This is a genomic window from Psychroflexus planctonicus, assembly GCF_014640195.1.
GTDB lineage: Bacteria > Bacteroidota > Bacteroidia > Flavobacteriales > Flavobacteriaceae > Psychroflexus > Psychroflexus planctonicus.
Genome location: NZ_BMGM01000012.1, coordinates 1 through 115,343, shown reverse-complemented (window position 1 = coordinate 115,343; position 115,343 = coordinate 1). Strand labels below are relative to the sequence as shown.

General features: G+C 33.7%; 104 protein-coding genes (1 of these 104 running past the window's edge). 46 read left to right on the top strand and 58 right to left on the bottom strand.

Translation table 11 applies throughout. The features are described 5' to 3' along the window. Together IEV72_RS12565 and dapF are read right to left on the bottom strand one after the other, a co-directional pair. Nucleotides 1-242 carry the start of a GNAT family N-acetyltransferase gene (locus IEV72_RS12565; RefSeq protein WP_188459468.1) on the bottom strand. It extends 286 nt beyond the left edge of the window, so only the first 242 of its 528 coding nucleotides appear in the window; it begins with the start codon at nt 240-242; its stop codon lies beyond the left edge, outside the window. Continuing rightward, the gene (gene dapF / locus IEV72_RS12560) at nt 236-1,018 is read right to left on the bottom strand and encodes a diaminopimelate epimerase (protein ID WP_188459467.1); all 783 of its coding nucleotides are present in this window, start codon (nt 1,016-1,018) and stop codon (nt 236-238) included. The genes IEV72_RS12565 and dapF overlap by 7 nt, the downstream gene beginning before the upstream one ends. A 155-nt stretch (nt 1,019-1,173) precedes the next feature. Here dapF and IEV72_RS12555 point away from each other — a divergent pair, with 155 nt between their 5' ends. Next, a complete protein-coding gene (locus IEV72_RS12555) occupies nt 1,174-2,580 on the top strand; it encodes a trypsin-like peptidase domain-containing protein (protein ID WP_188459466.1) in 1,407 nt (468 codons plus the stop codon). A gap of 87 nt (nt 2,581-2,667) precedes the next feature. Here the strand turns inward: IEV72_RS12555 and IEV72_RS12550 are convergent, their stop codons facing one another. The 7 genes from IEV72_RS12550 to IEV72_RS12520 form a co-directional block, all read right to left on the bottom strand. Continuing rightward, entirely contained in the window at nt 2,668-3,543 is an 876-nt protein-coding gene (locus IEV72_RS12550) for a PPK2 family polyphosphate kinase (RefSeq protein WP_373284009.1), read from the bottom strand. Then, nucleotides 3,543-4,160 (bottom strand): trimeric intracellular cation channel family protein, encoded by a 618-nt coding sequence (locus IEV72_RS12545; protein ID WP_188459464.1) that lies wholly within the window; start codon nt 4,158-4,160, stop codon nt 3,543-3,545. Before IEV72_RS12545 ends, IEV72_RS12550 begins: the two co-directional genes overlap by 1 nt. 20 nt (nt 4,161-4,180) lie before the next feature. After that, the gene (locus tag IEV72_RS12540; RefSeq protein ID WP_188459463.1) at nt 4,181-4,822 is read right to left on the bottom strand and encodes a hypothetical protein; all 642 of its coding nucleotides are present in this window, start codon (nt 4,820-4,822) and stop codon (nt 4,181-4,183) included. 108 nt (nt 4,823-4,930) lie between these two features. Next, nucleotides 4,931-5,455, bottom strand: a complete 525-nt coding sequence (locus tag IEV72_RS12535; protein ID WP_188459462.1) for a 4'-phosphopantetheinyl transferase family protein — start codon at nt 5,453-5,455, stop codon at nt 4,931-4,933. Beyond that, the gene (locus tag IEV72_RS12530; RefSeq protein ID WP_188459461.1) at nt 5,455-5,703 is read right to left on the bottom strand and encodes an acyl carrier protein; all 249 of its coding nucleotides are present in this window, start codon (nt 5,701-5,703) and stop codon (nt 5,455-5,457) included. Before IEV72_RS12530 ends, IEV72_RS12535 begins: the two co-directional genes overlap by 1 nt. Beyond that, complete coding sequence (locus IEV72_RS12525) at nt 5,700-5,945, bottom strand: hypothetical protein (protein WP_188459460.1); 246 nt, start codon at nt 5,943-5,945, stop codon at nt 5,700-5,702. The genes IEV72_RS12530 and IEV72_RS12525 overlap by 4 nt, the downstream gene beginning before the upstream one ends. Then, nucleotides 5,932-6,990: a hypothetical protein gene (locus IEV72_RS12520; RefSeq protein WP_188459477.1), complete on the bottom strand. Its 1,059-nt coding sequence runs from the start codon at nt 6,988-6,990 to the stop codon at nt 5,932-5,934. The genes IEV72_RS12525 and IEV72_RS12520 overlap by 14 nt, the downstream gene beginning before the upstream one ends. A gap of 516 nt (nt 6,991-7,506) precedes the next feature. On the opposite strand from IEV72_RS12520, the gene IEV72_RS12515 reads away from it, so the two are divergent. Together IEV72_RS12515 and IEV72_RS12510 are read left to right on the top strand one after the other, a co-directional pair. Next, nucleotides 7,507-8,004 (top strand): hypothetical protein, encoded by a 498-nt coding sequence (locus IEV72_RS12515; protein ID WP_188459459.1) that lies wholly within the window; start codon nt 7,507-7,509, stop codon nt 8,002-8,004. 150 nt (nt 8,005-8,154) lie between these two features. After that, complete coding sequence (locus IEV72_RS12510) at nt 8,155-9,540, top strand: peroxiredoxin family protein (RefSeq protein ID WP_188459458.1); 1,386 nt, start codon at nt 8,155-8,157, stop codon at nt 9,538-9,540. A 252-nt stretch (nt 9,541-9,792) separates the two neighbouring features. Here the strand turns inward: IEV72_RS12510 and IEV72_RS12505 are convergent, their stop codons facing one another. Beyond that, complete coding sequence (locus IEV72_RS12505; RefSeq protein ID WP_229731916.1) at nt 9,793-10,269, bottom strand: YehS family protein; 477 nt, start codon at nt 10,267-10,269, stop codon at nt 9,793-9,795. Between the two features lie 156 nt (nt 10,270-10,425). On the opposite strand from IEV72_RS12505, the gene IEV72_RS12500 reads away from it, so the two are divergent. The 3 genes from IEV72_RS12500 to IEV72_RS12490 all read left to right on the top strand — a co-directional run bounded on the left by IEV72_RS12500 (nt 10,426) and on the right by IEV72_RS12490 (nt 12,998). Next, nucleotides 10,426-11,313 (top strand): phospholipase A, encoded by an 888-nt coding sequence (locus IEV72_RS12500; protein WP_188459456.1) that lies wholly within the window; start codon nt 10,426-10,428, stop codon nt 11,311-11,313. 162 nt (nt 11,314-11,475) lie between these two features. Continuing rightward, nucleotides 11,476-12,762 carry a DEAD/DEAH box helicase gene (locus IEV72_RS12495; RefSeq protein ID WP_188459455.1) on the top strand — a complete coding sequence of 429 codons (1,287 nt, stop codon included), beginning with the start codon at nt 11,476-11,478 and terminating at the stop codon, nt 12,760-12,762. A 2-nt stretch (nt 12,763-12,764) separates the two neighbouring features. Continuing rightward, a complete protein-coding gene (locus IEV72_RS12490; protein ID WP_188459454.1) occupies nt 12,765-12,998 on the top strand; it encodes a VF530 family protein in 234 nt (77 codons plus the stop codon). A gap of 68 nt (nt 12,999-13,066) precedes the next feature. Here IEV72_RS12490 and IEV72_RS12485 read toward each other — a convergent pair whose 3' ends face one another. Further along, nucleotides 13,067-14,572, bottom strand: coding sequence for an NAD(P)H-hydrate dehydratase (locus tag IEV72_RS12485; RefSeq protein ID WP_188459453.1), 1,506 nt, complete (start codon nt 14,570-14,572; stop codon nt 13,067-13,069). Nucleotides 14,573-14,688: 116 nt separating this feature from the next. Here IEV72_RS12485 and IEV72_RS12480 point away from each other — a divergent pair, with 116 nt between their 5' ends. Further along, entirely contained in the window at nt 14,689-15,498 is an 810-nt protein-coding gene (locus IEV72_RS12480) for an MBL fold metallo-hydrolase (RefSeq protein ID WP_188459452.1), read from the top strand. Nucleotides 15,499-15,570: 72 nt separating this feature from the next. Here the strand turns inward: IEV72_RS12480 and acs are convergent, their stop codons facing one another. From acs to IEV72_RS12440, 8 genes are all read right to left on the bottom strand, one after another. Beyond that, nucleotides 15,571-19,422, bottom strand: a complete 3,852-nt coding sequence (gene acs / locus IEV72_RS12475) for an acetate--CoA ligase (RefSeq protein ID WP_188459451.1) — start codon at nt 19,420-19,422, stop codon at nt 15,571-15,573. A gap of 562 nt (nt 19,423-19,984) precedes the next feature. Then, the gene (locus IEV72_RS12470) at nt 19,985-20,353 is read right to left on the bottom strand and encodes a response regulator transcription factor (protein WP_188459450.1); all 369 of its coding nucleotides are present in this window, start codon (nt 20,351-20,353) and stop codon (nt 19,985-19,987) included. Beyond that, nucleotides 20,350-23,055, bottom strand: a complete 2,706-nt coding sequence (locus IEV72_RS12465) for a sensor histidine kinase (protein ID WP_188459449.1) — start codon at nt 23,053-23,055, stop codon at nt 20,350-20,352. The genes IEV72_RS12470 and IEV72_RS12465 overlap by 4 nt, the downstream gene beginning before the upstream one ends. Beyond that, on the bottom strand, nt 23,048-23,242 hold the full coding sequence (locus IEV72_RS12460) for a hypothetical protein (protein WP_188459448.1): 195 nt from the start codon (nt 23,240-23,242) through the stop codon (nt 23,048-23,050). Before IEV72_RS12460 ends, IEV72_RS12465 begins: the two co-directional genes overlap by 8 nt. An 80-nt stretch (nt 23,243-23,322) precedes the next feature. After that, the gene (locus IEV72_RS12455) at nt 23,323-25,122 is read right to left on the bottom strand and encodes a sodium:solute symporter family protein (protein ID WP_188459447.1); all 1,800 of its coding nucleotides are present in this window, start codon (nt 25,120-25,122) and stop codon (nt 23,323-23,325) included. A gap of 26 nt (nt 25,123-25,148) precedes the next feature. Further along, complete coding sequence (locus IEV72_RS12450; protein WP_188459446.1) at nt 25,149-25,409, bottom strand: DUF4212 domain-containing protein; 261 nt, start codon at nt 25,407-25,409, stop codon at nt 25,149-25,151. A 31-nt stretch (nt 25,410-25,440) separates the two neighbouring features. Further along, complete coding sequence (locus IEV72_RS12445) at nt 25,441-26,661, bottom strand: putative porin (protein ID WP_188459445.1); 1,221 nt, start codon at nt 26,659-26,661, stop codon at nt 25,441-25,443. A gap of 112 nt (nt 26,662-26,773) precedes the next feature. After that, nucleotides 26,774-27,187 (bottom strand): IS1/IS1595 family N-terminal zinc-binding domain-containing protein, encoded by a 414-nt coding sequence (locus IEV72_RS12440; protein ID WP_188459444.1) that lies wholly within the window; start codon nt 27,185-27,187, stop codon nt 26,774-26,776. 177 nt (nt 27,188-27,364) lie between these two features. Here IEV72_RS12440 and IEV72_RS12435 point away from each other — a divergent pair, with 177 nt between their 5' ends. The 8 genes from IEV72_RS12435 (at nt 27,365) to IEV72_RS12400 (ending at nt 40,415) form a co-directional block, all read left to right on the top strand. After that, nucleotides 27,365-28,888 (top strand): SulP family inorganic anion transporter, encoded by a 1,524-nt coding sequence (locus IEV72_RS12435; RefSeq protein ID WP_188459443.1) that lies wholly within the window; start codon nt 27,365-27,367, stop codon nt 28,886-28,888. A gap of 1 nt (nt 28,889) precedes the next feature. Further along, nucleotides 28,890-30,110, top strand: coding sequence for an MFS transporter (locus IEV72_RS12430; RefSeq protein WP_188459442.1), 1,221 nt, complete (start codon nt 28,890-28,892; stop codon nt 30,108-30,110). A 311-nt stretch (nt 30,111-30,421) separates the two neighbouring features. Then, on the top strand, nt 30,422-34,861 hold the full coding sequence (gene gltB / locus IEV72_RS12425) for a glutamate synthase large subunit (RefSeq protein WP_188459441.1): 4,440 nt from the start codon (nt 30,422-30,424) through the stop codon (nt 34,859-34,861). Between the two features lie 11 nt (nt 34,862-34,872). Then, a complete protein-coding gene (locus IEV72_RS12420) occupies nt 34,873-36,279 on the top strand; it encodes a glutamate synthase subunit beta (RefSeq protein ID WP_188459440.1) in 1,407 nt (468 codons plus the stop codon). Between the two features lie 96 nt (nt 36,280-36,375). Next, nucleotides 36,376-37,239: a mechanosensitive ion channel family protein gene (locus tag IEV72_RS12415; RefSeq protein WP_188459439.1), complete on the top strand. Its 864-nt coding sequence runs from the start codon at nt 36,376-36,378 to the stop codon at nt 37,237-37,239. A 210-nt stretch (nt 37,240-37,449) separates the two neighbouring features. Then, the gene (locus IEV72_RS12410; protein ID WP_188459438.1) at nt 37,450-38,595 is read left to right on the top strand and encodes an ABC transporter substrate-binding protein; all 1,146 of its coding nucleotides are present in this window, start codon (nt 37,450-37,452) and stop codon (nt 38,593-38,595) included. After that, a complete protein-coding gene (locus tag IEV72_RS12405) occupies nt 38,588-39,616 on the top strand; it encodes an iron chelate uptake ABC transporter family permease subunit (protein WP_188459476.1) in 1,029 nt (342 codons plus the stop codon). The genes IEV72_RS12410 and IEV72_RS12405 overlap by 8 nt, the downstream gene beginning before the upstream one ends. Before the next feature lie 4 nt (nt 39,617-39,620). Continuing rightward, nucleotides 39,621-40,415, top strand: a complete 795-nt coding sequence (locus IEV72_RS12400; RefSeq protein WP_188459437.1) for an ABC transporter ATP-binding protein — start codon at nt 39,621-39,623, stop codon at nt 40,413-40,415. Between the two features lie 31 nt (nt 40,416-40,446). On the opposite strand, the gene IEV72_RS12395 is transcribed toward IEV72_RS12400, so the two are convergent. From IEV72_RS12395 to galE, 3 genes are all read right to left on the bottom strand, one after another. After that, nucleotides 40,447-42,402, bottom strand: coding sequence for an endonuclease (locus tag IEV72_RS12395; RefSeq protein ID WP_188459436.1), 1,956 nt, complete (start codon nt 42,400-42,402; stop codon nt 40,447-40,449). A 94-nt stretch (nt 42,403-42,496) separates the two neighbouring features. Beyond that, nucleotides 42,497-44,188 carry an energy-dependent translational throttle protein EttA gene (ettA, locus tag IEV72_RS12390; RefSeq protein ID WP_188459435.1) on the bottom strand — a complete coding sequence of 564 codons (1,692 nt, stop codon included), beginning with the start codon at nt 44,186-44,188 and terminating at the stop codon, nt 42,497-42,499. 17 nt (nt 44,189-44,205) lie between these two features. Further along, nucleotides 44,206-45,228: a UDP-glucose 4-epimerase GalE gene (gene galE / locus IEV72_RS12385; RefSeq protein ID WP_188459434.1), complete on the bottom strand. Its 1,023-nt coding sequence runs from the start codon at nt 45,226-45,228 to the stop codon at nt 44,206-44,208. A 123-nt stretch (nt 45,229-45,351) separates the two neighbouring features. Between galE and IEV72_RS12380 the strand changes: the two genes are divergently transcribed. Then, nucleotides 45,352-45,645: a DUF3817 domain-containing protein gene (locus tag IEV72_RS12380; RefSeq protein ID WP_188459433.1), complete on the top strand. Its 294-nt coding sequence runs from the start codon at nt 45,352-45,354 to the stop codon at nt 45,643-45,645. A 2-nt stretch (nt 45,646-45,647) separates the two neighbouring features. Here the strand turns inward: IEV72_RS12380 and IEV72_RS12375 are convergent, their stop codons facing one another. The 3 genes from IEV72_RS12375 to IEV72_RS12365 all read right to left on the bottom strand — a co-directional run bounded on the left by IEV72_RS12375 (nt 45,648) and on the right by IEV72_RS12365 (nt 49,185). Continuing rightward, the gene (locus IEV72_RS12375; protein ID WP_188459432.1) at nt 45,648-46,037 is read right to left on the bottom strand and encodes an acyl-CoA thioesterase; all 390 of its coding nucleotides are present in this window, start codon (nt 46,035-46,037) and stop codon (nt 45,648-45,650) included. 171 nt (nt 46,038-46,208) lie between these two features. Continuing rightward, complete coding sequence (locus IEV72_RS12370) at nt 46,209-47,390, bottom strand: hypothetical protein (protein ID WP_188459431.1); 1,182 nt, start codon at nt 47,388-47,390, stop codon at nt 46,209-46,211. A gap of 70 nt (nt 47,391-47,460) precedes the next feature. Beyond that, a complete protein-coding gene (locus IEV72_RS12365; RefSeq protein WP_188459430.1) occupies nt 47,461-49,185 on the bottom strand; it encodes a TonB-dependent receptor in 1,725 nt (574 codons plus the stop codon). A gap of 206 nt (nt 49,186-49,391) precedes the next feature. Between IEV72_RS12365 and IEV72_RS12360 the strand changes: the two genes are divergently transcribed. The 3 genes from IEV72_RS12360 to IEV72_RS12350 are packed head-to-tail and all read left to right on the top strand — an operon-like array spanning nt 49,392 to nt 52,579. Further along, nucleotides 49,392-50,846 (top strand): aldehyde dehydrogenase, encoded by a 1,455-nt coding sequence (locus IEV72_RS12360; RefSeq protein ID WP_188459429.1) that lies wholly within the window; start codon nt 49,392-49,394, stop codon nt 50,844-50,846. Nucleotides 50,847-50,855: 9 nt separating this feature from the next. Further along, nucleotides 50,856-51,938 carry an amidohydrolase family protein gene (locus IEV72_RS12355; RefSeq protein ID WP_188459428.1) on the top strand — a complete coding sequence of 361 codons (1,083 nt, stop codon included), beginning with the start codon at nt 50,856-50,858 and terminating at the stop codon, nt 51,936-51,938. Next, the gene (locus tag IEV72_RS12350) at nt 51,938-52,579 is read left to right on the top strand and encodes an O-methyltransferase (RefSeq protein ID WP_188459427.1); all 642 of its coding nucleotides are present in this window, start codon (nt 51,938-51,940) and stop codon (nt 52,577-52,579) included. The genes IEV72_RS12355 and IEV72_RS12350 overlap by 1 nt, the downstream gene beginning before the upstream one ends. On the opposite strand, the gene IEV72_RS12345 is transcribed toward IEV72_RS12350, so the two are convergent. The 6 genes from IEV72_RS12345 to IEV72_RS12320 all read right to left on the bottom strand — a co-directional run bounded on the left by IEV72_RS12345 (nt 52,580) and on the right by IEV72_RS12320 (nt 57,768). Next, entirely contained in the window at nt 52,580-52,798 is a 219-nt protein-coding gene (locus IEV72_RS12345) for a YgaP family membrane protein (RefSeq protein WP_188459426.1), read from the bottom strand. Next, nucleotides 52,798-53,085 carry a twin-arginine translocase TatA/TatE family subunit gene (gene tatA, locus IEV72_RS12340; protein WP_188459425.1) on the bottom strand — a complete coding sequence of 96 codons (288 nt, stop codon included), beginning with the start codon at nt 53,083-53,085 and terminating at the stop codon, nt 52,798-52,800. Before tatA ends, IEV72_RS12345 begins: the two co-directional genes overlap by 1 nt. Nucleotides 53,086-53,225: 140 nt before the next feature. Continuing rightward, a complete protein-coding gene (locus tag IEV72_RS12335) occupies nt 53,226-55,535 on the bottom strand; it encodes a M1 family metallopeptidase (protein WP_188459424.1) in 2,310 nt (769 codons plus the stop codon). Between the two features lie 52 nt (nt 55,536-55,587). After that, entirely contained in the window at nt 55,588-56,103 is a 516-nt protein-coding gene (locus IEV72_RS12330; protein ID WP_373284008.1) for a DUF6702 family protein, read from the bottom strand. Beyond that, nucleotides 56,060-56,833 carry a BamP family beta-assembly machinery protein gene (locus tag IEV72_RS12325; RefSeq protein ID WP_188459423.1) on the bottom strand — a complete coding sequence of 258 codons (774 nt, stop codon included), beginning with the start codon at nt 56,831-56,833 and terminating at the stop codon, nt 56,060-56,062. Before IEV72_RS12325 ends, IEV72_RS12330 begins: the two co-directional genes overlap by 44 nt. A gap of 158 nt (nt 56,834-56,991) precedes the next feature. Beyond that, nucleotides 56,992-57,768: a BamP family beta-assembly machinery protein gene (locus IEV72_RS12320; RefSeq protein WP_188459422.1), complete on the bottom strand. Its 777-nt coding sequence runs from the start codon at nt 57,766-57,768 to the stop codon at nt 56,992-56,994. Between the two features lie 88 nt (nt 57,769-57,856). On the opposite strand from IEV72_RS12320, the gene pepE reads away from it, so the two are divergent. Continuing rightward, entirely contained in the window at nt 57,857-58,582 is a 726-nt protein-coding gene (gene pepE, locus IEV72_RS12315; protein WP_188459421.1) for a dipeptidase PepE, read from the top strand. Continuing rightward, entirely contained in the window at nt 58,582-59,496 is a 915-nt protein-coding gene (locus IEV72_RS12310) for a glutaminase (RefSeq protein ID WP_188459420.1), read from the top strand. The genes pepE and IEV72_RS12310 overlap by 1 nt, the downstream gene beginning before the upstream one ends. Nucleotides 59,497-59,541: 45 nt before the next feature. On the opposite strand, the gene IEV72_RS12305 is transcribed toward IEV72_RS12310, so the two are convergent. From IEV72_RS12305 to nadC, 6 genes are all read right to left on the bottom strand, one after another. Continuing rightward, nucleotides 59,542-61,083 carry an acyl-CoA carboxylase subunit beta gene (locus IEV72_RS12305; protein WP_188459419.1) on the bottom strand — a complete coding sequence of 514 codons (1,542 nt, stop codon included), beginning with the start codon at nt 61,081-61,083 and terminating at the stop codon, nt 59,542-59,544. 20 nt (nt 61,084-61,103) lie between these two features. Beyond that, nucleotides 61,104-62,546 carry an acetyl-CoA carboxylase biotin carboxylase subunit gene (gene accC, locus IEV72_RS12300; protein ID WP_188459474.1) on the bottom strand — a complete coding sequence of 481 codons (1,443 nt, stop codon included), beginning with the start codon at nt 62,544-62,546 and terminating at the stop codon, nt 61,104-61,106. A gap of 11 nt (nt 62,547-62,557) precedes the next feature. Continuing rightward, nucleotides 62,558-63,043, bottom strand: a complete 486-nt coding sequence (locus IEV72_RS12295; protein ID WP_188459418.1) for a biotin/lipoyl-containing protein — start codon at nt 63,041-63,043, stop codon at nt 62,558-62,560. Nucleotides 63,044-63,106: 63 nt separating this feature from the next. Next, on the bottom strand, nt 63,107-63,697 hold the full coding sequence (locus tag IEV72_RS12290; protein ID WP_188459417.1) for a chalcone isomerase family protein: 591 nt from the start codon (nt 63,695-63,697) through the stop codon (nt 63,107-63,109). Next, nucleotides 63,694-64,620, bottom strand: coding sequence for a YihY/virulence factor BrkB family protein (locus IEV72_RS12285; RefSeq protein ID WP_188459416.1), 927 nt, complete (start codon nt 64,618-64,620; stop codon nt 63,694-63,696). Before IEV72_RS12285 ends, IEV72_RS12290 begins: the two co-directional genes overlap by 4 nt. Continuing rightward, nucleotides 64,621-65,478, bottom strand: coding sequence for a carboxylating nicotinate-nucleotide diphosphorylase (gene nadC / locus IEV72_RS12280; RefSeq protein ID WP_188459473.1), 858 nt, complete (start codon nt 65,476-65,478; stop codon nt 64,621-64,623). It abuts the gene before it with no gap. Between the two features lie 46 nt (nt 65,479-65,524). Between nadC and rlmH the strand changes: the two genes are divergently transcribed. The 8 genes from rlmH to IEV72_RS12240 all read left to right on the top strand — a co-directional run bounded on the left by rlmH (nt 65,525) and on the right by IEV72_RS12240 (nt 71,900). Further along, nucleotides 65,525-65,998: a 23S rRNA (pseudouridine(1915)-N(3))-methyltransferase RlmH gene (rlmH, locus tag IEV72_RS12275; protein WP_188459415.1), complete on the top strand. Its 474-nt coding sequence runs from the start codon at nt 65,525-65,527 to the stop codon at nt 65,996-65,998. Between the two features lie 7 nt (nt 65,999-66,005). Then, on the top strand, nt 66,006-66,479 hold the full coding sequence (locus IEV72_RS12270; RefSeq protein WP_188459414.1) for a methyltransferase family protein: 474 nt from the start codon (nt 66,006-66,008) through the stop codon (nt 66,477-66,479). A gap of 117 nt (nt 66,480-66,596) precedes the next feature. After that, nucleotides 66,597-67,478 (top strand): sterol desaturase family protein, encoded by an 882-nt coding sequence (locus IEV72_RS12265; protein WP_188459413.1) that lies wholly within the window; start codon nt 66,597-66,599, stop codon nt 67,476-67,478. A gap of 45 nt (nt 67,479-67,523) precedes the next feature. Beyond that, entirely contained in the window at nt 67,524-68,030 is a 507-nt protein-coding gene (locus IEV72_RS12260; RefSeq protein WP_188459412.1) for a DUF4890 domain-containing protein, read from the top strand. 88 nt (nt 68,031-68,118) lie between these two features. Further along, the gene (locus IEV72_RS12255; protein ID WP_188459411.1) at nt 68,119-68,679 is read left to right on the top strand and encodes a DUF3575 domain-containing protein; all 561 of its coding nucleotides are present in this window, start codon (nt 68,119-68,121) and stop codon (nt 68,677-68,679) included. Nucleotides 68,680-68,783: 104 nt separating this feature from the next. Next, complete coding sequence (locus IEV72_RS12250) at nt 68,784-70,412, top strand: acyl-CoA carboxylase subunit beta (protein WP_188459410.1); 1,629 nt, start codon at nt 68,784-68,786, stop codon at nt 70,410-70,412. A 153-nt stretch (nt 70,413-70,565) separates the two neighbouring features. After that, a complete protein-coding gene (locus IEV72_RS12245) occupies nt 70,566-71,144 on the top strand; it encodes a hypothetical protein (RefSeq protein WP_188459409.1) in 579 nt (192 codons plus the stop codon). 54 nt (nt 71,145-71,198) lie between these two features. Then, the gene (locus IEV72_RS12240) at nt 71,199-71,900 is read left to right on the top strand and encodes an RluA family pseudouridine synthase (RefSeq protein WP_188459408.1); all 702 of its coding nucleotides are present in this window, start codon (nt 71,199-71,201) and stop codon (nt 71,898-71,900) included. Nucleotides 71,901-71,925: 25 nt separating this feature from the next. On the opposite strand, the gene pgi is transcribed toward IEV72_RS12240, so the two are convergent. The 8 genes from pgi to proC form a co-directional block, all read right to left on the bottom strand. After that, the gene (gene pgi / locus IEV72_RS12235) at nt 71,926-73,572 is read right to left on the bottom strand and encodes a glucose-6-phosphate isomerase (RefSeq protein ID WP_188459407.1); all 1,647 of its coding nucleotides are present in this window, start codon (nt 73,570-73,572) and stop codon (nt 71,926-71,928) included. Nucleotides 73,573-73,582: 10 nt separating this feature from the next. After that, nucleotides 73,583-74,452 (bottom strand): BadF/BadG/BcrA/BcrD ATPase family protein, encoded by an 870-nt coding sequence (locus IEV72_RS12230; protein WP_188459406.1) that lies wholly within the window; start codon nt 74,450-74,452, stop codon nt 73,583-73,585. 73 nt (nt 74,453-74,525) lie between these two features. After that, nucleotides 74,526-75,524, bottom strand: coding sequence for a type I glyceraldehyde-3-phosphate dehydrogenase (gene gap, locus IEV72_RS12225; RefSeq protein WP_188459405.1), 999 nt, complete (start codon nt 75,522-75,524; stop codon nt 74,526-74,528). A gap of 22 nt (nt 75,525-75,546) precedes the next feature. Continuing rightward, nucleotides 75,547-76,530, bottom strand: a complete 984-nt coding sequence (gene pfkA, locus IEV72_RS12220; protein WP_188459404.1) for a 6-phosphofructokinase — start codon at nt 76,528-76,530, stop codon at nt 75,547-75,549. Between the two features lie 233 nt (nt 76,531-76,763). Next, nucleotides 76,764-77,078 (bottom strand): YbaB/EbfC family nucleoid-associated protein, encoded by a 315-nt coding sequence (locus IEV72_RS12215; protein WP_188459403.1) that lies wholly within the window; start codon nt 77,076-77,078, stop codon nt 76,764-76,766. A gap of 59 nt (nt 77,079-77,137) precedes the next feature. Continuing rightward, a complete protein-coding gene (locus IEV72_RS12210) occupies nt 77,138-78,337 on the bottom strand; it encodes a glutamate-5-semialdehyde dehydrogenase (protein ID WP_188459402.1) in 1,200 nt (399 codons plus the stop codon). 14 nt (nt 78,338-78,351) lie between these two features. Then, complete coding sequence (gene proB / locus IEV72_RS12205; RefSeq protein ID WP_188459401.1) at nt 78,352-79,125, bottom strand: glutamate 5-kinase; 774 nt, start codon at nt 79,123-79,125, stop codon at nt 78,352-78,354. Nucleotides 79,126-79,150: 25 nt separating this feature from the next. Further along, nucleotides 79,151-79,954, bottom strand: coding sequence for a pyrroline-5-carboxylate reductase (proC, locus tag IEV72_RS12200; protein ID WP_188459400.1), 804 nt, complete (start codon nt 79,952-79,954; stop codon nt 79,151-79,153). Between the two features lie 264 nt (nt 79,955-80,218). On the opposite strand from proC, the gene IEV72_RS12195 reads away from it, so the two are divergent. Continuing rightward, nucleotides 80,219-81,148, top strand: a complete 930-nt coding sequence (locus IEV72_RS12195) for a glycerophosphodiester phosphodiesterase family protein (RefSeq protein WP_229731912.1) — start codon at nt 80,219-80,221, stop codon at nt 81,146-81,148. Between the two features lie 52 nt (nt 81,149-81,200). Next, nucleotides 81,201-82,658, top strand: coding sequence for a DNA methyltransferase (locus IEV72_RS12190; protein WP_188459399.1), 1,458 nt, complete (start codon nt 81,201-81,203; stop codon nt 82,656-82,658). Here the strand turns inward: IEV72_RS12190 and IEV72_RS12185 are convergent. The 5 genes from IEV72_RS12185 to IEV72_RS12165 all read right to left on the bottom strand — a co-directional run bounded on the left by IEV72_RS12185 (nt 82,655) and on the right by IEV72_RS12165 (nt 89,511). Next, nucleotides 82,655-83,584 carry a hypothetical protein gene (locus IEV72_RS12185; RefSeq protein ID WP_188459398.1) on the bottom strand — a complete coding sequence of 310 codons (930 nt, stop codon included), beginning with the start codon at nt 83,582-83,584 and terminating at the stop codon, nt 82,655-82,657. The two genes, IEV72_RS12190 and IEV72_RS12185, sit on opposite strands and share 4 nt — an antisense overlap. A 143-nt stretch (nt 83,585-83,727) precedes the next feature. Next, nucleotides 83,728-86,364, bottom strand: coding sequence for a DNA gyrase/topoisomerase IV subunit A (locus IEV72_RS12180; protein ID WP_188459397.1), 2,637 nt, complete (start codon nt 86,362-86,364; stop codon nt 83,728-83,730). 6 nt (nt 86,365-86,370) lie between these two features. Then, nucleotides 86,371-86,841, bottom strand: a complete 471-nt coding sequence (locus tag IEV72_RS12175) for a hypothetical protein (RefSeq protein WP_188459396.1) — start codon at nt 86,839-86,841, stop codon at nt 86,371-86,373. Further along, the gene (locus IEV72_RS12170; protein ID WP_188459395.1) at nt 86,822-88,696 is read right to left on the bottom strand and encodes a DNA topoisomerase IV subunit B; all 1,875 of its coding nucleotides are present in this window, start codon (nt 88,694-88,696) and stop codon (nt 86,822-86,824) included. Before IEV72_RS12170 ends, IEV72_RS12175 begins: the two co-directional genes overlap by 20 nt. A gap of 89 nt (nt 88,697-88,785) precedes the next feature. After that, nucleotides 88,786-89,511 (bottom strand): hypothetical protein, encoded by a 726-nt coding sequence (locus IEV72_RS12165; RefSeq protein WP_188459394.1) that lies wholly within the window; start codon nt 89,509-89,511, stop codon nt 88,786-88,788. A gap of 294 nt (nt 89,512-89,805) precedes the next feature. Here IEV72_RS12165 and IEV72_RS12160 point away from each other — a divergent pair, with 294 nt between their 5' ends. Beyond that, on the top strand, nt 89,806-91,695 hold the full coding sequence (locus tag IEV72_RS12160; RefSeq protein ID WP_188459393.1) for a DUF389 domain-containing protein: 1,890 nt from the start codon (nt 89,806-89,808) through the stop codon (nt 91,693-91,695). Between the two features lie 4 nt (nt 91,696-91,699). After that, nucleotides 91,700-92,935 (top strand): Nramp family divalent metal transporter, encoded by a 1,236-nt coding sequence (locus IEV72_RS12155; protein WP_188459392.1) that lies wholly within the window; start codon nt 91,700-91,702, stop codon nt 92,933-92,935. A gap of 55 nt (nt 92,936-92,990) precedes the next feature. Here the strand turns inward: IEV72_RS12155 and IEV72_RS12150 are convergent, their stop codons facing one another. After that, a complete protein-coding gene (locus tag IEV72_RS12150) occupies nt 92,991-93,833 on the bottom strand; it encodes a universal stress protein (protein ID WP_188459391.1) in 843 nt (280 codons plus the stop codon). Between the two features lie 14 nt (nt 93,834-93,847). Then, nucleotides 93,848-95,200 carry an oxygen-independent coproporphyrinogen III oxidase gene (gene hemN, locus IEV72_RS12145; RefSeq protein WP_188459390.1) on the bottom strand — a complete coding sequence of 451 codons (1,353 nt, stop codon included), beginning with the start codon at nt 95,198-95,200 and terminating at the stop codon, nt 93,848-93,850. A 642-nt stretch (nt 95,201-95,842) separates the two neighbouring features. Between hemN and IEV72_RS12140 the strand changes: the two genes are divergently transcribed. The 5 genes from IEV72_RS12140 (at nt 95,843) to menA (ending at nt 101,388) form a co-directional block, all read left to right on the top strand. Beyond that, entirely contained in the window at nt 95,843-97,603 is a 1,761-nt protein-coding gene (locus tag IEV72_RS12140; RefSeq protein ID WP_188459389.1) for a DEAD/DEAH box helicase, read from the top strand. Nucleotides 97,604-97,670: 67 nt separating this feature from the next. Beyond that, complete coding sequence (locus IEV72_RS12135) at nt 97,671-98,438, top strand: carboxypeptidase-like regulatory domain-containing protein (RefSeq protein ID WP_188459388.1); 768 nt, start codon at nt 97,671-97,673, stop codon at nt 98,436-98,438. A gap of 10 nt (nt 98,439-98,448) precedes the next feature. Next, nucleotides 98,449-99,132 (top strand): SIR2 family NAD-dependent protein deacylase, encoded by a 684-nt coding sequence (locus tag IEV72_RS12130; RefSeq protein WP_188459387.1) that lies wholly within the window; start codon nt 98,449-98,451, stop codon nt 99,130-99,132. A gap of 12 nt (nt 99,133-99,144) precedes the next feature. After that, a complete protein-coding gene (gene purB / locus IEV72_RS12125) occupies nt 99,145-100,482 on the top strand; it encodes an adenylosuccinate lyase (protein ID WP_188459386.1) in 1,338 nt (445 codons plus the stop codon). Between the two features lie 3 nt (nt 100,483-100,485). After that, entirely contained in the window at nt 100,486-101,388 is a 903-nt protein-coding gene (gene menA / locus IEV72_RS12120; protein ID WP_188459385.1) for a 1,4-dihydroxy-2-naphthoate octaprenyltransferase, read from the top strand. A 63-nt stretch (nt 101,389-101,451) separates the two neighbouring features. Here menA and IEV72_RS12115 read toward each other — a convergent pair whose 3' ends face one another. Then, on the bottom strand, nt 101,452-102,162 hold the full coding sequence (locus IEV72_RS12115; protein ID WP_188459384.1) for an RDD family protein: 711 nt from the start codon (nt 102,160-102,162) through the stop codon (nt 101,452-101,454). 35 nt (nt 102,163-102,197) lie between these two features. Between IEV72_RS12115 and IEV72_RS12110 the strand changes: the two genes are divergently transcribed. The 7 genes from IEV72_RS12110 to IEV72_RS12080 are packed head-to-tail and all read left to right on the top strand — an operon-like array spanning nt 102,198 to nt 108,978. After that, complete coding sequence (locus IEV72_RS12110; protein WP_188459383.1) at nt 102,198-103,169, top strand: stage II sporulation protein M; 972 nt, start codon at nt 102,198-102,200, stop codon at nt 103,167-103,169. Then, entirely contained in the window at nt 103,150-104,022 is an 873-nt protein-coding gene (locus IEV72_RS12105; RefSeq protein WP_188459382.1) for a hypothetical protein, read from the top strand. The genes IEV72_RS12110 and IEV72_RS12105 overlap by 20 nt, the downstream gene beginning before the upstream one ends. Then, nucleotides 104,022-104,765, top strand: a complete 744-nt coding sequence (locus tag IEV72_RS12100; protein ID WP_188459381.1) for a DUF4129 domain-containing protein — start codon at nt 104,022-104,024, stop codon at nt 104,763-104,765. Before IEV72_RS12105 ends, IEV72_RS12100 begins: the two co-directional genes overlap by 1 nt. Then, the gene (locus IEV72_RS12095; protein ID WP_188459380.1) at nt 104,758-105,975 is read left to right on the top strand and encodes a DUF4350 domain-containing protein; all 1,218 of its coding nucleotides are present in this window, start codon (nt 104,758-104,760) and stop codon (nt 105,973-105,975) included. Before IEV72_RS12100 ends, IEV72_RS12095 begins: the two co-directional genes overlap by 8 nt. Before the next feature lie 2 nt (nt 105,976-105,977). After that, nucleotides 105,978-107,054 carry an AAA family ATPase gene (locus IEV72_RS12090; RefSeq protein WP_188459471.1) on the top strand — a complete coding sequence of 359 codons (1,077 nt, stop codon included), beginning with the start codon at nt 105,978-105,980 and terminating at the stop codon, nt 107,052-107,054. A gap of 2 nt (nt 107,055-107,056) precedes the next feature. Further along, nucleotides 107,057-108,388: a DUF58 domain-containing protein gene (locus IEV72_RS12085; RefSeq protein WP_188459379.1), complete on the top strand. Its 1,332-nt coding sequence runs from the start codon at nt 107,057-107,059 to the stop codon at nt 108,386-108,388. A 5-nt stretch (nt 108,389-108,393) separates the two neighbouring features. Then, a complete protein-coding gene (locus IEV72_RS12080; RefSeq protein WP_188459378.1) occupies nt 108,394-108,978 on the top strand; it encodes a non-canonical purine NTP diphosphatase in 585 nt (194 codons plus the stop codon). 489 nt (nt 108,979-109,467) lie between these two features. On the opposite strand, the gene IEV72_RS12075 is transcribed toward IEV72_RS12080, so the two are convergent. Both IEV72_RS12075 and IEV72_RS12070 read right to left on the bottom strand, forming a co-directional pair. Beyond that, nucleotides 109,468-110,397 (bottom strand): DUF58 domain-containing protein, encoded by a 930-nt coding sequence (locus tag IEV72_RS12075; RefSeq protein WP_188459377.1) that lies wholly within the window; start codon nt 110,395-110,397, stop codon nt 109,468-109,470. A 3-nt stretch (nt 110,398-110,400) separates the two neighbouring features. Next, nucleotides 110,401-110,940: a 3-hydroxyanthranilate 3,4-dioxygenase gene (locus tag IEV72_RS12070; RefSeq protein WP_188459376.1), complete on the bottom strand. Its 540-nt coding sequence runs from the start codon at nt 110,938-110,940 to the stop codon at nt 110,401-110,403. A 203-nt stretch (nt 110,941-111,143) separates the two neighbouring features. Here IEV72_RS12070 and IEV72_RS12065 point away from each other — a divergent pair, with 203 nt between their 5' ends. Further along, on the top strand, nt 111,144-111,572 hold the full coding sequence (locus IEV72_RS12065; protein WP_188459375.1) for an FKBP-type peptidyl-prolyl cis-trans isomerase: 429 nt from the start codon (nt 111,144-111,146) through the stop codon (nt 111,570-111,572). Between the two features lie 76 nt (nt 111,573-111,648). On the opposite strand, the gene IEV72_RS12060 is transcribed toward IEV72_RS12065, so the two are convergent. From IEV72_RS12060 to IEV72_RS12050, 3 genes are all read right to left on the bottom strand, one after another. Next, nucleotides 111,649-112,209, bottom strand: coding sequence for an NUMOD4 domain-containing protein (locus IEV72_RS12060; protein ID WP_188459374.1), 561 nt, complete (start codon nt 112,207-112,209; stop codon nt 111,649-111,651). Between the two features lie 405 nt (nt 112,210-112,614). After that, nucleotides 112,615-113,676, bottom strand: a complete 1,062-nt coding sequence (locus IEV72_RS12055) for a ligand-binding sensor domain-containing protein (protein WP_229731909.1) — start codon at nt 113,674-113,676, stop codon at nt 112,615-112,617. A 141-nt stretch (nt 113,677-113,817) separates the two neighbouring features. Then, complete coding sequence (locus IEV72_RS12050) at nt 113,818-114,933, bottom strand: ligand-binding sensor domain-containing protein (protein ID WP_188459372.1); 1,116 nt, start codon at nt 114,931-114,933, stop codon at nt 113,818-113,820. Nucleotides 114,934-115,343: the final 410 nt, after the last annotated feature.

The following is a 115,343-nucleotide window of genomic DNA, read 5'->3' as shown; positions in this document are numbered from 1 at the left end:
TATAAATCTATAAATCCTGCTGCATTTTCATCTAAATCTGCAATCACTAATCGGAGTTGCTTAGATGTATAAATATCTTCTAAAGCGTGTTCTAAATATTGTTTGAGTACATATTTTGAAAAAGGAGTTTGAGAGTCGCTTAAATGCCAGTAATTTTCATTGTTTTCAACATCATCTAAAAACAACAAATCTTCTGGTTCAAGTGCACGTAAAAGTATTTTATTTCCTTTTAAACTCAACATTTAATTTCTCCTTTAAAAACAAATTCAGCTGGTCCGATTAATTGAATATTTGAATAGTTTCCGTTTTGATGTGAAAAACGAACAGCTAAATTTCCACCTTCCGCTTTAACTGAAACTTCTTCTGTATCAATTTTATTAGCATAATGAGCGGCAATAGCAGCTGCAGTTACACCAGTACCACAAGCCAAAGTTTCGTCTTCCACTCCACGTTCGTAAGTTCTAATTTTAATGTAATGATCTTGGACTTCAACAAAATTGATATTGCTTCCTGCTTTTCCGTACAAGCTCGAATTACGAATTCTTGAACCTTCAGCTTTTACTTGTATTGCAGATGTATTTTGAACAAAATCGATATGATGCGGCGAACCCGTATCTAAAAAGCAACTCTCTGAATTATAAGATTTAATGGTGTCTACATCAGGCATAGACAAACTGACCAAATCATCTTCAAAATGGGCTTGGTGCAAACCATCAATTGCTAAAAAACGGCATTGTTTTTCAATTAAACCTAATTGTTTTGCAAAAGCAACTATACAACGCCCGCCATTTCCACAAAGTGTACTTTCGTTGCCATCGGCATTAAAATAGACCATCTTGAAATCTATTTCTTCATCTGGATGACTTTCTAATAAAATTAAACCGTCTGCTCCTATGCCAAAACGACGGTGGCATAATCTAGCTATCAATTTGGTATTATTTTTGAAAAATAATTCTCGATTATCAATCATGATAAAATCGTTTCCAGCTCCTTGAAATTTATAGAAAGTAAGATTCAAAATATGGTTTTAATTAAAACACAAATATACAATTTGTAGGTTGTTTTTTGCAGGTTAAAATGTAGTTAAAACAATTTTGAACTTACAAGATTGAAAATAATTTAGCGTTAGAAAGTTGTTATTCGAAAATATATTGAACTAAATTATATAGAATTATGAAAAAGTTTATTGGACTATTTTTAGTTAGTTGTTTAGCCGGTAGTATTACTTTAATTGGCTACAAGAGTTTTTTTGAAAAAGAATTAGCTAACACTCCTTTTGAAGAAACTCAATTTGAACAAGCGGTTGTCCCTACTTCTTACCCCGCTTTTACTAATGAAGAAAATTCAGAATTACCCGATTTTTCTATTGCAGCAGAAAATACAGTGCATGCCGTTGTGCACGTAAAAAACCTGAGCACCGCCAGAATGCCAAGAAATATTTTTGAATATCATTTTGGCAATGGTCCAGAACGCAAAGCTGTCCGCGGAATGGGTTCGGGTGTGATTATTAGTCCCGACGGATTAATTGTGACCAATAACCACGTAATTGAAGGCGCTACCGAAGTAGAAATTACATTGAATAATAATGAAGTATATCAAGCTGAAATTATAGGTCAAGTTCCTGAAAACGATTTGGCTGTATTAAAAATTGATGGTGAAGATTTAGAATTTCTAACTTTTGGAGATTCCAATCAATTGAAGCTTGGCGAATGGGTTTTAGCAGTTGGAAATCCTTTTAATTTAACTTCTACGGTTACCGCAGGAATTGTAAGTGCAAAAGCTAGGAATTTAGATCCTAGAAAAGCTGGAATGCAATCTTTTATTCAAACCGATGCGGCAGTAAACCCTGGAAATAGCGGTGGCGCTCTGGTAAACAAACGTGGTGAATTAATTGGGATTAATACGGCTATAACTTCTCAAACGGGTTCATTTGTTGGTTATTCTTTTGCCATTCCGAGCAATAATGCTAGAAAAATTATTGAAGACATTATGGAATTTGGTAATGTACGAAAAGCTGTTTTGGGTGTCCGTGGTGTTGATTTGGATGGAAAAAATGCAAAAGAACTTTCCTTAGATATTACACAAGGTTTTTATATAGGAAGTATAGATGATGATTCTGGAGCTGCAAAATCAGGCTTAAAAGAAGGTGATATCATTCAAAAAATTGATGGTATTAAAATTAGAAAATTCTCAGACTTAACAGGTTACATATCTACCAAAAATCCTGGTGAAGTGGTTCAAGTTCACTATTTAAGAAATGGAAAAACAAAACAAACTGAAGTTGAGCTAAGTATTTTTGAAGTGTATAAAATTGAAGATTTGGGTATTGAAGTCAGCAATGCTTCTACTTCCGAATTAGAAGATTTTAAAGCTGAATATGGAGTGAGAATTAACAGAGTAACTTCACAACGATTGGCTTCAGAAAATCTTACAGGAATTTTAATCACAAAAATTAATGATACGCCTGTTAAAAGTGTAAAAGATGTAGAAAAAGTGGTTTCTGAAAAAGCAATTTCAGATCCGTTAAAAGTCACATTTAAAGCACCGAATGGGGAAGAAATGACCTATATTTTCAGGTAATAAATTGGCTTCAACCCTAAAAGTTGTAAAAAAAACTCCGTATGAATTTGATACCAAAATTCATGCGGAGTTTTTTATAGGTGAACATCACGAATTGATAAGTTGCTTTTTGAAATCTTCAATTTGGTTTTGCAATTCTTCTGGTAAAGTTGGATTTTGTATGTCTGTAAACTCTTGCATGCGTTCTTTTATGGTTCTAGTTACCATTAAACGTGCATGATGTTTGTTGTCTGAAGGTATAATATACCAAGGTGCATTTTTTTTTGAAGTAGCATTAATGGCTTCTTCATAATAAGCTGTATACTCATCCCAAAGTTTTCGGTCTTTTAAATCTTCTGGTGAAAATTTCCAGTTTTTACTGGGTTTGTTAAGTCTTCTAAGGATTCTATTTTTTTGTTCATCCTTCGAAATATGCAAAAAGAATTTGAATATAATACAACCGTTTTGATGAATAGTCTTTTCAAAATTATTGATTTGCTCCAATCTGTTTTTCCAAAAAGTAGGTGTAATATCTTCAACTTTATTGATATGTGGAATCTTTTCGTTTAAAACAATGGATGGTTTAACTCTAGAAATCAATACATTTTCATAATGAGAACGGTTAAAGACGGCATACTTACCCCTTGCTGGTAAAGCTTTGTAATGTCTCCATAAAAAATCGTGTTGCAATTCAATTTCTGTCGGTTTTTTAAAACTATATGAATTTACTCCACGAACATTAAAATCTTTAAACACTTCCCGAATTAAACTATCTTTTCCAGAAGTATCCATACCTTGAATACAAACTAAAACAGAATATTTTCCGTGCGCATAAAGTACATTTTGCATTTCCCCAAGTTCACGTCTTTCTTTCCTAAGTTGCTTTTTTAGGGATTTGTTGCTAAATTGATTTTTTATTTGTGTGGGAAAATCGGTTAACCTGATGTCTTGTATTACTTGTAAGTTTGATAGTTCCATTTTCATTATTTTTCATCATATAATTTGTAAATATTCGGTAGTGATATTTTAAAAATTACTGCAACTAAACGAATACTAATTACAACGGCAAAAGCGCCGATAAAAACTATGCTTTGCGGTGCGTTAAAGTACGCAATAGCAAAGTAGGTAAATCCGCCTAAAATACATGCAGTAGCATATATTTCCTTTCTAAAAATCACAGGAATTTCATTACACAAAATATCACGAATTACACCACCAAAACAAGCGCTCATCGTACCAAAGGCAATGCAAATTAATGGATGCAAATCTGCGTTAATTCCCTTTTCTACACCAACTACGGTGTATAATCCTATTCCAAGTGTATCAAACAAAAATAAAGATTTTCTAAAATAGGTCAAGCGTTTTCTAAACACAACTGCAAAAATTGAAGTTGCTATAATAGTATAAACATAGGTCATGTTAGATAACCAAGCAACAGATTCATTGAGCAGAACATCGCGTAATGTGCCACCACCAACTGAAGTAACAAAGGCAATAATTAAAATTCCAAAAGCGTCCATGTGTTTTCGCATGGAAGTAAGTACGCCAGAAATTGAAAATGCTATTACACCTAAAATGTCTAGTATGAGAATAGCATCCATAAAAAGTTATAAGGGAGTTTTTATTCTTTAATTACCATGGCTTTTGCTTTTACACCAACCAATAAATTCCAAACATTAGAAATCATTAGATTACCATTTTCATCAAACACTTTTAATTCTGCTGTATTGGGTCCAGCCGAGCCTTGATTAAGCGCTACAAATTCAATTTTATTGAAGCCTTCTTTCAACTCTATAGTAAAAGTTTTAAAAGACGATTCTAACAAAACATTATCGGCTAAAACTTTACCATTCAAGAGTACTTGAACACGGTCTCCATCAAACATCATATGGTCACGACAAGCAATGGTTATTTTGCCAGAGGAAGTTTTAAACTCACCAAAATCCATATCGTTTTTATACTCATCTAAAATTTTTGGCTCCCGTTGCGGACCTTTCAAACGCTTATTTATTCTATCTTCGTGTAGGTCACTTGGATCCATAAAACTGGGTTGTTCTGTCATATCAAATCCATCTTTTTCCATGGATAATCCTTTCTTGTTTCGGTTAGGTATTCCCAAATTAGAAGATGGAAAAGATTTTCCAGACAAAGGACGCAAGTCTATTGTTTTATTAGCATTTGAAGAACGATCCAATTGCGCTATACTTGTTTGAAAAGCAAACAAGGCTATAAAAAGAAATAAATTGAATTTTATGTATTTCATAATATAAAAGTACAAAATTAATATGAACTACATTAAATGAAGCACGAATTATGCCATTTTTAAGGAATGCGAACTTAAACAAATAATTCCGTCTTCAAATTTCATTATTCAATACAGATATGCAAAATACTTACCATGATGAGTTAGGGAAATAGGAACACTCTTGTTTTGTTGATTTAAAAATGGAATTCCGTTTTGGTTCTTTGATAATTTTAAATTAATATCTGAACGCTTCAAATCGGGTATAAATAAAGAATTTTTAGCTTCTATTTCAAAATTTTGAAAAGAGTAAACATTTTCACCCTTAGTAAATGAATAAATTAAATTTGAACTGACATAGCTTAACACTTCATACTGAAGACCTTCAACACAAACTCTGCTCCTTTTTTCTGAAATTTCTTCGACTAAAAAATGAAATGGATTAAATTTAGGTAAGTGATTTTTTTCACGTTGATGCGCTTTATACACACTTTCTTTGATGCTCCAAATTTTCCAAAATGCTGTGAAACTCAAAACTTTATTCTTGAACTTTTCGGTTTCAACTGGATGAAGCACTTTTTCTTGAAAAGATGCTGTATTCCAACGGGTTTGATGCTTAGCTAGTGTTAAATCTACTACATCGTTGCCTAGCACTACTCTATTTTCTTTTGAATGATTTCTAATGAAGCTCCAACACTTGTCATTTGTTCCATTTCTTCATTTTCAATGCGGATATCAAACTTATCTTCCACATCTAAAATTACATCTACTAAATGAGCGGAATTGATTTCTAAGTCGGAAATAAAATTGGTTTCAGCAGATAAATTTTCAAAAGCAGATTGGTTTTGTATGTACGGTTTTACAATCTGTTTGAGTTGTTCTATAATGTCTTCTTTTTTCATTTTAAGTTTTTCAGTTGTTGTTTACAGGCAAAAGATTCAAATAAAAAATTTACACCTGTCATTATAATTATTAGTGATACTGTTCCTGCTAAAACCCATTGCCAAGTAGAAGCATCGTCGTGTTTTAAAAATCCGCTTTCAACTAAAGCAGATAATCCAAAACCCAATAAGGCAGTGCCTATACCACCAAACCACCAGTAGCGTTTTTGCAATTGTTTTTTGTTGTAATTAGACTTTTTCATCTTCCAATTCTAGGTAATTTCGTTTCACAAAATCCAAGGCGGTTTTTAAAATATTCCCCATGGTTTTAGCTCGTTTAAATTTAACGTCTTTGGTGAAATCTACTAGTTCTTTACGCAATTGTTTAACATATTCTTCTTTAGATACGGTATCTTTAATCATGCAGCGAATTAAAGTTCTAAACCTACGTTGCGAAGTAATTAAACGTTTAGCCACTTGCGATCGTTCTTCGTTTCGGTATTGCTCTATAGAGGATTCTTCTAAACGGTCTGCCACTAACATTACCATTTTGTAGTTTTCTTTAAAAAATTGTGGTCGGTATACTTTTAAGCTTCCTTCGTAATTTTGCTGATCGAAATCAATTGCTCGAATACGGTAATTTACATGGTCAAAATCGTGCGTAGGAATTACCACATAATTGTACGAACGCATATCGCCTAAAAGCCGTAAAGTACAACGCTCGTTGAATTTCACAAACTCTTTTGCAATTTGGTTTTTGGCTAAATTATCGCATTTATCTAATTCTTCTTTTATAAAAACATCACCGGGAATTCCAGCAATATGTTCTTCAATTAAAGTGTCTTTATACACCAAAAAGTTAATCCGGTGTGGCGATAAAATGTGTTCAAAATCCAGTCCATAAATTCGAGATGCATCTGCTTTTTTTACATAAAAATAGGTGAAATTATCATTCAATACATTTCTAATTTTTATGCGGAAAGGCTTCGAATTTCCAAAAGTGCAATAATCAATAGCATCGATATTTAAGAAATCTAAACGGTCCGCTTTACCATCCGAATGCAATAGCAAATAAACTTTTTTAAGTGAATTATCAATTTCATCACGTTCGTAATCAGGATAATAACAGCGCACCCAAAGCGTGTCTTCATCATTCCTATCGTAAACTACAATCGAACCTGAAAACCGTAGTAAATCGTCATAAAAAACAGGAATCTTAGTATTGCGATTGTATTGTTGTAAATATTTATGAAGTAAGTCGCTTATCGGGAAGCTAGGCTTCTTTTGCGACATGAGTTTTTCTTCCAAATTTTCCATATTCCAAATATATGAAATTGAAATTTGCCTGCTTCTAATTTCAAAAAAGAACAGATATAAATTATAGCGGATTAAAACCCGCTGTGCATTAAGAGTTGAAATAGATAGCCTAATTTCAGCCTTGCTGCAACAGGCAAGATCGAGACTTAGGAGATTTTTTAATTTCATTTAATGCCAAGCGACAATTAAAACAAAATTTTTCATTTAAACTATGATGGAAGGTTTAGGGAAGGTTGTAAACTAAAACACGAAAACACCCTTTGCCTTTCGGCATTTCCCTTCAGGGAAAAAATTTCAATCAAACATATTCATTAATAGTAAAGCTAGTAAAACCCATTTGAAAGTCGCTGAAAAGAGACAAATTACTTAAAGACGTCATTGGTAGTGATATTTTGATGTTTACATATCATTTCCGTTATCAAAGATTGGCTTAACATTGGCTTAAGCTTTGTTTAATCTACGTTTATTAAGACTAGCTTTACCTATAAATAATATAAATATAAGTTTATGAAAAAGTTACTAATTGCAGTATGTTTTATAGTAGGTTTGGGTTTTCATGCACAAGCTCAATCTATTTCAGAACATGCATTAGGCTTAAGGTTTGGTGGAAATAATGGATATGGTGCAGAAGTTTCTTACCAAAATGCATTAGGAGAAAATAACCGACTAGAAATTGATTTAGGCTGGAGAAATGATAGACATTTTGATGCGTTTAAACTTACTGGATTATACCAATGGGTTTGGAATATTGAAGGCGGATTTAATTGGTATGTTGGTTTAGGTGGTGGTGTTGGTAGTGTAGATTATGATAATAGATACCGAAATGATGACGATTTTGATGATGACAACGAATTCTTTGTGTTTGGAGCTGGAAATATAGGTATTGAATATGATTTTGATATTCCTTTACTCATCGCACTAGACTTTAGACCTGAGATTGGCTCTGGATATTACAATAACGACTTAGATTTTGACATTGCTCTAGCTTTGCGTTATCAGTTTTAATTCATCTTAAAGTTCATTTTTTAGATGAAGCTTAAAAGCCTTGAATTTTATTCGAGGCTTTTTTGTGTAGTTACACTTTATTACAATTCATCATTTGCAATAAAGCAGCTTATTGCAAAGTTTTTCTATTTTTGAAAGAAAATATATGCTATGAAAGATATTCTGTCTCCTTTTGTCATTCTTTTACTTGTTTTGGTTTCAGTTGAAGCCTTTTCACAATATCAAATCACTGGCAATTTTCCTGAAACGAAAAACCAAAAAATACAACTACTTGGTTTTGAAGGAATTCAAGTCTATTTAATAGATGAAACACAAATTAATCAAAGCGGAGATTTTAAGCTAGATTACAACGAAGAAGATTACGGAATGGGTTATTTAAATATTAGTGAAAAAGAAAACCACATTCTTGTGTTAGCTAAAGAAAATATTTCACTAGAAGGAAAAAGACTTTCTGAAAAAGAGACGATTATTTTAACTGAAGGAAACGAAAATATTTTGTTTTCTAATTATGCTAAAGAATTACCCATCAATCAAAATGCGCTTGGTGCTTGGGAGTATTTAATGGAAACGTATAGAAGTAATCCACATCTCAAATCGAGAGAAAAAACCATAAAAAGCATTGCAAGTGAGATTACCTACCTAAATCAAACCGATTCAGAATTTATGGCAAACTTACCGGAAGAGAGTTACATAAAATGGTTTATTCCTGTTCGAAATATGGTAAGCGATGTTTCATACGTTGCTCAGCAACAACCTGAATTAATTCCTCAACGTTTGCAAGCATTTAGAAATTTGCAGCACGACAATGATTTGTTTTATAAAAGCGGTTTATACAAAGATGCTTTTGAAGGTCATTTTTGGTTAATTGAAAATTCAGGTCTTAACTTAAATGAAGCGAATGCTGAAATGAAAAAATCCATTGATGTTATTGTTGAAAATTTAGCATTTGATGATAAAAAAATGAATGAAACAGGTGAATTTTTATTTCAGTTTTTAGAAAGTAGAAATCTGTTTGAAGCATCCGAATATTTAGCGGTTAAACTTTTAAATGAAAGCAGCTGCACCTTAAATAGTAGTTTAGAAAAACAATTGGAAATTTACCGTAAAATGAAACCCGGAAATACAGCTGAAAATATTGTTTTTGAAGGCGATGTATTTAAAGCAGGGAAATCGGTTGTAACGGCTAGTTTAAAAGAAATACAAAGCGATTATTACTTAATTGCCTTTGGTTCTAGCTGGTGTCCGGCTTGTGTTGAAGAATTGCCCAAGCTTCAAAAAGAATATGCAAGTTTTCAACAAAAAGGAGTGGAAATTGTTATGATTTCCTTGGACACTTCAAAGCAACAATTTCAAAATTTCATTAAAGATTTTGATTTTTACGCAGCATCAGATTACAAAAAGTGGAAAACACAAGCTATTTCCGATTACCATGTGTTTAGTACTCCTACGCTTTATTTAATAGATAAAAACAGAAAAATAGTATTGAGACCCAATTCTGTTGAGCAGGCCAAAAACTGGATTCAAAAGAATTTATAGTTGTTTTATTGGTTTCAAATTTAGTTAAAACTATGTATTTTAGTGCATCCGCTTTAGCTTCTAAAAACTTATTAAACGCCACGAATACACGAATAAATATGTTTTTTCTTTGAAATCTTTAGTGCATTCTTGGCAAAACAAACTTTCAGTCTGCAATCAAACCTTATGGAATTTAAGTCCATAGTGATTGAGTTAAGCCTAATAAAGAATTTCGTGATTTAAATTTGTAAGCGTAAAATCGATAACGATGATTTATTTCTTTAAATGAAGCTGTAATCCAGATAAAAAATTTCTCAAATATTGATCTTGCAAAACGCGATATTGGTCTTGGTCAGGATTTCTTAAAAAAGCACTGAGTTCATTTTTACTAAGTGTTTTTCCTTTTAGTTTAAACAGTTTCAACATGTCTTCGCTGTTTAGTTTATAAGCTATTTTCAACTTCTTTAATATGTCGTTGTTTTCTAATTCTGTTTCAATTGGTGGTTGTTTACCTGGTTTTTTTCCGCGTTTGTAATTGATGAGTCCATTTAAAAACAAGGCTAGTTCAACATCGCTTAAGGCTTTAAAATCGGTTGCTTCTTCTTCTTTTTGCCAAGCTTCAATATCAACTAAATTGGCATCGTAATCTACTTCTTCAAAAATACTTTTCAGTTTAGCATTATTAAAACCTTCAATAAAACGTAAGCGTTTAAAAACAGCGTTGTTGGTCATTTGTTTATTTTGCTTCAAAAGTAAGTAATTCTGAACTATTCAGTACACCCAATTGATTCATCTTATTAGCAATTTATTTCAATATATTTAGTGCTACAATTACCAAAGAATTATGAAGAAAGAAAACCCAATTGCAACTAACGATCTGTATTTTTGTACTTTATAGCTAATTCAATGAAAATCAATTACTTCTTTTATTGCATTTTACTAAGTCTTACAGTGCATTCTCAAACTTTTTTCAATGAAGACAGAGTAATCGAAAAATCCTTGTCTGAACGCTGGGAACTAGACACAATTCATAAAAAAGGAACTTTTAAACTTACTTTTTACAAACCCATTTATGTTTTACCAACAAGATGGTCTAGTAGCCCCAATGAACTTCCACAAAGTGAAAATCCAGAAAATAGTTTTTCAGAAAAACAAGACTACGATAGTGTTGAAGCAAAGTTTCAACTGAGTTTAAAAACCAAATTGATGCAGTCTTTTTTATTCGGATACGGAGATTTGTGGCTAGGTTATACACAATTAGCCAATTGGCAAGTTTATAACGATCCTATTTCAAGACCTTTTCGAGAATTGAATTACGAACCGGAAATCATCATGAATTTCCCGATGAAAGTGAATTTTTTTGGAATTGATCTTAGAATGGCTGGCGTAGCGTTTAACCATCAATCTAATGGAAGAGATTTACCCCGTTCTAGAAGCTGGAATAGAATTGTTTTTCATGCTGCTTTTGAAAAAGATAATTTTCAAATGTATTTAAAACCTTGGATTAGAATTGAAAACCCAGAAAAAGACGATAATCCCGGTATTAGTGATTATATGGGAAGAATGGAAGCCAATTTAATTTATAACTATAAAAAACACAGTTTCAATTTAATCGCCAAAAATTCGCTGGATTTTGAATATTATCGTGGCAGTGTAGAACTCAACTATTTTTACTCTGTAAAATCTAATCTTAGGTTTCATTTTCAATTATTTTCGGGTTATGGAGAAACGTTGATAGATTACAACCATAAGCAAACAACTGTAGGTTTAGGAGTTTCGTTTATAGATTGGTAAATATTTTCATCTAGATTTATTTAATGAAAAATAGCTTGAAAAATAGACGATAAAAATCCTATTTGGTCAAGTATAATTATGTGCAGCTTTTAAAACGTATCTTTGCAGATTAATAAAGAAATGACCAATACATAAATTGTTGTCATTTCATAAACACTTTTTATGTCATTTAAGTCATTAGGACTCTCAGAATCTCTTGTTAAAGCAGTAAGCGAACAAGGTTACGATACACCAACACCCATTCAAACCAAATCTATTCCGCCTGTTTTAGAAGGCAGAGATGTATTAGCTTCAGCCCAAACTGGAACGGGTAAAACAGCAGGCTTTACACTTCCACTGCTTCAAAATTTATCGCAAACGCCGCCACTACGAAATAGACCCATTCGGGCTTTAATTCTAACTCCAACACGAGAATTAGCTGCGCAAATTCATCAAAATGTAAAAGATTATAGCCGATTTGTAGATTTACGATCTACAGTAATTTTCGGTGGGGTTAATCAAAAGTCTCAGGTGTCGACCATCAGAAATGGAGTTGATGTATTAATAGCTACTCCAGGAAGATTAATCGATTTAAACAATCAAGGTTTATTATCCTTGAAAAATGTGGAAATTTTAGTGCTTGATGAAGCCGATCGAATGTTAGACATGGGCTTTTTAAGAGACATTAATAAAATTATGGGACTAATCCCAAAACAAAGACAAACACTCTTGTTTTCGGCTACCTTTTCGAAAGAAATTAGAACTTTGGCCAACGAGTTTTTAAAGAATCCCGTTTCGGTTGAATCTACTCCAGAAAACACTACAGTAGAAGCTATTAAACAACAAGTTTACCGAGTAGCGAAGGACAAAAAAACAGACTTGCTTATCAAATTAATTTCGGAAGGAAATTGGGATCAAGTCTTGGTCTTTACAAGAACAAAACACGGTGCTAATAAATTGGCTAAAAAATTGGAATCAGCAAATATAGGTGCGGCTCCCATCCACGGCAATAAAAGTCAAGGTGCAAGAACCAAAGCACTTGCTGGATTTAAAAGCGGTACGATAAAAGTTTTGGTAGCTACTGATATTGCTTCACGTGGTTTGGACATTCCGTTACTGCCTTATGTAGTGAATTTTGAATTGCCTAATATTTCTGAAGATTATGTGCACCGTATTGGAAGAACAGGAAGAGCTGGTGCCAGCGGACTCGCAGTTTCTTTAGTGAGTGCAGATGAAACTAGCTTTTTAAGAGATATTGAAAAACTAATTGGCGATAAAATTCCGATGGAAATAATAGAAGGATTTGAACCTGACCCAAATGCTTCAACAAAACCTATTAATCCACAACAACGTGGAAGAAAGCCTAGCAATAATGCTAATTCAAGACCATCTTCTAGACATAATACAAATAAACCATCCGGAAATAAGTCAAGAAATTCAAGGACAAATTCTAGCAAACCAAGGCGCTAAAAATGGCTGTTGAAAAGCAAAAAAACAATCCTTTACACGGAATTAAATTAGAACAAATTCTAGTTGATTTGGAAGCTTATTATGGATGGAATTCACTCGGAGAGCAAATTAATATTCGCTGTTTCAATGAATATCCATCCATTAAATCAAGCTTGAAATTTTTAAGAAGAACACCTTGGGCTAGAACCAAAGTAGAACAGCTTTATTTGCAGTACTTGAGAAAAGTCCAAAATTAAAATAGACGAATATCAAGCTGCAAAACGAAGGTGATATTATTGACGAAAATACATTCACTTAAGGATTTTTATTTATTCACATTTTTAAATGCTTCTCCTAAAAATTGAATGATATCTGATGCCATCAAACTTTCTTTACTTTCTTGTTTTAAAGCTAAATCTCCAGCTAAACCATGAATATAAACACCTAATTGTGCCGCTTGTAAAGGTGAATAAGCTTGTGCCAATAAAGAAGTGATTATTCCGCTTAACACATCTCCACTTCCTGCCGTAGCCATTCCTGAATTACCAGTAGAATTGAAATAGAAATTTTCACCATCACAAATACAAGAATACTTGCCTTTTACCACCAAAATGCAATTTTGTTTTTTAGCGAAGTTTTTTACTTTTTCAAGCTTTTCAAAATCGTCTTTCCAATTACCTATCAGTCGTTTTAATTCGCCAGGATGTGGAGTTAATATGGAGTTTTTCGGAATTAATTGTAATAAAGCTGAATTTTCAGCTATTAAATTCAATGCATCGGCATCTAGCAGCATGGGTTGATTAGAGCCTTCCAAAAAGCTTTTAAGCGCTTGAAAAGCTTCGTTGGTTTTACCAATTCCTACACCAATTCCAATGGAATTATAATTTTTAATTTCAGTAAAATGAATGTAGTTTTCCGATGGATTTTCCAACGCCATAGCTTCAGGCAAATAGGTATGCAAACTACTATGTCCAAGATTGGGCAACATTACACTCAACTTCCCTACTCCACTTTTTAAAGCCGCTTTAGAAGCCAGTAAAACACTCCCTAACATTCCTTTTTGTCCACCGATTAACAAGGCATGACCATAAGTTCCTTTATGTGAAAATTCCTTCCGTGGTTGATATAGTTTTTGAACAAAAGCTAAATCTATAAAATGATATTCCGTTTCTTCATTTTCTATTGCTTCTTGAGAAAGACCAATTGGTACAATTTGAAAATGTGGAACATATTTTCCTGTTTCGGGTAATAATAAAGCTAATTTGGGGAGTTGAAACGTCAAACAAATATCCGGCTGAACCAATTTTGCATCATCAGGAATGGCTTGATGTATAAACATTCCGCTAGGTATGTCTATACTGAAACAAAAAGCCTTAGACTGATTAATTTTAACTGCTAAATCTTCAACAAAAGCAGGCATTCTTCGGTTTAAGCCTACACCAAAAATTGCATCGATAACTATTTCGTTTTCATCAATTTCAATAGTTTCAACATCTTCAGCTTGTATGCTTTTTAGTTTTATATTTTCTTCATGTAAACGTTTTGCATTCAATTCAAAATCATTGGAAGTTTTATCGGCAAAGGCAACTTTATACACTTGTACAGAATATCCTAACTTATCTAAATAATAAGCAATTGCCAATCCATCACCGCCATTGTTACCAATTCCACAGAAAATATGGACGCATTTTTCATTTTTTTTCAAATAATAAAGAATAGCTTCAACGGCTTGTTTAGATGCGCGTTCCATCAACTCCCACGAAGAAATGGACTGCCATTTCATGCTGAGCTGATCTACCTTTCCAAGTTGTTTTGCTGAAAGAATTTTCATTGAAATTAATTTTAGCTTAATATAAGTAGAAACCTACAGAAAAAGTGCATTCTATTAATTTTTTGTAAAATGAAATCTTCAAAATGAATTAGATTGTACATTCACAAAAAAATCAAATGAAAAAAACAATTATTTTATGTGCCGTTGTTCTGTTGAATTTTGCTTGTGTAGATTCGAATAAGAAACAAAATGAAGCTAAAGCAAAAGATTCGACTTCTGTAGAAACTACACCAAAAGAAGAAATGGAGAAGGACGAACCCAAAATTCATCCAATAAGCCATGCCAGTTTTGTAATGGAATGGGGAGACAAAATTTGGTACAACGATCCAGTTGGTTCTGTTGAAGCTTACGCAGAATACGGCAATCCTGATGTGGTTATTATTAGTGATATCCACGGAGATCACTTTAGTGTAGAAACTTTACAAGCCTTAGAAGGTGAATTTAGTATTATTACTCCGCAAGCTGTTTTTGATGAAATGCCAGATGAACTTCAAAAAAAATCAGTTGTTTTAAACAACGATGATGATTTAATTTGGGAAGCTTTCGAAATAACTGCCATCCCAATGTATAATGTTACTGAAGAGCGATTAAAATACCACACCAAAGGTCGCGGAAATGGATATGTAATTGAAAAAGATGAATTTAGATTATATATAAGCGGTGATACAGAAAATACAGATGAAATGGAAGCTTTACAAGATATTGATTTAGCCTTAGTTTGTATGAATTTACCCTATACCATGACTATTCAGCAAGCAGCTGAAGGCGTAATTACTTTTGCTCCTAAAAAAGTGATCCCATATCACTATCGTGGTATGAAAGATGGTGAAAGTCATATGTATGACACCCAACTTTTTGAACGCTTAGTTAGTATGGAAGCCCCAGAAATTAAAGTAAAACGATTAAATTGGTACCCTGAAAATTAAACAAATTCAATATTTAATAAATCCGCACAAAACATTCAATCTTGTGCGGATTTTTTTTGTAATTAATTTATGCTACTTCAAAAAAGGAGTCACTTTTTCCTTGATTTCATCAACTATACTTGGATCTAGCAAGGTAGAAACATCTCCGATTTGGTTAGCTTCATTAGCTGAAATCTTTCGCATAATTCTACGCATAATTTTACCACTTCTGGTTTTTGGTAATCCTGAAACAAAATGAATTCGGTCTAACTTAGCAATGGGTCCAATTTTGCTTGCAATTAAGGTATTGATTTCCTTGCTTAAGTTGTCTTGATTTCGATCATCATTTTTCAAAATAATAAAACCTGCCAAGGCATTCCCTTTTACATCATGAGGAAAACCAATAATAGCCGATTCTGCCACCGCAGGATGTTCGTTAATAGCGTCTTCAATTGGAGCGGTTCCTAAATTATGTCCAGAAACGATGATTACATCGTCTACTCTACCGGTGATTCGGTAGTAACCGACTTCGTCTCGCAAGGCGCCATCACCTGTAAAATACATTCCTTTAAAAGCAGAAAAATAGGTGTCTTTGTAACGTTTATGGTTTCCATACACCGTTCTCGCCATACTTGGCCACGGATATTTAATGCACAATCTTCCATCGATACTATTGCCTTCAATTTCATTTCCTTTTTCATCCATTAAAGCGGGCTGAATTCCAGGTAAAGGTAAAGTTGCATAGGTAGGTTTGGTTGGTGTTACAAATGGAATAGGCGAAATCATAATTCCACCGGTTTCTGTTTGCCACCAAGTATCTACAATCGGGCATTTTTTCTTTCCAATATTTTCGTTGTACCAATTCCAAGCTTCTTCATTGATCGGCTCGCCAACACTTCCTAAGACTTTTAAAGAAGATAAATCGTATTTATTTACAAATTCAATATCTTGTTTAGCCAAAGCACGAATGGCAGTTGGTGCTGTGTAAAATTGGTTTACTTTATATTTTTCGACTACATCCCAAAAACGTCCAAAATCGGGATACGATGGCACGCCTTCAAACATCAAGGTAGTTGCTCCATTTAATAACGGACCGTAAACAATATAAGAATGACCTGTAATCCAACCGATATCTGCTGTACACCAATACACATCGTCTTCTTTATATTGAAATACATTTTTAAATGAAAATGCGGTATACACCATATATCCAGCCGTAGTATGTACCATTCCTTTAGGTGTTCCAGTTGAACCCGAAGTGTATAAAATGAACAACTTGTCTTCTGCATCCATTACTTCTGCTTCACATTGATCGTCTACTTTTTTCAATTCTTCATGTAACCAAACATCTCTTCCTTCTTGCATATTGATTTTTGCAAAAGTGCGTTTCGCAACTAAAACACTTTCAACTGAAGGAGTATTTTCTAAAGCTTCATCAACAATTCCTTTTAAATCGATTGATTTTGCGCCGCGATACGAACCATCTGAAGTAATGACCATTTTACAATCCGAATCATTGATTCGCGAAGCTAAAGCTGAAGCTGAAAAGCCTGCAAAAACAACCGAATGTACTGCTCCTATTCGAGCACAAGCTAAAGTGGCTACTGCTAATTCGGGTATCATGGGTAAATAAATACAAACGCGATCGCCTTTAGTTACGCCTTTGCTTTTAAGCACGTTGGCCATTTTGTTTACTCGTTTAGCCAATTCTGCATAGGAGATTTTTTGAGCTTCTTCTTCGGGATTGTTGGGTTCCCAAATAATTGCTGTTTTTTTAGCCCTTGTTTTTAGGTGTCGATCGATAGCATTCTCCGTTATGTTCAATTTTGCTCCTTCGAACCAAGTGAATTTGGCTTCATCTGGATTCCAATCTAGGATTTTATCCCATTTTTTCTTCCAAATAAAATTTCGTTCGGCAATTGTACTCCAAAAATTCTCAGGATCGTTTTGTGAAATTCGGTACACATCCATGTATTTGGCTAAGGAATCGATGTTGTAATAACTCTTTGTCAATGCCTTAAGCGAATTTGCAACAATATTTTTATCAGTTTTAAAAGCACCAACCTGAGCTTCATTAAAGGATTCGATAATTTCGCTGATTACCATCGGTTCTTCAATAGTAGACGGAATGCTGTAAGTTTTACCGTCTACGATTTTCCGAAGTGTTCGGCGTAAAATTTTGCCACTTCTGGTTTTTGGTAAGCGCTTTACCATCACTACCGTTTTTAAACTCGCTACTGCTCCAACCGAATCTCTAACTCGTTGAATTATTTCGGTTTCTAGCTTATACGACTCGTAGCCTTCTTCACCTGTTTTAGGCACTACAATGGCTAAAGGAACTTGTCCTTTTAAATCATCTTCCATTCCTACCACGGCACATTCTGCAACAGCAGGATGCATGGCAACCACTTCTTCTAACGCAGCTGTTGACAATCGGTGACCAGAAACATTGATTACATCATCAATTCTACCAGTAATAAAAACATAACCATCTTCATCGATGTAGCCGCCATCACCAGAAAAATAATAACCTGGAAATTTACTTAAATATCCATTTTTGTAACGTTCATGGTTTTGCCATAAAGTTTGCATAAAACCAGGTGGCAAAGGCAGTTTTGAACATAAATAACCTTCTTCGCCAGTAGGCATGACTTCACCATCGGCAGAGAGGATTTCCAAATCGTATCCTGGCACAGGTTTTCCAGAAGAACCTACTTTTACAGGTTGTGGATCCATTCCCATAAAATTGGCAGCAATAGACCAACCCGATTCGGTTTGCCACCAATGATCGATTACAGGAATGCCTAATTTTTCTTGCGCCCATTTCATGGTAGCTTCATCGCAGCGTTCACCGGCTAAGAATTGATATTTTAATGAAGAAATATCGTGTTTTTTGATAAATTCTCCTTTTGGATCTTCTTTTTTAATAGCTCGAAATGCCGTTGGTGCGGTAAACATTACATTTACTTTGTGGTCTTCAATTACTCGCCAAAAAGCACCTGCATCTGGGGTTTTCACTGGTTTTCCTTCATAAATAATAGTGGTATTTCTATGAATTAATGGTCCGTAAACGATATAGCTATGCCCGACGACCCAGCCCACATCGGATGCTGCCCAAAACGTATCGCCTGGTTTGGTTCCGTAAATATTTTCCATGGAATACTTTAATCCAACGGCATAGCCACCTGTATCACGAACTACTCCTTTGGGTTTGCCGGTTGTTCCTGATGTGTATAAAATATAAGATGGGTCGGATGATTTTAAAGCGATAGGATCGACTGGTTTTGACTTTTCCATTAATTCTACATAATCTATATCGTAGGATTTTTCTTCAAACTCTGCTCCTAATTTTCTATTGAAAACCACTACATGTTCCACTTCATGATTGGATTTTTCGATAGCTTCATCCAGCATAGGTTTGTAGGCAATTAATCGGTCTAATTCGATTCCTGAAGTAGCGGTTAAAATTACTTTTGGTTTGGCATCGTTTATACGCATGGCTAACTCGTCTGGAGCAAATCCACCAAAAACCACCGAATGAATGGCTCCTATGCGTGTACAGGCTAACATGCTAAATAGCGCTTGAGAAATCATTGGCATGTAAATAATTACCCGATCGCCTTTTTCTACACCTAAATCATGTAAGCCACCTGCCAATTTTGCTACTTTTTCTTGAACTTCCTTATAGGTATATTTAATTTGCTTTTGCCGAACTGCTGAATCGTAAATTACTGCAATTTCATCTCCAAAACCATCTTCAACATGTTGATCTATACACAAGTAACTTAAGTTTGTTTCACCATCAGGAAACCAATGATAAATTCCTTCTTCGGTTTGTGATAATGCTTTTGTTGGCGCTTTAAACCATTTAATGTTTTTAGCTTCATTTAACCAAAATTCTTCTGGATTGGCTAAACTTTTTTCGTAGGCTTCTTTGTATTTCATCGTCTTGTATTTTAATTATAAATTCTCAATTCTAATAGTTCAGTTTAATTTTTCACCGCAAAGGCGCAAAGGACACAGAGTTTTTAGTAATTAGTTGTTTGTTGGATAACACCCTTTGCCTTTCGGCATTTCCCTAAAGGGAAAATTTTTACTTTCAACATTTTGGTTCATAACATTAGTTTTAAATCTGAAATCTCATATCTTAAATCTCACTTCTAATATCTCACTTCTAATATCTCACTTCTAATATCTCATGGTTTATTTCTATTTGTATTTTCCACCACAAAGTCACAAAGGACACAGAGTTTTTAATAATTAGTTGTTTGTTGGATGCTATTAGTTATCAAATTTTTGTTTTAAATAAACACCCTTTGCCTTTCAGCATTTCTCTCAAGGGAAAATTTTTACTTTCAACATTTTGGTTCATAACATTAGTTTTAAATCTGAAATCTCATATCTTAAATTTAACTTCTATATATAACTTCTAATATCTAATATCTAATATCTACTATCTACTATCTAACTTCTAATATCTTAAATCTAACTTCTAATATCTCAATTCTCATTTCCCCGAAATTTGTTTATCAATTTCTTGTAATAGTTTCTTCATCGAAAAAGGCTTAGTCAAATATTGGTCTGCACCTTGGTCTAATCCTTTTTGAATGTCTTTTTCTTTGTTTTTAGCACTTAAAAAAATCACTTTAGTCTTGTTTAAATCTTTATGTTTTTTAATGAAATTCAGTACTTCAAATCCATCCACTTTTGGCATCATAATATCCAATACTACCACATCAGGAATTTTATCTTGTGCTATTGCTATCGCTTCTTCACCATTGCGCGCAATAAACACCTGAAAATCATTTTTCTTCAGTGTATATTCCAAAGCCATCACGATATTTGGCTCATCGTCTACGATTAATATCTTTTTCATGTTTTTGAGTTTTTTGGCAGTTCAACTATAAAACAAGCTCCTTTTGTTAGGTTTGCTTCGGCGTAAATATTTCCGTTATGCAATTCCACAATTTTTTTGCAAATGGCTAAGCCAAATCCGCTACCTTTTTGTTTTTTTAAATTTTGATTTTTAGATTGATAGAATTTCTTAAAAATATGCGGCAAATCTTCATCAGGAATTCCTTTTCCATTATCGATTAGCTTCAGCATAAGCATTCCATCTTGTGTTGAAATATCCAACTGAATCTCCCCTACTTTTTCATCCACAAACTTTAATGCATTAGATAATAAGTTGGTTAAAACCTGCATCATTTTATGGTGATCGTATGCTGCTTCAATTGAATCTGATTTCGTTTTCAGTTCGATGGTAACTTGCTTTTTATTGGCTAAATTTTGTACTCCTTTTATAGCTTTTTGGGCTGTTAACACTATATTTTGTACATTGAAATCTATTTCTACTCTACCGGATGCCAATTTTTCCAAATCTAAAATATCATTGATCAAAATAGCTAAACGTTCAGTATCATTTAAGATGTTTTCGATGAATTGTTTGCGTAGAGCGAACGGCATATCTTCACCATCGGCTAAAACTTCACTACTCGCTTGAATAGATGTTACAGGCGTTTTCAATTCGTGGGCAACGGTGTCTAAAAAATCATCTTTTAGTTGGTCTTGCAGTTGTAATTCTTCATTCACTAATTGTAATTTATCAGTAAGTTGCATCAATTTTTTTGATTGTGCTTCTAAAGCTTTGTTGGAAGAAATGGTTTCTTTATTTTCTTCTAAAATTTGAAGCACTTCAATTAAAGAAACTGGCTTTTCTTTAGCCACATTGCCAATTAATATTTTAGCTGAGGCACTTCCTACTGCTCCAGTTAACAAGCGTTCAGCAAAGTTGATGAAACGAGCATCGGCTAATTTTTCATCTGGATTTACGTGATAGCGTTTTCGAAAAATACGCAAAGCTTTTTCAGCTCTATGTTCTCCTATAAATCGTATTAATAATTGTTGAATATCTGCCACATAAGCTTCACCTTTCCAAACAAATGCAGTTTCTTTCATGGCTACCACTTGTTCGCTATTCACAAACATTTCACCATAATTGCGTTCGCGATAGTTTCCTTTAAAAGAAACGGAAACGGCGGCATACAAAAATGTATTTATCAACAAACTCCAAAACAAAGCATGTGTGGTCGGATTCAACACATCCAAGCCAAATAACTGGTAGGGTTTAAAGGTTTCAATTCCCCAAGGACCAAGGTCTTCAAAACTTGGATTGTTGAAAATTACCGTGGCAAAAAAAGGCAAAACATAAGTATAAACGCAGATTAAAAGTCCAGCAATCATACCTGTTTTTGCACCTAAAGACGAACCGCGATTCCAATACATTCCTAAGAAAAAACTGGGTGCTAATTGAGCAATAATCAAAAATGAAATTAAACCAATTGCAAATAATGAAACATTAGGATCAAAAAAGGAATACAGCAAATAAGCTAACAAAATCAGACTAAAAATACTTACTCTTCGGATATTTTTGATGTATTTTTCGTTTTTAACCGATTGATTTTTGGTGAATTTTTTGATAAACCCATAAGGAATAATTAAATTGTTACTCAACATGGTAGAAAGTGCTAAAGTAGAAACTACCACCATGGAAATTACGGCTGAAAATCCGCCGAGAAAAACCAAGACCGCTAACCAATTTTGTCCGTTTTGTAACGGAATCAACAAGCTGTAGTAATCGGGATTAAAGTTTTGGTTGCCTAATAGAATCATTCCGCCCCAAGCGATAAAAATCACAAACACATTAAAAAGCAACAAATACAAAGGAAAAACCCAAATGGCTTTTTTGAGTTGAGTACGTTCAGAAAATTCTACTACACTAACTTGAAATTGTCTAGGTAACAAGAAAATAGCTAAAAATGAAAGCACGATAGTAAAATACCAGTTTAATCCACCTGATATCCCACCAACACTACTTAAAGCAGCTAAATCCAATTGTTCGTTGGCTTGATTATAAATGTCTTGAGTTCCATCAAAAGCAAAAAAGGTAACGTAGATGCCCACAGCTAAAAAGAAGCCTAATTTTAAAATTGATTCGAATGCAACGGAAAACATAATTCCTTTTCTTCGTTTAGATGCATCTAAACTTAGGGTTCCAAAAAAAGAAGCGAAAACAGCTAGAATAAAAGCAATGTAAAAAGTAGAATCTGAAAAAATAAATCCTTCAGTAGAAGTTTGATCTGCTGAAGTGATGATTTGAAAAGTTTCCGAAATCGCTTTCAACTGCAATGAAATATATGGAATTACACTTATTGCACAAATGATGGTCACCAAAGCGCCAATAGAACGATTGTTTCCATAGCGAAGCGAAATAAAATCGGCTATGCTCGATACATTGTATAATTTGGAAAGTTGAATGATTTTCCGCATGACAATTACCCAAAGCGGTGCAGCGATGATTGGTCCAAGGTAAATGGCCAGAAATTCAACTCCAGAACGAGCGGCAATTCCTACGCTTCCGTAATACGTCCAAGCCGAACAGTAAACGGCCAAAGACAAAGCATATATGTAGGGAGAATTAACCCATTTGCTCTGTTTATTGCGTTCTGCCCAATAGGCAATTACAAATAAAAAGCCTAAGTAAATAAGGATAATAGCAAGTATAAACCAATTACTCATGAAAGCGTTTTATAATGAAATAACTCAGTAAAATAGAAATTAGCCAAGTTGTAAAAATGAAGACATAAAAACTAGGAAATCCTAGTACAGATTCACTTCCATCGAAAATTAAAATGAAGGGAATATTGAATAAAATCAATAAGGCAAAAGCGATGATAACCAATTTCTGTTGATGTCTTTTTTTCATTTTTTAAGCTATGCTATAAATATACACTATTTAATAAAATGGATTCTGCTTTCAAAGAAAACAGAATCCATTTGTAAAATTTAATGTCCTGTGGCTTCACCTGCTCCACTTGGAATTCTGATGTTCTCCACAATTTCTTGCACATCTTGTGGTGGTGCTGGGGTAAGTTTGCTCACCGTAATGGAAACCACAAAGTTGACTACCATCGCCACAGCACCAAATCCTTCAGGTGAAATACCGAACCACCATTCAGATTTTGGTGGTAATTCACCAATCCAACCTAGTTTGAATTTGGCCATATAAAACAACATCAACAGTAATCCAACTATCATTCCGGCAACTGCACCTTCTTTGTTCATACGCTTATTGAAAATTCCTAAAATAATTGCGGGAAAGAAAGATGCTGCTGCCAAACCAAAGGCTAATGCGACGACCGCTGCAACGAATCCTGGTGGATTAATTCCAAAATAACCAGCAACCACAACCGCTACAGTAGCAGATAATCTTGCAGCGATTAATTCGCCTTTGTCACTGATGTTGGGTTTGATCATTTTTTTGATTAAATCGTGAGAAACCGAAGATGAAATAACCAATAATAAACCAGCCGCTGTAGACAATGCCGCAGCCAAACAACCTGCTGCAACCAATGCAATTACCCAATTGGGTAATCTAGCAATTTCTGGGTTGGCCATTACCATAATGTCATTATCAACGTATAATTCATTTAAATTATCTGAAGGATTATTAGTTAAACGCTGTCCGAATTCTCCACGATCTTCACCTACAAATAAAGGTGAGTTTTTATTTCCTTCAAAAGCATTTCCACCACCTTTGTTTGGTCCTACATATTGAATTTTACCATCGTTATTTTTATCAGTCCAACCAATCAAGCCTAGTTCTTCCCAATTGTGAAACCATTCGGGCATTTCTTCATAATTAGCTTGATCTACAGTTTCCATTAAATTTACTTTTGCAAAAACGGAAACTGCTGGTGCTGTAATGTAAAGCAATGCGATGAAAAGCAATGCAAAACCAGCTGATTTACGTGCATCTTTTACTTTTTTCACTGTAAAGAATCGTACAATAACGTGAGGTAATCCAGCTGTTCCTACCATTAAAGCTAAAGTAATAGCAATGATATCTTGAATGTCTTTGGAACCATCGGTATATTTATCGAAGCCTAATTCTTGACTTAAACCATCTAAACGATCCATTAAATACACATCGGGATTACTCGCCAATGTATCGCCCATTCCTAACATTGGGATAGGGTTGTTCGTCATTTGTATCGAGATAAAAATAGCAGGAACCATAAATGCGAAAATCAACACACAATACTGAGCAACTTGTGTGTAAGTTATTCCTTTCATTCCACCTAAGACGGCGTAAAACAAAACAATTACCATCCCTATATAAACGCCTGTGTTTATTTCAACTTCTAAAAAGCGAGAAAAAACCACACCTACTCCACGCATTTGTCCTGCCACATAAGTAAAAGAAATAATCAAAGCACAGATTACCGCAACAGACCGAGCTGTTTTGGAATAATAGCGATCTCCGATGAAGTCAGGAACTGTAAATTTTCCAAATTTTCGTAAATAAGGAGCTAACATTAAAGCCAGCAAAACGTATCCGCCAGTCCAACCCATCAGGTAAACCGAACCGTCGTAACCCATAAAGGCAATAATCCCAGCCATAGAAATAAATGAAGCTGCCGACATCCAGTCTGCTGCTGTAGCCATACCGTTTGCTATGGCACCAACTCCACCACCAGCAACGTAAAAATCTTTAGTTGATCCAGCTCTAGACCAAATTGCAATTCCGATATACAGAGCAAAAGTAGCTCCTACAATGATATATGTTAATACTTGTGCACTCATTTTTATGTGTTTTTAGTTAGTTTGGATTACTCGTCGTAACCGTATTTTTTGTCTAATTTGTTCATTAACCTTACGTACACAAAAATGAGTATGACGAAAGTGTAAATTGCCCCTTGTTGTGCAAACCAAAATCCAAGTTTAAAGCCACCTATACGAATTTCATCCAATGCATCTTTGAATATAATTCCAGCTCCATAGGAAACGGCGAACCAAATACTAAGTAAAATGACCAAGTATTTCACATTTTCACGCCAATAGGCTTTTGCTTTTTTGTCTGTCTTTTTCATGGTATTGTTTTTTGTTAAGTTAAGTTCAGTTTTATAAATAAATCATGGCTTGTAAGCTCAAACGATTGAGCCTTTCGCCATTAAAATTTTCACTTTGAAATTCTAAAGTTAATTTAGAATTATGTCCGTTTAAGTAGGCATTCGCACCGATTCCAAAAATGCTTCTATCATCTTGTAATGCATCAATTGTTGAATAATTGAATGATGCATACGGCTGAAATCGTGTATTTTGAAAATCACCTGGTAATAAATATCCTGTATGCGCATACCACATATTTCCAGTTGAATATGGACCTAATTGATAATTGGTGCCATAATCGTTATATTGATATTTTGCGTAAGCGGTTAGTGAAGCACCAGCTGCACCAATAGGAACGTCGTAAAACACATCTAGGGCAAATAGATTAACATTTTCACCTTGTTGTTCGCCTTCATCATTCAAAATAACAGAACCTTCTGGATGATGAAAAAATCCAGCTCCAACGTTCAAAAGTTCTTGGGTACCTAAGTAAGAACCAACTTTATATGGTAAAAAGTTAGATTCCATATTCAATAAATTGTAAGCAAAATAGCCAGTATAGACTTTTCCTGCATTAGCTGTTCCCAATAAATTTGCACCTTGATATACTGCATAATCAGTTGATAATGTTTGTGTATCTAAGGTATTGACAATGGCTTCATTTACAGCAACATTATATTGCAAACGTCCAAAATTTCCTTTTGCAAAAATACCGATGTGTCTGGCAAACTGATCTGATAAACCCAAATTAGACCAAGAAGCACGATTGTTATCCATGGTCATTAAATTTAGTGTTCCTTGGGAATTTAGTCTCGATAGACCATTCCAATAATGCAATCCACCACCAATTACATGGTTTTTAGCTACATTGTATTGCGCCCAAGCATCATGCATAAAAACTTGTGGTGTTCCTTCGTTTCCAACCGGCTGCATATTATTGGCGTTCAATGAATTCATCCCGATATGCGTCAACACTAAAAAGTCTTTTACTATTTGACCATATACTAAAATTCGTGCTCGCCTAAGTTGAAAAGAAACATCAGACTGATCTTCTGGACGATCGTCTGAATAATTGGCCTGAGCTTGTGCCCAAGTAATAATACGAACATATTTATCGTCATTATCGCCAAATTTTATTTTAAATCCACCTTTGTAATAGGGTGAACCTTGTGAAAAGGCAGTTGCAAACCCAAGAAAAAGGAAAAATAAACTGATTTTGTATTTTAAGTTCATACTTTAAAAGTTTTAAATGTGAATAACATCTTTAGCTAAAAACTAGTTACGAACTTCTGTATGAAATCTTGTTAAATAAAATTAAATATAGTTTAGTGTTAACAACATATATTTATTCTTTGAAACGTTCCCATTTAATCACCATGTATTTATCGCCTAATTCAGTAACAATCATTCCTGCTCCTTTGGTGTTTTCAGGTTTAGAAAAATAAGAAGCTAATTCAGATTGACTCAGAATTTTATAGGTGGGATGATAATCTGTATTTTGTACTTTATGAATATTGTATTTTCTCACCCAATTCATTACACTTACATGAGAAACACCAATAATGCGTTCAATTTCTCGATAGGTTAAACCTTCTAAATATAGCTGCAAAGCTTTGGTTACGTAGTATTTATCAATTTGTTTCCCTAATTTATTTACGGTGAAATTATACCCACAAGATTTGCATTTATAACGTTGTCGATCGTTTAAAATTCCACTTTTAATAATTTGAGTCGACTGACATTGTGGACAATATTTCATAACTATATTATTTTAGCATATGTATACTAATTTAGCAAATATAATTGATTTTGAATATAAACTAAAGCGTTTTCGTTTCAAATTAAGTAAAATACTAATCCAAAACCTTTTCGTAATGTGGTTTTAAAAGCTACTTTTGCACGCTTAAAATTCGATTATAATTAATTCAAAATAGAGATGAAAAAATACATTAAACTTTTCGATTTCAAACAAAAAGTAGATTATAAAATTGAAGTCCTATCGGGTTTAACCGTTGCTTTAGCATTGGTTCCTGAAGCTATGGCTTTTGCCTTAATTGCAGGATTAAGCCCTTTAGTTGGTTTATATGCAGCTTTTGTAGTGTCTTTAGTGACGACTATTCTAGGTGGTCGACCTGGAATGATTTCTGGCGCAACCGGTGCCATTGCTGTGGTTATTGTTTCATTAGCAAAAGATTTTGGTGTAGAATATGTATTTGCAGCAGTGGTTTTATCGGGTATTATACAAATGCTAGCCGGAATTTTAAAGCTAGGAAAATTGATGCGTTTAGTGCCGCATCCAGTCATCTTTGGTTTTGTAAATGGACTAGCCATCATCATTTTTATGTCGCAACTCGACCAATTTAAAGACATAGATGGCAATTGGCTTACCGGAACTAATTTATACATTTTATTAGCTTTAGTTTTAACTACTATGCTAATTATTTGGGGACTTCCGAAGTTAACTAGAGCTGTACCCGCTTCATTAGTAGCAATTTTAGTGGTGTTTGGAATCACTTTTTTTGTAGGAATAGATACCAAAACGGTAGGTGATATTTCATCCATCAGTGGAGGTTTTCCACCTTTTCATATTCCAGAAATTCCTTTAAACTGGGAAACGTTTATGATTATTTTGCCTTATGCAGGAATCATGGCTGGTGTAGGTTTAATTGAAAGTTTATTGACGCTTAACATCGTAGATGAAATTACGGAAACGCGCGGTAACGGAAACAAAGAAGCGGTTGCCCAAGGAGCAGCCAACATTTTGTCTGGATTTTTCAGCGGAATGGGCGGTTGCGCTATGCTTGGACAAAGTTTAATTAACGTTTCCAACGGTGCACGTGCTCGCTTATCAGGAATTATAGCTTCTGTAGCTTTACTTGCATTTGTTATGTTTGGAGCTCCCGTAATTGAATTGCTTCCTATGGCAGCGCTAACAGGACTGATGATTATGGTCGCTATCGGAACTTTTGAATGGGCAAGTATCAAAACCGTAAAACGCATGCCGAAATCAGATGTCTTAGTAATGGTATTAGTCACCTTAGTTACGGTTTTCCTTCACAATTTAGCTTTGGCAGTTTTAGTCGGTGTTATAATCGCTGCACTTGTTTTTGCTTGGGATAACGCCAAACGAATTCGCGCTAGAAAAAGCATCGATGAAAATGGCGTAAAGCATTATGAAATTTACGGTCCACTTTTCTTTGGTTCAACCAGTCTTTTTAATGATAAATTTGATGTGGCTAATGATCCCGATGAAATAATCATAGATTTTTTTGAAAGCCGTGTAGTTGATATGTCTGCTATTGAAGCTTTAAATAAAATTACTGAACGCTATCATAAAGTTGGAAAAAAGGTGCATTTGAAGCATTTGAGTCCAGATTGTAGAAGGATGCTTCAAAATGCTGACGAAATTATTGACGTGAATGTAATGGAAGATCCTACCTATAAAGTTTTAACCGATTAAAATGAAATTAGTAAAATACTTAAAATCGAATGCGTACTTAATTGGTTTTGGTGTTTTACTTACGTTTTTGTCCAGTTTCGGTCAAACTTTTGTTATATCGCTGTACTTACCTAGTTTTCAAGAATACTTTTACTTATCAGATGGTGAGTTTAGTTTAGTCTACTCGGGCGCAACTTTACTAAGTGCCTTTAGCATTACTTGGCTTGGGCGATTTATCGATCAAATTCGGTTGACAAAATTCACTAAAGCTGTCATGTTTGGTTTAATTGTCTTTTTAATTATTCTTGCGTTTTCTTATCATGTAGCTATTTTGTTTGTCGGTTTATATGGAATGCGACTTTTTGGTCAAGGTTTGCTTTCGCATACTTCGATTACCAGTATGGCTCGTTTTTTTGAAAAAGGTCGTGGCAAAGCCATTAGTTTTGCTTCCTTAGGTCATTCTATTGGTGAAGCATTTTTGCCAATCATTATAGTTGGCGGTATTTTTTATGTGGGTTGGAGATATTCTTTACTCTTATCTGCTGTTTTTGTATTGATTTGTATTCCGTTTGCGATTTATTTACTTCGAAAAAACTCGAATTTTACACAACTAAGAAAGTACATCCCGAAACCTTTTACCAAAGAAGAATCCATTTCGGCTAGTCCGAAAAGTATACTTAAAACCAAAGCGTTTTGGATCATTATGCCAAGTAGCTTAGCCGCAGCAGCCATTGGAACTGGTTTTTTATTGTTCAAATTAAAGTTAGGTTTAGCCAAGGATTGGTCGCCTGCTTTTGTAGCTGGAGGATTTACCGCCTACGCTGTAGGAAATGCATTGAGCAATTTATTGGCTGGTTTTTTAGCCGATCGATTTTCTGGAAAAAATCTTTTCCCTTTGTATTTAATTCCTGGAAGTATAGGTATTGCTTCGCTCCTACTTTCTTCTGAAACTTGGGTTTATATTGTTTTAATCGGCGGAATTGGCATCACCAACGGCTTTGGGTCAACCATAAAAAACGTTGCTTTAGCTGAAATCTATGGCGAACGCATTATTGGTTCTGTGCGAAGCTTGTTTACCATGATTATGGTTTTTTCAACAGCCATCGGTCCATTGTTTTTTGGATTTATGCTGGATTCGGGATATCAATTTACCGACATTGCTTTAATATCTATCGGAATTTATCTTTTAATGACATTCAATGCATCGCGTATATTCAAGTTGAAAGTAAGTTCTGTCAATTAAACGGATTTATCAATATACGTAATCATATCCATCGATATTTATACTCATTCAAAATAAACCTATTTTTCCTATTTCAAAATCGTTTTTTTGTTGAATTCCTGATCTGAACAAACATTTTTAGTAATTCAAAAAAAAGAATGGAATAAAATTTTCACTTTGCTAATTTTTAACTGAAGTTTTTTTAACAAAAAATCAATTCAGATAAATATAGTACAAGCTTTTAATAGTTTTTAACAGATATTGTACTAAAATAGTTTCAATTAAGCATTATATTTAAAATTCGATTTTACAAAAAATTCAAAAATATATAAATGCAAAATTTAATTCATGCTTTTAAGGATAGTTGTGGATGTGGAATAATAGCCAACGTAGATGCAAAACCTGAACGACGAATTGCCGAAGATGCGCTTACTGCATTAAGTAGAATGATTCATCGTGGTGCCATTGCTGCCGATGGAAAAAGTGGAGATGGCTGTGGAATCTTAACTGCCATGCCAGACGATTTTATGAAAACCATTGCTTTAGTCAATGGTTTTTCTTTGCCCGAAAAATTTGCTGTAGGCTGTATCTTTTTTACGGATAAAAAACAAGAACAAATCGTTCAGGATTATCTAGATAAATACGATTTAAAATTGCTTTTTTATCGAGAAGTTCCTGTTAATAAAGACGTTTTAGGTGAACAGGCCTTAGCCAGTTTACCCGATATCAAGCATGCTTTTATCATTCCCGATTCACCTGTGGCTGAACAACGTTTTGATGAATTTTTGTACTTGTGCAGAAAGCAAATTGAAAATCATTTAACTGCTGATGAAGATTTTTACATCGCTTCACTTTCACCTTATGTTATTAGCTACAAAGGTTTGATAAAACCTGATTTACTGAGAGACTTTTATTTGGATTTACAGGAAGATGATTTCAAAACAGGTTTTGCTTTATTCCATCAGCGTTTTTCTACCAACACCTTACCTAAGTGGGAATTGGCACAACCTTTCCGAACCTTGGCTCACAACGGAGAAATCAATGCTATTCAGGGAAATCGCTTCAATGTAAAGGTGAATCAGGAAAATGCCAAAAGTGAAGTCTATTCGGATGAAGAATTAAAAGCCATTGGTGAAATCTTAACCAACGATGCCAGCGATAGCGGAAGCGTTGACAATATGTTTGAATACCTGATTGCCAACGGCGTCAACTTTTTTAAAGCCATGAGCAGCATGTTTCCACCAGCTTGGCAAAATTTACCGAAGCAAGATGCAAAAATACGTGCGTATTACGAATACCTAACCGCTAACTTTGAAGCTTGGGATGGTCCAGCAGCGCTGAATTTTACCGACGGTCGGTACTTAGCAACGGCCATGGATAGAAACGGTTTGCGCCCAGCCAAGTACATTATTACCAAAGACAATCGATTTTTAATTGCTAGCGAATTGGGCGTGTTGGATATCGACGAAGAAAATGTGTTGGAACAAGGAAAACTCCACGGTGGTGAAGTCATTGCAGTAGATACCAAACATGCCAAGATATTGATGAATCACGATGTGCAGAATTACTTGAAAAATGCACAGCCTTATGGCGAATGGCTTGCGCGTTACCAACATTATTTAGCCGAACATTACGATGAAAATTTTGTAGATTTTTCGGAATTTAATTTTGATGAAAAATTAATTTACCAACGTTACCATAATTATACGCACGAAACCATGGAGCAAATTATCGCTCCAATGATTGCCAATGGAAAGGAAGAAATTGGTTCGATGGGAGACGATACACCCATCGCTTGTTTCAGCCAAGTACAGCGCAACTTTACGGACTTTTTCAGACAAAAATTTGCACAAGTAACCAACCCGCCTATCGACCCGCTTCGCGAAAAACTGATCATGTCTTTAAGTATGACCTTAGGTCCGCGAGGTAACATTTTACAAGAAGACCCCAAAAATGCCATTGGTTTACGCATCAATAGTCCTGTACTTTCAAAAGAAAAAATGGATATTATCAAGAGTTTCGGTAATAAAAACGATGCTAAATTCAATGCTACTTATCTGCATAAAATCTTTTATACTTCATTTGAAAGCAATTTGCATCAAGCTTTATTCGATTTGGTTTACCAAATCAAAAAAGCCATTGAAGAAGAACACATCAGTTTGGTATTTTTAGATGATCGATGTTTAGATGAAAACAAGAAAATCATCCCGATGCCGTTGGTCATTGGATTTATCAATTCATATTTATCCAAAAATCAACTTCGTGGAAAAGTATCTTTAATTGCCGTTTCTGCGGAAGCCTACGATTCACATTCATGTGCAGTATTAATTAGTTTCGGAGCAAGTGCGGTTTATCCTTATTTGTTGTATGCCTCAGCTATTGAAATTGCCAGACGACAGCATAAAGACGATGAGTATTCCATTAAATTAATTCAGAAGAAAGCGCTTCAAAATACGCATAAAGCCATTAACGCTGGTTTGTTGAAAATCATGTCCAAAATGGGAATTTGTGCGATTGACAGTTACCAACACAGCTCCTTATTCGACATTATTGGTTTAGGGAAAGACATTATTGAAGATTGTTTTAGCAATGCACATTCGTTTTTACAAGGTCTAAATTACCAAGATATCGAAGAAAGGATTCACGCCAACCATGCCAAAGCTTTTAAAATGAATCAGTACCAAAACCAATACGAATTGGAAGTGGGAAGCTTTTACAAATACAAAACTAAAGGCGAATACCATGATTATGCGCCAGCCATTTCTATGGGAATTCGAAAATTTGCGAGTACTTTACAAAAAGAAGATTATGAAGCAGTTCAAAATCGAATCAACAATCGGGGTTTGAAAATGATTCGCGATTTTTATGAATTCAATTCACTTAAAAAGTCCATTCCTATTGAAGAAGTTGAACCCATTGAAAACATCACTTGCAGGTTTAATTCGGCTGCCATGAGTTTGGGAGCCATTTCGCCAGAAGCTCACGAAGCCTTAGCCGAAGCCATGAATCGCATTGGTGCCATGAGCAATTCAGGTGAAGGTGGTGAAGATAAAATACGCTATAAATCGATTAAAAATTCTAAAATAAAACAAGTTGCATCAGGTAGATTTGGTGTAACACCAGCTTACTTGCGCAGCGCAGAAGAAATTCAAATAAAATTAGCCCAAGGGGCAAAACCTGGCGAAGGCGGACAATTACCAGGCAAAAAAGTAACTCCGCTCATTGCCAAATTGCGTTATACCATTCCGGGAGTGACTTTAATTTCGCCTCCACCCCACCACGACATTTATTCAATTGAAGATTTGGCACAACTCATTTACGACTTGAAGCAAATCAATCCGAAAGCACGAGTAAGTGTCAAGTTGGTTTCTTCTTCCGGAGTCGGAACCATTGCGGTTGGTGTAGCTAAGGCGTATGCAGATAAAATCATCATTTCAGGTTGCGATGGCGGAACGGGTGCAGCGCAATTAGCATCTATTAAATTTGCTGGAAATCCTTGGGAATTAGGTTTAATTGAAGCCCACAACGCACTAAAAGCAAACGATTTACGAAAAATGGTCGAACTCCAAACCGATGGTGGATTAAAAACAGGTTTGGACGTAGTAAAAGCAGCTATCATGGGTGCTGAAACCTTTGGTTTTGGAACGGTTTTGCTGAATGCTGTAGGATGTAAAATTCTTCGGGTTTGCCATTTGAATAAATGCAGCGTTGGGATTGCTACTCAAAATGAAACCTTACGCGACCATTATACAGGAACGGTAGAAGCCATTGTAAGTTACTTGCAGAACTTAGCTGAAGAAATCAGAACAATTCTCGCTACATTGGGATATTCAACTTTAGATGAAGTAATTGGCAAAACCGAACTCTTCAAAGTAGTGGAAGATGAATTTGCTCAGAAATTCGATTTCAAATCCATTTTATTCGATTTTGATGGAGAGAATATTCAACGCCACAAACACAATGATCCATTTGATAAAAATACCTTTGAAAAACAGATTTTTAAAGAAGTAAAGGATTTTATTGACGATCCGAACAAAACCAAGAGTTTAAGTTTAGAAATCAACAATACCAATCGTAGTTTTGGTGCGTTTACCAGTGGATATATCGCTGAGAAATTTGGTGATGAAGGCTTACCAAAAGACAGTTTAATTTACTACATCAAAGGAAATGCGGGACAGTCTTTTGGCGCATTTTTAAGCCAAGGCATGTCTTTTTATCTAACAGGAAATGCTAATGATTATGTAGGAAAAGGAATGCGTGGCGGTAGAATTGTTGTCCGACCAAAAGACACTAACAAAAATATGGCGATTGCAGGAAACACCTGTTTGTATGGAGCCACTGGTGGAAAATTATTTGTTGCTGGAAATGTAGGCGAACGTTTTGCCGTTAGGAATTCTGGTGCTTTGGCGGTTGTTGAAGGAACAGGCGACCATGCTTGCGAATACATGACCGGTGGAACGGTTGTAATCCTAGGGAAAACTGGATATAATTTTGGTGCAGGAATGACCGGTGGAGCAGCTTTTGTATATGATAAAGATTTGAGCTTTTTCGACAAAGTAAATATGGAATTGGTGAAATTAGAACGCATCGACACCGAAGAAACCGAAGAAGCTAGACACTATTTAAAGAAAATTTTGCGCAGCTATATTTATCGCACCCAAAGCGAAAAAGCCAAATACTTACTGAAAAACTTTTTGGCTGAATTACGCTTTTTCTGGTTGGTTACGCCAAAAGATATGAGAGCGCCACTTAACCCTTTTGAAGGAAATTAAAACAACAAAAAATGTACGATTACACAAAAATAGAACGCTCAGAACGCAAGAAAATCAACGCTAAAGAACGCTTAGCGAATTACAACGAAATATACGAGCCCTATTCAGAAAACACGGCAAAAGGGCAAGCTAGCCGATGTATACAATGTGGAATTCCGTATTGTGCTACAACAGGTTGCCCACTAAACAATAATATTCCGCATTGGCTGAAATTCATTGCCGAAGGAAACGATGACATGGCGTTTAAAATTTCGAATGAAACTTCTCCTTTTCCTGAAATTCTAGGTAAAATTTGTCCGCACAATCGTTTATGTGAAGGCGCTTGTACATTAAATAATGGTCACGGAGCAGTAACCATTGGTTCCATTGAAGTCCACATCAACGAAAGCGGTTTTGAAAAAGGATTGAAACCCAGTTTCCCCAAACAATTGTCCGATAAAAAAGTAGCCATTATTGGTTCAGGACCAGCGGGAATTTCTTGTGCAAACTTTTTATTGAGAGCAGGAATTAAGCCTGTTATTTTTGAAAAATCTGATGAACCAGGTGGTTTGTTATTGTATGGAATTCCTGAATTCAAATTAGAGAAAAAAGATGTGTTTCGCAGAATACAGTTGCTCACAGAAGCGGGAATGGAATTGAAACTGAACACCGAAATTGGAAAAGACATTAGCTTCGAAGAATTGCAAAATCAGTACGATGCTGTTTTTATGGGATTTGGAGCTACCGAAGGACGGGTACTTAGTCATGAAGGTTATAACAGCGACCATGTGTATATGGCGGTTCCATTTTTAACCAACATCCAAAAAAGCAGATTGCAAAAAGATTTTGACCCGAAATACAATGTGCGCAACAAACATGTAATAGTCATTGGCGGTGGCGATACCGCTATGGATTGTGTGCGAACAAGCATTCGTGCAGGTGCAAAAAGTGTAAAATGTGTATACCGACGTGATGAAGAAAACATGCCCGGAAGCGACAAGGAAGTAAAAGCAGCCAAAGAAGAAGGCATTGAGTTTATATTTACCACAGCTCCAAAACATTTCATCGCCGATGAAAAAGGAAACATCATTGGAATGAAGTTTGTAAAAACACAAATTGTTTCAGATGAAAAATCCCCACGTGGTAAAGTGGTTGAAGTGGAAAACAGCGAATTCATCATTGAAGCCGATGTCATTATTTTAGCTTTGGGATTCAGCCACCAAAAAATAAAATTTTTAAGTGATGCTGGAATTCAAACCAACGACTATGGCGGAATTGATGTAGATGAAAACTACCAAACCAGTTTGCAAGGTGTTTATGCAGGTGGCGATATGGTTCGTGGAGCCGATTTAGCCGTAAACGCTGCTTTAGATGGTCGCGAAGCCGCTTTGAAAATTGCTGAACACATCAAGCAACTTAGCACAGCAACAAAAACATAAGCTTCAAATTAATCACAATTATGCTAAGTTGAAAATTTAATCCTTGATTTTCTATTCAAATACTTAGTATATTCGCTTTTCATTTAAAAATTGAATATGTTAGAATTTTCAAAAGGAATTGCAAATCAAATTTTCACTTTTGGTCTACCCATATTTATTATTATTCTAACTTTTGTAATTGCTTTAATTTTCAATCGTTCTTATTTTTCATTAATTAGAAGAAGAGCTGTTTATTTAAAAAACAATCCTACTAAATATACTTTTTTAGGACATTTTATTACCGCTCTAATTTATATTGTTGGTTTTAGTTTTGCTATTATCTCTATTCCACAATTAAAAACCATAGCTACTTCATTATTAGCTGGTGCAAGTATTTTAGCTTTAGGAGTAACATTGGCATCTCAACAAGCCCTATCTAATATAGTTTCAGGCATTTTTATCGTTATTTTTAAACCTTTTCGAGTAAATGATCGGATAATTATAAGAGATACCATGTCTGGTATTGTTGAAGATATTACACTTAGGCATACCGTAATCAGGAATTTTGAAAATCGAAGAATTATCATACCCAATTCGGTAATAAGTAATGAAGCCTTAACCAATGCAGATTTAGGTGATGAGAAGATTTGTCGATTTTTAGAAATGGGCATCAGTTATGATAGTGATTTAGATTTGGCAAAAAAAATCATGTTTGAAGAAGTTCGGAATCATCCAGATTATTTTGATGTACGAACTCCAGAAGAAATCGAAAATAATAATCCTGAAGTTTCGGTTCGGGTGATTTCTATGGGAGACTCTTCTGTAAACTTAAGAGCTTGGGTTTGGGCAGAAAATTCACCAAAATCTTTTGTTATGAATTGTGATTTATTAGAAAGCATCAAAAAACGTTTTGACAAAGAAGGTGTAGAAATTCCATTCCCTCACAGAACTATTGTTGAAAAGAAACCAAAAAACAAATAAAGCTTCTCCTTTATTCAAGTGCTTCTAATGATAGTTTAGAAAACACAGATTTTTATTACTTTTTAATTATTTTGGATAATTTTAGCTTAAGTAAAGTATAATTCATGCTTTAAAAAATCCTTGAACAAAAATTAAATACATTTAAGCAATTAAAGCATTATTTTGGTCTAAGCTAAATACATAAATTCTATTTTTGTTGAAAATTAGTTTATGAAGTTTGTATCTGCTGCTGCCCTACTCCTATTATTAAGTTTTAGCTTCTCCTGTAAACAAAGTCAGAAGAAAGAAGAAGCAGCTTCATCGATAGAAACAGAAATTGAGTTAAAATACAGCACAACCTTTCAACTTTTTGAAGCTGAAAATTACAAACGAATCGTCATTACCAAACCATGGCCAGAAGCAGAACAGGAATTGACCTATTATCTAGCCAAAGACAAGAAGTTTATTCCAGCTGATGCGCAATACGATGCATTTGTACAACTTCCTATTCATGATATCGTACTCACATCTACTACGCATATTCCATCTCTAATCAGTTTGAATCAGTTAGATAAATGGGTTGGTTTTCCTGGTTTAGATTATGTTTCTTCTCCTGAAGCAAGGGCTTTAATTGAAAATAGAAATGTTACTGAACTCGGACAGAATGAAGCTTTAAACACCGAAAAACTACTTGAATTAAACCCAGATGTAGTAATTGGTTTTGCAGTTCAAGGAAGCAATAAAAGTTTAAACAACATTGAAAAAGCGGGTATTCCTGTTTTATATAATAGTGATTGGTTAGATGAACACCCGTTGGGGAAAGCAGAATGGATTAAGTTTTTCGGAATGTTAACCGGAACCTTAGCTGATGCTGAAAAAGAATTCAACACAATCGAAAAAAACTATCTCGAATTAAAGTCTTTGGCAGAAAAAGCAAAGCATGTTCCCACTACATTATCTGGTGCAATGTATAAAGATGTTTGGTATTTACCTGGTGGAAATTCTTGGCAAGCTCAGTTTTTAAAAGATGCCAATGCTAATTATAGATATGCTGATGAAAACGAAAATGGAAGTCTCTCCAAATCTTTTGAAGCAGTTTTAAATCAAGCCAAAAATGCTGAGTATTGGATTGCTCCTGCTCAATTTACAAGTTATACTGAAATGCTTGAAAGTAGCCCGCATTATTCCAAATTTGATGCCTTCCAAAACAAAAAAGTATTCACAATGGCAAAAACCAAAGGAGAAACTGGTGGAGTTTTGTATTATGAATTAGCACCAAACCGACCTGATTTAGTATTACGTGATTTAGTTGGTATTTTACATCCTGACTTACTAGAAGTGGAAACATTTTCATTCTTTGAACCTCTTAATGAGTAGCATGAAAAACCAGCTGTACATTTTCATTTTAATTGTTGGATTATTGCTTATTGCTTTACTGAACTTAAGTTTAGGTTCGGTGTATATTCATTTTTCTGAAGTTATTTCAATTTTATTAGGCAATACGAGTGAAAATTCAAGTTGGGAATATATCATTCTTCATTTTAGATTACCTAAAACCATAACCGCAATTTTAGTGGGCGCGGGACTTTCTGTTTGTGGTTTACTCATGCAAACGCTTTTTAGAAATCCCTTGGCCGGACCTTATGTTTTAGGTTTAAGTAGCGGCGCAAGTCTAGGTGTAGCCTTGCTTATTTTAGGAGGAAGTCTTTTCAGTGGTGTACTTGCTAGTTTTGTATTTTCTAAATGGGCAATTGTTTTTGCTGCTGCATTTGGAAGTGTTTTGGTAATGATGGCCGTGATGGCTACAGCTATAAAAATAAAAGATACCATGGCTTTACTTATCATCGGATTAATGTTTGCTAGTCTTACAGGTGCAGTGGTAAGCATCTTGGCATATTTTAGTCCAGCTAGTAATCTGCAACAATATATTTTTTGGTCTTTTGGAAGTTTAGGAAACTTAAGCTGGAACGAAGTAGGAATTTTAAGTTTAGTAAGCTTACTTGGCATGCTTTTAAGCCTTTATTGTTTAAAAAACATGAATGCTTTACTGCTTGGTGAAGATTATGCCAAAAGTCTGGGTGTGCCCATTCAAAAAAATAGAAACATCATTATTATTGCTACCGGTTTAATGGCTGGAAGCATTACTGCATTTGCTGGACCCATTGCCTTTATTGGGTTGGCAGTTCCACATTTAATTCGCCAGATTGTAAAAACCAGTAATCATTTTGTGTTGTTTCCTGCCGTAATTTTTGGTGGTGCAATAATCATGTTAATTTGCGATAGTATTTCGCAATTACCCGGAAGCGACTTGACCTTGCCTATTAACGCAGTAACTTCCATTTTTGGTGCACCCATTGTAATTTGGTTACTTTTACAAAAAAAGAAAATGTTGTTTTAATTTTATGGAAACTAATAATATAATTGAAACAAACTTACTCAGTATTGGCTACCAACATACTAATACGGTAGCAGAAGCAATTTCTATACAAATTAAAAAAGCAAAATTAGTTGCCATAATTGGCGTAAATGGCTCGGGAAAGTCAACTTTGCTGAAAACTTTATCTGGAATTCAGCCTGCTTTGTCTGGTAACTTTTTTCTTAACGGAAAGGCATTTCAAAATTACAATAATCAATCGCTAGCAAGTTTAATCAGCTTAGTCTTAACGCAACAAAATTTCTCTAAAAACTTAAGTGTTTTAGAATTCATTAGCTTGGGAAGACATCCCTATACCAATTGGTTAGGGATTACATCTAGAGCCGACAAAAAAATTATTGCAAGAGCAATTCAACAGGTTGGAATCGAAAACTTAAAAGGCAAAAAATGCGATGAACTTAGCGACGGTCAACTACAAAAAGTGATGATAGCAAGGGCGCTTGCTCAAAACACACCGGTAATTTTAATGGATGAACCAACTTCGCATTTAGATATGTACCACAAGGCGCAAGTGCTTCATTTATTAAAAAATATTACCCAAGAAACACAAAAAAGTATTGTTTTTGCTACCCATGAAATTAATTTGGCTTTACAATTGTGTGACCAAATTATTCTGATTCACCAAGGAAAAGTGGTTCAGGGTAGTCCTAGTGAATTAATTCAACAAAAAGTCTTGTTAGACTTGTTTCCAAAAGACTTGATTGTTTTTGATGAGATAAGCAAAAGCTTCCGTATGAGCAATAAAAAAAAGCATTCCGATTAAAGAATGCTTTTTTAAACAATTAATTGAAATTCTATTTTATAATCAAACGCTCAACAGTAGATGTTGAATTACTTGTAAAACGAAGTAAATAAATACCACTACTCAGGTTTAAATCTATACTTGTTTCTCCATTAATATTAAAGTTTTGTAAGGATTTGCCTTGCACGTCAAATACTTCAACTTCACCTGTTTCTAAACCTTTTATGTTTAATTTTCCAGTTGAAGGATTTGGATAAAATGAAAAGTTTTCAAATTCTTCATCAAAAGTAGAAAGTGGATTATTCCAAACATCGCCTTGCTTGTCTCCCCAAATGTAATCTACCAATTCAGGAAAATCTATAAAAGGATTTCTATTTTGTTGCCATTCATAGATAACATTATTTCTGTTCATTTCAAAATCGTCTGCTGGATCTAATTCATGCCAATCTAGAAGTATTGTTAAATCTCCCAAGAAGCCTGTTTCAGTTGGAAAACCATCAGCTACATCTAAATCGTTAAAACGGATTGCCATGTAAAAAGCAGAACGTGCAACATCTCCATAAAAACTTCCTACATTGTTTGTTGGTCCTGTGTAATCTCCATAATGTTTGTTACCACGAGAACTATTTTCGTTAGCATCGGCAGCTCTGAGTGCATGTGCATCTGAATTGCCATGTCTTAATGAATCGGCATTGGTATTCCACCAAAAATTGATTCCTGTTGCAATTCCATCGTCTTCTATACTAAAAAATCCTCCACGAGATCTGGGAAATACATGTTCTCTATTCCAAAAAGTAGTTCCTGTAGAACCCGTTTGAAACATATATTTTGCTCTATTTTCTTCTCTATAAATCAACCAAACTTGATTAGAATTATCAGGACTTTGGTCTGCTTCCTTCAAAATATCGATGATATCTGTGTAGGTGTGAATACGAACCACTCCTTCTTCTGCAATAATATCTTGTATGGCGTCTATTAATTCTTGCCCAGACTTCCCGTCTATAGCATCGTAATAACCAGCTGGTGCAGTAGAGTTAACTTCATCAAAAGTAGGGTTAACTGGCGAACCCCAATCTGCGACCACAAAATCATTATCTATAACAATAATTTCAATTTCGTTTTGCAATAAAACGTAAGGTGGATTAGGTTCATCAATACTAATTAGCATGACTTCGTCTCCTTCATCAATATCATCATCTGTAATATTGATTGTTACTGAAGCCAAATCTTCTCCTTGATTAATGGTTAAAGTTGTTGAACCTGTAAAATCATTTTGATCAAAATCTCCATTGGCTAACGTGTAATTTAAGGTGAAGCTTTCTGGTAAAGTTTGTGAAGTTTCGATAGTTATGGTAAAATCTTCTCCTTCATTTACTGTGTTTCCATCTGTTATTACATCAATGAAAATAGGATCTGTGCCACCGCCTTGGTTCGGCTGTCTTGGAGTTGGATCGGCAACAAACCAAGAACCGTCATCAGCTCGTTGAATGGATTGTGTTAAACCTTCTCCATTGGTATTTTCATTAATTATTCCTTGAAAATCTAATAAACCTGGTAAATCTTGGCCATCAGATTGTCCATGAGAATAAACCAAAGCATCTTCTAAGTTAGCTGTTGTTGCAAGAGTTCCATCAGGATAATCAAAATCATTCCCAACATAAATTCCTACAGCATCTACACCATTTTGAAAGGTATTTTGCGAAACTATAAAATTAGGAGAAGGCGAAACATCTGCTCCACCAATTACAAATAGACCATTAAAATCTGTAACAAATCCATCTAAATCTAAGGTGTAATAACTCGAGTTTCCACCCGAGCTAGAACCATTAAAAAGAACCATAACATAACCATCTAAGGGTGTGTTAGGCGATTGAGTTTTTAATTCTATAAATTCGGCAGTATCTACACCAGGGTTTCTAGAATCTAATTCATTAATAACAACGTTTTGCGCATGTATTAAATTACCGATAAATAAGGTAACTAAACTAAGCAGTAATCTTTTGTTCATAGGGTATTTTTTTGCAAAGCTAAGCAAAATATATGATAGCTATATTAAGCTAAAAACAAGAAATTAAATGCCTTATTTCTAACTGTTTAAAGAATTATCGAGTCAATTTTTTATACTTAATTCGTTTTGGCATCAAATCTCCTCCTAGTCTAGCTTTTTTGTTTTCTTCGTAATCGCTAAAGCTTCCTTCAAAGAAATACACTTGAGAGTTGCCTTCAAAAGCTAAAATATGTGTACAAATTCTATCTAAAAACCAACGGTCGTGAGAAATAACCACGGCACAGCCTGCAAAATTTTCTAAACCTTCTTCTAAAGCTCGAAGCGTATTTACATCTAAGTCGTTTGTAGGTTCATCTAGAAGCAATATGTTTCCTTCTTCCTTTAGGGTCATGGCAAGGTGTAAACGGTTTCTTTCACCACCAGAAAGCGTTTCAACTTTTTTGTTTTGTTCACTTCCACCAAAATTAAATCTACTTAAATAGGCTCTAGAATTCACTTTTCTACCACCCATCATAACCAAATCCTGTCCATCAGAAAAATTTTCCCAAATGGATTTATTTGCGTCTATATTGGAATGAGCTTGATCTACATAGGCAATTTTTGCAGTCTCACCTACTTTAAATTCCCCTGAGTCTGGCTTTTCTTCGCCCATAATCATTTTAAATATGGTTGTTTTTCCCGCACCGTTTGGACCGATTACACCAACAATACCAGCTTGCGGAAGGTTAAAATTCAAATCTTCATACAGTAATTTTTCACCAAAAGCTTTGCTCACTCCTTTAGCTTCAATTACATTGTTTCCTAGACGCGGCCCATTAGGAATATAGATTTCTAATTTTTCATCGAGCTTTTGTTGATCTTGGTTCATCAACTTATCATAATTTTTCAAACGTGCTTTTTGTTTAGATTGTCTACCTTTTGGAGCCATTCTAACCCATTCTAATTCACGTTCTAATGTTTTTTGACGCTTGCTGGATTGTTTTTGCTCTTGGTCTAGTCGTTTTGATTTTTGTTCTAACCAAGAAGAATAATTTCCCTTCCAAGGAATGCCTTCTCCACGATCTAATTCCAGAATCCACCCAGCAACATTGTCTAAAAAGTAGCGGTCGTGTGTTACGGCAATTACGGTTCCTTTATATTGTTGCAAGTGGTGTTCTAACCAATGAACAGATTCTGCATCTAAGTGGTTGGTAGGTTCATCTAAAAGCAGCACATCAGGTTCTTGTAGTAAAAGTCTACACAGAGCAACTCTCCTACGTTCTCCACCAGATAAATTTTTGATTTTTTGATCAGATGGCGGCGTTCGAAGTGCATCCATGGCTACTTCTAACTTGTTGTCTAGTTCCCAAGCATTAGAAGCATCAATTTTATCTTGTAAAACAGCTTGCCTATCCATTAATTTTTGCATTTTATCTGGATTTTCATACACTTCAGGCAAACCGAAATCGTCGTTTATTTTGTTGTATTCGTCTAATATGGCAACCACATCTGAAACGCCTTCTTTTACAATATCAAGTACGGTTTTTTCTTCATCTAAGCTTGGTTCCTGCTCTAAGTAGCCCACTGAATAATCCTGAGAAAAAACTACATCGCCTCGAAAGTTTTTTTCAACTCCAGCAATAATCTTTAACAAAGTAGATTTACCTGAACCGTTTAAACCTAAAATTCCAATTTTTGCGCCGTAAAAGAAACTTAGGTAAATGTTGTTTAAAACGGGTTTAGGTGCATTCGGGAAAGTTTTAGTAACTCCCGACATCGAAAAGATTATTTTTTTATCGTCTGCCATAATTAGCTCTGTTTTTATTAATTATTATTCTTTAATTTTAGTTGCCATTTCCAAGCGCTTTCTAAGGCATCTGCCAAGGTTAATTGGGCAGTCCAACCTAAATCTTTGTTGGCTAAAGTGGTATCTGCATAAGCAGCAACTACATCGCCTGGACGTCTTTCTGCTATACGGTAAGGAAGTTTCTGCTTTGTTACTTTTTCAAAAGTTTGAATAACTTCTAAAACAGAATATCCTTTCCCTGTACCTAAATTGAAAACTTCATAGTCTGATTTATTGTTGTTATTCAACAAGCGTTCAACAGCAACTACATGTGCTTCAGCCAAATCCATTACATGTATATAATCGCGAACACAAGTACCATCTTTTGTTGGATAATCGTTTCCGAAAACCGACAATTCTTTGCGTAAACCTACTGCAGTTTGAGTAATGAATGGTATTAAATTTTGTGGAACTCCAATGGGCAATTCGCCAATTTCGGCGCTAGGATGCGCTCCTATTGGATTGAAATACCGTAAAGCAATGGCTTGTAATTTTTCATTTACACGAGTTGCATCCTTTATAATTTCTTCTCCTATTTGTTTTGTGTTTCCATAAGGTGATTCTGCGGGTTTAACAGGAGCATTTTCAGTTATGGGCAACTCATCTGCTTGACCATAAACCGTACAAGATGAACTGAATATAAAATTAGCTTTAGGTAATTTTTGAAGTTCTTGCAGAATATAAGTCAGTGTATTTAAATTGTTTTCATAATACAATAGCGGATTCTCAACGCTTTCTCCAACTGCTTTAGATGCAGCAAAATGAATAATTCCATCTACATCTTGATTAGCTACAAAGTAATTCTTTACACTTTCTTTATTTCTCAAATCAAGTTTAGTGAAATGGGGTGTAACTTTGGTTATTTTAGTTATTCCTTCTAAAACTTGTAAACTTGAATTGGAAAGGTTATCAATTATGTATACTTCATGGCCTTTTTGCTGAAGTGCAACAACAGTATGAGAACCTATAAATCCCAATCCACCTGTTACTAAAATTTTCATATTGAATAGTTTTGTTAGTTATTTTTCTCCGCAAAACAGCGGCTTACAATATTACAAATTATGAATAAATTTTAGTTGAAATGAAGCATGAAAAATACTACTTAATTACCTTTGCAAATAAAAATGAAAAATTCTAAAATAATAGGCATTTTTAAAGTTGTAAGCTACCTTGAAGCCATTTCTTTTTTGTTGCTTTTGTTCATTGCTATGCCACTAAAATACGTTTATGACTTACCTGAATATGTTAGAATAGTAGGAATGGCTCACGGAATTTTGTTTGTGATGTATATTTTTGGAGCTTACTATCTGTATGAAACTTTAAATTGGAAATTTAAAATCTTAGCTATATTTATTCTCTGTTCTATTTTGCCTTTTGGACCCTTTTACGCAGATAAAAAATACTTGCCAAAAAGCTAGTTTTAGTGATTTAAACGATCTTTTACAAATTCAATTTGTGTTTTGCCGTGTGGTTTTGGTTTGCCGTCTTCGTCTAGATTAACCATTACAATTTCATCGATTTTAATAATGGTTTTACGGGTCATTTTATTTCGTACTTCACAAGCTAAAGTAATTGAAGATTTCCCGAACTTAACCACATCTATGCCTATTTCAATAATATCTCCTTGCTCAGCAGAGCTAATAAAATTAATTTCATTCATGTACTTAGTAACTACACGCTTGTTTTCTAACTGAATAGTAACGTACAAAGCAGCTTCTTCATCAATCCAAGCCAATAGTTTGCCTCCAAATAATGTTTGATTGGGGTTTAAATCTTCTGGTTTAATCCATTTTCTAGTGTGAAATCGCATATTTTTCGTTTTGAATGAAGATAAGCTTAATTTTTAATTCAGAAAAAATAACATTGATAAATTAAGGTGAATTCAATTTATATACATCTTAAAGGAAAAATCTTTTAGATTGTATAGAATATTCCTATTTTGGACGCATAATAAAGCAAGAAGCTACTTCAAGATTACAAATTAGCTAAACAAACTGCTAAAAGCATCAAAAATATCCTGTCTAATTCCTTTATTGGCAGCCGCCGCTAAAGCTATAGAAATAACTAAGCCTGCCATTGCGTTTCCAAAATCTGAAAAGATAAGATTGCGCGCTTTCCTTTTATGTTTTTTGCCTTTTTTATTTCTAGACAAGCTAATAGCAATTTCACGACCTCCAATTATTCCTAAAAACACCCAAGTAGTGCTCAATGGAACCGTACTTATAAACAGTTTATAAATCAGCAAAATGACGTAGGAAAAGTCGACCAAAGTTGCTGCTCGAATGTCAGATATTCGTGATTTTTTACTAACTACTTCTTGAATTTTATCTCCACGTAAGTAAAACAAGAGTCCTAATCCTGCAAAAATGGTTAATGTAAATATCAAAAATTGAGTTACACTTAATTGCCTTGGTAAGTAAACAGCAATGTTAGCACCATCTTGCATCACCCAAACCGCCCATAAAGCTCCACTAATAATCCATTGTACAACCGACCAAGACTTGTGGTGTTTTCTACTTTTAAAATACTTACGAATAGTGTTATAAGAAATGTACCAAATGGCAAAAGAAATAATAAACGCCATTGCATATCCTGAAAGACTTTTAGTTACAACAGAAGTAATACCTGCTGAAGTTGCACTAAAAACAGACAACAACAAAAAGGTAGTTGAAACGGGCATTTTTAATCGGGTAAGGATTAATAATACTAAGGGTGCAACTACTTGAAAAAAGCTAAAATTCTTTCCTAAATCGTCTACCGGATGTGGAAAAGCTTTTGTGCCATCTGGGTTTAAACTTGATAATCGCTGATAAGTAACATCTCCATCATTTAAAATGAAACTTATAGTAACCGTGGCAATAAAAATCCCACCAATATATAACCATAAAATCCACCATTGTCGAGCTCTATTACTCTCAATAAAAGTTCCTAGAGATTGGATACTGTCGTTGGCAACTGCTGCATAAGCTGCAAAAAAGAAACCAAGCCACATGGCAGCATTTGCACTAAATGTAACTGCTGCAGCCAGAATTAAACCAACCAAAACAATGGTTAGGAAAGTTTTTTCTTCAGCTAAAAAGTCAAGTACGTTTAAATAAGGTCTGTCTCGATCAAAACGTTGAAACTTGAGTGGCTTTTTAGATTTTTTACCTTTTTTTCCCATTAGGAATTTTTCAATTAAGTGTGCAAAATTAAATCAATTCCTTCTTTCAATGTTTCTAAATTGTTAAGTTTTACCAATCAAACTGAAAACTTACTCCACCTAGAATTTGAAAATCTTGAACCGGATAATTCAACCAACGCTCATAATTTCCTCCAAAAATATTTTTAGCTTCAACAAAAGCGTGTAATTGATTATTAATTTTATATTGTACAGAAAGATTTGCATCTACAAAACTAGACAAGGTAACTATCTCAAGTTCATCAAATGGTGATGTTAAAGATTCTTGTAAGGCTAAATCTTCACGTTCTCCAACAAAAAATACCGAAGCTCCAAACTTCCATTTTTCATTCATTTTGTAGTTTGCAAATACAGACGCACTTGTTTCAGGCAAGTTATATGCAGCTTCTAGTTGATCTACATCATATGAAGAGTAATTGGCTAAAAAACCAACAGTTAATTTATTATTTAAGCTGTAATCTATTTCAACATCAAGCGCTAAAGTATTTAAATCGTCGTACACAAGACCAAAAGAATTTCTATAATTAAAAGCTTCTCCACTTGTGCTTGCTGTATTGTTTAATGTAAAAAAAGGATTATTTTCTGAAGATGTATAACTCACTTTTGCATTGTAACTCAAGGCATAACTTCCTCCTTTAAGACCTAAAAAAGCATCATATTGTCTATTGGTAGGTGCAACACCAAAGGTTGGAGAAATAAACGGATTAGAGTTTGAAAAATCTTGATAAGAATTCTGATCTAAACCTCCATCTACTCCACCAAAAGCTATTAAATTATCTCGCGTTATTTGATAACTACCTTCCACTTTTGGGTATACATAAAAGCTGCCTTCGCTATTTTCTAAATCTGATAAATACGTAAAGTCCGCACCAAGCTTAAGACTAAAGCGTTCTTCATTTATTTGAATATTTGGGTTGTAAGCCGTTATTGCAAAAGCGTAATTGTAGTCTCCAAGGCTTTCATTTTTAAATTCACCTCCTAAATAATCAAACTTAAAGCTGTTTTCAATACGTTGGTCGCCTATAAAAAAGTCTACTTGTGGTTTCAATACAAACCTGTTTTCTTGGCTACTGAAATTATCTGAAAAATTAGAAAAATCTACTTCAACATTTTTAAAAAATGCATCATAAAAAGCTAAACTTCCACCTAAATTAAAGCTTAAATAATTTTGAGAAATATCGTTTAATTCTCCATCTATAATTGGCAAAATGTTTTCTGGAACTCCATAATAATTATAAGCATTATAGGCTAAACCGCCGTGTAAATCCCAAACAAAATCTTGTTCTTCAGAACTAAACTTAAGTTGAAGCGCATTGGTCATGAAATCATCATCCAGCTCTACTTCATCAATACCGCCTTGCGATGAAAAGTGAGATAAGCCAATGTTTAATCGTTGATGATCGTTTAAGGCTAATTCGCTAAAAAATTCAGCTAAAATACTGGTAAAGTTACCTGCACCTACTCTAGCATAATTATTAAAATTATCTAGATTATCTGATGTTAAACGCAAACCACCAGCTCTTCCCTTCGCTGGCGTAAAAGTTGAAGCCACGGGAACTTCTAAAATAGAGTAATTTAAAACCTGCGGCTTGGGTAGAATACTATCATTGAATTTAGGCTGCTTTTTAATTTTAAAAGCATCGTTTACACTAGGATTGTACTGTTTAGTAATAATTAATTTTTCTGGTGTTATGGTGTCTTTTTCTCTTTGTGCATAAGTATTCACAAGAAAAAAAACAGAAAAACTAATCCACAAAATAGATTTTAAATTTGGCATAGTCTGTTTTTTACAGGGCATTTTAATGTTTACAAATAAACTAAACTTTAACGAAATTGATAACTCTAAAATGGCTTTATTATTGCTTAAAATCATAAATCTTTGCTTGAGAATATAAATACGCAATGAATTGGAATCTTAAATCTGAAAATTATCATTTTCATAAAAAAATAAGTATTTTGCATCCTACTTTTTAAGAATTGTTAATGTTAGAAATTTCAAATTATATAAATGGAGATTTTGTTGAATCTACTAGCAAGCTGCAACTCGATGTAATAGATCCTTCTTCTGCCAAAGTTTATGGAAAAATGCCGAGTAGCAATAAAGATGATATTGAACTTGCCGTACAAGCTGCTGAAAAAGCTTTGCCAAATTGGAAAAATTCAACGCTAGCATTTCGAAGTAAAATTTTACAAAATATTGCAGACTTAATAGAAAACAATGCAGAAGATTTGGCAAGAGCCGAATCTAAAGACAATGGTAAGCCTATTAGTTTAGCGGCTAAAGTAGATATTCCTAGAGCAGCACAAAATTTTAGTTTTTTTGCAAAAGCCATCACACAATTTTCATCTGAAGCACATGAAAGCTCTGGATTACAAAGCATTAATTTCACGCTTAGAAAACCTATTGGAATTGTAGGATGCATTTCACCTTGGAATTTACCTTTGTATTTATTCACTTGGAAAATTGCTCCCGCTTTGGCAGCAGGAAATTGCGTAGTAGCCAAACCTAGTGAAGTTACTCCTGTTACTGCTTTTATGTTAAGTAAAATATGTATTGAAGCTGGACTTCCCAAAGGCGTTTTAAACATTGTACACGGTTTAGGGCCAGCGGTTGGAAATGCCTTAGTAAAACATCCAAAAATTAAAGCTATTTCATTTACAGGTGGCACTGCAACTGGAAAACACATAGCAACAGAAGCAGCTCCGCAGTTTAAAAAACTGTCTTTAGAGTTAGGCGGAAAAAACCCAAATTTAATTTTTGCAGATTGCGATTATTCTAAAATGCTAGCCACTACTGTAAAATCCTCTTTCGCTAACCAAGGACAAATCTGTTTGTGCGGATCAAGAATTTTTGTTGAAAAAAGCATCTACGAGCAATTTAAAAAAGACTTTATCAATGAAGTTAAAAAATTAAAAGTGGGTCATCCCGCAGAAAAATCAACTAATTTGGGCGCTTTGGTTTCTAAAGCACATTTAGAAAAAGTAGAAAGCTACGTTCAACAAATAAAGCATCAAAACGCAAAACTTTTACATGGTGGAAATCGAGTTAAAGTAAAAGATTATGAAGATGGTTTTTACTTTGAACCTACTGTTATCGAAGTACAATCTAATACTTGTGCTTTAAACCAAGAAGAGATTTTTGGACCTGTAGTTACAATAATGCCGTTTAAAGACGAAACGGAAGCATTGCATTTAGCCAACGAAAGTCCTTACGGATTATCGGCAACGCTTTGGACCCAAAATATAGATCGTGCCATGCGCCTAAGCCAAGAATTAGAAACAGGAATAGTTTGGGTAAATACATGGCTAAATAGAGATTTACGAACGCCATTTGGCGGCACAAAGCAAAGTGGCGTGGGTAGAGAAGGCGGTTTAGAAGCCCTTCGGTTTTTCACTGAACCCAAAAACATTTGTATTGCTTATAACCAACATCCATAAAACACATTTATGCAAAAAAAATTAAGAATAAACGGACACTCACACTTGCTTCCCTATCCTGAAGAAATTCCTGATTTTATGCGTGAAAAGGAAATTTTTTGGGTAGATGAAGATAAAAAATTCATGCTTCAGAAAGGCTGGAAACGCCCTGTTACCGATTCTAGTTTTTTCTTAAATGAAAAATTAGAATGGATGGAGCGTTTCAATATAGACCATGCGGTTATTTTAAATTTATCGCAATTATATGGTAACGGACTTCGGGTAGAAGAAATGAAAAAAGCTTTGCGCTTTCAAAACGATTTCAATGCGCGGGTACAACAAGACCATCCTACAAAATTCTCTTGCGGATTTGTAGTACATCCTGGTTTTGTACGTGGTGCTTTATGGGAAATTGAACGTTGTGTTGAAGATTTAGGCTTGCGTTTGCTTTGTTTACCAACGCATTATATGGATAGTATTGGTACTTGGCGATGTATTTTTGATGAAGAAAACGAACCGATTTTCGAAATGGCAAGCAAGTACAATTTAGCAGTTGAAGTGCATCCTTATGATGGAGAAAAGTTTATAAAATTAGAAAATACATCTTGGCGATTTCACCTGATTTGGATGTTAGCCCAATGTGCAGATGCCTATCACTTTCACACGTTAAACGGATATCCAGACAAATTCCCAAACATGCGGGTGTGTTTTGCACATGGTGGACAATTGGCACAAATTAACTTAGGAAGAAGAATTCAAGGTTTTGATGGTAGACCCGATTTATTTGAAGGTAAAGTGCATCCAAGAAAATCAGTTGGTCATCGAAATATTTTCTTTGATACCTTAGTTCATGATACTAAATCCTTTAAATTATTAGTAGATAATCAACAACCCAAACAAATTATTACTGGACTTGACGATCCATATCCATTAGGTGAAATGGAAAGCGAAAAACAGTCTTCGTATCCAGGAAAAATATTGGATTTAGCTGTAGACCAAAATGTAATTTCTGAAATTGAACGTGACCAAATTTGGTCTAACAATGTATTGCAATGGTTGTATGGAGACGATGAAAAAGGTAAAGAAGAATTGGTAAAAAGAATTTTAAGCTAATGAATTTCTTACCTGAAAACATTGAAGCTTACGCTGAAGAACACAGCATGCCAGAACCAAAAATCTTACAAGAATTGCAAAGAGAAACTTGGCAAAAGGTCTTGCAGCCACGAATGTTAAGCGGCCATTTTCAAGGAAGGTTATTGAGTTTAATTTCGAAACTAAAATCTCCAACCCACATTTTAGAAATAGGAACTTACACAGGATATTCTGCATTGTGCTTAGCTGAAGGGTTACAAACCGAAGGCCAATTGCATACGATTGATAAAAATGAAGAATTAGAAGAGATGCAAACTAAGTATTTTGAAAAATCAGGTAAAGCAAGTCAGATTTTTCAACATATTGGAAATGCATTAGATATTATTCCAAGTTTAAATATTCAATTTGACTTGGTTTTTATTGATGCCGATAAAATGAATTATAAAAACTACTTTGACTTGGCTTTACCCTTATGTAATCCTGGTGCTTTAATCTTATCAGACAATGTTTTATGGAGCGGTAAAGTTGTTGAAGATATAAACCCTAAAGATAAAGATACTCTTGCTTTAATAGATTACAACAAATACATCAATCAACATGAAGCTGTTGAATCTGTTTTGTTGCCCATAAGAGATGGCTTAACACTTACGCGAGTAAAGTAATTAATTTTCAGGATCGAATTTACAAGAGTTGAAGCCGATAATTTTATACAAAGGGCAAAAATTAACTAGACTTGTAATTAGTAAAATAATAGCAAGTGCGGTTAAGACCATACCCAATATTCCTGAAATCACATCAAATAAGTAAAGCAAGGCAATTCCTATAGCTACTAAAGTTCGAATGGCTCGGTCTAATTTTCCTACGTTTCTATTTAGCTGCATTAAAATCTTCGTTTTACGGGTCCAGTGATTTCATCTATGTCATCTTTTACCTTAGCCGCTTCTTTGTCTATCTGTTTGGTAATATCTACTTTATCAAACTCCTGAGAAGTTCTTTCAGAAGACTTGTTGATTTCAGATTTAATTTCGTCTGTGGCATTTTTAACCGATTTAGCTGCTTTACCAAGATTACGAGCAATATCAGGTATTTTATCTGCACCAAAAACCATAACCACAATCAGTAATATGATGGCAATTTCTCCTCCGCTAATGAAATATATTAAATTCATAGGGCAAATATACGAAATACTGAAGTGCTCAAATACGGATAAATTATAAATTATGAATAGGTTTAAAGGCTGGATTCAAGAAATAAAAAACCACGTTTTCTCAAACGTGGTTTTTTTAGTCTAATTAATATAAAATCTTTCTAGTCTTCTTTATTTTTAAATTCATCAAATTCAGACTCTTTTTCTTTAGCTGGCCAGTTGTTGTTAGACAAGTCTACATCAGCGGTTTCTATATCAGGATCTACAGTTATATTAACTATTCGCTTATCAGATGTAATTGCCTTGCTAACTTCTTTGTCGTTTTTACGCCAAACTTGTGCTGGATAGGTTACTTTTTCAGTTGAACCATCTTCGTAAGCATATTCAACAATAATAGGCATTACTAAACCACCTGGTTTGTTGAAGGTAACTTCATAAAAATACTTTGGTACATCTAAGTCTACTTGTTCTTGAGCAGAAAAGTTATCCATTATAAATTCATTTAATAATGGGGCGTTTTCTAAAGGATCTTTTTCTAGCATAGCTTCATCAAAATCTTCTGAACCTACTTCTACTACATACACAGCTCCAGCAGTTCTTGGGTCGTTTTCTGGATCTGTAATTCCGTAACGAGCCAGTAACTCTTTGCCTTTTTTTGTAGGTGTATTGGTTGGTAAATATTCTTTTACGCTTTTTACACCAATGTCTACATAATCTGTAGTATAAAACCAGCCTCTAAAATACCAATCTAAATCTACAGCAGATGCATCGTCCATAGTTCTAAAAAAGTCTTCAGGAGTTGGGTGTTTAAACATCCAGCGTTGAGCAAAAGTTTTAAAAGCATAATCAAACAATTCTGGTCCCATTACTGTTTCTCTTAAAATATTAAGTGCAGTTGCTGGCTTTCCGTACGCATTGTTTCCAAGTTGATAAACTTGTTCAGGGTTAGTCATGATTGGAGATATGTAGTCTTGGTTTCCCTTCATGTAATCTACAATTTTAGAAGGCTCTCCACGTCTTGAAGGATAAGCATCTAAACCACCTAAAGCATCAGGATGTTTCTTGCCAAATTCTTGTTCAGCTAAATATTGCATAAACGTATTTAAACCTTCATCCATCCAACCCCATTGGCGCTCATCACTATTTACAATCATTGGGAAATAGTTGTGTCCTATTTCATGAATAATAACACTAATCATTCCATATTTTACTCGATCTGAATAAGTTCCGTCTTTATTTGGTCTTCCGTAATTCCAGCAAATCATAGGATATTCCATTCCTTGATTTTTTGCGTGAACTGAAATAGCTTTATGGTAAGGATATTGAAATGTAAAATCGCTGTAAGTTTCTAAAGTACTAGCTACTGCATAAGTTGACCATTCTTCCCAAAGTGGATTTCCTTCTTTAGGATAAAGTGAAATGGCCATGACTTCCTTATCTCCTATCTTTACATTCATGGCATCATAAATGAATTTTCTAGAAGTAGCAAAACCAAAATCTCGAACCTTTTCAGCTTTCCATTCCCATGTTTTTGTTTTTGTTGCAAAAGCTTTTTCTGCAGCTTCTGCTTCTTCTTGGGTTACAATTAGAACAGGTTTATCAAAAGATTTTTTTGCTTCATCATAGCGTTTCATCATATCTTTTGTAAATACTTTTTTTCTATTTTGAAGTTCGCCCGTAGCTTCCATAACATGGTCTTCAGGAACTGTAATTTTTACATCGTAATTTCCGAAAGGAAGTGCAAATTCTCCGTTACCCCAAAATTGGTAGTTTTGCCATCCTTCTACATCATTATACACCGCCATTCTTGGAAAAAACTGTGCAATAACATAAGCGTTGTTTCCATCTTCTTCAAAATGTTCATAACCTGATCTTGCTCTGTTTGTTACGTGATTATTTATTAAATAATTCCATTCGATATCAAATGTAAAACTTTCTCCAGGCTTCAAAGACTGTGGCATATCTATGCGCATCATTGTCCAATTTATTTTATGTGGTAATGGTTGGCCGTCTTTGGTTAGCGAAGTAATTTTAAAACCGCCATCAAATTCTTCACCCATGTAAGTTTCTGTGAAATTTTCTACTGGCATTACAGGTGAAAAACCAGCACCGTCTTTTTCTTTAGCTGGGCTTCCTTTTTCTCTAATGTTTTGGTCCAATTGCATCCAAAGGTATTCCAATTCGTTTGGAGAATTATTGGTGTAAGTAACTGTAGCTTCACCTGTTAAACGTTGTGTTTTGTCGTCCAACACAATATTCATCTGGTAATCTGCTGTATTTTGGTAATACTCATGTCCTGGAGCTCCCGCAGCTGTTCGATAAGAGTTTGGTGTTGCAAATAAATCGTGAAGCTGTTTAAATTTATTCTCGTTGGTGTGGCCTTGTTGTTTTTCTTCTTCTTCCTGTGCCATTAAAGTTAATGGTAGAAGAAACAAGCTTGAAACGAAAATACATTTCAATAAATTTCTCATAGTTTTCAAATTTTGATTGCTAAAATAGTTATTTTTTAGGTTTGATAAAATGTTAGTAGGTAAAAGTATGTTTTGACTTAGATTTAGTTAAAACCATACTTTTCAATTCCTTGTTTTTTTTGAAGTGTACCAAGTTTTTTTGTTCTTCAAATAAATCGGTTAAGATTAGGTTTTCAACTGAAATAGAATTAAAATCAGGAATGTTTTCAGCTTCAATATAAAGGTAAATTCTATCATCTTCATAGCGCTTTCCTATAAAATTGAGTTGAACTTCTTTACCTTGTATTTCAATATTTAATTTTTGATTGATGTATCTCGAGATCCATTGATCTGCATTTTTTGATTCTTCATCAGGAAGCAACACTATTGGAATGCTAAATCTTTTTCCTAACACATCTTCAAAGTCATCTACAAAAACTCGACTGATTATTTGAATTGCTTTTTCTTCAGTTTTATACTCCACATCCGTAACACTAACGTAAAATTTATGGGAATTAAAACTGGTTTGAGAGAAACAAAAAAGACTAATGAGTAGAAATTTCGTTGGCTTTAAGTAGTTTATAAGCATCGGCTTTTAGTCTAAGGTATTTAATGATTTCTAAATCTTCGTTATTTTGTACGTATGATTTTAACGCATTGTCTTCTATGCAAAAGTAAATAAAATCTTCTAGGTACTTTTCTTCAATTCCTAAATCTGTAACAAAGTATGTTTTAGGAATGCGTTGTTGTATATCATTTTTTAAATCATCTAATTTACTCCACTCATTTAACATGCGGAGTTTTTTAATTCTTCCATTTATTGAATTTAGAATATAATCTACAGAAGTACTGGTCGCGGTGTACAATCTTCTTTCAGTTTGAGACAAAGGTTTTCGGGGTGGTTTTAAACCTGCAGCTTTATAGTCAAAAACGTAACTTGGCATATTTTGCGCATCTTCAACTAAATTTCCTGTTAAACCATAAGGGTTTAAAACTACTTCGCGCAAAAGATTATTTTTTTCAACTAACTGAACTTCTAAAAATTCATTTTGAATTATCTCTTCAGAAATTACCACCTCAAGTTTTTCAAACTGAACAGCACTAAAAATTAATGTATCGTTTAAATGAACCGAAACATTAAACTCTCCTTTGGTATTACTAATGCTGCCTGTTTTTTGTGAAAGATTAATAATATTTACAAAAGCTGTTTCTTCGTTGTCAGCTATAATTTTTCCTTCTAAATTTATTGATTGCGCATGAATACAAACTCCTGAAAATAAGAAAAGTGAAATATAAACAAGTATTTGTTGAAGCTTCATTCTATAGATTGCATATTTGAATTAACGAACTTCATTCTTAAAAATTGCAATTATAAATTTTTGTTTTTACAGCAGTTTTAAAATTGAAAAAGAGAAAAATAAATCATCTATAATTTGAATAATCCTGTAGTGCATCCAAAACAAAGTAAATTTTGTTACTAATTAGATTTGAATTCATTGGATTTTTCTACCAAAAATTGAATAAAGTCAAGTTGATTTTCTTTCTTCAATAACTCTTTACTAAAACCAGTGTCTTGAACAAAGAAGATAAATTCATTGATGTTTTTCTTGTCGATGTCTAGATATTCATTGAAAAAATCGTCGTCATACATCTTTCTAACGGTAACATCTAAATCTTTAGGTAATTCATTTTTTTCATTTTTACCCACATTTTTAAAAATGGTTCTAAAAATATTAGCAACGTCTAATCCGTATTCAATAAATTGTTCATCTACAATAGATTTTCGCTCTGCAGTTTGACGATCTGCAGTGTATTCACCTTCCATGGTGTTAATTGCTTTTTTTGTGTCTTTATCTAAATTGATTTTATCGGTAGTTTTCACTTTTTGCGCATCTACAACAATGTTTCCAGTTAAATCATAGGGTTTAATAACAACTTCATCAAGTGTATTTTCAGACTCACGTAACAAAACAGTCATTTTTTTATTATCTACAATTGTTTGGTTGATGAAAACTGAAAAATCTACATATTGAACTGCAGAAAAACTCAACTCATCACCTACGCCAACAAAAATCTGAAATTCGCCAATTTCATTAGTAATAGTGCCTTTTTCGGTTGTTTTATTATATACATCAATTTTGGCAGCATCATCTTGCAAAGGCACGTTTACTTTTCCTTCAACAAAAACACGTTCTGTTATTTGAGCAAAAGTTAAAAAGGGCAGAAAAAAAAGAATTAGATAAAAATTTCTCATGATGTTAAATGTGTTTAAAAGATACAACAATATATATAAAATCAGCGAAGTTTACAACACGAAACAACAATTAATTAAAAGAGTTAAAATGACAAATACTTCTAATTATAAATGTTTATTAGCCAGTACTTCAACCTTACATCAAGGCAAATATTTGGAATACCTCCTGCCTGAATTAGTTAATTTATTTAAGAATATAGACGAAGTTTTGTTTGTTCCCTTTGCAAGACCAAGTGGAATTAGTCATGATGCATACACCCAAAAAGCAAATGAAGCCTTTTCTAAAATTGGAAAAAAATGTGTTGGTTTGCACCAGTTTAATCAACCAATTGAAGCCATTAAAAATGCGAAAGCCATTTTTACAGGTGGTGGAAATTCTTTTGTGCTATTAAATCAATTGTATAAGTTTGACTTACTCGATGCTCTGAAACAGAAAATCTCTAATGGAACTCCTTATTTAGGCACAAGCGCAGGCAGTAATATTTGTGGTTTAAGTATTAAAACTACAAACGATATGCCTATAGTTTACCCGCCGAGTTTTGATGCTTTAGGTATTGTTCCGTTTTTAATAAATCCACATTATTTAGATCCTATTGCTAATGATAAACATATGGGTGAAACTCGAGAAACCCGAATAAAAGAGTTTATGACCTATAATAAAGAAATGGTTTTAGGTTTAAGAGAAGGAAGCTGGTTGCATTTAGAAAACAGTAAAATACTTTTAAAAGGAAATCTCAGTGCACGTTTGTTTCATAAGCAAAGCATTAAAGAAATTGACAGTGGTTTTGATTTGAATTCAGTAAAGTTAAATTAATGGATTATCAACACATTATTGAAAAGCTAGAGCATAAAATTAGCAAACTTCCTAAAACAGGAAAAGTAGCTAATTACATACCTGAATTACAGAAAGTAAATCCTGATAAATTTGGCTTACATCTTTCCTGTGTTGATGGAAAAGATTACGCTTTTGGAGATAGCAATGAATTATTTTCAATACAAAGTATTTCAAAAGTTTATACTCTTGCTTTAGCAAAAGAAATTGTTGGCGATGATCTTTGGAAAAGAGTAAACGTAGAACCTTCGGGAAATGCATATAATTCACTCACACAACTCGAAAACGAAAATGGAATACCACGAAACCCATTTATCAATGCAGGTTCTATTGTTGTTGCAGATTTGCTTTTAAGTGTTCTGGAAAACCCAAAAGACGATTTGCTAAATTTTGTTAGAAAAATAAGTAAAGATGAAAGTATTGCTTATGATGAGCGCGTTGCCGAATCTGAAAAAGCAACTGGTTCTAGGAACGTAGCCTTAATTTATTACATGAAATCTTTAGGCAATATTAAAAACAACCCAGAAGCAGTTTTAGACTTTTATTTCTACCAATGTTCCTTAAACATGTCTTGTAAACAATTGGCAACATCGTATAAAATTTTTGCAGATGACGGAAAGTTATCAGGTACAAACCATCAAGTTTTTAATAATCAAAGTGTGAAACGAATCAATTCTATTATGCAAACCTGTGGATTTTATGATGAAGCTGGCGAATTTAGCTACCGTGTAGGATTACCAGGGAAATCTGGAGTTGGCGGCGGTATAGTTGCTGTTCATCCCAGGCAATTCTCTGTTGCTGTTTGGAGTCCAAAACTCAATGATAAAGGAAATTCAAGTTTAGGCATGAAAGCTCTAGAAGAATTAACCAATTTAACTGGCTTATCTATTTTCTAAATAAAGTGCTAACTATATTTAAGCTTCAATTGTTTCTATTTTATGTTATAAAGGAATATTACCGTGTTTTCGTTTAGGTCTTAGCACATCTTTATTCTTTAGCATGGTAAAAGCTTTGATCAACTTTCTACGTGTATCTTTTGGAAGAATAACTTCATCTATAAAACCACGTTGAGCTGCCTTGTATGGATTAGCAAAAGTTTCAGCATATTCTGCTTCTTTTTCTAGTAATTTTTCAGTTGGATTTTCAGCTGAAGCAATTTCTTTTCTAAAAATAATTTCTGATGCTCCTTTTGCTCCCATAACGGCAATTTCTGCGGTTGGCCATGCAAAATTTAAGTCGGCTCCAATGTGTTTCGAATTCATAACATCGTAAGCGCCACCATAGGCTTTTCTAGTAATTACCGTAACTCTTGGAACAGTAGCTTCACTTAATGCATACAGCAATTTAGCGCCATGTAAAATAATTCCACTCCATTCTTGATCTGTACCGGGTAAAAATCCTGGTACATCTACCAACACTAAAAGTGGGATATTAAAAGCATCACAAAAACGAACAAATCGTGCTGCTTTTTTGGAAGCATCTACGTCTAAAACACCGGCTAAACTCATAGGTTGGTTAGCTATTATTCCAACACTCTTACCTCCTATTCTAGAAAAACCTACAAGAATATTATCCGCATAATTTTTATGCACTTCAAAAAAGGAATCTTCATCAATAATGCCTTTGATTACTTCGTGCATATCATAAGGTTTGTTGGCATTTTCAGGAACAATGTGCTCTAATTGCTCACGGTATTCTTCATCCAACTGAATTTCTATATCTTCAGGTTTTTCTTGATTATTTTGCGGCATGTAACTCAACAACTTCTTGATTTGCATTAGGCAATCAATATCATTTTGAGCTGTAAAATGCGTAACACCTGATTTAGTTGAATGTGCACTTGCTCCACCTAATTCTTCTGAACTTACTTCTTCATTGGTAACGGTTTTAACCACATTTGGCCCAGTTACAAACATGTAACTGGTATCTTGTACCATAATAGTAAAATCCGTCATGGCAGGAGAATATACTGCTCCGCCTGCACAAGGTCCCATAATAGCCGAGATTTGTGGAATTACGCCACTGGCTTGTACATTTCTGTAAAAAATATCAGCATAACCGCCTAAGGAACGAACTCCTTCTTGAATTCGCGCACCACCAGAATCATTTAGTCCAATAATAGGCGCTCCAACTTGCACAGCTTTGTCCATGATTTTACAAATTTTCTCCGCGTGTGTTTCAGAAAGTGCTCCGCCAAAAACGGTAAAATCTTGCGCGTATACGTAAACTAATCTTCCGTCTACTGCGCCATAACCCGTAACTACTCCATCACCATAGAACTGTTGTTTGTCCATGTTGAAGTCTGTTGTTCGGTGTGTGACCAACATGCCCATTTCTTCAAAAGAGCCTTCGTCTAAAAAGTAGTCGATGCGTTCTCTTGCAGTAAGTTTCTTTTTTTCGTGTTGTTTGTCTATTCTAACTTGACCACCGCCAAGTTTGGCTTGTTTTATTTTAGCTTGTAAATTTTCTATTGCTTTGCTCATTTCAATAAATGCTTTTTGAGTTAGACCTTTGGTAAACGGAGTTTTTGTTGGTCTTCTTGATATTTTTTTATGGCGATTAACGCAGCTATTCTGGCTTCATTTTTAGTTTCCTCATGAAGCAAATCTGGCGTATAATAATTCTTAACAAAATGAGTATCGAAGTTTCCACTTACAAAAGCTTCATGTTTACAAACAAATTTCCCAAAAGGCAATGTAGTTTCAATGCCTTTAATTTCATATTGATCGATGGCTTCAATCATACGTTGTATAGCTTGGTTTCGATCTTTGCCGAAAGTAACCAATTTAGCCAACATCGGATCGTAATAAATAGGTACTTCCATGCCTTCTTCAAAACCATCGTCTACCCGAATTCCTTCGCCAGATGGCGGTCTATAACGTTCTAACAAACCTACACTAGGCAAGAAATCTTCTAAAGGATTTTCTGCATATACTCGTAATTCTAATGCATGACCTTGTATTTTTAAATCTTCTTGTTTTATTTCTAAAACTTCACCTCGAGCGATTTTAATTTGCTGCTCGACTAAATCTACTCCTGAAATAATTTCAGTAACTGGATGTTCTACTTGTAAGCGGGTGTTCATTTCTAAGAAGTAGAAGTTTTTCTGCTCGTCCATTAAAAATTCTACTGTTCCTGCACCTACATAATCACAAGCTTTGGCTACTCGTACGGCAGCATCGCCCATTTCTTTTCGTAATGCATCGTCTAAAATAACTGAAGGAGCTTCTTCTACTACTTTTTGATGCCTGCGTTGTACACTACATTCCCGCTCAAATAAATGAATTGTATTTCCATGTGTATCTGCCAAAACTTGAATTTCGATATGTCTTGGTGAACCCACGTATTTTTCAATAAAAACAGCTCCGTTGCCAAAAGCAGATTTGGCTTCGCTGATGGCGCGCTGCATTTGTTCTTCTAAGTTCTTTTCTTCTTCAACTACTCGCATTCCTTTTCCGCCACCGCCAGCTGAAGCTTTTATTAAAATTGGAAAACCGATTTCTTTAGCTATTTGTTTGGCTTTCTCTACATTGGTAATGGCTTCATCTATTCCGGGAACCATCGGTATATCGTAGGATTTCACCGCATCTTTAGCTGCTAATTTATCGCCCATAACTCGAATTGCATGCGATTTAGGACCAATAAAAATAATGTTGTTTTCTTCTACGGTTTCAGCAAAATCTGCATTTTCACTTAAAAAACCATAACCTGGATGAATGGCATCTACATGTAATTGTTTGCAGATTTCAATGATTCTATCTGCTCTTAAATAGGATTCGTTTGAAGCGGCTTTTCCCACGCAAACGGCTTCATCTGCATATCTAACGTGGGGTGCATTTCGGTCTACTTCAGAAAAAATAGCAACCGATTTGATTCCCATTTTTCGTATACTTTTCATAACGCGTAGTGCGATTTCACCACGGTTGGCAACTAATATTTTATTTATGCTCTGCATCATTATTCCATTTCGATTAACAATTCATTTTTAGCTACAGTGTTTCCTTGTGTAATAGGAACTTTTTTAATCACGGCATCTCTGGGAGCAGTAATTGAATTTTCCATTTTCATGGCTTCCAAAATTAGTAAAGTCTCGCCTTCTTTAACTTCTTGTCCTTCTTCTACTTTAATATCTAAAATTAGGCCTGGCATTGGTGCTTTTATCTCGTTTATCTGAGAAGAAGCTGCTAAAGACAGCCCCATTTCTTTAATCAATACATCTAAATCGTTTGAGATTTGTACTTTATAAATGTTTGAATTGACTTTAATTTGATAGGCTTGCTGATTAAAATTTTGCTGTATTACTTCTGTAGTAACCGATTGGTTTTCATGCAGTATGTGGATTTGTTTAGAAGTGGGAGAAAAACTGTCTACTTTATCTATTTCTTCTTGTGTGAACTCAAATTCAAATTCGTCATTCACTTTGGCTTTATACAATTTGCTCATGTAATTGGTTTTAAACTTGGGTAAATATAATTATTATCCATTTTATGCCCCATTAAAATGCATTTAAATTCCTTTTAGGAGATCTTCTTTTAAATCTTTATCTACGGCATGCTCAGATAACCAAATACCAAATAAAGCCTGCTTAAAATCGGCACCTTGAATGGTACCTAAGTATTGGTTGTTTTTATAAAAACGAGTTTCTTCAGAAGGAAAATAAATTAAATCGATCACATCATTTTTATAAATTTCTTCTTCAAATGAATCTATCATTTGTTCTATTCTAGTTTTGTATTTCTTGTAATTTCCTTGTGTAGATTTATTGAAACCCCTTTCAATAGCCATTTTAATTCTTTTCTTGGAAACTAAGCTAGACTTCATATATAGTCTCAATCCCATTGTTTTGTTAGAGAGTATAAGTTCTTCAGAATTGTAATCTGACTCATTGAAATAAATAACTACTAAATACACATCTAGCCAAAGAATTTCACGTGCACCTGCTCCAAAAAGTTGTAATGTGTCTTTTGAATTTATTTCTAGATATGAAGGAATTTCTGTGCCTGATAATTCAATTTGTGCAGTGGCTTGATTAACGAAGCTCAGCGAAAAAAAGATACCTATAAAGAGAATAGTTTTCTCGAAGTTGTATAAGATCATTTATTGTGTGTTCGTTTTAGTTTGTAAATAGAAGCGTTGAGCTCAAAACCTAATAAAAGTATATTTGAATTTAACCAAATATAAAATAGTAAAATTAGCAATGCGCCTATTGAACCATAAAGTTTGTTATAACTGGCAAAATTTTCAATATAAATTGAAAATAAAATTGTGGTAAGAATAATTAAAGTAGTGGTTAGCAATGCTCCTGCCGAAAAAAACTTTGCATTTCTGCTCTCACGTGTTCCAAAATAATACAACACGTTTAAACCTAGGTATAGCATTCCTATTAAAATAGCATACCGCCCAACGCGTATCCAATATATTTCATCTATAAATATATTAAGTTGTTTAAAGTCTTCAATTAAGTAAGTTAGGTAAATAGTTGATATTACGGTTAATAGTAATAATATGGCAATAATAATAGCCACACCCATTGCTACAATGTATTGTCTAAAAATTGTTCGATTAATATTGGTGTGATACGAAAATTCAAAACTAGTTAATATGGCATTTACTCCATTAGACATTAAAAAAATAGAAAGAATAAATACAAATGATAGTAAACCAGCTCTAGGATTATTGGCAATATCTAGAAAAATTTCATTGAAAAAATCTGAAGTTTGGGGCGGCAGCAATTCTTGAATAAAAGCTAATAACTCTTCTTGAAAATTATCTATAAAAGTAACAAAAGGAATTAAATTTAAAACAAATAGAAGAAATGGAAAAATAGCGATGAAAAAACTAAAAGCAATCGAACTTGCTCTGGTAGAAAAAGTTCCTTTAATAATACCAAAAACATATATTTTAAACAATCTATAAAAAGACAAACCATCTGTTCCAGGTACTTTTAACTTTCTACTTAAAACAGCCAAATTACGTAGAACAGGAATTTTGGTCAAGGTTCTATCAAATTGGTCACTCATTTAAATGGCTTTTAAACTTAAATCTACATTGTAAACAGAATGCGTTAAGGCTCCACTTGAAATATAATCTACTCCACAATCTGCATAATCTCTAGCTGAGGAAAGCGTAATGCCACCGCTGGATTCAGTTTCACAAAAATCACCGATTAATTGTACTGCTTTACATGTATCTTCAAAAGAAAAATTATCGATCAATATTCGATGAATTCCGTTGTGTTGAATAATTTTTTGAATTTCATTTATATCTCTTGCTTCAACAATAATTTTTAAATCTAAATTATTTTGCTTTAAATAAGCCTGAGTCTTTTGTATAGCTTGGTCTACTCCACCCGCAAAATCAATGTGGTTATCTTTCAGCATAATCATATCGTACAATGCAAACCGATGATTAACACCACCACCAATTTTTACCGCCCATTTTTCTAAAGCTCTAAACCCTGGCGTAGTTTTTCGAGTATCTAAGATCTTGGTTTTAGTTCCTTCTAAAACATCAGTAAAAGCTTTGGTTTTAGTAGCAATTGCACTCATACGTTGCATGGCGTTAAGCACCAAGCGTTCACCTTTTAAAATACTTTGACTGTTACTTTTTAAAGTAAAAGCAATGTCTCCGACTTTTAAAGCATCTCCATCTTTGGCTTTAAAATCAATTTCAGAATTACCATCAATATGTTGAAAAACCTGCTTGGCAAAATCTAAACCAGCAATTATACAATCTTCTTTAACCAACAATTTAGCTTCACCTTTGGCGTCTTTAGGGATACAAGCCAAAGAAGAATGATCGCCATCACCTACATCTTCTCGCAATGCATTGGCAATAATTATATCTATTTCTTTTTGAAATTGTGCTTCGCTAATCATGTATTCCCTATTTTTGAATTTCACAAAGTTAAGGCTAATTTTAAAGATGACCATTACCCTAATTTGCGTAGGAAAAACTGACAGTAAAGCGCTGAAAATCTTAGTGCAAGATTACGAAAAGCGACTCAGCCGATTTGTAAAATATAAAGTTGAAATTGTTCCAGATCTGAAAAACAGGAAAAAACTAAGTGAAGATGAACAAAAAATTGAAGAAGGAAAGTTGATTTTAGCCAAATTGAAGCCAACTGATTTTTTGGTTTTATTAGATGAAAATGGGAAAGAATTCAATTCTGTAAATTATGCCAATTGGATGCAAAAGCAAATGAACAAAGGACTGAAAAACTTGGTGTTTGTTATTGGTGGACCTTATGGATTTTCTGAAGCCGTTTATTCTACTTCAAAACTTAGCGTTTCCTTATCGCAGATGACATTTTCTCATCAAATGATTCGTTTGTTTTTCACAGAGCAAACTTATAGAGCGTTTAGCATTTTAAATAATTTACCATATCACCATCAATAAAAGTTAAATGAAAGGAAAGTCGGTTAAAGATTGGGTTTATGTTTCTATTCAACTTGTGTTTTTTGTGCTTTATTTTCAAGATTTTGATGTTGTGAAATGGGAAGTTTCAAACGACTTTAAAATATTATTTCAACTCATTGCTGGCATGGGTTTGCTCTGGTCCATTCTTGCTGTTTTAAGTATGAATTCTTTGGTTTCTCCGTTTCCTTCACCTAAAGATGGAATGCAGTTACAAACCAATGGCGTTTATGCATTTTCAAGACATCCTATTTATAGTGGAATTTTAATTCTATTTTACGCTTGGGGAATTGCTTATGCATCTGAATACAAAATTGCAATTGGATTCTTGTTTCATGTTTTCATCTACTTTAAAGCTTTCTATGAAGAAGAATTGCTTCAACAGAAATTTCCTGAATACAAAGCCTATAAAAAGAAAACTGGAATGTTTTTTCCGAAGCTATTTCATTCAAAAACAAAATAAATGCTTCAAAAGCTTTTGGTAGAAGAGCATTTTTTTTTTAGAAACTTTAATCTTTGTAAAATCTTTCTTCGTAACTAATGTTACAGAAAACACAAGCCAATTGAGTAATTTTGCAAGATGAATAAATACGTAGATATTTTTCTAGAATCTTTTTCGGGCTATTTCAATTATTTGATAAATGAAATTAGCAATCCTAGTTGGACCAATTACTTTTATTGGTTAATTGGTTTATCCATTTTGGTTTGGATTTTTGAGATTATACTTCCTTGGAGGAAAGAGCAAAAGATATTTCGAAAAGGTTTTTGGTTGGACTCATTCTACATACTTTTCAATTTCTTCCTTTTTTCATTGGTAGGTTATAATGCCATTTCTAACATTGGTGTAGAATTGTTTAATGATTTTTTTGGTTTGTTTGGTCTTGAAAACATCATCGCTTTTCAGGTTGACCAGCTCCCTATTTGGTCTCAATTTTTAATTCTATTTGTGGTAGCCGATTTTATTCAATGGAATGTTCACGTTCTGCTTCACAAAATTCCTTGGTTATGGGAATTTCATAAAGTACATCATTCGGTGAAAGAAATGAGTTTTAATGCGCATTTCCGGTTTCATTTTATGGAAACCGTTTTTTATAAAACGGCCCAATACATTCCGATAGCTATGATTGGTTTTGGTATTCAAGAATTTTTTGTAGTACACATGTTTACAGTGTTTGTTGGTCATTTGAATCATGCTAACTTAAATTGGAATTATGGACCATTAAAATATCTTTTCAATAATCCGCAGATGCATATTTGGCATCATTCGAAAGAATTGCCTGAACACAAACCTTATGGAATGAATTTCGGTATTAGCTTGAGCATTTGGGATTATATTTTTAATACAGCATACATTCCCAACAACGGAAGAAATATTGAATTAGGATTTCATGGAGATGAACATTATCCTGATCGTTTTTTTAGTCAAGCTAAAGCGCCTTTTGTTAAAAAAAAAAAGAATTAAACATACTGGCACGAAAATTGAACCATTATAGGAAACAAAAAGACCATGAAAAATATACTTATTTTTACGTTGATGTTTGTTTTTAGCTTTGGTTATGCACAAAAGCTAAAACAAACAAACCTTGAAGATCGCGCTCAACAAAGAATAGATCGTTTAGATAAAAATTTAGAATTGAGCGAAACTCAGAAAGAGAAACTCAAAACTTTCTTTATGGAACAAGCTAAAACCAATAAAGAGTTGAAATCTGAAATTGTTGAAGCCAAAAAAGAAGTTAGAAAAAAAAGAGCACGACAACGAAGAATGCGGAATGAAGAGAAAGCTAAAAGAATGTCCATGAAAGCTGATGTAGAAGAGCGCAAAAAAGTTACCACAAACAAAATGCAGGAAATACTCTCGCCTGAGCAATTTGAGAAATGGGACGATATGAATAAAGAAAAGGCTCAAACTAGAAAAGAAAGAAAAGCTCAACGTATGGAAAATAGAGCCGATCAGATACGAAAAAGTGAACGCTCAAGATCATCGAATCAGAATAGAAGAAATGAAAGACGATAATTAAAAAATAAATGTTTATTTCAAAAACTGCTTTAAATTTAAAGCAGTTTTTTGTTTTTATACTATTTTTAAAAGCAAAATAAAACCGATGAAAAACTTCTCTAAAATTGTGTTACTTCTAGTATTTACTAAACTTTCCGTATTCAATATTACTGCGCAGTCTTCAATTAATGAAGCTGAAAATGAAGCTGAAATTGACGAGAGCATAAACGAAATACGCTTAAACGCATTGTATTTACTGCTCGGCGCATTTGAAGCCAATTATGAATATGTACTCAATGAAAATTCTGGTATTGGACTTACTGTAATGTATACTTATGATGATGACTTGTGGGAATTCAAACATCAAATCTCTGGCTATTATCGGCAGTATTTTGCCAAAAAATATGCAGGTGGATTTTACGGCGAAGTTTTTGCCATGTACAATTCTATTGAAGATTATGACTATTATTACACAGGTAGTTATACCGAATTTAAAGAAAACAACAGCCACAATTTAGGTATAGGTTTTGCTTTTGGAACCAAATTGATTTCAAGAAATAACTTGCTTCTCGATGTGGGTATTGGTTTAGCTAGAAATATATATACCAGCAGAGAAGATGATTGGTTAGTACCTCGTTTCAATGTAAGTTTTGGATACCGTTTCTAATTCTCCTAAAATAAGGAATCAATAAAATAGTAGTGCTTTTTATAAAAAATCAGCAAGTATTCGTATTTTAGCACATCAATAATTAGCAAGTTTAAAATCTACCTATGGACATCAAATTCAATAAAAACGAAGATCATAATAAACTTTTGGTTTCAGATTTAAACCACCGACTAAAAAAAGTCTACTTAGGTGGTGGTGAGAAAAAAATTGAAAAACATCACTCCAAAGGAAAAATGACCGCAAGAGAGCGCATTGATTTCTTACTAGATGAACCTAAAGATGCCATAGAAATTGGAGCTTTTGCAGGTGATGGAATGTACCAAGAACACGGAGGTTGCCCTAGTGGTGGAGTGGTTGTGAAAATTGGAAAGGTTTCCGGTAAAAAAGTAATTGTAGTGGCTAACGATGCTACAGTTAAAGCCGGTGCTTGGTTTCCCATTACCGGTAAAAAGAATTTACGCGCTCAAGAAATTTCAATAGAAAATAGATTACCAATTATATACTTGGTTGATAGTGCTGGTGTGTATTTACCAATGCAAGATGAAATTTTTCCGGATAAGGAACATTTCGGCCGTATTTTTAGAAACAATGCAGTAATGAGCAGTATGGGAATTACACAAATTGCTGCTGTTATGGGGAGTTGTGTAGCTGGCGGTGCTTATTTACCAATTATGAGTGATGAAGCCCTAATTGTGGAGAAAACAGGCAGTATTTTCCTTGCTGGGAGTTATTTGGTAAAAGCTGCAATTGGCGAAAGTGTAGATAATGAAACCCTTGGTGGTGCTACAACGCATTGTGAAATCAGCGGCGTAACCGACTATAAAGCCAAAGATGATAAAGATGCGTTGACCAAAATTAAAAACATCATGGATAAAATTGGTGATTTTGACTCGGCTGGATTCAACCGAAAAAAGGCAGCTAAACCCAAATTAAATCCCAACGAAATTTTTGGTTTTTTACCAGCAAAACGAAGTGATCAATACGATATGATGGAAATTATCAATCGCTTGGTAGATCATTCTGAATTTGAAGAATACAAGGCAGGATACGGACAAACCATATTAACAGGTTATGCTCGCATCGATGGCTGGGCAGTTGGCATTGTTGCTAATCAACGTAAAATTGTAAAAACCAAAAAAGGAGAAATGCAATTTGGTGGTGTAATTTATTCAGATTCTGCAGACAAAGCCACTCGTTTTATTGCCAATTGCAATCAGAAAAAAATTCCTTTGGTGTTTTTACAAGATGTAACAGGCTTTATGGTAGGGAGTAAAAGCGAACATGGCGGTATTATAAAAGATGGAGCCAAAATGGTAAATGCAGTGAGTAATTCTGTAGTTCCAAAATTTACAATTGTAATTGGAAATTCATACGGAGCTGGAAATTATGCCATGTGTGGAAAAGCTTACGACCCGCGATTAATTGTTGCTTGGCCATCAGCTGAATTAGCAGTAATGAGTGGAAACTCAGCTGCGAAAGTTTTGCTGCAAATTGAAACAGCTCGCTTAAAAGCTAAAGGCGAAAAGATTACTGAAGAAGTTGAAAAAGAGCTTTTTGATAGAATTAAATCTGGATACGATGAGCAAACTAGTCCATATTATGCAGCTGCACGAATTTGGACAGATGCAGTAATTAATCCTTTAGATACACGTAAATGGATTTCTAACGGAATAGATGTTGCTAATCATGCGCCTATTACTAAAGACTTTAATCTAGGCGTAATTCAAACGTAAGGAGAATATCAAATCATTTCCGAGCCTTTTTTAAAAAATCTTTCATTTTATTTTATTTAATTAACATAATTTTAGATGTAATTAATATCTACTGTTTAATTTTGTAGAGTAGTGTTTAGTTTTGTAGAAGATTATCCACAAAAAACGTCTATTATGTTATCATTTTTAAATTCGTGGTTTCGAAAAATCACGGGAAATAAGAGATTTAATTACGACTATAATTCAGTATACTTTAAATACGCTGATTTCGGCTTATATGAAGAATTTTGTGCTCATAGTGAAAATTATATTCATGTACAAAATGAAATTCATTTCTTAGAAGATGTTTCTTTTACTTCAACATCTAAAGAATTAAGAAAAACACTTGGAAAACCTGTTACTGTAGTAAATTTAACTAATAAACCTAAAACTGAAATTTATTTGTATAAGACCATTCGGGATGGTGAAAAACAAAAATTGTTATTTCATTTTTTTCAAGATAAAATCCTTATGGTTTCGAGGGTTTTTCCTTATGCAACAAACACTAAAATATTAGAATTACAAAATCGTTTTCTTACAAAATTTAACTTAGCAGAATTAGATGAAAAGCAAGATAGAATTAGCATTCAGGATAATAACAAACAGCATTTATTTTTAATAAGTGATGTAGAGTACACCGAGCATTTTATGAAATTTGACAAGCAGTTTAAAGATTTCGTAAGTTTAAAATTTAAAGAAACTTCTTTGTTATAAATTACACTTACTTTTTAGATTTGAATACGTGTATTATTCGGTTACATTTGTAAAATGCCAAAACACGAGAAAACCACAACTGATAATATTGATATCTTATTTGAAGACAATCATTTATTGGTAGTAAACAAACGAGCAGGAGATTTAGTACAAGGTGATAAAACAGGCGATTTACCCCTGAGTGAATTGATCAAGTTATTCATTAAAAAACGAGATAACAAACCTGGAAATGTATATTTAGGTGTTGTACATCGCTTAGATAGACCTACAAGTGGGATTGTTCTTTTTGCTAAAACTTCTAAAGCATTAACTAGATTAAACAAAGCTTTTGCCAACAAGTCACCCCAAAAAACCTATTGGGCAATTGTTAAAAACAAGCCTGAAAAAGAAAACGCAGAATTAATTCATTTTTTAAAACGAAATTCTAAACAAAACAAATCCTACGCCAATATTAACGAAGTTCCTGATAGCAAAAAAGCTATTTTACGTTACCAATTGATAAAAAGTCTAGATAATTACCATCTGTTAGAAGTAGATTTACTTACAGGTAGACATCACCAAATAAGAAGTCAGCTTTCTAAAATAGGTTGCCCCATTAAAGGAGATTTAAAATACGGCTTTGACCGAAGCAACCCAGATGGAAGTATACATTTACATGCTCGCAAGCTAGAAATCATGCATCCTGTTACTAACGAAAAACTAAGCATAAAAGCTCCAACACCAAATCATGATGCAATCTGGAAAGCTTGTGAGTAGAAACTGAAAACTTTACTATTATTTGCTACTTACTTTCTTGATATGCTTTTAAAAGTTGAGCCGTAGATGCGTCATGATGATTAAACTTATTGGTTTTAAAATCATCTAAGATAGCATTGGCAAGTTGTTTACCTAGTTCTACACCCCATTGGTCGTAACTAAAAATATTCCAAATTACTCCTTGTACAAATATTTTGTGTTCGTACATGGCAATGAGCATTCCTAAGCTTTTTGGGGATAACTTTTCACCTAAAATGGTAGTAGTTGGCCTGTTTCCTTCAAAAACTTTAAAAGGCAACAATGCTTGTATTTGTGCATCTGTTTTCCCTTGTTTTTTTAATTCATCAGTAACATTTTCTGCTGATTTCCCTTTTAAAAGTGCTTCAGTTTGGGCAAAAAAGTTAGCCATTAATAAATCATGATGTCTTTTATTGCCGTGTAAAGATTTTTTGAAACCTATAAAGTCTGCAGGAATCAATTTAGTTCCTTGATGCATCAATTGAAAAAATGCATGTTGAGAATTTGTTCCTGGTTCACCCCAAACAATAGAACCTGTTTGGTAAGTTACATTGTTTCCAGAGCGATCTACTCCTTTCCCATTGCTTTCCATACTAGCTTGCTGTAAGTAAGAAGCTAATTTTTGTAAATATTGTGTATATGGAATAATAGCTTCGCTTTCTGCATCATAAAAGTCTGCATACCAAATTCCAATTAAAGCTATAATTACAGGGATGTTTTCATCAAAAGAAGCCGTTTGAAAATGCTGATCCATGGCTTCAGCTCCTTTTAATAGTTCTTTAAAGTTGTTGAAACCTACTGCACATGCAATAGAAAGTCCAGCGGCACTCCATAAAGAAAATCGACCACCAACCCAATCCCACATCGGGAAAATATTATCTGAAGCTATTCCGAATTCATTGGCTTTATCTACGTTAGCAGATACAGCAGCAAAATGCTTTTCTATCTGGTCTTGTGTAGTGTGTTCTAAAAACCAACTTCTAATGGTGTTGGCGTTATTTAAAGTTTCTTGTGTGGTAAAAGACTTTGAGACTACTAAACATAAAGTAGTTTCTGGGTTTAGGTGTTTTATACTTTCTAAAACATGATCGCCATCTACATTAGAAACAAAATGTGTTTTGATGTGTGTGTGGTAAAATCCTAAAGCATCTACTACCATATTAGGTCCTAAATCTGAACCGCCAATACCAATATTAACAACATCTGTAATAGCTTTACCTGAATAACCTTTCCAACTTCCGTTATTCACTGAATTTGCAAATTTTTCAATTTTATGAAGCGTTTGATTAACAGCGTCATATACTTTTTCTCCATCTACTGAAGCCGATGAATTTTTATCGAAGTTTCTAAGTGCAGTATGTAATACGGCGCGTTCTTCGGTGGCATTTATAGAAGTTCCTTCAAAATACTGTTGAATTGCTTTTTGTAAACCTGACTCTTCTGCTAGTTCAACTAAAGCTGAAAGTGATTTTTTTGAAATTCTATGTTTTGAAAAATCAACTAAAAACTCTTCAGATTGAATTGAAAATTCTTCAGTTCGGTTTGGTTCATTTTTAAAATGTTCTAAAATTGAAATATCTTTCTCTTGTTCAAAAATTGACAATAATTTTTTCCAAGCACTTAATTCAGTTGGGTTGATAGCAGCTAAAGCCATTCGGTATTTTTTAGTAATTTGTTAAATCAGGAATAACGTTATTTCGGTAATGTTCAATTAAGCCATCTATTGGCCTTCTTATAATATTTCCGATTTCTAAGTGGTAGCGTTTTGCAACATCACGAATAATATCTTCAGAGAAAAAGGCAATAGAACCAATAAAGTGAATGGGCACACTTTGTGCTTCTCTATAGCACATTACGCGACGTTCTATAAACTTCTCCATACCTTCATAAATAAGTTTATAAAAATATCCATTTCGCTCTTCGGCCGTAAAAATAAATTCTGCAAAAGAAGCCAAATACGTATTTGGGTTTTCTTCTTTGTATACGTTGTGTTTAATACTATCTGCATTTAAGTCGTAACGTCTTGAGAACTCTCTACTCATATCGTCTCCCATAAACTTGTAGTAATAATCACGGATTAGACGTTTTCCAAAATAATTCCCGCTGGCTTCATCCATTAGCACATAACCTAAAGATTCAACTTCCATGTGAACATTTTTTCCATCAAAATAACACGAGTTTGAACCTGTACCAAGAATGCAAACAATTCCAGGGTCGGTTGTTGCGGCGTATGCTGCAGCCATCATGTCTTCTTCTACATTCACTTCAGCAGAACCAAAAAAATCTTGAAGAATGTTTTTTAAATTCTGTCTTGGACTTGGTGTACCACATCCAGCACCGTAAAAGTCAACACGTTCAATTTTATCTAAATTAGCTTTTAAATCTTCACTGTCTTCAATCCGTTCTTTTAAAACATGTGGTTTGAAAACAGCTGGATTTAAACCTTTTGTGCGAGTTTTCATTATTACTTCGCCTTTGTCGTTTAAAAGTATCCAGTCACATTTAGTTGAACCGCCATCAGCTATGATTATCATAAGAGTAAGTTTAGGTTAAAATAAAAAAAGCTTATTTCAATTAAGGAAATAAGCTTTTTATGAAGTTATAGGCTTATAATTTAGCGATATGAACAGCTAAATCTACAAGTTTGCTTGAATAACCATATTCGTTATCATACCATGCAACTAATTTAAAGAAATTATCGTTTAATGCAATACCTGCGTTGGCATCAAAATTAGAAGTTGCTTTTTCTGAAACAAAATCTTGCGATACAACATCGTCTTCATAATATGCTAAAATACCTTTCATTGGTCCTTCAGCAGCAGCTTTCATGGCTTTTTTCACTTCTTCATAAGAAGCAGATTTTTCAGTTCTAACCGTTAAATCTACAACAGAAACATTAGCAGTAGGAACACGAAATGCCATACCTGTTAATTTACCATCTACTTCTTTTAAAACTTTACCTACCGCAACAGCTGCTCCTGTACTTGTTGGTATAATATTATTCAATGCACTTCTACCTAATCTGTAATTTTTTGCAGATGGAGAATCTACTGTATATTGTGTTGAAGTTGCTGCGTGAATTGTAGTCATTAAACCTTCAATGATACCAAAATTATCGTTGATAACTTTAGTCATTGGTGCTAAACAGTTGGTAGTACAAGATGCGTTAGAAACTACGGTATCTTCAGCTTTTGCTTCGTGTTCGTTAACACCCATAACAAACATTGGAGCTGTTTTAGATGGTGCTGAAATCACAACTTTTTTAGCTCCTGCTTTTAAGTGAGCTGATGCATTATCTTTTTCTTTAAAAATTCCTGTACAGTCTAAAATTACTTCTGCACCTACGGCATCCCATTTTAAATCGGCTGGATTCTTCTCAGCTGTAATGCGAATGGTCTTTCCATTAACAACTAAGTGACCATCCTTCACTTCTACTTCACCGTTAAATCTACCGTGAACTGAATCGTATTTTAATAAGTAAGCAAGGTGATCTACTTCTAAAAGATCATTGATTGCAACTACTTCTGTATTTTCATTTTCTAAAGCTATTCTAAAGGCTAGTCTACCAATTCGACCAAAACCATTAATACCTAATTTCGTTTTCATATTTATTTAATTTTAATTATTATTAAATGGACATAATGTCCGCTACACGAATTAATTTTTCGTCTATTTTCTTTTTACCGTTTATAGCGATTTCAAAAGGCACCTGAACTACTTCTTTATGGTTTACACCAATCATGATATGGCTTTTGCCTTCCATTAAAGCGTCTACTGCGCCAACTCCTAGCCTACTTGCTAGAACTCGATCGTAGCAACTCGGTGAACCACCACGTTGAATATGTCCTAATACAGTTACTTTAACTTCGTATTCAGTTAAATTAATTTGAATGAAATCGGCTAACTTAGTTATGTTTTTTCCAATCTGATCGCCTTCTGCAACAACGATTATACTAGAAGTTTTTCCAGAATTTCTACTGCGTTTTAAAGATTCAAGAAGACGTTCTGTTCCCATGTCTTCTTCGGGTATTAAGATTTCTTCGGCTCCTGCTCCAATACCACTATTTAAGGCAATGTCTCCAGCATCACGACCCATCACTTCAACTAAGAATAATCTATCATGAGAAGAAGCAGTATCTCTAATCTTATCGATTGCTTCTACCACGGTATTTAAAGCTGTATCGTAACCAATGGTGAAATCTGTACCATTAATGTCATTATCTATGGTGCCTGGAATTCCCACTACTGGAAAATCAAATTCTTCTCCAAAAATACGGGCACCAGTAAATGTTCCGTCACCACCAATTACAACTAGAGCGTCAATTTTATTGGCTTTTAAATTTTCAAAGGCTTTCTCTCTTCCTTCTTTAGTCATAAAATCTTTTGATCGGGCAGATTTAAGAAAAGTCCCTCCACGATTAATGGTATTTTTTACAGAACGAGCGTCCAAATCGATAAATGCGTTTTCAATTAAACCTTGATAGCCGCGGTAGATTCCAACACATTTTAAGTTGTGGTAAACACTTGCTCTAACTACTGATCTGATAGCTGCATTCATTCCTGGTGAATCACCACCTGAAGTTAAAACAGCAATTTTTTGTAATTTGTTCATATTCCAAAAATATTATAAAAGTAGATTAAAACCTAATCGATAGAATGACTAAAACGTTTTCGGTTAATAAATATTTATCAATTTGTTAAAAGTTAGTGATATTTATCAACAAGAGATTTCAATTTCTTATAAATTCTATTCTTTTTTTTAGAATATCTTATAATTACTTAATATTTAAAAATAGTTTATATGAATAAATACACGAAATATTCCAATTAACGACTTCTTATTGATTAAGTTAAGCCTGGTATCTTTGGCATTCCTTCTTTGGCTACAGCAGATAATTCTGCTTCGTTAACATCAGTTGCTTTTTGAATGGCTTTGTTTAATGTTAAGATTAAATAATCTTCTAATTGTTCTTTATCTTCAAGCAGCTCATCTGCAATTTCAATTTTTTTAATGTTTCTATTTGCTGTAAGCTCAACCTTTAATAAGCCATCATTCGATGCTTGATTCAAGTAAACTGTATCTAATCGTTTTTTGGTTTCTTCTACTTTTTTTTGGGCTACTTTTACCTTTTCCATCATGCCCATCATATCTCCAAACATAGTTTTAAATTTAAGTGAATTAAAAACTGCCGAACAAAAATGCTCGGCAGTTATAAAAATTATTTGCGAATGTGTCCGTCTCCGAAAACATAATATTTGTTGGTAACCAATTGCTTTAAGCCCAGTGGACCACGGTGGTGCAATTTATCGGTTGAAATAGCCAACTCTGCTCCTACGCCCATTTGTCCACCATCTGTAAATCGTGTTGAAGCGTTATGGTATACCGCTGCACTATCAATTTGTTCCATGAAAAGTTTTGCCTTTTCAGCATCTTCTGTCATGATACAACTGGAATGTTTCCCAGAGTACATATTGATTTTCTCCATGGCTTTTTCCTGCGATGCTGTTGAAGCAATCACAATTTTCATAGCCAAAAATTCTTCATACCAAACTTGTTCATCGCCAATTGAATTTTCAGATGAAAGTATTTCTGAAACTTTTCCATCGGTTAACAACTCAACTTCTAAATCTTTTAAAACCTTAGCTAATTCTCTAACTTTATCTTCAAAATTAGGGATATTTTCATCAATTAGTACTTTATCTAAAGCATTACATCCTGAAATTTTATCGGTTTTGGCATTTACAATAACTTCTATTGATTTTTTCCAGTCTGCATCTTTAGCTACATATAGGAAGTTATTGCCTCGACCACTGATTAAAACAGCACATTTAGCATATTGTTTTACAAAATCAATTAATCGTTCGCCACCACGTGGTACTATTAAATCTAGTTTCTGAGATGGCTTCATTAAAAACGATTGGGTTTCTTGTCTGTTCATTTGCATCAAGGTAATCCAATCTTTTTCGAGACCATTTTCAGCTAAAGCTTGATGCCAACACTCCACTAATTTAATGTTGCTTTCGTTAGCTTCTTTTCCACCTTTTAGTAAGATTTTATTATTCGCTTTAAAAGCTAGAACGGCAGCTTCAATAGTTACATCGGGTCTGGATTCATAAATAATTAAAATGGTTCCGAATGGGTCGGTTTTATTTATAATATTTAATCCAGAATCTAAAGTAATATTAGAAATTTCATTGCCGACTGGGTCGTCTTGATTTCGTACTTCTTTTATGGCTTGAATCATGCCATCTACTTTAGCAGAATTTACTACAAGTCTGTCGTAAAGCGCTTGATCATCTCGATCAAAAACATCTAAATCTCTTTTATTGGCTTCAATTATTTGTTCTTTTTGGTTTTCAATAATTTTCATCATTGAATCCAAAACTGCATTTTTTTTATCTGTACTTAGTAATTGCATATATATTTTTCTTTTTATCCGTTAATAAATTCGGTTCCTTTGCGTTTACCGTTTACAATATCTATAATAATATCTTCTTCTTTACCATTAGCTATGTAAGTAGGAATTCCTTTTGAAGCGGTTAGTTTGGCAATTTTCAATTTAGATTCCATTCCGCCTCGACCTTCACCTTCTGCTTTTTCATTTTCTTGCACATATTTTTCCACATTTTCATCTACATTTACTTGGTGCAATAATTCAGAATTTTCATCATTTGGATGTCCTGTGTATAAACCATCTATATCAGTTAACATAATCATCATATCAGCACCAATTAATTCGGCAACTAAACTGGCTAACTCATCATTATCCGAAAACATAGACATGGATAGTGAAACGGCATCATCTTCATTTGCAATTGGTATGATTCCTTCTTGTATAAGACCTTCGTAACAATTGATCATATTTTCTCGGTATTTACCTGGAGCAAAATCTCGTTTTGTTGCTAAAACTTGCGCACAACGCATTCCAAAATCGTGAAACATAGTGTAGTAATGTCTCATCATTCTAGGTTGACCTACAGAAGAATAAATTTGTCTTCTTGTACTTTTATCTTCTGCGCTGCAGGTACCTAAAACTTCTTTACCTGCAATAGCTGAACCCGATGACACCAAAACGGTAATAATATCCCGCTCATATAAATAAGCAATTTGACGAACTAAATTTTTTAAAATTGGTCCTACAATTCTATTGTTCAAGTTGGTCATTACATTAGTACCTACTTTAACTACTATTCTCTTTTTATGCATAATTGTTAATTATCGTAATGTTTTTTTATTCTTCACCTAGTTCAACAGCTCTATTAAATGCTGCAAAAGCGGCTTCTTTAATCAATTCTTCTACGTTATTTTCATCCATAGAATCTAATGCTGCACGAGTTGTACCACCTTTAGATGCTACTCTATCCATCCACGCAGTTGGTGTTAAATCAGATTGGTTAAACAATTCAATTGCACCTTCAAAAGTTGTACTAACTAAGACTTTAGAATCATTATCAGAAAATCCCATTTTTTTAGCTGCCTCTAGCATAGATTGCATGAAGTAAAAAACATAGGCTGGTCCACTACCAGAAATCCCTGTTGACTTATTTATAAATTCTTCATTTTTAACTCGAATTGACTCTCCAGTAGTATCTAATAAATTTCGAATCATTAGTAACTCGACTCTTGAAATTTCTTTAGATTCTGTATACGAAGTAACCCCTTTTCCTACTTTTGCAGGTAAATTTGGCATTGTTCTCACCACTTTTTTAATACCAAGCCCTTCTTGAATATGTGCTATTGTAACACCTGCCATTAAAGAGACAAAAATTTGATCTTGGTTTACCATAGATTTCATATTTTCCATTAATGCATCTGCATGATAAGGTTTTACGCCTATGAATATAACATCTGCTTCTGGAAGACAATCATCTAGTTTTTCATACACATCAAATTCTGGTCGTTTATCTAACATTTCAATTAATTCAGTAGATAAATCGTGAATCATTAAGTTTTTTCTGTTGAGCAATGGAGATTTTGCCATTCCTTCTGAATAGGTTAACCCCATATTCCCAGCTCCAATAACTAATACTTTCATGTTTTTTTATTTGATTTGATAAAACATAAGCTGCAATCACTATGCGAGAATTCTTATGAACCATTAAAGTTCTTATTATTTATCATATTTTAGTTTTTATTAACATTACTTTAGTTTTTATCTTAAATTATAGCTAAATTCAAACACAAGGTGAAAATATGTCAGTGACAAAATGGAAAGCGTAATCTTAGCTTAATGTAATGTTGATTTTCTATAAACCTAAACAGTATAAATTAGGTTTAATTTTGAACGCAAATCAAATGAATGAAAATTAGTAAATACTTTAATCCAATATTTATGTTTGCGTTGACGCTAGTAAATCAAAAAACTGAGTACACAAAAGAAAAGCCAACTACCTTTCCTAGCATGAATAAATTTGATTTTGAAATTTTCGGACATCGAGGTGCTCGTGGATTAGCGCCAGAAAACACCCTTGCTGCTTTTGAAAAAGCCATAGAATTAGGCGTAAATGCACTTGAAATGGATGTTGTAATTACCAAAGATGAAAAGGTATTGGTTTCTCACGAAGCTTGGATGAATCCTAGAATTTGCACTTACAAAAAACAAGAAATTGAAATAAACCAAGGAAAAAAGTATAACATTTTTCAAATGACTTATGCTAAAACACAAGATTTTGATTGTGGTAAACGCTTACACCCAAATTTTGAAGAACAAGAAAATGAAGCAGCAACAAAACCGCTTTTGAAAGATGTTTTGCAAATGGGCTATGCCTTGTCTAAAAATCATGGAATTCCCTTGAAGTTTGTAATCGAAATAAAAAGTTTTCCTGAAGGAGATGGTATCTTTCATCCAGAACCCAAAAAATTTGTAGACTTAGTTTTAAAAGTAATCAACAAACATGCAAAGTTGAAGGACGTATGTTTGCAAAGTTTTGATGTTCGCATTTTAAATGCAATTCATCTAAAAAATCCAAAAACGCAGGTTGCTTTGTTAACTGCTGAAGATAAATTAGAAGACTTGCTTCCAAAACTTGATTTTATGCCAGCGGTGTTTAGCCCACATTACAAACTCGTCACTAAAATGTTAGTAATGGAAGCTCAGCAACTTGAAATGAAGATTATTCCTTGGACGGTTAACGAGCCGGAAGACATGCAAAAATTATTGCGTTTAGGAGTTGATGGAATTATTACCGATTATCCAAATCGCGCCCTAAAATTTAAACAGAAAAAGTAGATTTAGTTTTTGCTTTCATTAAAATTTCTATTTTTGAAAATAACTTTTTACAATGGCAGGCAGAAACCGGTTTAATAATATTTCATCTAAAGAATGGCTTCCTTTTCAAAAATCATGGTACCTAGAAGATGATATTGCTGAAACCTACCGAAAGAATATTCGCTTTTTTGTGAAATTTGATTGGGATGAACATCCACCTCTTGTATTTTTTCATGGAAATGAAAAAAAGAAAAAGCTATTCAAAAATATTGCTAAAGAAGAAGGTGCGCAAGTTTTAACGGAAGTCAATTCCATTTCAGGTGAAACCAGCATTCAATTTGTATTAATAGATGTTGTAGATGAAGCCCTCGCACTTCAAGACAAAGATGAAGCAATTCAACTAAACAGAACTATTTTCAAGCTTGCAAAGCAACTTCAACCCTATTTGATTCACCGTAGATTTTTAAGTGTTTTTACTAAAAATTGTTTTTTAAACGAAACCTATATGCCCAAAGCATGGGATTTAAGCCAACGTATAGCTGAAATTTACACGCTTAAAGATGAAAAAATTGCTTGTTTGTCTGCTGAAGAAAAAAAACCGTCAAACACTCATTTTTCTACCGCTGCAAATGTCTATTATGCTTTATACTTTAGGAATGATGAGAATTCTGGTGTAGATTATGGACAGTTTCATGAAACCGATTTTTTCATTAAGAATACTCAAGAAATTGGCGTGGTTAAAAGTGAAAATAAAATTAGCAATTGGCACATTATAAAACCGCCTAGACGAAATAAAAAAGAAGTTCTGCACCCTGCCAAATTCCCTGAAGAAGTGGTTGAACTTTTTTTACCCATTTTCACCAAAAAATACGATGCTGTTTTTGATCCCATGTCGGGAACAGCTTCAACACAATTGGCTGCTTTACAAAATGAACGCAATGCCTATGGCACCGAATTGAGTCCGTTTTTCTATGAAATTGCCCAAGAACGTTTGAAGAATTACCTCAACCCAGAGCAACAAGCCATTTTTGATGAAATTCCCAAACATGTAGATTTTAAGTTGCTTCAAAAAGATGCTAGAGATATAAAAACTTCTGATTTTCCTGAAATAGATTACATCTTTACTTCGCCACCGTATTGGGACATGTTGAATATGGCTGGAGCTGAAAATCAAGCTAAACGAATAAAAAATGGCTTGCCAACTAACTATTCGAATAACGAATTAGATTTAGGAAATATAGCAGATTACAGATTATTTATTGAAAACCTAGTTGAAATTTATCAGCAACTCATCAAATTATTGAAACCTGGTGGTTACTTTACTATTGTGGTCAAAAACATTAAAAAGAAAGGAAAAAATTATCCCTTTGCATACGATTTAGGACATTTATTACAAAAAGATTTAATCTTGCTTCCTGAAGTTTTCTGGCTTCAAGACGATATTAATTTAGCTCCTTACGGCTACGGAAACACTTTTGTTTCCAATACTTTTCATCAATATTGTTTGACTTTTCAAAAGCCGAAAAACTAAAGCCACTTTCCTCCTACTAGTTGACTTTTTAACTTGGGAAACAATTTGGTAATGGGATTTAAAAACTGAACGGGAAGTGTTTTATTGGTAATTATTCCCCAGATGGTGCCGTTTAAAAATGAAATACTTTTTCTATTGCCAACTTTGGAATACCAGTTGGAAAACGGATCATTTTGAAAATGATTATCTGTTTCAAATGGACCTATGTTTTTAAATACATCCCAATGCATTTTATCTGCAGATCCAGCGACAACCAACTTTGGATAAAAATGAATTTTATACAGGTCTGAAAGTTCTTCAGATTTCAATATTTCATGTATGTATTTTTCAGCTTTAAAAACAGCTTCGTTTTGTGGCAAACCTTGGTATTTCATGAAATAACTATGAATGAAATCGGTTTGTTGTTTTGTCAATTTTAGTTCAACAAAATACTTCCCGCGTTTTTGGTTATGTAAACCTGCTGCTTTCATAAATGAAAAAATATATCCCACTTCTTGCTTTATAAATGGTTTTAATCTGGAATCCCATTGATCGTTTGGAAACCGATTTGGAATTAATGCAGGTAGTTTTTTATAATCTGAAAAGAAATCTCCCGCATGATATATAAAGTTGTTTTTGATGTCAAATTCTAGGTTTCCATAGCTAAAATCCCGTTTATCAATTTGATAATAAGGAGTTGTACAAACATCAAAATCTGCTTGTAAGGCATTGATATGACAAAAATATTCGAATAATGATTCAGCTAGTTTTCCTTTAAAAATATTAAAAATGCGTTGAGTGGTAGCTTGATGTTTTTCCTTTTTACCAAGCAAAGCCATTCGGTCTACGGTAAATGGAGCTGAAAGAAGCGCATATCTTAAAGCATCATCAATCAGTTTGCTGTATTCTCGGTCTGGAAAATCTAAATGAATTAAAGGATAATGCACTTTAAAAAATTTGCATAAATTTACGAAAAATTCATAAAAGTCTAGAAACCAAACATGTAATTAATCCAAAAAAATAAACGAAAATCGATATTCCTTTACTTCAACAAAAATAACAATTCCTATAAATTCATGAATGACGGAAATTAATCTTCATCAATTCCATCAAACAAACTCCCTTGCGATTTTGTATTGGAAGCTGAATGTGATTTTGAAGATTCAATTTCTTCTTCATCAACTACATCAATATCGTTTGCAGGAGTGTCTTCCTTAGGCTCAAAAGGAATGGGTTCTAGCAAATCAATCTGATTTACTTTTTCAGCAGATAATTGGTTTCCCATGGCTTTTATTCCTTTTACTGAAATAAATTCTTGCAAGTTTACAGTTTCATTTGGTTTACGGTCTTTGCCGCGCTGTTTGGTGTATTCAACTTCAATTTGGGGAATGTAATCTGTTGAAACCAATTCTAAGTAAGAATCCTTATGGTCTGAAATAATGAGATCTTCTCGTTCTTCATTTTCAACAAAAAAGCGTTTTACATAAAAGCGTTCTTTTTCACCTTCATAATACACTGCAGAAATTGGTTTTTTAGGAATCCATTTTTCCATTACGATGATGTCTTTTTCAAAGTGAGTGGTTAATTCGGGTCGTATGGTTTTTACAATTCCACTTTGTGTGATAATTAAAATACGGTCTTCGCCTCGAAAAGCGCCTAGTAATTCGCCACGTTCATCTACATTTAAGCGTTTTACTGTATCATCGAACCAGATTTTTCTTGGTTTTAAGGTAGAAACGCCTTCTTCCTTTAGCTCTACTTTTTTAATCGGGAATTTAGTGACTAGATTTCCTTTAGATGATCTTCCTTTTATGGCTAAATCAGCAAAATCAATATCAAATTTTACTTTTCGAATGCCTTTTGTCTGTCTTAAGTGAACGGTTACTGTTTCTGCTTCTCCATTGGGGTTGGCAGAAAAATAATAAACTTTGGTGCCTGGTTTATCTTTACCTACAGAATAAGCCCGATTTCTTGTAATGGAAGTTACCGCAAAGCGTTTCATAAAGCTCTGGCCGTTTTTGCCGTCACGGTAAATTAAATTATAAATGGTGCGCTTGTCTTTTTTCTTAAAAATACCAACGTAAACGATGTTTTTACCAATGAAGGTTTTGGAGTCAACTTTTGTAACCATCATGCTTCCATCTTCCGTAAAACAAATAATATCGTCTATATCTGAACAATCGGTTACGTATTCTTCTTTTTTAAGCGATGTTCCAATAAAACCTTCTTTTCTATTTACATAAAGTTTATTGTTTCTAATTACCACTTTTGTGGCTTCAATATCTTCAAAAGGTTGGATTTCTGTTTTGCGCTCCTTGCCTTCTCCATAGGTTTTTTTAAGGCGTTCGAAATGATCAATAGCATATTCAACCAGATGAGCTAAATGATGTTTTACTTTTTCAATTTCATCTTCCAGCGCTTCAATTTTTTGTTGAGCTTTATCTAAATCGAATTTTGAAATTCGTTTGATTTTAATTTCGGTTAAACGGATAATATCATCTCGGGTAACCGCTCTTTTTAAATGTTTAATGTGTGGTTTTAATCCTACATCAATGGCTTCAATAACCGCTTCCCAAGTTTCTTGGTCTTCGATATCACGGTAGATTCTTTTTTCAATAAAAATACGTTCTAAAGAAGCAAAATGCCATTGTTCTTCAAGCTCATCTAACTTGATTTCTAATTCTCGTTTCAGTAGATGAACCGTGTGGTCTGTACTTTTTCTAAGCAATTCTGAAACGCCTAAAAACTGCGGTTTGTCTTCGTAAATTACACAACTTAACGGAGAGATAGAAACTTCGCAATTGGTAAATGCGTACAGCGCATCAATGGTTTTATCTGGCGAAATATTATTGGGCAAATGCACCAAAATCTCCACCGCAGAAGACGTATTGTCTTCAATCTTTTTAATTTTTATTTTTCCTTTATCGTTCGCTTTTAAAATGGAATCGATTAAGGAAGTAGTATTGGTTCCGTATGGAATTTCATTAATGACTAAAGTCTTTTTGTCAAGAATTTCAATTTTAGCACGAAGTCTAATTTTGCCACCGCGCAAACCATCGTTATATTCTGAAACATCCATAATTCCAGAAGTTGGAAAATCTGGATAAATGGTGAAGCGTTTTCCTTTTAAATGCTTGATTGACGCATCGATTAATTCAATAAAGTTATGCGGTAGAATTCGAGTGCTTAAACCTACGGCAATTCCTTCGGCACCTTGAGCCAAAACCATCGGAAACTTTACTGGTAAATTTACGGGTTCGTCTTTTCTACCATCGTACGAAACTTGCCATTTAGTAGTTTTGGGATTAAAAACCACATCCAAAGCAAATTTAGAAAGTCTTGCTTCAATATACCTGGAAGCTGCGGCGCGATCTCCGGTAAGGATGTTTCCCCAGTTTCCTTGCGCATCAATCAATAAATCTTTTTGACCTATTTGCACAATTGCATCGGCTATACTTGCATCTCCGTGCGGATGGTATTGCATGGTATGACCAACAATGTTCGCTACTTTATTGTAACGTCCATCATCTAAATCTTTCATGGAATGTAAAATCCTTCTTTGTACAGGTTTAAAACCATCTTCTAAAGCAGGCACGGCTCTTTCCATGATTACGTAAGATGCGTAATCTAGAAACCAGTCCTGGTACATACCAGAGATTTTAATTAACTCGTTTGGTGAATCTTGAGAATGTTCTTCTTCAGATGAAGGAAAATCTTGTTCGCTCATGCAGTTTTACGACTTATTTTTTGCTATTAACTTATCTAGCGATTGTCTAAGGTAATTTATTTTATTTGGACTTACAAAAGTGATATTGGAATGCCTAGTATAAGTTTTAGATTTAGATTTAATTTCAATAACTAATCTTTTGTATATTAAAAAGTTATAAATCTTATAACCCACAATCCTTGATCTTCTAATTTCTATAGCATTCCCACGGTAATTGAAGAAGTTACTTAAAATTACTCCTCGGTTTAAAAACACAACAACTTCACCTTCGCTATCATATTCAAAATACTTCCAACCAAAATAAACATACACTAAGCTGACAAAAATACCGATTAATACTAAATAATAATATTTTAGAGATGGAAACAAAGTGCCATCTAACTGAAAATTCAGAAAGATTATCAAGAAGAATATTACTACAGAAAAGTAGTAAATTGCTGGTATAATTTTTATGTTACTATAGTTGGTTAATCTCATCTTCAATTTCTTCTACTAAATCTACTTCTAATCGCAGATTATCAATTATAAATTCTTGTCGGTCTGGTGTGTTCTTTCCCATGTAAAAAGTCAATAACTCATTAATGGTTTTGTCTTTATCTAACATTACTGGATCTAAACGAATATCATCTCCAATGAAGTTTTTAAACTCATCTGGAGAAATTTCACCTAAACCTTTAAATCGTGTAATTTCTGGTTTTCCAGTTAATTTTTTTATGGCATCTCTGCGTTCTTGTTCAGAATAACAATAAATGGTTTCTTTTTTGTTTCTCACTCTAAATAAAGGAGTTTGCAAAATATACAAATGTCCTTCACGAATTAATTCTGGGAAAAATTGTAGAAAGAAGGTAATGATAAGTAAACGAATGTGCATTCCGTCTACATCTGCATCTGTTGCAATAACAATGTTGTTGTAACGTAAATCTTCAATTGAATCTTCAATATTTAGAGCAGCTTGCAATAAATTGAACTCTTCATTTTCGTATACAATTTTTTTGCTTAATCCGAATGAATTTAAGGGTTTTCCTTTTAAGCTAAAAACAGCTTGCGTATTTACATTTCGAGATTTGGTAATGCTTCCACTAGCTGAATCTCCCTCGGTAATAAACAAAGTAGTATCTAAATAACCTTCTTTGTTTACATCGCTTAAGTGAATTCTACAATCTCGTAATTTTTTATTGTGAATGCTGGCTTTCTTGGCTCGATCTTTAGCCAGTTTTCTAATTCCTGATAATTCCTTTCGTTCTTTCTCTGCTTGCAGAATTTTACGTTGAAGCTTTTCTGCTGTTTCAGGATGTTTATGAAGATAATTATCTAAGTTTCGTTTTACAAAGTCTAAAATATAGGTACGCACGGTTGGTAAATCTCCACCCATATCGGTAGATCCTAATTTGGTTTTGGTTTGGCTTTCAAAAACGGGTTCCATTACTTTAATACTAATGGCTGAAGTTATGGATTTTCGAACATCACTTGGATCATGATTTTTACCGTAAAATTCGCGAACGGTTTTTACAATAGCTTCCTTAAAAGCTGTTAAATGCGTTCCGCCTTGCGTGGTGTGTTGTCCGTTAACAAAACTGTGATATTCTTCGCTGTATTGTGCTTTACTAAAGGTTAAAGCCACTTCGATGTCTTCGCCTTTTAAATGAATAATCGGGAATAATCTGCTTTCTTTAGGAATGCTATCGCCAAGTAAATCTTTTAAACCTTCTTCAGAATAAAACTTTTCACCGTTAAAAATAATGCTCAGACCTGGGTTAAGGTAGACATAGTTTTTAAGCATTTTGGTGATGTACTCGTTTCGATACGTATATTTTTTGAAGATTTCCTCGTCAGGAATAAAGGTCACTTTGGTTCCTTTTCTTCTAGAAGTTTCATCTAATTGTTCAGTTTCAACGAGTTCACCCTTTTCAAATTCAGCTGAAACCGATTTATTATCTCTAGTAGATTCTACTCTAAAGTAAGAAGACAAAGCGTTAACTGCTTTTGTACCTACTCCGTTTAGTCCAACTGATTTTTTAAAAGCTTTGGTGTCGTACTTACCACCGGTATTCATTTTAGAAACAACATCCACCACTTTTCCTAGTGGAATTCCACGACCATAATCGCGAACAATCATTTTGTTGCTTTGCAATGATATTTCAATGGTTTTACCAGAACCCATTACAAATTCGTCTATGGAATTGTCTAGTACTTCTTTCAATAAAATGTAAATTCCATCGTCTGCACTAGAGCCGTCGCCAAGTTTACCAATGTACATACCTGGACGCATACGAATATGTGCTTTCCAGTCTAAAGACTTAATATTATCTTCTGTGTATTTGGTTTCTTTCATGGGTTGTGGTAAACAGGCGAAATATAAGAATTAATATGAACCGTTAAAATGAATTTCATTGAAATTACTTAACAATTTATAAACATTTTCTATTTGTACCTAAGCCATTTTTCCATCAGTACTTTTCCTTTGGTATCTCTACCTGTATGGTGCCATAGACCGTCTTCATATTTTCGTTGAAATGCTAAAGATTTGCCAACATTGCTTTGATCTTTTGAGAAAAATTGAACATTTTCTGTGTAAGTACTGCCCGAATTAGACCAAGTACCGCCACTAGAACCAACAAATTTTCCAGTTTCACTATTTAAAGCTAATACTTGATAGCGATTATTGGTTAACATTTTTAAGGTTTTTCTTGGTCCGTATTCAATTCTTCGCCAATCTGCATCGCCTTCATCTTGTTTTTCGTGAATACGCCAACAGGTTGTCATTTCAAAATTATCAGCTTCATCTATTTTTTTCCATCGCTCAACAACTCCAGTTTTTAAATTGGTAATTCGTAAAATATTGTTTTCTAAAACCGCTTTATAATTAGTAGTAGTTCCGGAACGTTCAGGATTAGTAGAATCTATTTCGTAGTGTTCTCTGTAATTAAAAAATTCATACATAAATCTACCGCCACCTGCTTCTAAAAATTCGCCAGAATCTTTTTTGTAAGCTGCATAGGTAAAATAGGAATTACTATATAATTTAATAACTTCATGCAAAACTGGTTTTTGGTCTTTTTCAATTAATTGCCAAGCTCCATTTAGAGTTTGTGAACTTGATGCAAACACAGAAAAAAAGAATAATAGGGTGAATATAATTTGTTTCATAGTCCATTTTTTTAAAAAACTAAATTAACTAATCTATTGAAATTTTTGCCAAAAAATATATTAAACTCTACATCAAAATTACTTTCTCAAAACTTAATCCAACAAAGGTTAATCTTTAAAGATATTCTAGATTTGAATTTTATAGCTTTAATTTTTTAGATTTTTGCTAAGGTTTAGAAATATTAAATACCTTTAAATATGATTTTCAATGACATTAAATTTATATTGCGATTCAATTTTTAATGCAATACTAAGCTTCAAATACACTATATTTATTTTTTAACTGAATGATTTATGACTGAAAAAGCAACAAAAACATATTTAATTTATGAAACTGAAGCTTTTGAAAGTTTGGAAGACAGCATAAAAGAAAAAATTGAATCATCATTCAACAAAATTGAAGCTTTTCAAGAAAATATATTTGAACAGATTGAGAAGGATAGCAGAGTTGCTTTATATTTAAACGATAAGCAAATTCAGAAATCAATTTTAATCGCTCATGAAAATAACTTTTGCATCGGTTTTTTACCTCATCCAGAAGCTTTAGAGATAAGAAATAGTTACGCAATTGAAACGGACTTAGCGAATGCAATAGATGATTTCCTTGAAGTTGAAAAAATTGTAGAAACCGACTTACTGTTCTGTAATGATCAATTAGTGAATAATTATTTAGTAATTGGAGATGTAATTACTGAAATAACAAGAAAAAACTTCAGAAACAATCCTATTTACAAATTGAAGCGTTTCATTAATTTTGCAAATCGATTAAACTCAGTTAGGCCTACTTCTGTAACCATAAAAGCAGACAATAAAGACGCATTTGAAACTGCTGTAGCTGGAATTTTAATTACACAACACGCTAAAAATTCTGTTATTTCCAGATTAATTTTAGAAGAATCATTTTTAAATGATGGTCTTTTTCATAGCTTAATTTTTGGGCCGAGAAGCTTCACTAAAATTATCTTTGCATATTTTAAAATGCTCTTCGATTTTAGGAAAAAAACAGGAACATCTCATTATCAATTTTTAGGTCATATTAAATCAGACAGCATCAAAATAAATTATAAAGATGAAGAATCTTGCACTATTGATGGTAGTATGATTAAATCGAAAGAGTTCCACATTAAAATTGAAGGTACTTTTAAATTAGTGCCTAGCAAAAGCTTATTATTTACAAAAGAAGAAAAAGGAAATCAAAGCTTGTTCAAAATTGCTCACCTACCTAAAGGTGAAGATGTAATTGAAATGTTGTCTAAAAAATTACCTTTTATTGAACATGCGTCTACATCAGAGTTCAAAGATTTGTTTACTGTTTTAAGAGAAAATGCAAAAACCAAATCTTCATACATTATTTTAATGGTTCTTTCTACCGTGCTTGCTAGTTTTGGATTGTTTGCAAACTCTAATCCAATTATTATTGGAGCTATGATTTTAGCACCATTAATTTCTCCTGTAATTTCTTTATCTATGGGAACTTTAAGACAAGATAAAAGTCTGATTAGAGAAAGTTTAACTACAATTGGGTGGGGATTGTTGTTTTCCTACATGGCTGCTATTGTTTTAACTCTAATTACACCACTCTATGCTATTAACTCTGAAATTAGTTCTCGACTAGAACCCAATTTATTAGACTTAGGAGTTGCTGTAGTTTCTGGAATGGCAGGCGCTTATGCACATGCAAAAACAGACCTCGCAAAAACACTTGCAGGTGTTGCAATTGCTGTTGCTTTGGTACCTCCTTTAGCCGTTTCTGGTATTGGTATAGGTTGGGGTAAATGGGATGTGTTTTTTGGGGCATTTTTACTCCTACTTACCAACTTAACCGGAATGGTTTTATCTGGCGCTTTTACTTTTTTGTTAATGGGATTTAGTCCGTTTAAAATTGCTAAAAAAGGCTTGCTAATTTCACTAATTATAGTCTTGGCCATCAGCGTTCCTTTGGGTTATGGTTTTATACAAGTTGTAAACGAAAACAAAATTGTAAATTCTATAAACAACACCAAAGTAGATCAACTACTTATAAAAAATGTTGAAATAATTAAAAAAGAGCCGTTAAAATTAGCTATAAAAATAGTTGGCAAACAAGCTCCTAGTGATAAAGAATTAGATCAAGTAAAAAATAAAATTGAAGAAATATTAAATAAAAAAGTAGATTTAGAAATCAATATAAATTTAGAAAAATAATTAAGTGCGTTTATCTCAAAATATAGGTCCAGGATTTTTATTGGCTGGTGCAGCCATTGGAGTTTCACATTTAGTACAGTCTACACGTGCTGGTGCTGAATACGGATGGGTTTTAATTTTTGCATTGCTCATTGCATGTATTTCTAAATATCCATTTTTAATGATGGGTCCAAAATATACAGCAGCCACAGGGAAAAATTTAATTGAAGGTTACAAAAGTTTAGGGAAGTTTCAGTACTACACTTACATTGGTATAACTGTAGGCACAATGTTTATTATTCTTGCTGCAGTAACGCTAGTTACAGGTGGTTTAGCAGCATACTTTTTTCCATTAGGTATTTCACTTTCCATTTGGTGTTTAATTTTATTATGCATCTGCTTTGGTATTTTGCTTTTTGGTAGATACAATACATTAGATAAAGGGATGAAGATTATTATTACCTTGCTTACGCTTCTAACTTTTTTTGCTGTAGTTATTGCTGCTGTAAAAATAGAAAGCGCTCCATATGCAGTTGAGATACCTAGTTTAACAACGGCTAGCAGTATAGCTTTTATAGTTGCATTTATGGGTTGGATGCCCATTCCAATAGATGCTTCTATTTGGCATTCTATCTGGACGAAGGAAAAAAGTATACTTACTGGAAAAGCAACAACTGCAGATGATACCATGTGGGATTTTAATATTGGTTATGTTGCGGCTTCAGTAATTGGTATTTTATTTTTTATGCTTGGCGTTTTAGTCATGTTTGGTAATGGCTTAGAATTTTCAAAAAGCAGTGTTACTTTTTCAGCTCAACTTATCGATTTATATGCGCAAACTTTAGGCAATTGGACAGAAAATTTTATTGCTTTTGCTGCATTTATCACCATGTTTAGCACTACGCTAAGTGTTGCAGATGCATATCCTAGAGTTATTTCTGAAATAATATCTATAGAAAAAGCAGTTACCAAAAAACAAAAGTTCAATATCTATTTGATCTGCTTATTTTTAGTTTCTTCATTTGCTTTTGGAATTATTCATTTTGGCAGTAACCAATTTACTGTTTTAGTAGATTTTGCTACAGGGCTTTCATTTTTGGCAGCTCCGTTCTTAGCTTGGTTCAACTATCAGTTATTTCAGCAGAAAAACATTCCTAAAGATTTCAAATTCAACAAAGCTTTTAAAATATTTAGTATTGTTTGTCTTGTAGGCTTAGTAGTTTTTAATTTTGTGTATTTGTGGACTGTATTTTTTCTATAAAAAAAACCACCGAAATCTATCGATGGTCTTTGAAATACAAGTATTTTTTTTGGGATTACTTACTATCTATTTTAAAAGTAATTACCGGTAAAGTAGAATGGTTAACCACATCTTCACCTACGCTACCATTAAAGAAATGAGATAAACCACGTCTGCCGTGAGTTGGCATAGCAATTAAATCTGCTTTAGCTTCTTTTGCAGCGTTAAGCACACCTAATTCTATTGTGTAATCATTATAAATCATTACATCATCGGTTGTGTATGGCACTTCTGCTTTATTTAAGAAAACACGCATTTGTTCTCTAATTTCTTCTGTACTATAAAATTGGTTGCCAGGTAAATTTACATACAACAACTTCATTTTGGCTTCAAATTGATTGGCAAATTCTTTGGCTTTTCTGAAAGACTTTAAGTTCTCTAATTCAAAATTAGAAGCAAATATTACTTGTTTAATGTTGAAGTTTTCCATTTCCTTCTTTACTACAAGTACAGGAACACTAGAATTTCTTACAATTTTCTCCGTGTTTGAACCTATTAAAACTTCTTTAAGACCGCTAGCTCCAACAGAACCCATAACTACAAAGTCAATATTGTTTTCTTTAATTGTTTTTGTAATCATGTAAGATGTAGGACCAATCTCTACTAGGTCTTGAATATCTACATTATTTAAAAATGGTTTTTCTAGAAATTTACTAAATCGTTTTTTAGCCATTTTCATAAAAAACATTACTTCTTGATTATCAACATTAAATTGGTCTGTACCAAATAAGGACTCTGCCAATTCTACAACGTGCAGTACAATAATTTTGGCATTATTTTTATTTGCTAATTGGGCTGCTACTTTAAGGGCGTTCTCAGATGGTTTTGAGAAATCTACGGGTACTAAAATGGTTTTCATGGTTTTGATTTAAGTTAAATGGTCATTGAAAAAATCTTTTTATCAGGTGTTTTAGCTTTCAAACGCAAGTCAAAAGCCATACACACATTTCTAATAAATGCTTTTCCAGCTTCATGAACTTTAATTTGATTTGAGCAAAGTTCAATTAAGCCGTCTTTTTGCATTTCTTGAAGTGCAATAATAACATCTCCCATGTGCATGTTAAACATATCATCTTTACTCCAACTAGTTTCAAATTTACACATTAAATTTAAAATATGTTGCCTGATAATTAAATCTTCTTTATCTAATAAGTGTCCTCTAAATACAGGAAGCTGATTATTCCTTAGATGGCGATAATAATCTTCTAATTTTTTTTCATTTTGCGCAAAGGCATTCCAAGAATCGCTAATTGCAGAAACTCCTAAACCTATCATTTGCTTAGCTTGCGTGGTGGTATAACCCATAAAATTACGATGGAGCGTTTTTTCTTCCATGGCTTTAAAAAGCGGATCTTGTGGAAGAGCAAAATGATCCATTCCTATTTCTTGATATCCATTGGCTTCTAAAAGCGATTTACCAAATTCATATTGTTTCCTTTTTACTTCTGCAGTAGGTAAATCTTCATCTTTAAAGCCACGTTGACCATTTCCTTTAATCCATGGCGTATGCGCATAACTATAAAAGGCAATTCGGTCGGGCTTCAACTCTACTGTTTTTTCAATACTAAATTGAATATCTTCTATAGTTTGAAAAGGCAGACCGAAAATTAAATCATGCCCTATGGAAGTAAATCCAAGTTTACGTGCCTTTTCAGTTGCGTTTTTTACATTTTCAAATGGTTGAATACGGTTAATTGCTTTTTGAACAGTTGGGTTGTAATCTTGTATTCCGTAGCTTACTCGTGTAAAGCCTAAATTATATAATTCTTCTAAATGTGCAGTTGTAGTGTTGTTTGGGTGTCCTTCAAAACTAAATTCATAGGTATTGGCTTTATAGGCTAAATCAAAAATTCCATCGATTAACTTTTTCAAATTAAAAGGTGAGAAAAAAGTTGGTGTACCACCACCTAAGTGAATTTCTTCAATAATTGGCATAAAACCCAATGTCTCTACATACAAACGCCATTCTTTTAAAACCGCTTGAATATAAGGCGACTCAACTGAATGTTGTTTTGTAATTCGCTTATTACAAGCACAAAACGTACATAAACTTTCACAAAAAGGCAAATGAATATAAAGACTAATCGGCTTGTTTTCTGAAACCGCTTCGGTTAAAGAAGTTATCCAAGCCCAACGAGAAAAATTTTCTTCTTCCCAATATGGAACGGTAGGATAACTTGTATATCTTGGTCCAGCTACATTGTATTTAGCAATTAATTCTTTCATCCAGTATATCTTTCTTACAAAAATAAAACGCAAATGCTTCATTAGAAATGACATCAGTCAGTAAAATGGAATTTGATAGCTTACACAAAGTAATATGTTATCGTTTCAATATAATTAAATATCTCAATTCTAACTTCTAATATCTAACTTCTAATATCTAACTTCTAATATCTAACTTCTCATATCTAACTTCTAATATCTAACTTCTAATATCTAACTTCTCATATCAAATATTTAACTTCTCACTTTTAACTAGAGTTCGAAGTATGCTGTTTTATAAATCAAGATTACATTATCAATTTTTAATTATGAATGAAACACCCCTAAAATCCCCTCAAGGGGATGCTCGTATTTAGTAATGATCACTTACTTATGCAGAAATAAATCGACGCAAAGGAATCCTGATAAATGTCCAATAGACTTATGATAAAGTAAATTAGAATATGAACCAAAACGGTCAATGCTATTTAGGGAAGTTCAAACTTCTAACTTCTAACTTCTAATATCTAATATCTAATATCTAACTTCTAATATCTCATATCTACCTTCTCATATCTCATATCCAACCTATGTAAAAACTTAATCTACAAATAAATGAAGGGTCTGAGTTAGAATGACTACCTTTGCACCTTATTTTATTTTATGACAAATTTTTCAGAACTAGGCTTACAAGAAAACATATTGAAAGCCATTAGCGACTTAGGCTTTGAGTCGCCAAGCGAAGTTCAAGCACAAGCCATTCCTATTTTGTTAGAAAAAGAAACCGATTTGGTGGCTTTAGCACAAACAGGAACGGGAAAAACTGCTGCTTTTGGATTTCCACTTATTCAGAAAATTAACTTTGACGAGAAATTCACGCAAGGATTAATTTTATCGCCGACTAGGGAATTATGCTTACAAATTACCAACGAGTTTCAACACTATGGGAAATACAGCCCAGGTTTAAGAACAGTTGCCGTTTATGGAGGAGCAAGCATTACAGACCAAGAAAAACAAATAAAGAAAGGAGCGCAAATTATTGTAGCCACTCCTGGACGTATGAAAGACATGCTGAAACGCGGAATGATTGACATTTCAAAATTAGCATATTGTATTTTAGATGAAGCAGACGAAATGTTGAATATGGGCTTCTACGAAGACATCATCGACATTTTATCGCATAGTCCAAAAGAAAAATCAACATGGCTTTTTAGTGCAACCATGCCTAAAGAAGTAGCAAGTATTGCTAAAAAGTTCATGAACAACCCAAGAGAAATTACGGTTGGACAACGCAACGTAAGTACAAAAAGCGTAAGTCACGAATACTTTTTAGTTTCTGCTAGAGATCGCTACAACGCACTAAAGCGTTTGGTAGATGTAAACCCAGAAGTTTATGCTTGTGTGTTTTGTAGAACCAAACGCGATACCCAAAAAGTAGCTGAACGCTTAATTGAAGACGGATATAACGCAGCGGCACTACATGGCGATTTAAGCCAAAGCCAGCGTGATATGGTCATGAAAAGCTTTAGAAACAAACAAGTCCAAATTTTAGTGGCTACCGATGTTGCTGCACGTGGAATTGATGTAGATGATATTACGCACGTAATTAACTACCAATTGCCGGACGAAGTAGAGATTTATACTCACCGAAGTGGTAGAACAGGTAGAGCTGGTAAAACTGGTAAATCTTTAGTGATTTTAACCAAATCTGAACTGCGTAAAATCAAACAAATTGAGCGCATCATTGGCCAAAAATTTACTGAAGAAGAAATACCTACAGGTGAAGTAATTTGCGAAAAGCAATTGTTTCATTTGGTAAACCAAATAAAAGACACAGAAGTAAATCATAAAATTGATGAGTATCTTCCAAAATTGGAAGAAAAGTTAATGGATTTATCTAAAGAAGATTTGATAAAGAAATTCTTCTCTGTTGAATTTACACGCTTTTACAATTACTATAAAGACGCAGATTCCATTAACAAACCTGCGGCAAGAGATAGCGACTACGAAAGCAGAGAACGCTCAGATGAAACCCGATTCTTCATTAATTTAGGAGAAAAAGATGGCTTCAACTGGATGCAATTGAAAGATTTCTTAAAAGAACAATTGCAATTGGATCGCGATGGCGTTGCTAAAGTAGATGTTAAAGATAGTTTTTCATTTTTTAATGTAGCCAAATCAGATGAGCCTAAAGTGATGGAAATCTTTGAAAGTTTTACCTACCAAGGTCGAAATGTAAATGTAGAAATCACCAAAGACAAAGGTGGTCGAGGTGGCGGAGGTCGAGATCGTTCTGATCGAAAAAAATCAGGCGGATTTGGAAAACGTAGAGACTCGGGAAAGTCTAACTTTTCTGGACACAGAAAAGGAAAGAAGAGCAATGTTGAATCTTCTTTTAACAGAAGAAGATCAAAAAAGAAATAATTAGTAAATCCTGAAGTTATCAAAAGTAATTCGTTTAAATTTATAAACAATTTCTTTATCCTTTAGAATGAAATTATATTTAACAAGCATACTTATCAGTTTAATTTGTTTTTCATCTTGGTCTCAAAATCAAGATGAATTACAACTGATATCTGGTGAAGTACTCAACGCTGCTAACGACCTTCCTTTAGATGGTGTAAATATTGTAAATACCACAAGGGTTAAAGGAAGTATAACCGATGAGAAAGGACGTTTTACCTTAATGGCGCATGTAAACGATACGCTATTTTTTCAATATCTAGGATTTAAACCCATTCAAGTTAAAATTACAGAAGATTGGGTGAAGTTTGGTGAAGTTAAAATTAAAATGACGGAAGCCGCTATTGCTTTAGAAGAAGTAACCGTTAAAGAAATTAAACTAACCGGTTTCTTAGAAATAGACGCTAAGAACATTCCTATTTATGATGATTTTAGATACAGCATTTCTGGCTTAAATTATGGTTACGAAGGTGGTAAATATCAAAAATCTGCTTTTTCTAAAACCTTAGAATCTGTTTTTAATCCAGCTGATTTTTTGTATAAAACCTTTGGCAGGAAAGGTCAGGAAATGAAAAAGCTTCGTAAAATGAAAGATGATGATGAAATTAGAAATATCCTTCAAGATAAATACGATCAAGAAACCTTAGCCGCAGTTTTAGGAATTAGTAAACCAGATATCGAAGAAATTTTAAAACGTTGCGACTATTCTAGAGAATTTATAAAAACAGCAAACGATTTACAAATTCTAGATGCCATAAGCGGTTGCTACGAAGAATATAAAGCTATTAATAGATAAACTCTACAGCATGAAAATTGCAGTTTTAACAGGTGCAGGAATTAGTGCGGAAAGCGGAATAAAAACCTTTAGAGATAACGACGGTCTTTGGGAAGGTCATGATGTAATGGAAGTTGCATCTCCCCAAGGGTGGAAAAAAAACCCGTCTAACGTCCTTCAATTTTACAACTTACGCAGAAAGCAACTTTTAGAAGTAAAGCCCAATGCAGCGCATTTTGCTTTAACTGAATTACAAGCGCGTTTTGATGTACAAATCGTAACCCAAAACGTAGATAATTTACACGAAAAAGCAGGCAACAAAAATGTTTTGCATTTACATGGCGAATTGCTTAAAGCAAGAAGCGAACACAACGATAACTTAGTTTACCCATGGGAAAAAGACATTAATCTTGGCGATAAAGCCAAAGATGGAAACCAACTAAGACCTGATATTGTATGGTTTGGTGAAGCCGTTCCTAAAATAGAAGAAGCCACAAAAATTTTTAGTGAAGCTAATATAGTAATAGTTATTGGGACATCCTTACAAGTCTATCCTGCCGCTGGATTAATTGATTTTGCACCAGTAGATGCAGAAATTTACCTGATTGACCCTAACCCCAATGTTGAAGCAAGCAAAAATTTGCATGTATTTGCCGAAAAAGCAGCTAAAGCTACTCCAAGAATTGTTAAAAAAATAATATCAACCCACGCATAAAAGTCTACCAATATGAATGCCTTATTAAATATTTCTCCAATAGACGGGCGCTACCAAAGTAAAACCCAAAACCTACAAGCTTATTTTAGTGAGTTTGCCTTGATTAAATACAGAGTTCGTGTTGAAGTAGAATATTTTATAGCCTTGTGCGAAATTGATATTCCACAGCTTCAAAAGGTAGAAAAAATTGTGTTTGAAGAACTTCGAAATATCTATCGGAATTTTTCTGAAGAAGATGCGCAACACATTAAAAGCATTGAACAAGTAACCAATCACGATGTAAAAGCGGTTGAATATTTTTTAAAAGAAAAATTTGAAGCAGTTGGTTTAACAGAAAGCAAAGAATTTATTCATTTTGGATTGACTTCTCAAGATATTAACAATACTTCCATTCCACTTTCTATCAAAGAAGCAGTTGAAGAAGTGTACATGCCCAATTTAGAAGAATTAAAAGATAAATTAATTGAATTAAAAACAGAATGGGAACACATTCCTATGTTGGCTAGAACCCATGGGCAACCTGCATCTCCTACCCGACTCGGGAAAGAAATTGAAGTTTTTGTAAAACGAATTGAAGAACAAGAAATACAATTGTTACAGATTCCTATGGCGGCTAAATTTGGTGGAGCAACTGGAAACTTTAATGCACATCACGTAGCTTATCCACATGTAGATTGGAAAAATTTTGCAAGCAATTTTGTTGAAAACAAATTAGGACTTCATCATTCATTTCCTACTACACAAATTGAACATTACGATCATTTAGCTGGGCTTTTTGATGCGCTAAAACGCATCAACACCATATTAATCGACTTAGATCGTGATTTTTGGACGTATATTTCAATGGATTATTTCAAACAAAAAATCAAAAAAGGGGAAATTGGTTCTTCGGCTATGCCACACAAAGTAAATCCTATTGATTTTGAAAATTCAGAAGGCAACTTAGGAATGGCAAACGCCGTATTTAATCATTTATCTGAAAAGCTTCCAATTAGCAGATTGCAACGCGATTTAACAGATTCAACTGTTTTACGTAACGTAGGCGTTCCTTTTGCACATTCGCTGATAGCTTTTCAATCTACTTTAAAAGGTTTGAACAAATTGCTCTTAAACGAAGAGAAAATTACGCAAGATTTAAACGCTCAATGGGCTGTTGTTGCTGAAGCTATTCAAACTATTTTGCGGAGAGAAAATTACCCTAATCCCTATGAAGCTTTAAAAGAATTAACCCGAATTAATACCGGAATCACTGAAAAATCTATTCAAGATTTTATCTCAACTTTAGAAGTTAGTGAAGAAATAAAATTAGAACTTTCGGCTATTACTCCGTTTAATTACACAGGAATTTAGTTTATGTCAAAGTTTAAAGCCTGGATTTCTGCAGCTCGATTACGCACTTTACCATTGTCCGTTTCTGGAATTATGGTAGGCTCAGCTTATGCTTTGCTAAACGATTATTTTAATTTTTCCATATTTATCTTGGCTATTGCTACTACGCTAGTTTTACAAATTCTTTCCAATTTTGCAAACGATTATGGCGATGGTGTAAAAGGAACAGATAACCAAGATCGTGTTGGTCCCATGCGTGCCTTACAAAGTGGAAACATCAGTGATAAACAAATGAAGCTAGCTATTATTTTAAGTAGCTTCGTTGCCTTTGCATTGGCTGTAGGTTTAATTTATGTTTCGTTTGGAAGTGAAAATTTACTTTATACCTTGGCATTTATTGCTTTGGGTTTATTGGCCATTTATGCAGCTATAAAATACACTGTAGGCAATTCAGCTTATGGATATCGTGGGTTAGGAGATCTTTTTGTCTTCCTTTTTTTTGGTTTGGTTAGCGTAATCGGAACCTATTTTTTGTTCAGCCAAAAATTAGATAGCCTGATTATTTTACCCGCTGTTGGTGTTGGCTTGTTAAGCACCGCTGTACTGAATGTAAATAATATGCGAGACCAAGAAAGTGATTTAAAAGCAGGTAAAAACACCTTAGTTGTAAAGTTGGGAAATGCCAAAGCAAAATTGTATCATTTTTCTATTATAGTTATTGCGTTTGCAAGTTTTGTTACTTATGTATACTTGCTTAATAACTCTATACAATATGTTTGTTTAATCGGATTTATTCCTTTGTTTATTCATTTGCTAAAAGTTAGAAAAAACAAGAATCCAAAATTACTCGATCCGGAATTAAAAAAAGTAGCGCTTAGCACTTTTGCCATTGCATTGCTTCACATTATAGTTAGTGTAGCATTTTAAAATAGATAAAACTTCACAAGGTAAAGTATAAAATAGCATGAAACAATTTTGCTTCTCAACTTCCTATTGTTGAGCAAAATAAGTATAATCCATTAAAATTCGGTTGACAAACTCAATCGGTTTTTCGTCAAATTCTACCTTCATTTCTTTTGAAAGTTTATCGCTTAACATCAAAATCACCTTGTGGTTTGCCGTGTGTTTTGCTTTCTTAAAAATACGGTTGGTTTTTTGAATATCTTCATCAGAAAATACAGTGACTTGCGGATATTTGGGTTGATAATTTTCTGGTAAATAAGTAGCTACCGTTTTGGTAAATCCTGTTCTGCGTTGCTCGCTAATTACGGTTGTTTTAGCAGCTAAATCTCCCAAACGTTGACCACGCCCTGTGGCCAAAACAAATACAATAGCTACACTCCAAGAAAACAAAAAATCAATAGGTCTAATTAACCAACGAATTAAATAATTGGAAAATTTAGGCTTGCTTCCGTCTAAACAAACCACACGAATTTGAAAAGCTTTTTTCCCGATGCTTTGCCCGTTGTTGAAGATTTCAAATAACAAATGATACAAAAAAATAGGCAAGAAAAAAGTGAGATTAAAAGCCCAAGACTCAAAATCGTCCATACCCGCAGCATTGGCAATAAATAAGTAAATAATTACATAAGCAATAATAATTAACCCATCTATTAAATAGGCAAAGCCACGTTGAGTTAGCGTTGCCACTTGTTGTTGAATAGTAATATTTTGTGCGGTTTGTATGCTAAATTTATTCATGAAATGTCTTAAATTTGATGTTTTAAACTCTATCTATGCGAGAAGCTGCATTTATTAAGCAAAATAAGAACAAATGGCTAAAATTTGAAAGTGTTCTGCAAAATAATGCAAAACTTTCTCCAGATGAATTATCAAACCTGTATTTAGATGTTACCGACGACTTGAGTTACAGTCAAACTTTTTACCCAACTAGTGAGACTTCTAGCTATTTAAATGAATTAGCATCTGTAGCTCATCAAAAAATTTACAAGAGCAAAAAAGAATCAAAAGGAAGATTTTATAAGTTTTACTTACAAGAGTTTCCTTTAGAATTTAAAAAATACCATCCGCAATTACTTTTGGCTTTTTCAATATTTTTAATTTTTAGTATTATCGGTGCCTATTCTGCCGCCGTAGACGATACTTTTGTGCGGTTAATTCTGGGTGATTACTATGTGAACATGACTTTAGCTAACATTGAAGCTGGAGACCCGATGGCAGTATACAAAGAAGCCAATCAAACCGATATGTTTTTAGGCATTACCATTAATAATATTAGAGTAGCACTCATAGCCTTTGGTTATGGTTTATTATTTGGCTTGGGCAGCATTGTTATTGCTATGCAAAATGGAGTAATGCTTGGTTCGTTTCAATATTTCTTTCATGATCAAGGTTTGTTGTGGGAATCTGCTAGAACCATTTGGATACACGGAACTATAGAAATTTCAGTGATAATTATCGCCACGTGCGCTGGATTGGTTGTAGGAAAAGGAATGCTTTTTCCAGGAACCTATTCCAGACTTCAATCCTTTATTCGAGGTGTAAAAGCAGGTTTGAAAATTGTAATTAGCACGGTTCCTTTTTTTATAGTTGCTGGATTCTTGGAAGGTTTTGTAACGCGATACACTCAAATGCCAGATGCATTAGCCATTCTTATAATTGTAAGTTCACTTTTTTTAATCCTTTATTATTACGTAATTTATCCAAATAAATTAAACAAAAAACAACATGCAACAAACCAATATTAAACTTGAAAAAGAACGCGATTTAGGCGAAACCATAACAGATACTTTTTCATTTATAAGACAAAATTTCTCAGGCTTATCGCAAGTTTTTATTAGTACTATTTTACCCATGCTAATAATTTCTGTTGCGGCAAGTGTATATTATCAATTTTCGGCACAAGAATTTAGTGACAATTTACTGGGTATAAATACAGGATTTGATTTAGTTGAATTTTTTACTTCCTTACCGTATTTACTTTCAGTTTTGTCTACGTTGTTTTTTTATGTGGTTAGCTACTTATCTATCTTAGCAAGTATGAAATCCTATCGACTGAAAAACACGATAGACCTTGAGTTTGTGAAATCTGAAATAAAATCGCGTTTTTGGAGCATGACTGGACTTATAATCGTTTCGTCTATCATGTTAATTATTAGTATAATCTTATGTGTATTGCCTGTTTTTTATATGATTGTTCCAGTTTCGTTGATGTATTCTATTTTAATTTTTGAAGATAAAAGCATAAGCGAAAGTATCTCCGATGCTTTTGGATTAATAAGAGATCATTTCTGGCCAACCTTAGGAACAATTTTAGTAATTTTTATTATTGTAGGCTTAGCTTCTGGAATATTTCAAATACCAGTTATGTTGTATGCCATGTTTACCATGATTACTAACATAGATGCTTCTACAGTAAATTACGATAACTTACTAGAAACCGATTGGATTATGCTAACGCTTACTGCAATTGGAAATATTGGCACAAATGTGCTTGCTTTAGTGAGTATAATTGCAACAGCACTTATTTATTTCAATTTAAATGAAAAGCAAAACTTAACAGGAACAGCACAAGAAATTGACACCATAGGAAGCAATTAATGCAGCATAGACTATTCATCTTCATCGCTTTATTCAATTTGTTTTTCTTGCATGCGCAAGATGAAGAAACCCCTTTGCAGTTGGATACATCTTCAATTGAAGAAACACTTATAGTAGATGAAAGTTTGATGCAAGAAATCAAAGAGAAATCTGAATTTGATTACGAAAGATCCTTTACTGAAGAAAGTTGGTGGGATGATTTTACAAACTGGTTAAGCCAGAAATGGAATCAGTTAATGCAAGCCATTTTTGGAGATATACAAACTGATAGTTTTGTGTATTTACTCACTCAAATATTACCTTACCTTATTGTAATTGGCGTTGTTATTTTCATTTTTTGGTTGTTTATCAAACTCAATCCTGGGCAAAATGTATTGGCTGAAACTAAAAAAAATCAGATTTTCTTTTCAGATGAAGAAGAATTGGTCAAAACCAAAGATTTAGCTAAATTGAAAGCAGAAGCGCTGGAAAACAGAAATTACAGATTGGCAGTTAGGTATTGGTATTTGCAAACCCTACAAAAATTAGATAAATTAGAATTAATCGAATATCAATTTGAAAAAACCAATACAGATTATGCCGAAGAATTAAAAGCTAAGCCTTTTGCAGAATCCTTTAAGCAAACAACCAACTTCTACAATTTTGCATGGTACGGCGGTTTTGATGTCAATGAAATTCAATTTCAAAAAATAAACCAATTGTTTAACCAGCTTCATGAGCGTATAAACCAAAAAAATGAGTAAAAACTACAAATTTATTTTGCTGCTTTTGCTTGTTTCAATCGGAGTTAGCATTTACATGGAAGCTACTAAACCCATGCCGTTAAACTGGACGCCAGACTATTCCAAAAAAGTTTCTACTCCCTTAGGCGCTAAAGCCATCAATCTTCATTTTGAAGAGAAAATGGAAAATAATCCCAATATAACTGAAATTGAAACTTCTTCATATGAAGCTTTTCAACAAAAAGAAATACACGATAAGGGAAGCATTTTGTATTTCAATAATTATGTAGATTTAGATGATGAAAGCTTAGATAAATTATTGAAATGGGTTGAAAATGGAAATACCGTATTCATGTCATCATTAGATTTTTCTAATAAATTGAAAGATACCTTAGGCATAAAAATCAGTCAATTTATGTTTAAATACCAATTTGTTTATGAAAATAAATTAAGATTAGTCAATCCTATTTTTGATGAAAAATTGTATTCCAGTGTTACAGAATATGAAGCCAACTATTTTTCGGAATTAGATACACTTAAACAACGTGTTTTAGGCTATGTAAAACCAGTAGCAAAAGATGAAGAAGACCAAGATGAAGCAGAAGAACTTATAAATTTTATTGAAGCACCTTTTGGCGAAGGTAAATTTCTGCTGCATAGTTTTCCAGAAGCATTCGGAAATCATTTTTTTGTACACCAAGACAATTATAAGTATACCTCCAATGCATTACAGTACATCAATTGGGAAAATCCAGTTTACATAGATCAGTATTACAAATCTGGTAAAGAAAACATTGACAGTTTACTGTATTATGTAACCCAAAATCGAGCTTTGAAATGGGCTTATTATGTAGCTATTCTCGCTTCAATTATTTTTGTTTTTGTACAGGGAAAACGCAAGCAAAAACCTATACCAATTCGAGAACCATTGGCTAATAAAACTTATGAATATACCAAAACGGTAGCCAATATGTTTTTAGAAAACAAAGCACATAAAGATATCGCTACCAAACAAATTAAGCAATTAATGCATTATATTCGAAAGCATTATCAAGTTTCAACTAAAGAAATTAACCAAAAATTTTATACCGAATTAGCTTCAAAGAGTGCTCAAGAAGTAAGTTTCATAAAGAACTTATTTGAACACATTAAGTATATTGAACGGCGAAATGAAATTTCAAAAGAAGATTTGATGAAGTTTGACGAATTAGCAAGTAAAATAAAAAAATAATGATGGAGAACGAAGAACAAAAACCAGAAGAAAGAGCAAACGAGCAAAAAATACAAGCTGAAAATCACGAACCCAATAATGAAGCCAATCAGGCTCCTTCAACAGAAGTAGATGATTTTCAAAATAGGATTCCGCTTCAAAAACTAAAAGAAAGTTTAGATGAATTAAAAACCAATCTAAAGGAAATCATCATTGGTCAGGATGAATTTTTAGAACAATTGATTGTAGGTTTACTCGCAGACGGTCACGTTTTAATTGAAGGTGTTCCCGGAATTGCCAAAACCCTTACCGCCAGACTTTTTGCAAAAAGCATTGAAACCGATTTCAACCGTATTCAATTTACGCCGGACTTAATGCCAAGTGATGTGTTGGGAACTTCCATTTACAATGAAGAAAAACGCGATTTTGAATTCAAAAAAGGACCGATTTTTTCGAACATTGTTTTAATTGATGAAATTAACCGTGCTCCCGCCAAAACCCAAGCCGCGCTTTTTGAAGTGATGGAAGAAAAGCAAGTGAGTATGGACAGCGAAGTCTATACCATGAAAGCGCCTTTTATGGTGTTGGCCACCCAAAATCCAATTGAGCAAGAAGGAACTTACGCTTTACCCGAAGCGCAGTTGGATCGATTTGTCTTCAAAATTAAATTGGATTATCCCGATTTAGAAAGCGAAGTAAAAATCATTCAATCGCATCATGTTCGAAAAAGCCACTTACCAGTAGACCAGGTAAAATCAGTCTTGTCTCCTACCCTATTATTAGAATTCAAAGCTCAATTAAATGAAATTGTAGTGGAAGAAAAAATATTTTCCTACATCGCAGAATTGGTTCACAACACCCGAAATCATCCACACTTAATGTTAGGTGCTTCGCCACGAGCTTCCATTGCTATTTTGAATGCTTCAAAAGCATTTGCTGCCATTCAAGGAAGAGATTTTGTAACGCCAGAAGACATTAAACGCACTTTAAAACCTGTTTTAAACCACCGTGTTGTACTTTCACCCGAAAGAGAAATGGAAGGAATGACGGCAGAAGATGTAATTGATATGATTGTAAAAACAGTAGAAATTCCAAGGTAATTTTGATTGCACTTATAAAACGATTTTACTTACACAAACGCTTTTTTTATGCCTTGTTTGGCATCGCATTTCTATTCCTTTTATCCAATTGGATTGAATTTTTATTTGTAGCTAGCAGCTTGCTTTTATTTGGGTTTTGCATTTTAGTAGTAGTTGATGCCATTGTGTTATTTAGCAATTCGCACATCAAAGCCAAACGTATTGCAGCCGATAAATTTTCGAATTCCGATGAAAATGAAATTTTAATTCGCATTGAAAATCGTTCCAAATTAAGCCTTCAACTGGAAATTATCGATGAAATTCCGGTACAATTTCAAAAGCGCGATTTTCAACTCACCTTGCAAATTCTTCCCAAAGAAGAGCGTATGCATAGCTATCAATTGGTTCCGAAGCAACGTGGTGAATATGTTTTTGGAAATTTGAATATCTATGCTTTCACCAAAATTGCCTTGGTAAAAAAACGCTACCAATTTGCTAATGAACAAATGGTGAAAGTCTACCCTTCGTTTATACAAATGAAAAAATACGACTTTTTAGCACAAAGCAACAAATTAAGTGAATACGGTTTCAAAAAAATAAGACGAATTGGTCACACTTTAGAATTTGAACAAATTAAAGAATACGTTGTCGGAGACGATGTGCGTACCATCAATTGGAAAGCTACCGCCAAACAACGCGCTTTGATGGTGAATCAATACCAAGATGAAAAGTCGCAACCCATCTACAATTTAATAGACAAAGGCAGAGTGATGAAAATGCCTTTTGAAGGATTGAGTTTGTTGGATTATGCCATCAATTCAACCTTGGCTTTTAGCAATGTAGCGCTCAAGAAAAATGACAAAGTGGGAATGATGGATTTTTCAAATGAAATAGGAAAAATCATTGCTGCTCAACAAAAAAAGACACATCTCAATGTCATTTCAGAACGATTGTACAATATTGAAACCGATTTTTTGGTCAGCGATTTTAGTAAATTATACACTTATGTAAAACGAAAAATCAATCAGCGTAGTCTGCTGATGTTGTATACCAACTTCGAGCATATTGCCGCCATGCGAAGGGAATTGCCTTACCTAAGGGCCATCGCTAAAAAACACATGCTGGTAGTTATTTTCTTTGAAAACACCGAATTGGACAAACTGCAACACATCCAAACCAACCAGCTTCGGGATGTGTACGAAAAAACCATCGCAGGAAGTTTTGCGTATGATAAACGATTGATGGTAGATGAACTGAAAAACAACGGAATTCAAACTATTTTAACGAAACCCAAAGATTTAAGCATCAACACCATCAATAAGTATCTTGAAATCAAAGCGAAAGGAATATTGTAAAACACATGAAAGAGAAAACACAAATTGTATTTGCTACGCACAACCTCAATAAATTAAAGGAAGTACAAAGCATGGTTCCTTCGCATATCGAAATTTTAGGTTTAGACGATATAGGTTGCCATGAAGAAATAATAGAAGACGGCAAAAACCTGACTGAAAATGCACAAATTAAAGCAGATTATGTTTTCAATAATTACGGAAAAAACTGTTTTGCAGACGATACTGGTTTGGAAGTTGAAGCTTTGCAAGGCGAACCTGGCGTTATTAGCGCAAGATATGCAGGCGAAGCAAAAAGCAGCGAAGCCAATATGCAAAAGCTATTGGATAACCTGAAAGGCAAGTCCAATAGAAAAGCACAATTTAGAACCGTAATTTGCTACCGTACTAAAGATGAAACACTATTTTTTGAAGGAGTTTGTAAAGGCGAAATTTTAGATAAAAAACAAGGTGAAAAAGGTTTCGGCTACGATCCCATTTTTAAACCTGAGGAAAGTGAACTCAGTTTTGCTGAAATGCCAGCCAACTTAAAAAATGAAATTAGTCATCGTGGACGTGCTTTTAGAAAGTTTTATTCGTTTTTACAGGAGTAGAAAATCAGCTTTATGTTATTTGTAGTTTATAATTTTTTTGAAATATGAAGCAAGAAATTAAGATCATGGTATCTATAAATAGCTTTCACACTAATGCACGAATAAGAATTAGTGAATTAGTGGCATAAAAACATAAACTCAATTAGTTTTTTAATTATAACCTGAGTTCGATTATAATCACAAAGTCAAAATCAATAAGGATATTCAGTTACTAGGCAATTTTTTGAAGGATAGCCTAAGCTATCATGATAAAAATTAACGCAGTAAATGGATGTTCTTATTGAAGGAAGTAGATTAGTCAGTTTTAAACAGCAATCTACTTTACTTTTTTACTCCGCAATATCCAGATATTACGTCATAAAAAAGCTCGTACCTAACTATTTAAAACAGTTTTGACAAAGTGAGAATAATCGAACTCAGGTTTATAGTAATTTGGACATAGATGTTATTGCTATACTTAAAATTTAAGTAAAGATAGCAACCTAAAAACTATCTTACTGCCATTTTTTCAGCCAGAAAACTTCTGAGTACTTTATCAAAACCTTGTTGAACATCGACTTGTTGGTAGTTGATTTTATACTGTGCACATTTCAATTGAAGCTTTTTAAAATATGCATCAACTGCTTTGTGGTAATCTTCTTTTACTTGATCTGCAAACAACTGAACATGCTCGCCCGTTTCTACATCAACAAATTTCTTAGGTTGATTGTCGAAGTTAAAATCTATTTCGTGTTCTTTATCAATTACATGAAAAAGTACAATTTGATGTTTGTTGTATTTTAAATGTCGTAAAGCTTCAAAAACATCTTCTTGTGCATCAGTATCTTGAAGCATATCGCTAAAAAGCACAACCATCGATCTACGCTTCAATTGTTCAGCAATTTGATGTAAAAAAGTATAGGTTTCGGTTTTCTTAGCTTTAGGCTTCAAATGAAAAAGATTTTCCAATTCATTATAAATCATATTAAAATGCCGATCACTTCCCTTTTCATTACAAGAAAAATCGATTTTTTCATTGTAAATACTCAATCCTACTGCATCGCGTTGTTTTTTCAAAATCTGCATAATAGCTGCAGTAGCAATTACGGAGAAACCCATTTTATTCAACTGATTGTTTCCTGATGTTTCAGGGTAAAACATAGAACTTGAGCTGTCTATAATAAAATGACAACGCATGTTGGTTTCTTCTTCGAAGCGTTTAGTGTATAATTTATCGGTTTTGGCAAAAAGTTTCCAGTCGATGTGTTTGGTACTTTCTCCCGTATTGTAAATTTTATGTTCGGCAAATTCAGCTGAAAAGCCATGAAAGGGACTTTTATGAATCCCTGAAATAAAGCCTTCCACAATTTGATTGGCGAGCAAAGGCAAGTTACCAAAATCGTAAGTAGGAAAAGAATTGGTTTTGGTTTTTGTATTCATAAGTTATTCTTCTGCCGTAAAACGTTTATCCACAGGCATAACGGTTCCGCAATTATCGCAGGTTCTCAATTCTTCACTGCCATAAAAATGTGTAAAATGTTTTAAAAAATCTTTTTCAATATCATTTAATGGAAAATACACTTCGTGAAGTTTATGGTTGCAGTTATCGCAAAACCACAATAAGCCGTCTTTACCAGGCAAATCAGTTCGTTTACGTTCAATTACCAGACCGATAGAATTGGGTTTTCTAACAGGTGAATGAGGCACTTTGGCAGGATGCAAGTACATGTCGCCTGCGCTGAGTTTCATGGTTTTCTTTTTACCATTTTCTTGCACATGTACTTCAATTTCACCTTCTAATTGGTAAAATAGCTCTTCGGTTTCGTTGTAATGATAATCTTTTCTAGCATTAGGTCCGCCAACAATCATTACAATATAATCACCAGCATCTTTATATAGATTTTTATTTCCAACAGGTGGTTTTAAGAGTGCTCTATTTTCTTCTATCCACTTATTTAAGTTAAACGGTTTCTGAATAGCCATAATTTAGATTTTAAGTAAAACGTAAAATTACTAAATACAAATGAGCTTAATCGATTTTCGAAATTCTTTTGAAAGCTGTAAATGTTAAGATATACCTAAAAGCCAATAAATTTCATCTAAGAAATTGGTTTTCAATATATATATGCTAGTTTTGCAGCGAATTTCGATCGAATGATTGATTAATTTTTTAAAATTTATTTTTTATGAGTCAAGTTAAAGAAAACGACACAGTAGTAGTACATTACACAGGAAAATTAACTTCAGGTGAAGTTTTTGATAGTTCACTAGAGCGTGAGCCATTAGAATTCACATTAGGAAAAGGGATGTTGATTCCTGGATTTGAAAACGCTGTTGTTGATATGAAAGTTAACGAGAAAAAAACAGTAAACATTCCAGTTGCAGAAGCATATGGTGAAAAAGTAGATGAACTTTTTCAAAAAGTTGAAAAAGCGCAGCTTCCAGAAGAAATTAAGCCAGAAGTTGGAATGGGCTTAGTTGCTCAAAATCCTGACGGAACTGAGCGCCAACTGCGTGTTGCAGAAGTGCAAGATGACCATATTGTTGTTGATGCTAACCATCCTTTAGCTGGACAAGATTTAGTTTTTGACTTAGAAGTTGTTGAAATTAAATAAGCATTAAAGTTTATAATTAAAAAACCCTGTTTGATGATCAAACAGGGTTTTTTGTTTTAAAAGCTTCTAAAAATTATTAATATTCTGTTACTGAACTCCAATTTTCACCAGTTTTAATTCGGTGAAGCTGCATTTCAGAAATACCAAATTGCTTAGCTATCATTTTTAATCGTGTTCTTCGGTTAGGATCTTTTAGTTTTCGCTTAATTAACTTCACTCTAGTTTCGGTTAATTTGGCATTTGTTACTCTGCCTTTTCTTTTGCTAACACTAATTTTGTGTTCAGGATTACTAAATTGATGCATTTCTTTTTCGCTTTTAGTAGCCCATTTTAGGTTAACTACCCTATTGTCTTTTTTGTGGTAGTTTTTGTGAATAACATATTGACCATCATTTTGCTCTAAAAAGTGCTGAGCCACTAACTTATGCACATATCTACTAGTTGAATTTCCATTTTTCTTTTGCCTTACAGGCAAATGTTGATATCCATTTATATAGGCTGCTTTTACTAAAAATTCATTTTCTCCTTTGCAATTTAATACTCGACCGTAATTTGATACCTTATACTTTTCTTTTTCTGAAACCTTATCATCAAATTGAATGGTTTTCCATTCTTCGTCTGGATATTTTTTAAACATTGTACTTATTTTATGTAGAATTAAAAAGTTTCTTTGAAGTTTGAAACAGTCTTTTTATTAAAGATAAATATTAAATTACGAATTTACAAAAATTAAAATAAAGTAAGGAACATTATTGATACTGGAACTTATTAAAAACAGCTTAAAGAATATGTATGAAGCAAAATAGATTTAAACTGAAGCTAGTTCCCTATATTTTTCCATGTTTTATATTGCAGGAAGAAATTGGGCTTATTTTATTCTAGTTTGTTGGTAGTTCAGATATTTCTGATGGCTACCAGCAAAAGCTGATTAAACTTTTAATTATCTAATATCTAAAAACACAAAATTATCGCCTTTCATGTGATGGCAAGGTTCAACACAAATTTTGGAATTTTTGTTTGCGCTGTTGAGCGTTCGTATTTCTTAAAATTGCTTTTCAAAAGTCTTTCCATTGTGTGTATATATATTTCCATCTGCCATTCCAAACCATAATTCACTATTTTCATCTTCGTAAATTGAAAGAACGAAATCATTTTCCAATCCATCTTTTTTGGTATAATTTTCAAATTGTTTACCATCGAATTTCCAAATTCCAGCATCTCTGTCTCCAAACCAAATGTTTCCTTTGTTGTCTTCAGTGATTATAAAAACGTGTTCTAGTGTGCCTTGGGGTGATTTTTCTCCATTTCGTTTGCTGTTGGGGTGAATCAAGCCATGCTTTTTTGAAAAATTTACGATTGAATCACCTTCTTTAAGTAATACGCCAATTCCGTTATTCCCAAGCCAAAGCCCACCTTTTGAATCTTCGTAAATACTTCGGGTATGCAAAGTTTCAAATTTTCTATCAAATCCTAATGTTTCATCATTAATGATTGTAAAATCACTTCCATTGTAGCCGAAAACAGCTGCATATGTGCTAAACCAAATCATATTGTCTTTGCCATTTGAAATATCAGTTACAGCAAATAAATTATCGTAGGTGTTAAGTGCTTTTTGAGGAGGAAACTCTAAATAATGTAATCGTTGCCCATCGTATCTATAAACTCCAGCTTTATTTCCAGCTTCAAACCATAAGTCATTGTCAGATTTCATCCATTCACTTGTCCCATAGTCAATGGTTTGAATTGGGGAAACATTTTGATAATTTTCATTATTTGCTTTTGTTCGATTACTAATTCTTGTGCCGTCGTAACTGCTAACTCCAGTTTGTGTATCAAACCAAATAACTCCTTCTTTGTCTTCTTGAATGGAGTGGATTTGGTTGTCAGAAAGTCCTTCATTGCTAGTGAAATAGTTGAATGATTTCCCATTATAAACCGCAACTCCTTCTTCTAGACTTCCAAACCAATAATTGTCTTTGCTGTCTTGAAAGATAGCTCGTATTCCCGAAGTGAATTTTAAAGTGTCCATTTTTGAAGTGGCTACCAATTGAGCTTGGTTAATCTCCTTTTCTGTTGATTTTTTTTCAGTACAAGAAAAGTTCAAGATCAATATGAGTATTAGGAAAATCGATTCTATTTTTCTGTTCATTATGGTTTTTTCTATATGACGCACAAGCTTTGGTATATGAAAGTTAGCATCCTGTAGGTCGCAATTGCTAATTGGTTTTATTAGCAACACTTATCTTTAGCTCGTCCAAGGTTCTTTTTCATTCGCATTTACGAATTTTTCACCGTCAAAAATACATAAGCCTTGCCAAGTACCAAACCAAAGTTGGCCTCTATTATCTTCGAAAATGCTGAGCACAAGATTTGAAGTTAATCCATCTTCTGTAGTGTATAAAGTGAATTTTGCCCCATCATATTTATAAACACCTACATTTTCTGCTGTAAACCAAATATTCCCTGTCTTATCTTCAATAAAATTGCCAGTTTCAATTCCTTCAATAATTCCATCTTTTGTAAAGTTTCTAAACGTATTTCCATCAAACTTACTTGCACCTCCATAATATGAGCCAATCCAAATATTTCCTTTTTTATCTAACAAGGAAGCATTTGCATTATTCTCTGTAAGGCCATTCTGGTTTGTAAATTGGGTGAAATTCCCGTTCTTATACTTGAAAATGCCATTACCATCCTTACTAATCCACATATTTCCATCGTTATCTTCTAAAAAACTACTCACCCTGTTTATTGAATATATAGGTTCTGGATTCTCAACCTTTGTTTCTGGTAATAAAAAGGGGGTGAATTTTTCACCGTCAAAATGACTTACGCCTTCTACTGTTCCGACCCAGATCAGTCCGTTTCTATCAATTGTTAAGCTCCAGACTTCTACATCATCACCTTGTAATCCTTCTATTTGTGAAAATTTTCTACCATCGTATTTTAGGAGTCCATCAGAAGTGCCAAACCATACATTACCTGCCTTGTCTTCTACGATTTTTAGAACTCTCACTTGAGGATGGCTACTCTCAATCTCCATTTTTTCTAGCACTTTACCATCGTATCGTATTATTCCATCTCCATTTGTTCCAAACCAATAGTTGCCATTTGTATCTTGATACATTGTTCTGACAAATTCTCTAACCATACCATTTAAATTGGTATGAATTTGAGGGAATGTTGTATTTTGTTTAAAAATTAAAGGTTGGTTATAAACTTGATTTTCAACTTGATTTTTAACACTATCATCAGAGTGCTTTTCTTTCACTTGTTCAGTACAAGCCAATATTTGAAGTGTTATAATAATCAAAACCAGATTTCCCATTTTTATTATTATCTTGCTTTTAATGTTATTCATGCTATTCGCTTATATTTGTTACCTGCAGTTATTATAAACGTAAATATATTCATAAACTATAAAACAATACAACCTAAATATAATTAAAACTAACTACCTAACAACAACACAAACACCTAACTTACTTATACAACCACACGAAAGGATTTGTGCGGTAGCAATGGGATTTCGTCCTGCCTGCGGCAAAAGCAGGTTAAGTTTTTACATTTTTAAAATTACAAAAACTTTGGGTTTGGCACAAAATCCGCCATAAACTATAGCATCCATGAAAAAGCAGAAAGTCCAGTATCTTTAAATTTCACTAAAAATTATAAGATATGAACACTGAACAAACTGCCACACCGAAGTTATTTATTGGAATTGACATACACAAGCGTAGTTGGAAAGTTAAGCTTGCTACTGATTTATTT

Excerpts from the sequence above, each read along its gene's own strand:
- IEV72_RS12555 (WP_188459466.1), top strand. The coding sequence starts at position 1,174 with ATGAAAAAGTTTATTGGACTATTTTTAGTTAGTTGTTTAGCCGGTAGT.
- IEV72_RS12550 (WP_373284009.1), bottom strand. The coding sequence starts at position 3,543 with ATGAAAATGGAACTATCAAACTTACAAGTAATACAAGACATCAGGTTA.
- IEV72_RS12545 (WP_188459464.1), bottom strand. The coding sequence starts at position 4,160 with ATGGATGCTATTCTCATACTAGACATTTTAGGTGTAATAGCATTTTCA.
- IEV72_RS12540 (WP_188459463.1), bottom strand. The coding sequence starts at position 4,822 with ATGAAATACATAAAATTCAATTTATTTCTTTTTATAGCCTTGTTTGCT.
- IEV72_RS12530 (WP_188459461.1), bottom strand. The coding sequence starts at position 5,703 with ATGAAAAAAGAAGACATTATAGAACAACTCAAACAGATTGTAAAACCG.
- IEV72_RS12525 (WP_188459460.1), bottom strand. The coding sequence starts at position 5,945 with ATGAAAAAGTCTAATTACAACAAAAAACAATTGCAAAAACGCTACTGG.
- IEV72_RS12515 (WP_188459459.1), top strand. The coding sequence starts at position 7,507 with ATGAAAAAGTTACTAATTGCAGTATGTTTTATAGTAGGTTTGGGTTTT.
- IEV72_RS12510 (WP_188459458.1), top strand. The coding sequence starts at position 8,155 with ATGAAAGATATTCTGTCTCCTTTTGTCATTCTTTTACTTGTTTTGGTT.
- IEV72_RS12500 (WP_188459456.1), top strand. The coding sequence starts at position 10,426 with ATGAAAATCAATTACTTCTTTTATTGCATTTTACTAAGTCTTACAGTG.
- IEV72_RS12495 (WP_188459455.1), top strand. The coding sequence starts at position 11,476 with ATGTCATTTAAGTCATTAGGACTCTCAGAATCTCTTGTTAAAGCAGTA.
- IEV72_RS12490 (WP_188459454.1), top strand. The coding sequence starts at position 12,765 with ATGGCTGTTGAAAAGCAAAAAAACAATCCTTTACACGGAATTAAATTA.
- IEV72_RS12485 (WP_188459453.1), bottom strand. The coding sequence starts at position 14,572 with ATGAAAATTCTTTCAGCAAAACAACTTGGAAAGGTAGATCAGCTCAGC.
- IEV72_RS12480 (WP_188459452.1), top strand. The coding sequence starts at position 14,689 with ATGAAAAAAACAATTATTTTATGTGCCGTTGTTCTGTTGAATTTTGCT.
- acs (WP_188459451.1), bottom strand. The coding sequence starts at position 19,422 with ATGAAATACAAAGAAGCCTACGAAAAAAGTTTAGCCAATCCAGAAGAA.
- IEV72_RS12470 (WP_188459450.1), bottom strand. The coding sequence starts at position 20,353 with ATGAAAAAGATATTAATCGTAGACGATGAGCCAAATATCGTGATGGCT.
- IEV72_RS12465 (WP_188459449.1), bottom strand. The coding sequence starts at position 23,055 with ATGAGTAATTGGTTTATACTTGCTATTATCCTTATTTACTTAGGCTTT.
- IEV72_RS12460 (WP_188459448.1), bottom strand. The coding sequence starts at position 23,242 with ATGAAAAAAAGACATCAACAGAAATTGGTTATCATCGCTTTTGCCTTA.
- IEV72_RS12455 (WP_188459447.1), bottom strand. The coding sequence starts at position 25,122 with ATGAGTGCACAAGTATTAACATATATCATTGTAGGAGCTACTTTTGCT.
- IEV72_RS12450 (WP_188459446.1), bottom strand. The coding sequence starts at position 25,409 with ATGAAAAAGACAGACAAAAAAGCAAAAGCCTATTGGCGTGAAAATGTG.
- IEV72_RS12445 (WP_188459445.1), bottom strand. The coding sequence starts at position 26,661 with ATGAACTTAAAATACAAAATCAGTTTATTTTTCCTTTTTCTTGGGTTT.
- IEV72_RS12440 (WP_188459444.1), bottom strand. The coding sequence starts at position 27,187 with ATGAAATATTGTCCACAATGTCAGTCGACTCAAATTATTAAAAGTGGA.
- IEV72_RS12435 (WP_188459443.1), top strand. The coding sequence starts at position 27,365 with ATGAAAAAATACATTAAACTTTTCGATTTCAAACAAAAAGTAGATTAT.
- IEV72_RS12430 (WP_188459442.1), top strand. The coding sequence starts at position 28,890 with ATGAAATTAGTAAAATACTTAAAATCGAATGCGTACTTAATTGGTTTT.
- gltB (WP_188459441.1), top strand. The coding sequence starts at position 30,422 with ATGCAAAATTTAATTCATGCTTTTAAGGATAGTTGTGGATGTGGAATA.
- IEV72_RS12420 (WP_188459440.1), top strand. The coding sequence starts at position 34,873 with ATGTACGATTACACAAAAATAGAACGCTCAGAACGCAAGAAAATCAAC.
- IEV72_RS12415 (WP_188459439.1), top strand. The coding sequence starts at position 36,376 with ATGTTAGAATTTTCAAAAGGAATTGCAAATCAAATTTTCACTTTTGGT.
- IEV72_RS12410 (WP_188459438.1), top strand. The coding sequence starts at position 37,450 with ATGAAGTTTGTATCTGCTGCTGCCCTACTCCTATTATTAAGTTTTAGC.
- IEV72_RS12405 (WP_188459476.1), top strand. The coding sequence starts at position 38,588 with ATGAGTAGCATGAAAAACCAGCTGTACATTTTCATTTTAATTGTTGGA.
- IEV72_RS12400 (WP_188459437.1), top strand. The coding sequence starts at position 39,621 with ATGGAAACTAATAATATAATTGAAACAAACTTACTCAGTATTGGCTAC.
- IEV72_RS12395 (WP_188459436.1), bottom strand. The coding sequence starts at position 42,402 with ATGAACAAAAGATTACTGCTTAGTTTAGTTACCTTATTTATCGGTAAT.
- ettA (WP_188459435.1), bottom strand. The coding sequence starts at position 44,188 with ATGGCAGACGATAAAAAAATAATCTTTTCGATGTCGGGAGTTACTAAA.
- galE (WP_188459434.1), bottom strand. The coding sequence starts at position 45,228 with ATGAAAATTTTAGTAACAGGTGGATTGGGATTTATAGGTTCTCATACT.
- IEV72_RS12380 (WP_188459433.1), top strand. The coding sequence starts at position 45,352 with ATGAAAAATTCTAAAATAATAGGCATTTTTAAAGTTGTAAGCTACCTT.
- IEV72_RS12375 (WP_188459432.1), bottom strand. The coding sequence starts at position 46,037 with ATGCGATTTCACACTAGAAAATGGATTAAACCAGAAGATTTAAACCCC.
- IEV72_RS12370 (WP_188459431.1), bottom strand. The coding sequence starts at position 47,390 with ATGGGAAAAAAAGGTAAAAAATCTAAAAAGCCACTCAAGTTTCAACGT.
- IEV72_RS12365 (WP_188459430.1), bottom strand. The coding sequence starts at position 49,185 with ATGCCAAATTTAAAATCTATTTTGTGGATTAGTTTTTCTGTTTTTTTT.
- IEV72_RS12360 (WP_188459429.1), top strand. The coding sequence starts at position 49,392 with ATGTTAGAAATTTCAAATTATATAAATGGAGATTTTGTTGAATCTACT.
- IEV72_RS12355 (WP_188459428.1), top strand. The coding sequence starts at position 50,856 with ATGCAAAAAAAATTAAGAATAAACGGACACTCACACTTGCTTCCCTAT.
- IEV72_RS12350 (WP_188459427.1), top strand. The coding sequence starts at position 51,938 with ATGAATTTCTTACCTGAAAACATTGAAGCTTACGCTGAAGAACACAGC.
- IEV72_RS12345 (WP_188459426.1), bottom strand. The coding sequence starts at position 52,798 with ATGCAGCTAAATAGAAACGTAGGAAAATTAGACCGAGCCATTCGAACT.
- tatA (WP_188459425.1), bottom strand. The coding sequence starts at position 53,085 with ATGAATTTAATATATTTCATTAGCGGAGGAGAAATTGCCATCATATTA.
- IEV72_RS12335 (WP_188459424.1), bottom strand. The coding sequence starts at position 55,535 with ATGAGAAATTTATTGAAATGTATTTTCGTTTCAAGCTTGTTTCTTCTA.
- IEV72_RS12330 (WP_373284008.1), bottom strand. The coding sequence starts at position 56,103 with ATGCTTATAAACTACTTAAAGCCAACGAAATTTCTACTCATTAGTCTT.
- IEV72_RS12325 (WP_188459423.1), bottom strand. The coding sequence starts at position 56,833 with ATGAAGCTTCAACAAATACTTGTTTATATTTCACTTTTCTTATTTTCA.
- IEV72_RS12320 (WP_188459422.1), bottom strand. The coding sequence starts at position 57,768 with ATGAGAAATTTTTATCTAATTCTTTTTTTTCTGCCCTTTTTAACTTTT.
- pepE (WP_188459421.1), top strand. The coding sequence starts at position 57,857 with ATGACAAATACTTCTAATTATAAATGTTTATTAGCCAGTACTTCAACC.
- IEV72_RS12310 (WP_188459420.1), top strand. The coding sequence starts at position 58,582 with ATGGATTATCAACACATTATTGAAAAGCTAGAGCATAAAATTAGCAAA.
- IEV72_RS12305 (WP_188459419.1), bottom strand. The coding sequence starts at position 61,083 with ATGAGCAAAGCAATAGAAAATTTACAAGCTAAAATAAAACAAGCCAAA.
- IEV72_RS12295 (WP_188459418.1), bottom strand. The coding sequence starts at position 63,043 with ATGAGCAAATTGTATAAAGCCAAAGTGAATGACGAATTTGAATTTGAG.
- IEV72_RS12290 (WP_188459417.1), bottom strand. The coding sequence starts at position 63,697 with ATGATCTTATACAACTTCGAGAAAACTATTCTCTTTATAGGTATCTTT.
- IEV72_RS12285 (WP_188459416.1), bottom strand. The coding sequence starts at position 64,620 with ATGAGTGACCAATTTGATAGAACCTTGACCAAAATTCCTGTTCTACGT.
- nadC (WP_188459473.1), bottom strand. The coding sequence starts at position 65,478 with ATGATTAGCGAAGCACAATTTCAAAAAGAAATAGATATAATTATTGCC.
- rlmH (WP_188459415.1), top strand. The coding sequence starts at position 65,525 with ATGACCATTACCCTAATTTGCGTAGGAAAAACTGACAGTAAAGCGCTG.
- IEV72_RS12270 (WP_188459414.1), top strand. The coding sequence starts at position 66,006 with ATGAAAGGAAAGTCGGTTAAAGATTGGGTTTATGTTTCTATTCAACTT.
- IEV72_RS12265 (WP_188459413.1), top strand. The coding sequence starts at position 66,597 with ATGAATAAATACGTAGATATTTTTCTAGAATCTTTTTCGGGCTATTTC.
- IEV72_RS12260 (WP_188459412.1), top strand. The coding sequence starts at position 67,524 with ATGAAAAATATACTTATTTTTACGTTGATGTTTGTTTTTAGCTTTGGT.
- IEV72_RS12255 (WP_188459411.1), top strand. The coding sequence starts at position 68,119 with ATGAAAAACTTCTCTAAAATTGTGTTACTTCTAGTATTTACTAAACTT.
- IEV72_RS12250 (WP_188459410.1), top strand. The coding sequence starts at position 68,784 with ATGGACATCAAATTCAATAAAAACGAAGATCATAATAAACTTTTGGTT.
- IEV72_RS12245 (WP_188459409.1), top strand. The coding sequence starts at position 70,566 with ATGTTATCATTTTTAAATTCGTGGTTTCGAAAAATCACGGGAAATAAG.
- IEV72_RS12240 (WP_188459408.1), top strand. The coding sequence starts at position 71,199 with ATGCCAAAACACGAGAAAACCACAACTGATAATATTGATATCTTATTT.
- pgi (WP_188459407.1), bottom strand. The coding sequence starts at position 73,572 with ATGGCTTTAGCTGCTATCAACCCAACTGAATTAAGTGCTTGGAAAAAA.
- IEV72_RS12230 (WP_188459406.1), bottom strand. The coding sequence starts at position 74,452 with ATGATAATCATAGCTGATGGCGGTTCAACTAAATGTGACTGGATACTT.
- gap (WP_188459405.1), bottom strand. The coding sequence starts at position 75,524 with ATGAAAACGAAATTAGGTATTAATGGTTTTGGTCGAATTGGTAGACTA.
- pfkA (WP_188459404.1), bottom strand. The coding sequence starts at position 76,530 with ATGAACAAATTACAAAAAATTGCTGTTTTAACTTCAGGTGGTGATTCA.
- IEV72_RS12215 (WP_188459403.1), bottom strand. The coding sequence starts at position 77,078 with ATGTTTGGAGATATGATGGGCATGATGGAAAAGGTAAAAGTAGCCCAA.
- IEV72_RS12210 (WP_188459402.1), bottom strand. The coding sequence starts at position 78,337 with ATGCAATTACTAAGTACAGATAAAAAAAATGCAGTTTTGGATTCAATG.
- proB (WP_188459401.1), bottom strand. The coding sequence starts at position 79,125 with ATGCATAAAAAGAGAATAGTAGTTAAAGTAGGTACTAATGTAATGACC.
- proC (WP_188459400.1), bottom strand. The coding sequence starts at position 79,954 with ATGAAAGTATTAGTTATTGGAGCTGGGAATATGGGGTTAACCTATTCA.
- IEV72_RS12195 (WP_229731912.1), top strand. The coding sequence starts at position 80,219 with ATGAAAATTAGTAAATACTTTAATCCAATATTTATGTTTGCGTTGACG.
- IEV72_RS12190 (WP_188459399.1), top strand. The coding sequence starts at position 81,201 with ATGGCAGGCAGAAACCGGTTTAATAATATTTCATCTAAAGAATGGCTT.
- IEV72_RS12180 (WP_188459397.1), bottom strand. The coding sequence starts at position 86,364 with ATGAGCGAACAAGATTTTCCTTCATCTGAAGAAGAACATTCTCAAGAT.
- IEV72_RS12175 (WP_188459396.1), bottom strand. The coding sequence starts at position 86,841 with ATGAGATTAACCAACTATAGTAACATAAAAATTATACCAGCAATTTAC.
- IEV72_RS12170 (WP_188459395.1), bottom strand. The coding sequence starts at position 88,696 with ATGAAAGAAACCAAATACACAGAAGATAATATTAAGTCTTTAGACTGG.
- IEV72_RS12165 (WP_188459394.1), bottom strand. The coding sequence starts at position 89,511 with ATGAAACAAATTATATTCACCCTATTATTCTTTTTTTCTGTGTTTGCA.
- IEV72_RS12160 (WP_188459393.1), top strand. The coding sequence starts at position 89,806 with ATGACTGAAAAAGCAACAAAAACATATTTAATTTATGAAACTGAAGCT.
- IEV72_RS12150 (WP_188459391.1), bottom strand. The coding sequence starts at position 93,833 with ATGAAAACCATTTTAGTACCCGTAGATTTCTCAAAACCATCTGAGAAC.
- hemN (WP_188459390.1), bottom strand. The coding sequence starts at position 95,200 with ATGAAAGAATTAATTGCTAAATACAATGTAGCTGGACCAAGATATACA.
- IEV72_RS12140 (WP_188459389.1), top strand. The coding sequence starts at position 95,843 with ATGACAAATTTTTCAGAACTAGGCTTACAAGAAAACATATTGAAAGCC.
- IEV72_RS12135 (WP_188459388.1), top strand. The coding sequence starts at position 97,671 with ATGAAATTATATTTAACAAGCATACTTATCAGTTTAATTTGTTTTTCA.
- IEV72_RS12130 (WP_188459387.1), top strand. The coding sequence starts at position 98,449 with ATGAAAATTGCAGTTTTAACAGGTGCAGGAATTAGTGCGGAAAGCGGA.
- purB (WP_188459386.1), top strand. The coding sequence starts at position 99,145 with ATGAATGCCTTATTAAATATTTCTCCAATAGACGGGCGCTACCAAAGT.
- menA (WP_188459385.1), top strand. The coding sequence starts at position 100,486 with ATGTCAAAGTTTAAAGCCTGGATTTCTGCAGCTCGATTACGCACTTTA.
- IEV72_RS12115 (WP_188459384.1), bottom strand. The coding sequence starts at position 102,162 with ATGAATAAATTTAGCATACAAACCGCACAAAATATTACTATTCAACAA.
- IEV72_RS12110 (WP_188459383.1), top strand. The coding sequence starts at position 102,198 with ATGCGAGAAGCTGCATTTATTAAGCAAAATAAGAACAAATGGCTAAAA.
- IEV72_RS12105 (WP_188459382.1), top strand. The coding sequence starts at position 103,150 with ATGCAACAAACCAATATTAAACTTGAAAAAGAACGCGATTTAGGCGAA.
- IEV72_RS12100 (WP_188459381.1), top strand. The coding sequence starts at position 104,022 with ATGCAGCATAGACTATTCATCTTCATCGCTTTATTCAATTTGTTTTTC.
- IEV72_RS12095 (WP_188459380.1), top strand. The coding sequence starts at position 104,758 with ATGAGTAAAAACTACAAATTTATTTTGCTGCTTTTGCTTGTTTCAATC.
- IEV72_RS12090 (WP_188459471.1), top strand. The coding sequence starts at position 105,978 with ATGGAGAACGAAGAACAAAAACCAGAAGAAAGAGCAAACGAGCAAAAA.
- IEV72_RS12080 (WP_188459378.1), top strand. The coding sequence starts at position 108,394 with ATGAAAGAGAAAACACAAATTGTATTTGCTACGCACAACCTCAATAAA.
- IEV72_RS12075 (WP_188459377.1), bottom strand. The coding sequence starts at position 110,397 with ATGAATACAAAAACCAAAACCAATTCTTTTCCTACTTACGATTTTGGT.
- IEV72_RS12070 (WP_188459376.1), bottom strand. The coding sequence starts at position 110,940 with ATGGCTATTCAGAAACCGTTTAACTTAAATAAGTGGATAGAAGAAAAT.
- IEV72_RS12065 (WP_188459375.1), top strand. The coding sequence starts at position 111,144 with ATGAGTCAAGTTAAAGAAAACGACACAGTAGTAGTACATTACACAGGA.
- IEV72_RS12060 (WP_188459374.1), bottom strand. The coding sequence starts at position 112,209 with ATGTTTAAAAAATATCCAGACGAAGAATGGAAAACCATTCAATTTGAT.
- IEV72_RS12050 (WP_188459372.1), bottom strand. The coding sequence starts at position 114,933 with ATGAATAACATTAAAAGCAAGATAATAATAAAAATGGGAAATCTGGTT.